The organism is Nonomuraea montanisoli, from assembly GCF_013363975.1.
Classification (GTDB): domain Bacteria; phylum Actinomycetota; class Actinomycetes; order Streptosporangiales; family Streptosporangiaceae; genus Nonomuraea; species Nonomuraea montanisoli.
On sequence record NZ_JABWGN010000005.1, the window covers coordinates 506,355 to 610,337 of the forward strand.

Here is a 103,983-nt window from a genome sequence, read left to right on the forward strand (position 1 = left end):
CGCGGGTCGGCGGTGAAGATCCCGTCGACGTCGGTGTAGATCTCGCACACGTCGGCCTGCAGAGCCGCCGCGAGCGCCACCGCCGTGGTGTCGGAGCCGCCCCGGCCCAGCGTGGTGATGTCCTTGGTGTCCTGCGAGACGCCCTGGAACCCGGCCACGATCGCGATGTGGCCGCGGTCGAGCGCCTCGCGGATGCGGCTCGGCGTCACGTCGATGATGCGCGCCTTGCCGTGCGTGGAGTCGGTGATCACGCCCGCCTGCGAGCCCGTGAACGAGCGCGCCTCGTGGCCCAGGTTGGCGATCGCCATCGCCAGCAGGGCCATAGAGATGCGCTCGCCGGAGGTCAGCAGCATGTCGAGCTCGCGGCCCGGAGGCAGCGGCGACACCTGCTCGGCCAGGTCGAGCAGCTCGTCCGTCGTGTCGCCCATGGCTGAGACGATCACGACGACGTCGTTGCCGGCTTTTTTCGTCGCGACGATCCGCTGCGCGACCCGCTTGATGCAGGACGCGTCGGCGACGGACGAACCACCGTACTTTTGCACAACGAGCGCCACGAGAGTCTCCCGGATTGGACTGTGAGCTGCCAGTCTACTGGGGGGCTCTCATGCCACCGCTGGCCCGTACCACTATGTGGGACGGGCAGGGTCGATCCGTGGACAGGGTGGTCAGACCGCCGTGGTCTCCTCCGCGACGTCGAGACGCGAGTGGGCGGCCAGCGCCTGCAGGGCCCGCATCGCCGCGCCCGCGTGGTTGCCCCACGTGTTGAAGTAGGAGTACTGCCACCACCACAGCGCCTCGTGCGGCCGGCCCGCCTGGTAGTGCCGCAGCCCGTGGATGAGGTCGGCGGCCACCGCGGTCAGGTCGTCGGACAGCCGGTACGGCGTGACGTTCGTGTCCTTGTACGGGTCGAACACCTCGGCGTAGTCGTCGACCGCCCCGAGCCGCTCGGCCAGCGCGGTGCGCACGCCGTCGATGTCGGGGTCCTCACTCAGCGGAGGCTCGTTGTTGCCCGAGAGGATCACGTCCTCGTTCGCCCCGAGCTTGGCTCCCGCGAGACTCATCTGCGCGACCTCGACCAGCAGCAGCGACCAGATGGCGTCGCCGCCCTCGCCGCCCGCGACCCTGGTCAGGCCGTCCAGGTAGTTCTGTGCGTGCGCCGCGATCTCCTCGGCCAGCGCGCTCCACTGGTCAGACATCCAACAGCCTCCGTCCTTCGAACGCCCGGCCCAGCGTCACCTCGTCGGCGTACTCCAGGTCACCGCCCACGGGCAGGCCGCTGGCCAATCGTGTCACCTTCATGCCCATCGGCTTGACCAGCCGGGCGAGATAGGTCGCCGTCGCCTCGCCCTCGAGGTTGGGGTCGGTGGCGAGGATCAGCTCCGTGACCCGGCCGTCGGCCAGGCGTGTCATGAGCTCGCGGATGCGCAGGTCGTCGGGCCCGATGCCGTCGATCGGGCTGATCGCGCCGCCGAGCACGTGGTAGGTGCCGCGGAACTCGCGCGTCTTCTCGATCGCGACGACGTCCTTGGACTCCTCCACCACGCAGATCACATGGGTGTCGCGGCGCGGGTCGCGGCAGATCCGGCACTCCTCCTCGGAGGCCACGTTGCCGCACACCCGGCAGAACCGGGCCTTCTCCTTGACCTCCAGCAGGGCGTGCGCCAGCCGTTTGACGTCGGCCGGGTCGGCCGCCAGCAGGTGGAACGCGATGCGCTGCGCGCTCTTCGGCCCGACCCCCGGCAGCAGCCCGAGCTCGTCGATCAGGTTCTGGACGACACCTTCGTACATGGTCTAGAACCCTGGCAGCTGACCGAGACCGCCGCCGCCGAGGCCCTGCGCGAGCGGTCCGAGCTTCTCCTGCTGCAGGTCGGCCGCCGCCCGGACGGCGTCGCGGACGGCCGCGATCACCAGGTCGGCGATGGTGTCGGCGGTGTCCTGCGGGTCGCCGGCGTCGACGACACTCGGGTTGATCTTCAGTTCGAGCAGCTCTCCCGAGCCGTTGACGACCGCCGTGACGAGGCCCCCGCCGGCCGAGCCTTCGATCTGCGAGTCGTTGAGCTCCTGCTGGGCGCTCACGAGCTGCTGCTGCATGAGCTGGGCCTGCTCCAGCAGCTGCTGCAGGTTGACATCCCCTGGGTTCACCGTCTGCGCTCCTCGTGGCTCCGCGTTCTTGACTGCCACGAGCCTACGGCGTTTGGGGCCCGTCATGTACTGGGGGCTTACCAGTGTTTCACCTCAGGTCGTTCTGTTCGGCCGGGTCCCGGCCCCCCTCCAGTGTCCGAGACCCGGCCGGCACGCCGGCCGGAGCGGCCGCGCCGGGCCGGCGTTCGGTGCCCGACCGTAGACTCCTTCACGTTGCACACACGTTGCGATCGCCCCATCACTGTGCGCGATACGCCGAAGCACTTGCGCCGACCACCCCCGAGCACGGATGCTCGCCATACGGGTCGACTACTTGGAGTGGCCGATGAGTTACGCCGATCTCGATGCGTACTCCCGCCGCCTGCGCGCAGCCCACGACGACGCGCTGAGCGGAGCGGGCGGACCCGGCGGGCCCGACCCGGCGACACGTGGCACGGCGCCCGGCCACGCCGAGCCCGCCCCGGCGGCGCGCGGCACGGCACCGCGCCCCGGTGAGGCCGACCCGGCGGCGCGCGGCAGGTCGCCGCGCCCCGGTGAGGGCACGCGGTGGCTCATCACCACCTCGTGGCACCGCTCCGTCCAGGCCGGCGTGGACCCCGAGAACGGCCCCGCCCCCCTCAGCCTCGACCTGTCCCACCTCGGCGACGTGCGCGACGCCCACCCGCTGCGCCCCCTGCTGCCGCTGCTCACCGAGACGCTCGCGCGGATGGCCGACGAGTCCCGGCACATCGTGGTCGTCACCGACAGGGACGGCCGGGTGCTGTGGCGCGACGGCAACCTCGGCGTCATGCGCATCGCCGACCGCATCGGCCTGAGCGAGGGCCACGGCTGGTCCGAGGAGCGCATGGGCACCAACGGCATCGGCACCGCCCTCGCGGTCCTGCGCCCGGTGAACGTCTACTCCGCCGAGCACCTGCTGCGCCTGCTGCACGTCTGGTCGTGCAGCGCCGCCCCCATCGTCGATCCCGACTCGGGCGAGGTGCTGGGCTGCGTCGACGTCAGCGGCACCGCGCCCAGCCTGCACCCGGCCACCGCCGCCCTGGTCGGCGCCGTCGCCCGGCTCGCCGAGTCGCAGCTCGCCCTGCGCATGTACGAACGCGACGAGCGCCTCCTGCGCCGCTACGAGGAGCTGCGCGGCAGACCCGGGATCCTGCTGTCGGCCACCGGCCGCGTCATCGCCGGCGACCCGGGCGGCGCCCTCGGCCCCCGCGTGCGGCTCCCGGCCGACGGCGACCGCCTGCTGCTGCGCGACGGGAGAACGGTGGCGCTGGAGCCGTTCTGCGACGGCTACCTGGTGCGCGCCACGACCACGACCGCGACGGCGCCCACGACGACGACCGCCACGATCGTGCCGCCCGCTCTCCGTCTCTGCTTCCTCGGCGAGGGCGTCCCCACGGCCGCCGTCGGCGAGCGCCGCCTGCCGCTCTCCCTGCGCCACGCCGAGATCCTCGCCCTGCTCGCGCTCCATCCCCGCGGTCTCAGCGCCGAGCAGCTCTCCTTCCACCTGTACGGCGACGCCGGCAACCCGGTCACCATCAGGGCCGAGATCCACCGGCTGCGCGCCCAGCTCCGGGGCACCATCGGCGCCAAGCCGTACCGGCTGACCTCCCCCGTGGAGGCCGACTTCCTGGAACTGAGACGCCTGCTGGCGGCCAACGCGCCCGCCGCGCTGGCCCGTACGTACAAGGGCCCGCTGCTGCCGCGTTCGGAGTCACCGGAGATCCGGCGCGAACGCGACGAGCTGGAGGTCCAGGTACGCGCCTGCCTTCTGCTGCACGGCTCGCCCGACGACCTGTGGACGTACGCGCAGACCGCCAACGGGCGCGACGACCTGCAGATCCTCGAACGGCTCGCAGAGTCCTTACCCTTCGCCGACCACCGCGCCGCCGCCGCCCGAGCCCGCCTCTACACCTGCTGACCCACCATGCTCCGCCCGCCCCACCTGTACCCCTGGCAGATCTACGCGCCCACCTCTATGTCTGCGGCGTCTTCTCACCTGTGCACGGCCGCCCTCTCCGCGTCCCGCGGCTCCTTCTGGGCCTGCCGCCCCTCCAGCAGCCACACCGCCGACAAGGCCGCGCGTTCACCGTGAGGCGACCTCTCCTTTGCCCGCGCAGCTCCCACCGGCGCATCCGCACGGTTCGCGGCGGCACCATGTGAGCACACCCCCACGCCCGCTCCTGGCACCTGGAGGCGACCGTCGCGACGTGGGCACACCCCAGGGCCCGCCACTGCCTGCCCACGGACCATCGCGAGCGCACGGTCGCGAGTGCATGGTCGAGAGCGCACGGTCGAGAGCGCACGGTCGAGAGCGCACGGTCGCCAATGCACGGTCGCGAGAACGCGCGAACAGCCGTCACCCGGCACCGCTCACCGCAACCGCGCTCGCCGTCAGTCCGTCACCGCCGTCACGGCGAGGCCGTTTCGCCGACCGCCGCGACCGGCCGGGGCGACGGTCAGGTGTGGTCGATCTCGCCGATGACCGTGGCGCCGAGCTCCCGCTGGAGCAGGGCCATGCCCGACAGTTCGTCCACGTCGGCGTTGGCGTCGTTCAGCGGGTCGACGTCGTCGGACTCGGACACCTTGCCGCGGCCCGGCACCTTCTCCGGCCACGCTGAAGCCGGGCGCGCCCCCGGGGCCCGGGGACCCGCCTGCGCCGCCGCTCTGGCCGCGGAACGCGCGGCGGCCAGGCCGGACCCGACCGCGCCGCCACCCGCCGTGCCGTTGGCAGCCGCCCCAGGGCCGGCCGTGCCACCGCTCGCCAGGCCGGCCCCCGCCAGTGCGCCGCCCTGCTGCCCCGCCTCGGCGCCCCACGCCCCGCCGCTCCTGACGGGACTGGTGTCGGTGGGATCGGGAGTGGGCGCCGAGCCCATGCCGGGGTCGTCCGGAGCCTCGGGCCACGACTCGTCGGTCGTCTGCCTGCCGGGCCCGCCGGACGCCTGACCACGGCCGCCCTGCTGCGCCTGGCCGTTCGCGAGTCCGGAATCGCCGGCCGGGCCACCCTGGTGACCGGGGCCACCTGGCGAGGCCGGAGGAGCTCCCGGTGCGCCGGGGTCGCCGGACTCCTGGGCGCCGGCGCCGTCGTGGGACGAGGCGTGCGAGCCCGTACGGCCGGACTGCGCGTGCGAGGCCGGACCGCCGGGCGCGTGGGACGCCGGAGCGGCGGGCTGCTGCGGAACCGGCTGCGACTGGGGCCGGGCCGGGCCGGGCGGCGGACCGCCGGCCGGGCCACGCGACCCGCCCGCGACCGGGGAACCGCCGACGACCGCCTCCACCCGCCACGTGCTGCCGAGGACGTCACCCAGCGCGGCGGCCACGACGGAGTCCTTGCCGCCGCCGGTGAAGTTCTTCATGGCGCCGACCTGGCTGAAGCCGAGCGTGACGAGGTTGCCCTCGACGCCGACGACCTGGGCGTTGGTGCTGACGTTGGCCCAGACGACGATGCTGCGCTGCTTGAGCGCCGCGAGCACGGCGGGCCACTGCTGCTGGAGCATGGCGAGCCCCGAGCCGCCACCGGCGCCCGGCTGCCCCGCCGGGGCGTGGCCGCCCGTCTGACCGGCCGGATCGGCTCCCGCCGTCGCGCCCTGGACCTGGCCGGGGGCGCCGGGTTGTCCCTGTGCCGGGGGCTGCTGCGCGGGAGCGCTGGGGCGCACGGTCTCGGGCCAGCCGTCGTCCTCCTGCGCGGCACCGGACCCACCGGCGGCGACACCGCCCGCCACCGCGCCGCCCTGACCGCTCCCGGAAGCCGGGTGGCCGCCCGCGACAGCGCCGCCCTGACCGCTCCCTGCACCCGCGTGGCCGGGAGCGGCGGCCGCGTGGCCGTCTCCCGTGGGACGGCCCGCGACGGCCGCGCCCTCCGAGGCGGGTCCTCCCGCGCCCGGCGCGTCACCGGCCGGGCCGGCGTGGGCGGCGGGCACCGCGGGAGCCGTGCCGGCGCCGGGAACGGCCGGGGCCCCAGGACTGAACGGACCGCCCTGTGCGGCCGCACCCGGGACTCCACCGTGTCCAGCCGCGCCGGGTCCGGCCGTGCCCGGGATTCCCCCCTGGCCGGGCGTACCCATGGCTGCGCCCGGGACCGGCGCGCCCGAGCGGGCCGCCATCGCGGCGAGCGTGCCACCGCGCTCCAGGCGTTCGAGACGCGCGAGCAGCGCCTCCTCGCCCTGCGCGGCGCCGGGGAGCAGGACCCGCGCGCACATCAGCTCCAGCAGCAGCCGGGGCGAGGTCGCGCCGCGCATCTCCGTCAGCCCGGCGTTGAACACCTCGGCGGCCCGCGTCAGCTCGGCGGGCCCCATCGAGCCGGCCTGCTGGACCAGGCGCTCCAGCTCGTCGGCCGGGCGGTCGAGCAGGCCGCTGGACGCCGCCTCGGGGACGTTGGCCAGGATGACCAGGTCGCGGAAACGCTCCAGCAGGTCGGCGGCGAAGCGGCGCGGGTCGTGGCCGCCCTCGATGACCCGGTTGACCGTGTGGAAGACCCGGGCGCCGTCACGGGCGGCGAAGGCGTTGACGATCTCGTCGAGCAGGTCGCCGTCGGTGTAGCCGAGCAGGGAGACGGCCTTGGCGTACGTGATGCCGTCGTCGTCGGCGCCCGCGAGGAGCTGGTCGAGGATCGACAGCGAGTCGCGCGCCGACCCGGCGCCGGCCCGCACGACCAGCGGCAGGGCGTTCGGCTCGAAGGGGACGCTCTCGGAGGAGAGGATCTCCTCCAGCAGCGCGCGCAGCGTCGCCGGGGGCATCAGGCGGAACGGGTAGTGATGGGTGCGCGACTTGATGGTCCCGATGACCTTCTCGGGCTCCGTCGTCGCGAAGATGAACTTCAGGTGCGGCGGGGGCTCCTCGACGAGTTTGAGCAGCGCGTTGAAACCCTCGCGGGTCACCATGTGCGCCTCGTCGATGATGTAGATCTTGAAGCGGGCGGAGACCGGGGCGAAGAAGGCGCGCTCGCGCAGGTCGCGCGCGTCGTCGACGCCGCCGTGGGACGCCGCGTCGATCTCGATGACGTCGAGGTGACCGGGGCCGGTGGGGGCCAGGGCGACGCAGGAGTCGCAGACGCCGCAGGGGTCGGGCGTGGGGCCCTTCTCGCAGTTGAGGGAACGGGCCAGGATGCGCGCGCTGGACGTCTTGCCGCATCCGCGCGGACCGCTGAACAGGTAAGCGTGGTTGATGCGCCCCGTGCGCAGCGCCTGGCGCAGCGGATCGGTGACGTGCTCCTGTCCCTTGACCTCGGCGAAGGTCCCGGGTCGGTACTTGCGATAAAGCGCAAGGCTCATGCGACCATCCCGCCTGCGAGGGGCCCAAACGAAGAGAACCCCTCGCACACCCGCCAGAGCCCGCTTATCCTTGCTGCCTTCCGGCCCTGGGGAGGTTCACAGGATGACGCCGCGCGAGGGGTCCTTGGACAGTCTAGCGGGATACGGCAGTGCTCGCTGCAGCGAAATCCGCCTCGAAATTCGTGGTCTCCGCACCGCCGGAAGTCCGGTAAGCTCATCGGCGGAGGATTCGCCTAGTGGCCGAGGGCGCACGCTTGGAAAGCGTGTATAGGGCAACCTATCGGGGGTTCAAATCCCCCATCCTCCGCCAGCTCAGAGGGGTCATGCCGTGATCAACGGCATGACCCCTCTTGCTTTTCGGGTCCCAACCTGGCTCTTCGCCCCCTCACCTGCCCGCCTCCTGAGGATCGGGTCTCCCGCGCGCTGCATCCCGGATCACGCGCCCCCCTTCCTGATCCCCCGCGAGGACTACAAGAATCCGGGCGGCGCCTGCCGCATGTGGCGCTGGGACAGCATGTGGCGCCGGGTCAGGAGGACCACCGACGGCGATCCGGAGGACGGCGACCCTCTGACGCGCAGGATCGTGCACGCCCGCGACGCCGAGCCCCACGAGGCCGCCCGGGTGCTCTGTCCGAAGAGGCCCGGCCGGGCTGATCAGCGCGGCCGGGGCGGCGGGACCGGTTCCGTGAGTGCCGCGGACATCCAGTCGGCGGCGGCTGCCAGCCAGTCGGGGCGGGCGTTGCCGAGCAGGTGGTCGCCGTGCGGGATGCGCACGTACTGCCCCTGTCCTGCCAGGCGGGCCAGCGGCTCGCCGTCGGTCACACCGGGGATGACGTCCTGGCCGCCGTCCACCACCAGCAGCGGGCAGGTGATCCGCGGGGCGAGGGCGCACAGGTCCACCTGGCCGGCGAAGCGGCGGGCGGCCTCCTCTCCGCCGGCGCGCCGGCTGAGGAGGTCCCGTACGGGGTGGGGCAGGGCGTCCCAGTGCAGGCGGAAGGGGCCGCTGACGGTGACGGCGGCGGCGACGCGGGGTTCGCGGGCGGCGCTTTCCGCGACGTAGTAGCCGCCGAGGCTGAGCCCGACGAGTCCCACCTCCTCCGTGCCCAGCGCGTCGACGACCTGGCCGATGACCTGGTGGTAGTCGGCGCGGACGGTGGTGGTGGCCGCGCGCACGCCCTGTCCCGGCCCGTCCATGGCGAACACGGCCATGCCCCGGCGCAGCAAGGCGTCGATCACGTCGTGGAACTCCTCCTTGCCGGAGTCCAGGCCCGGGACCACCACGGTGGCCGGGGCGTCGGCCGGGCCGCGCAGCCAGCCGGCGAAGTCCGTTCCCTCGATCCGGCGCGCCTCCGGCTCCAGCAGGTCCAGCGCGCGGCCCATGGCGGTGTCCGCCTCGGCTGCGGCGAGTGCGCCCTGGGGATTCGGTCCCAGGGTGGCGACGTGGAACCAGCGTGCCGCCGCCCGGAAGTGCTCGCCTGCCGAGATCGCGCCGGCCGCCCGCTCGGCGCGCGCCAGATGTCCGCGGGCGGCGCGCATGAAGGCCGCGCCCCACGAGGCCAGATCGCTCCGGTCGGCCAGTTCGCCGGTGACGCGCAGGTACTCGTGCGGGTCCAGTCCGGCTCCGGTCGCGCGCGACAGGTTCGCGGCGGCGAAGTCCGCGACGCTCATCAACGTCTCTTCCGCGACGCTCATCGGCGTCTCTTCCGGGGCGCCCATCGGCGTTCCTTCCGGGGTGCTCATCGACGTTCCTTCCCGGGTGCTCATCGGGCGGCTCCGATCGTCAGGACGGCCTTGCCTCGGATGCGGCGTTCCCGCAGATCGAGCAGGATCTCGGCCGTGCGGCTCCAGTCAGCGGTACGGCCGATCTCCGGGTGCAGCCGGCCGGCGGCCACCAGGCGGACCAGGGTGGCCAGGTCGGGGCCGTACGGTGCGCCCGCGTAGTGGAAGTGCCGGATCACGCAGTTCTCCGGCCCGGCCAGCAGGTCGAAGAAGTTCACCGTCATCGGCGTACGACTGGCCTGGCCGAACCAGACCAGCGTGCCCCCGGGGACGAGCCTGGCCAGCGCGGTCGCCGGCGCGCCGCCGCCGGTGGACTCCAGCACCACGTCGAACGGGCCGTCCGCCTCCCCCACGTCGTGCACGATCGCGGCGGCGCCCAGCTCGCGCAGGCGCGTGCCGCGCTCCGCCGTGGCGGTCACGGCGGTCACCTCGGCCCCGGCCGCCGCGGCGATCTCCGTCACGTAGTGCCCCACTCCGCCGGAGGCGCCGGTCAGCAGCACCCGTCTGCCCGTCACGGCGCCCGCCGCGCGGAGCAGCCGGAGCGCGGTGATCCCGGCCAGCGGCAGGGCGGCGGCCTGGACGGTGGTGATCTCGTCGGGCAGGACGGCGAGCGAGTGGGCGGGCACGGCCGCGTACTCGGCCCAGCCGCCCGCCGGCGGATGGCCCACCACCCGGGCGCCGGCCGGCGGCCCCGAGCCGTCCGCGGCGGCCTGCACGACCAGGCCCGCGACGTCCTTCCCCGGCTTCAGGCCGGGTGCCGGCGCTTCCAGCAGGAACGTCTCCCCGCGGTTGGGTGAGAACGCCTCGACCTTGACCACCGCCTCGTCCCGGCCGGGCTCGGGCTGGGTGTCCTCGGCGAAGTCCACCGGTCGCGTCGCGTCTCCGGTAGGGATCAATCTGCGCATGCGGCAATGGAAACGGCATCCGGGTCACGCGATCCAACAACGGATGCGACAGGCCGACAACCATCGGTTGTCGGCGGTGGTGGGAGGCGGCCGCGGGCGGGTCGCCTAAGGTGACGGGCGTGGACCTGGACCTGGCGCAGGTGCGCGCGTTCGTGCTGGCGGCCGAAGAGCTGCACTTCGGCCGTGCGGCCGAGGAACTGTCGATCTCCCAGCAGGCGCTGTCCAAGCGGATCGCCCGCCTGGAGTCCACGCTGGGCAGGCGCCTGCTCGACCGCGGCGGCCAGGGGGTGCGGCTCACCGAGGCAGGGCGGCGTTTCCTGGAGCCCGCGCGGCAGGCGCTGGCCGCCGCGGACATGGCGGTGGCGGCGGTCACGGACGCGCGCCGTCCGCTGCGGATCGACGTGTGGGGCCACCTGTACGCGCCCATGCGCACGCTGGCGCAGGTGACGGCCCCCGGACCGCGGCTGGAGCTCGGGCACGGCCGTGACCTGCCCTCGGTGATCGCCGCGCTCGTCCACGGCGACATCGACGCCGCCTTCGGCCGCGTCCACGAGCCGCTGCACCCCGGGCTGACGCATCGCCTGGTACGGCTGGAGCCGGTGGACGTGGTCCTCAGCGCGGACCACCCGCTGGCGCACATGCCGGCGATCCGGCCGTCACGGTTGCGCGACAGCGTGCTGTGGGCTCCGGGGCCGCTGCACCGGCTGGACTTCCTGCACCGGTTCGCGGAGTCCTTCGGCATCCGTGACCGCGCCGAGGGCACGAATCTGGGCCTGGACCACTTCCTGGCCGACCTGGCCGCCGATCCGCGCCGCTTCGGCCTGCTGCCCGCGGACGTGCCGCTCCCGGCGCGCCCGGCGATCCGTTCGATCCCCCTGGTCGACCCCACGCCCCTGTACGCCTGGTCACTGCTGTGGCGCGGCGACGGAGGTCATCCGATGCTGGACGCCCTGGTCAGCGCGTTCGCGGCCGAGGCCGAGCGCAATCGGTGGCTGGAGTACGACCCCGTCCGCGACTGGCTGCCCGAACGCGACCAGGGTTTTGCATCAAGTGATGCATAACCGCTAGCGTGGCCTCCATGGCACGACCGCGGACCTTCGACGAGGACCGGGTGCTCGACCAGGCGATGCGGGCCTTCTGGCTGCACGGCTACGAGGGCACCTCCACGCGTGACCTGTGCGAGGCCACCGGCCTCGACCGCAGCAGCGTCTACAACGCGTTCACCAGCAAGCACGAGCTGTTCCGGCGGGCGCTGATCCGCTACACCGAGTCCACGACGGCCGCCCAGACGGCGATCCTGGAGGACGGCGACCGGCCCGCCGTCGAGCGGATCCGGGCGCTGTTCGCCCGCATCATCGACGACGAGTTCACGTCCCGGGGCGACGCGCCCAGCATCGGATGCCTGGGCGTGAACACGACCGTGGAGTTCGGCGGGCGCGACCCCGAGATAGCCCTGCTGCTCGAACAGGACGCGGCGCGCCGCCTGGAGACGCTGCGCGCGGCCGTCGAGGAGGGGCGCCGCGACGGCGACGTCCGCTCGTCGCGCGACGCGGCCTCGCTGGCCCGCTATCTCAACGCCGTGACGGCCGGCATCCGCGTCGCCGCCCAGGGCGGGGCCGACCGCGCCACGCTGACGTCCATCGCCGAGACGGCGCTGGACGCCCTCACCGCCTCCTGAACCCCGGCCCTCCCGCCGGGGCCACGACCGTGCCCGCATTCTGCATCGATCGGTGCAAAACTTGAGGAGCATCGCTTGCCCAGATCCGTGTACGTCCTGGCCTTCGGCATCTTCGCCATGGTCACCAGCGAGTTCGCCGTCGCCGGGCTGATGCCCCAGATGGCCCGCGGGCTCGGCGCCACCGTTCCGCAGATCGGATACCTCATCACCGCCTTCGCGGCGGCCATGGCCCTCGGCGGTCCGTTCATGACCGTGGCCCTGTCGCGGCTGCGCCCACGGGACGCCCTGATGACGCTGTTCGCCGTCTTCCTGGCCGGCAACGTGCTCGCGGCCGCGGCCCCGTCCTACCCGGTCATGATGACGGCGCGGATCATCACCGGCGTCGCCTCCCAGGCGTTCTTCGGCGTGACGGTCTCGCTGGCGGTGCGGCTCGCCCGGCCCGAGGTGCGCGGCCGGGCCATCGCCGTGGTGATGAACGGGCTGATGGTCGGCACCCTGCTCGGCCTGCCGTTGTCCACGATGATCGGCGAGCGGTTCGGCTGGCGGGCGGCCTTCTGGGCGGTCGGCGTGCTCACCCTGGTCGCCGCGCCGGCCACCCTCTGGGGCGTCCCGCCCGTCGGACGCGCCGACGGCGACGGCGCCGAGGGAGGGGGCCTGCGCGGACAGCTCGCCGTGTTCCGCGGTGGACGCCTGCTGCCGGCGTTCCTCACCAGCACGCTGATCATCGGTGCGACGTTCTCCGCGTTCAGCTACCTCAATCCGATCCTCACCGGCCTGGCCGGGTTCGCGACCGGGACCGTCCCGTACCTGCTGGTCGCCTACGGCGCCGCGACGGTCGCCGGCAACCACGTCGTGGGCCGCCTCGCCGACCGGCACACGATCGCGGTGCTGGTGGGCGGCCTGGCCCTGAACGCGGCGTTCCTGGCGGGCTTCGCGCTACTGGCCCACGTGAACGTGGCGGCGGTGGCGTTCATGCTGGGCGTCGGCCTGGTCGGCGTCACCATGAACCCGGCCATGGTCACCCGCGTCCAGCGCGCCGGCAACGCGGGCCCGCTCGTGAACACGGTCCACTCGTCGTTCATCACGCTGGGCGTGATGGTGGGCTCGTCGGGCGGCGGGCTGGCCATCGACGCGTACGGACTGCGGGCGCCGCTGTGGCTCGGCGCGGCGCTGGCCGTACTGGGGCTGCTCACGCTGCTTCCGGAACGCGGCCGGAGCCGGGCCGCCGCGACCGAGCCCGGCACGGCGAAGGCATCCGTCCCCCCGGCCTGACACCGCTCACCCCGTCGGTCCGCACCGCTCGTCCCGCCGAGCCTGGCGCCGGGGCCGCCCGGGCGTCAGGCCGCCAGCAGGGCCTTGGAACGGTCGGTGGCCAGGCGGATGGCGATGCCGCCGAGGACGGCGCCCATGAAGTACCGCTGCACGCGCAGCCACACAGGACGGCGGGCCAGGAAGGCGGCCAGGCTGCCGGCGCTGATCGCGATGATCCCGTTGACCAGCGTGCCGATGGCGATCTGGACCGAGCCGAGCGCCAGACTCTGGACCAGCACGTGCCCCATCTGCTGGTCGATGAACTGCGGCAGCAGCGACAGGTACAGGATGGCGATCTTGGGGTTGAGCAGGCAGGTGAACAGGCCCATGGCGAACAGCTTGCGCGGCGGTTCCACGGACAGCTCGCGCGGCTCGAAGGCGGAGGTGCCGCCGGGCTTGACGGCGTTCCAGGCCAGCCACAGCAGGTACGCGGCCCCGGCCAGCTTGAGCGCGGTGTACGCGGCGGGCACGTACGCGAAGATCGCGGTCAGGCCCAGGCAGGTGGCGGCCAGGTAGATGGTGAAGCCCAGCGCGACGCCGGTGAGCGAGATCAGCCCCGCCCGCCGGCCCTGGGTGATGGAGCGGGACACGAGGTAGATCATGTTCGGCCCGGGCGTGAGAACCATGCCGAGGGAAACGAGCGCGATCCCGATCAAGCCAGCGGTCATTGCCGAAGAATATCGGACATAACCGAAAATCTTCAGGGACCCCACCCTGACCGGCTCATCCTCGCCGCCATGGAATCTCCGGCGCTCTTTCGGGAAGCTGGGATGCGGGCACACGAGAAGGGACGTTGGCGATGGACTTCCGAGACGACGTCAACCTCGACTCCTCCCAGGTGGAGGACGTCGGCGGCAGCGGCGGCGGGGGCGGCGGGGGCGGCTTCCCCGGCGGCATGGTCCTGGGAGGCGGCGGCATCGTCACCCTGATCGTCATGGTCGTGGTGTTCCTGCTGAACAACGCCGGCGGGGGCGGCGGCGACCAGCCCGCCGCCCGGCGGCAGCCGGCCTCCGACCTGTCGCAGGAGTGCAAGACCGGCAAGGACGCCGACCAGTCGGAGAAGTGCCGGGTGATCGGCGTGGTCAACAGCATCCAGGACTACTGGAAGGGCGAGGTCTCGGGATACCGGCCCGCCAAGACCATCCTGTACTCGGGCGGCGTCCGCACGGCCTGCGGCGCGGCCGACTCCTCGGTCGGCCCGTTCTACTGCCCCGGCGACCAGCGCGTCTACCTCGACCTGAGCTTCTTCGACGACCTGCACAGCCGGTTCGGCGCCAAGGGCGGCCCGTTCGCCCAGGCGTACGTGATCGCCCACGAGTACGGGCACCACGTCGAGAACCTCACCGGCGCGCTGGAGGGCGGCGGCTCGGTGGCCACGGAGCTCCAGGCCGACTGCTACGCGGGCGTGTGGGCCAAGAACGCCATCGACACCGGCTTCTACGACAAGCCCTTCACCGACACCGACATCGCCGAGGCGCTGGACGCGGCGGCGGCCGTGGGCGACGATCGCATCCAGCAGCGCACCCAGGGGCGGGTCGATCCCGACTCGTTCACGCACGGCTCGTCCGAGCAGCGGGTGAACGCCTTCAAGCAGGGGTACGGATCCGGCAAGCCGTCGGCGTGCGCGACCAGGTGACGGGGCCGAACAGGCCCATCACCGGCCCCGGGAATTCTCGCGAACAGCACATCGAGGCTGAATCTCTCCTAAACTCTATGGGGTGATCTTCAAGCTGGTCGGCGATGGACGGCCCTATCCCGAACACGGTCTGACCACCCGAGAGTGGGCTCAGATCCCGCCGCGCCAGGTCCGGCTCGACTCGCTGATCACCACGAAGGCGATGCTGGACCTGCACTCGCTGCTCGCCGCGGACTCCACCTTCTACGGCGACCTCTTCCCGCACGTGGTGCAGTGGCGGGGCGAGCTCTACCTGGAGGACGGTCTGCACCGGGCGCTGCGGGCCGCCCTGCACCAGCGCTCCATCCTGCACGCCAGAGTGCTGGACCTGCCCGCCTGACATGCGAAGGGCCTCCGCCCTGTCAGTCCAGGTCGGAGGCCCTTCAGCGGCGGTGGTGGTGGGATTTGAACCCACGGATGAGTTGCCCCATCACACGCTTTCGAGGCGTGCGCCCTCGGCCACTAGGCGACACCACCGCCGACGAGCTTACCGGATCCGGCGAGTGGCGAAGAACGTCGTGAGGACGGCGGCGCATTCTTCGGCCATCACGCCCATGACGACCTCCGGCCGATGGTTGAGCCGGCGGTCCCTGACGACGTCCCACAGCGAGCCCACGGCGCCGCCCTTCTCGTCGACCGCGCCGTACACGATCCGGTCCACCCGGGCCAGCACCGCGGCGCCCGCGCACATCGTGCAGGGCTCCAGGGTCACCACGAGCGTGCAGCCGTCCAGCCGCCACGAGCCCCGGGCGCGCGCGGCCGCTCGCAACGCGAGCACCTCCGCGTGCCCGGTCGGGTCGGCCGCGGACTCGCGGTCGTTGCCCGCCGCCGCCAGCACCTCACCGGCCTCGTCGAGCACGACCGCCCCGACGGGCACCTCGCCGCGCTCTCCCGCGGCCACGGCCTCGGCCAGCGCCGGCCGCATCGCCTCGTCGTAGGGGGAGGCGTGCGCCGACGTCACCGCAACCGGTCGAGCTCGTCGGCGAACGACAGCCGCTCGGCGATCACGGACAGGACGTCGGCCGGCAGCACGCCCTCCTCCATGCTCAGCTCCAGCAGTTCCTCCGAGCTGAGACCGAGGTCGTTCAGCAGGTCGAGGTCGCCCGCCGGGCGGACGCCGAGCGCGTTGCCCTCCTTGTCGGCGCTCACGCCCGCGAACTCGGCGAACAGCTCGCCGATGCTGCCCGGCGCGATCGCGTGGGCGTCGGAGAGGAAGACGCGGGGCTCCTCGTCGTCGACGTAACGCACGATGGCGAACCACTCGTCCTCGGCCTCGACGCACAGCAGCGCCAGCTCGTCACCGGACAGGCCGAGCGCCTCGGTCACCGCGTCGCCGAGGTCGTCGACGATCTCGGCCCCGCTCAGGTCGACCTCGGCCCCGCTCCAGCCGTCCGGGGTCCTGACGAAAGCCGCGGCGAACGTGTTGGGCATGTCTCCAAGCTCCAGGTGTCCAGGCTCCGGGCGTGCAAGGTCTCGGGCTCAGCCGAAGACCGACTCGATGGCGCGCTCGAACGGCTCGGAGAAGCCGAGCCGCGCGGCGATGCTGGACAGCACGTCCTCGGGCAGAAGGTCTATGTCACCCGACAGGATGCCCAGCTCCATCTCGTCCAGACCCAGATCGGCGAAGATCGACAGGTCTCCCGCGGGGAGCGCGACCTCCTCGTCCTGGAGGATCTCCTCCAGCTCGTCCTCGTCGGGGACGGGCACGTCGAGGTATTCGAGCACCTGCTGGGCCAGCGGGAAGTCCCAGGAGGCGGCGATGTCGGAGAGGAACACGTCGACGCGCTCCCCGACGACGCGCAGCGCCACGAAGAACTCGTCACCCACCGCGACCAGGCCGATGGTCCCGCTCTCGCTCGGCTGCTGGCGCAGGGCCTTGATCAGCCCGTGCAGGTCCGACGTGAGCGCCACCGGCAGCATCTCGGCGTCCCAGCATTCGTCCTCGCGATAGACCACGATGGCGAAGTCGAACGCGTCCTCGTCTGTCATCGTCCACCCCACCCGATGTGGCCCCTACGGGCTCCCAATGGTTCCAGAGAGCACCGGTCCCCGTGTGCCGGTCGGACCAAATTGTGATCAAAACCGGGGCACGACGTGCCGGTACGTCCCACACAAGATAGCGTTATCCCTTATGGAAACCCTCGTCGTCGACCATCCGCTCGTGGCCCACAAGCTCACCACGCTGCGCGATGTCCGCACCGATTCGCCCACGTTCCGGAGGCTCGCGGACGAGTTGGTGACGCTGCTGGCGTACGAGGCGACCCGCGACGTCCGCGTCGCCGACGTGACCGTGCAGACCCCTGTGGCCGAGGCCCACGGCGTGCGGATGGCGCGGCCGTACCCGCTGGTGGTGCCGATCCTGCGGGCCGGGCTCGGCATGCTCGACGGCATGACCCGGCTGCTGCCGACGGCCGAGGTGGGCTTCCTCGGCATGATCCGCAACGAGTCGACCCTGCAGGCCGAGACGTACGCCACGCGGCTGCCCGACGACCTGTCCGGCCGGCAGTGCTACGTGGTGGACCCGATGCTGGCCACCGGCGGCACGCTGGCGGCGGCCGTGCAGTTCCTCTTCGACCGGGGCGCCGACGACGTCACGGCGATCTGCCTCCTCGCGGCGCCGGAGGGCCTGGCGCACATGGACGAGTTCTTCGCCGGCTCGGGCAAGCCGATCCGGGTGGTCACCGCGGCGCTGGACGAGCGGCTCAACGAGAACGGCTACATCGTCCCCGGCCTGGGCGACGCGGGCGACCGGCTGTACGGCGTCGTCTGACCCCTCCGCCCCCCTGCTCGGCGAGATGGGTCGCCTGAGAAATCACCTTTCCGTCACGCCGAGTGGTTCACTCGTTACATACTGTGGTTGCATGGGTACGTAGCGAGGGGAAGGCAACTTCCGCATGGGCGCGAGGGGGCGCGAGATGAACGAGCTGGCGGCAGCCGGGGTGTTCTCGTGAGCGAGCACACCGAGGCGGATCCGAGTCCGTACGCGGACGTCCCGACTCCGTACGCGGACGTCGAGACCACGCTGCGTGACGAATTCGCCGGCGTTCACTCGGCGACCACCGTAACGCGCTGCGTCGAGGCGGCGCACTACGGCGCGCTGGAAGTCACCGGCTACGCGCATCCGAGCCTCGTCGAGCGGATCGCGCGCAAGCACCTTCACGTCCTCGCGCTCGTGGCGAGCGAGCGAGGCTAGGCAAGATCTCAACTAAGCCGTGAACAGACCTTTACCCGGGCTGCCGGGTGGGTAATGTAGACGGCGGGTGCAGGTAAGGGTACGGAGGCCACGGTGCAGGTCAAAAAAGTCCTCTCATGGGGCGGGCTCGGTTTTGCGGCGTACTACCTGTTGGCACGGCCGAACGACGCGGCGACCGCAGTCAAAGGCACGTTCGACTCGGTGTTCAACGCGGCCGACTCTCTGGCGCAATTCGTGAACAACCTGACATGAGACTTGTGACCCACGGGGACTCCGCCCCGTCGTCGGTCAACCGTTACCTGCTCCCCGACGAACAACAGGTCATCATGGTGCGGCGCCACCCGGCCGTGCTGCTCCGTCCGGTCGCCGAGGTCTTCGGCGGCCTGATCATCGCCGGACTGCTCAGCAAGTTCTTCGGCGACTCCGGAGGCGGCACGGCCCTCGTGGTCGTCTGGTGGCTGTGGCTGTTGCTGTTGATCCGTTTCGTATGGAAAGTCGCGGAGTGGTCGGTCGATTACTTTGTGGTGACTTCTAAGCGGATGTTGTCCACCACGGGACTGATCACCCGCAAGGTCGCGATGATGCCGCTGTCCAAGGTCACCGACATGAGTTTCAAGCGATCTCTCCTTGGGCGCATGCTCGGCTACGGTGAGTTCATCCTGGAATCGGCCGGTCAGGACCAGGCACTCTCGACCGTGCAGTACATTCCCTACCCCGAGACCCTGTACCTCGAGGTCTGTCAGATGCTTTTCCCCAGCAAGGACAGCGGCGACGATTAATCCCCCGTAGGGGAATTCTTCACCTGGGGATACCAGATTCGGCCACTTCATGCAATCATTGCGTGTTGTTGACCCTTCCCCGCCTTGAGAGATGAGATGCCGAGTCAGGGAACCATCGGTGACCGCGTCCGCGGACTGCGGCTGAACAGGCGGATGTCCCAGGCCCAGCTGGCCGGGCCCGACCTGTCTGACAGTTATGTCTCGCTCATCGAGTCGGGTAAGCGAACTCCGACTCCGGTGGTCGCCCGGCTCCTGGCGGAGCGGCTGGGCTGCACCACCGAGTTCCTCCTGCACGGCATCGAGCCGCGCCAGCGGATCGACACCGAGCTGGGGCTGCGCCACGCCGAGCTGGAGCTGCGCCACGGCGACCCGGTCCTCGCGGCCGAGCGCTTCACGGAGATCGTGAAGGCCGCCGACGAGGAGAACGCCATGCTCACGGCGCACGCCCGCTTCGGCCGGGCGCGCGCGCTGGAGGCGCAGGGTCGCCTGGGTCAGGCCGTCGAGGCGTTCGAGCGGCTGCGCAGGGAGGCGTCGGCACACCCGGAGCGGCTGGCCGACCTGCCGCTCGCCGTGGCGCTGAGCCGCTGCTACCAGCACGCCGGCGACCGGCTGCGCGCCCGCGACCTCGCCGCCCACGCGCTGGAGCAGGCCCAGCGGCTGTCGCTCACGCAGGGTGAGATCGCCGTCGACCTGGCCGCGGCGATCGTCGAGGCGCGCGAGGAGATGGAGAGCGACTCCACCGAGCTCGCGTACGTGCGGCAGGTGCTCGACGTCAACGACGTTCCTGGCGTTGTGGACCGTTCCGGAGAGATTCACGCCCTGTGGCAGGCGAGCGTCGCCGCCGCGGCGGGCGACGACTCGGCGCTGGCCGTCCGGCTGGCCGACGACGCCATCACGGCGGGCCGCCCGGCGCGGATCGCGCTGCAGCTCGCGCGGGTCGCCGTGCACTGGGCACGGCTCGCGACGACGCCTGTCGCCGAGGCCGAGCGGCTGGTGGAGGCGGCGGCCAGGACGTTCACCTCGGCTCCCGGCACCGGCGGGGAGCGCGGTGAGGCGCTGATCACGCACGCGCGGGTCCGGCTGCGTGCCGGCGACCCGGCGCGGGCGGGCGAGCTGGCGACCGCGGTCCTGGAGACGGCGGCCGGCGCGTCGCGCACCACCGCGGCCGAGGCCCGGCTGGTGCTCGCGACCGTGACGCTCGACCTGGGCGCCGACGCGTCGGCGCACCTGGCCGGGGCGGGGGAGCTGCTGCGGGCGCTGGGCCGGCCGATGTTCGGCACCGACCGCCAGGCGGCCCGCTGCTGGCGCGAGCTCGGCGACCTGTACGGCCGGGCCGGGGGCAGGGCGCAGCAGACGGCCGCGTATCGTAAGGCGCTGGAAGCCGCTGGGGTCCATTCCGCGCTGGCGGGCCTGCCGGTTAACGCCGCGGTCTCCGGTTGATCGGAAAACTCCTCCTGGGAGTTCCAGATTTGTGTTCTTCGGTCTGGAATAATTAGGGTCTACCAGTCATTGACTCATAGGATGATTGGTTTCCCCGGAGGAGGCGGACCGTGAGTCTGCGTACGGCGCAGCGAGCTTCGCTCGTGGACCAGGTGATCGATCAGCTCAAGGAGCAGATCACATCAGGGTCGTGGCAGATGAACGGCAAGATCCCGACGGAGACGGTGCTCGCCGAGCAGCTCGGGGTGGGGCGCAACACCGTTCGCGAGGCCGTACGCGCGCTGACTCACGCGGGGCTGCTGGAGTGCCGTCAGGGCGACGGCACCTACGTCCGCGCGACGAGCGAGCTCTCCGGTGCCATGCTCCGCCGCCTGCGGCAGGCGGAGCAGCTGGAGATCCTGGAGGTACGGCGCGCCCTGGAGGTGGAGTCGGCCCGGCTGGCCGCCACCCGGCGCACCGACGAGGACATCCTGCGCATCGAGGCGGCGCTCGCCGAGCGCGAGCGCGCCTGGGAGCTCGACGACCCCGACTTCTTCGTGGAGGCCGACCTGGCCTTCCACATGGCCGTGGCGCACGCCACGCACAATCTCGTGCTGATCGACCTGTTCGAGGACTTCTCGGCCGCGCTGCGGGCCAGCATCACGGCCGCGGGCACGTCGCTCAACAAGAGCTACATCCCGCACGACGCGATCGCCCGCGCCATCGCGGCGGGCGACGCCACCGCCGCCGAGCGCGCCAGCCATGCCTGCATGGAGCACATCTTGATCGCTCTGACCGATGCGTAGTTCTTTCTGTTACGGCTCCGCCCGGGTCGCCGTACGGGGCTGAGGGCCTCCAGGGACACGGCCGCTGAGCCCCGATCTTCTTCTGTCGCAATCTTTTGCTCTGTTACGGCTCCGCCCGGCAGGCGCCAGTCGCCGTACGGGGCTGAGGGCCTCCAGGGACACGGCCGCTGAGCCCGCACGGGGCCGGGCGCCGTTACGTGCGTCTTGTTGACCGTGGCTTCCCTCATGCCTGGCCGAGGAGCTGGTTCGCGTGGGCTCGGGCGAAGTCCGCGAACGGTGTGGGCTGCTTGCCCGTCACCGACGCGTAGTCCTTCGTCGTGTAGTCGCCCCAGCCCTTCGCGTAGGCGCGCAGGTACTCCGCGGTGACCGCGGCGATCCACTCGGGCACGCCCGCCTCCTTCATGCCGGCGTAGGCCTGTTCCGGCTCCAGGGAGTGGTAGGCGATCGACCGGCCGTACACCTCGGCGAGCTGCTCGGCCGCCTCGCCCAGCGAGATGCTGGCCGGGCCGGTCAGGGTGTAGACCTTGCCTGTGTGCGGTCGGGGGTCGGTGAGGACGGTGGCGGCGAACTCGCCGATGTCCCGTACGTCGATGAGGCCCAGCCGGCCCTGCCCGGTGCCGCCGTACAACGTGTCGCCGGAGACCGAGCCGAACAGGTTCTGCATGAAGAAGGCCGGGCGGATGACGGTCCAGCCGAGGCCGGACGCCTGGAGCTCGGTGTCGGACAGGGCGTGCAGGCGGCCGTTGCGGGTGGGCGCGTCGTGCGCGGCGCCGATCGCCGACATGCGCACCACGTGCCGCACGCCCGCCTGGCGGGCCGCCCAGACCGCGTTCATGCTGGCGTGGGGGGCCTGCGGCCCCATCGCGGTGAGCAGCCACAGCGTCTCCACGCCGTCGAAGGCGTCGGTGAGCGTCGCGGGGTCGTCGAGGTCGCCGACGGCCACCTCGTACCCGGTGGGGGCCTTGGCGGGGTCGCGCACCAGCACCCGCACGCCGTCCTTGCCGGGCAGCGCGTCGAGCACGGCGCTGGAGACGGTGCCGGTGGCTCCGGTGATGAGGATGGTCATGGTCAGCCCTCGTTCTCTTCCGTGGTGCCGTCTTCCGCGGACACCAGCTCGTCGATCAGCTCGAAGAAGCCCCGGATGCCGGGCAGGTTGCCGCCCTTGGCGGCCGAGGCGGCGCGGTCCTCGGGCGCACGCCACTCGACGATGTCGAGCCACTCGTCGCCGGGCAGGCGCACCAGGCGCGCTCCGAGGAAGCCCGCGCGGTCCGCGCGGAAGTCCGCGAGCATTCCGGGGCGGGCGGCGAGCAGCCGCTCGGCGTTCTCCGGAGAGACGCGGAACCGGGTGAGTTCCACCGTTCTGGTCATGAGAAGACTATATAGTAAGAATCAGTGACTATCAAGATTGATGACTAACAGGAGGCGTGGACGTGCGCAGGAGCCAGCGCAAGCGGGAGAACCCGGACCTCGGGATCCTGGCCGGGCGGACACTGTTCGCGGTGCAGCGGGTGCTGTTCGGAGCCGTCACCGGGCAGGGGCACCCCGAGCTGCGGCCGCGGCACGGCGCGGTGCTCGCGTACCTCGACGAGGAGGGCAGCCGGGCCACCGACCTGGCCGCCCAGTCGGGCCAGCACAAGCAGGTCATCGGCACGCTGGTGGACGAGCTGGTGGCGCTCGGCTACGTCGAGCGGCAGCCCGACCCGGCCGACCGCCGGGCCAAGCTGATCGTGCCCACGGCCAAGGGCCTGGACGAGATGGCCAAGTCGGACGCCGCCATGGCCGGGATCGAGGCCGAGCTGGCCGCGACCGTGGGCGAGGAGGCGTACGGGGAGTTCAAGCGCGTCTTCAAGCGGGTGGCCGACGGCCTGTCGGCCCGTCGGCCCGAGTGACGCGCCCTCACCAGCACGGCCACCGGTGACGCGCGGGCTCAGGAGCCGAGGCGCAGGGACATCACGAGGTAGCGGAAGGCCGCGTCGGCGTCGCCGGGGACGTCCTGGATCAGCGCGGGGCGCGTCGGCGACTCCATGTTGATGCGGGCCAGCTCCGTCTCGATGCCGGTCAGGCCGTCGAGCAGGAACTGCGACTGGAACGCGATCTCGATGTCGTCGCCCCTGAGGTCGCACTCCAGCACCTCGGTGCCGCGGCCGATGTCGCCGCCGCCCGCCCGGAGCGTCACCTGCCCCTGAGTGAACGACAGCCGGATCGCGGTGTTGCGCTCGGCCACCAGCGCGACCCGTTTGATGGCGTCGACGAACGGCCCCACCCGCACGTCGGCCCGGATCGACCAGTCGGAGGTCAGCCGCGTGCGGTAGTCGATGAACTGCTCGTCGAGCAGCCGCACCGTGGTGCTGCGCCCGACACTCTCGAAGCCGGCCACCCCGTCGCCCATCGCGATCTGCACCTCGCCGCCGCGCAGCGACTTGGCCACCTCGACCAGCACGCGCGCGGGCACCATGGCCGAGACGGCGACGTCGGGCCGCGCCGGCCGCCAGGCGAACGTGCGGGCCGCGATCCGGTAGCGGTCGGTCGCGGCCATCGTGACCGTCTCGCCCTCGATGTCGACCCGGATGCCGGTGAGCATGGGCAGCGTGTCGTCGCGGCTGGAGGCGGGCGCGACCTGGCCGACCGCCGAGGCGAACACGCCGCCGCCGACGGCGCCGACGGCCGGCGGCATCGTGGGCATGGTCGGGAAGTCCTCGACGGGCATCGTGATCAGGCCGAACTCGGCGCTGCCGCAGGTCAGGACCGCCTCCTGGCCTTCGGTGACGATCTGCACCTCGTCGCCGGGCAGGCTGCGGCTGATCTCGGCCAGCAGCCGGCCCGGGATCAGGACGCCGCCGGTCTCGGCCACGTCGGCGTCGATCCGCGCCTGGGCGGAGACGTCGTAGTCGAACGCGGACAGGCTCAGCTCCTCGCCGGCCACGAGCAACAGGCCGGAGAGCACGGGCATGACGGGACGGCTGGGGAGGACCCGGGCAGCCCATGCCACGGCATCTGCCAGAACATCGCGGTTGACCCGGATTTTCACGTGAACGACCCTTTCGCTCGCCTGCCTCCTATGAAAGGTAGCCGGTCGGACCGACAATCCGACCCGGCGGCCGCCTTCGAGGTCAGCGGCTGTTGAGGTAGGCGAGCACCGCCAGCACCCTGCGGTTGTCGTCCTCCGACGGCGCCAGGTCGAGCTTGGCGAAGATGCTCGCGGTGTGCTTGGCCACCGCGCTCTCGCTCAGGTAGAGCCGCTGCGCGATGGCGGCGTTGGAACGGCCCTCGGCCATGGCCTCCAGCACCTGCCGCTCGCGCGGCGTCAGCGCGGCCAGCGGTTCGCGCCGGGCGTTGCTGGCCAGCAGCTTGGCGATGACCTCGGGGTCCATGGCCGTGCCGCCCTCCGCCACCCGGCGCACCGCGTCCACGAACTGCCCGGCGTTGAGCACGCGGTCCTTCAGCAGGTAGCCGATCGCGCCGGAGCCGTCGGCCAGCAGTTCGCGGGCGTAGAGCTGCTCGACGTGCTGCGACAGCACGAGGATCGGCAGGCCGGGCACCCGCCGGCGGGCCTCCAGCGCCGCCTGGAGCCCCTCGTCGGTGAACGTGGGCGGCAGCCGCACGTCCACGACCGACACGTCGGGCCGCAGCTCGACCAGCCCCTTCAGCAGGTCCGGACCGCTCTCCACGGCGGCCACGACCGAGAACCCGTGGGCCTGGAGCAAATGGACCAGACCGTCCCTGAGCAGGTAGAGGTCCTCGGCGATCAGCACGCGGTTCCCCATCAGCCCAGCCCCAGCCGGCGCGGCGCCTCGGCCATCCAGCGGTCGCGGTTGTGCTTGGCGGGGATCGCGATGGCGGTCGCGTACATGCCGAGCCCCAGGGCGAGCATGAGGAGGATGACCGGCCACTGGAAGGGCTCGGGGACGTACAGGGCGAGGAACCACGACTTCTCGGGGATCTCGAAGGTCTTGAACACGGCGGCGACCAGCCCCTGCGGGAACGTCGGGCACCAGGCCAGCGACCAGCAGAGGGCGACCACGACGGCCTTCCACCGCGGCAGCCTGGGCAGGCTGCCCGACCAGAGCTCCGGAAGCACCTTGGGCAGCACCATCATGACGGTCGTCGGGCCGCCCGGCGGGCTGTTGATCGCCATCACGCCGTCGAAGGCGGCCAGCCGCCGCTCGATGCCGCACAGGCCGCTGCCGCCCTCCGGGTCCGCGCCGCCCAGGCCGTCGTCCGTGACCGTGATGCGCAGACTCGGGCCGTCGGAGCTGATGTCCACGCTCGCCGAGCGGGCGTCCCCGTGGCGGGCGGCGTTGGCGAGCAGCTCGCTGACCGCGAAGTAGACCGCGGCCTCCACCGGGGGTTCGGGCCGGTGCGGCAGGTCCACCTGCACCTCCACCCGCAGCGCGGTGTCCATCGCGAGGGCGCGTACGGCGTCGGCGAGCCCCCGCTCCGCCAGCACCGGAGGGTGGATGCCGCGGATGAGCCTGCGCAGCTCGGTCAGCGTCTCGGCGGAGGCGTCGCGGGCCTTGCTCATCAGCGTCCTCGCCGCGGCCGGGTCCGCGTCCATCAGCTCCTCGGCCGCGCCCAGGGTCATGCCGATCGCGATGAGCCTGGCCTGGGTGCCGTCGTGCAGGTCGCGCTCGATGCGCCGCATCTCGGCCGCCTGGGAGTCCGCGGCGATGCTGCGCGACTGGTGCAGGTGGGTGAGCTGGCCGCGCAGCACGCTCGTACGGGTGGCCGACAGCAGCAGGACGCACCACTGGCCGTACACCCGCAGCCCCTTGGCGGGCGTGAGGAGGAGCACCGGCAGCAGGGCGAGCTTGACCAGCGGGTCGAGGACCAGCCACAGCAGGTCGCGCCAGGTCGCCGGGTCGGTGCTCAGCCACTTCCACCGCGCGTTCCAGGCGGGGATGCGGGGCGACCTGTACAGCGTCCGCTCGTAGCGGTACAGCCCGTCCGCCATCGGCTGGGGCGGCGCCGGTTCCGGCAGGTACGGCGAGGCGATCCGGATCCCGGACCACGCTCCGACCCGGCTCCGGGCCTCCTCGGCGGCCCCCCGCACCAGGCGCACGGCCGGCGGATAGAGGAAGACCAGCCCCAGGGTGAACGTCAGGATCATCGCCGGCAGCGCGAACAGCAGGATGCCGACCTGGACGAGGGTCATCCCGAGCAGCGCGGCCACCCGGGCCGTCCCGGTCAGTCGTCGGAGCATGCCACCAGTGTGCGCGAACGGCGACGTCACCGGCACTGTACCTAGGTACACCTTTGCCGGGTATCCAACCCGATTCCCGGAGCAGCGCCCGATTCCTACCGTCGAGACCATGAAGGTGATCGAGGTGAGGAACCTCCGCAAGAGCTACCCCCATCACGTGGCGGTGGAGGACGTGTCGTTCGAGGTGGCCGAGGGAGAGATCTTCGGCATCCTCGGACCCAACGGCGCCGGCAAGACGACCACCGTCGAGTGCGTCGCCGGCCTGCGCGTGCCCGACTCCGGCACCGTGCGGGTGGCCGGGCTCGACCCGCACGACGACCGCGACGAGCTGCGCCGCGTGCTCGGGGTGCAGCTCCAGAGCGCCGCGCTGCCGGAGAAGATCAAGGTCTGGGAGGCCCTGGACCTGTACGCCTCCTTCTACCCGCACCCCGCCGACTGGGAGGAGCTGATGCGCCGGGTCGGGCTGCACGAGAAGCGCGACACCGCGTTCGCCAGGCTGTCCGGCGGCCAGCGCCAGCGGCTGTCGGTCGCCCTGGCCCTGGTGGGCCGGCCGCGCGTGGCGGTGCTCGACGAGCTGACCACCGGTCTCGACCCGCAGGCCCGCCGCGACACGTGGGAGCTGGTGGAGCAGGTGCGCGACTCGGGCGTCACGATCGTGCTGGTCACCCACTTCATGGAGGAGGCCGAACGGCTCTGCGACCGGCTCACCCTCATCGACCGGGGCCGTGTCGTCGCCACCGGCACCCCGGCCGCGCTCGTCGCGCAGGCGGGCGGCGAGCAGCGGCTCAGGTTCAGGCCGTCGGCGCCCGTGGACCACGCGCTGCTGCTGGCGCTGCCCGAGGTGCGTTCGGTCACCGGCAGCGGCGAGCACCTGGAGGTCACCGGCGTCGGCGACCTGGCGCCCGCCGTCACGCTCGCGCTCGCCGAGCACCGCGTCGTGCCCACCGACCTGCGCGTCGAGCAGGCCACGCTCGACGACGCGTTCCTCGCGCTCACCGGAAGGACCCTGTCATGAGGAAGATCCTCGCCATCGAGACCAAGCTCTACCTGCGCGAGTGGCCCGTCATGCTGTTCACGATCGCGTTGCCGGTCGGGCTGCTGCTGGTGCTGGGCAGCATCCCCGGCATGGGCAAGCCCGACCCGGCGCTGAGCGGGCAGCGCGTCACCGACACCCAGTTGCCGGCCATGATGACGCTGCTGGCGATGCTCACGCTGGCGTTCACGGTGCTGCCGACCGTGCTGACCACGTACCGCGAACGGGGCGTGCTGCGGCGGATGTCGACCACGCCCGTCCATCCCTCCCGGATGCTCGTGGGGCAGCTCGTCATCAACGTGGCCGTCGGCGCCGTGTCCACCGTGCTGGTCGTCGTGCTCGGCCGGCTCGTGCTGGGGACGGCCATGCCGCGGCAGCCGGTCGGGTTCGTGCTGGTGTTCCTGCTGGGCACGGCCGCGCTGATGGCCATGGGGCTGGTGATCGCCTCGCTGGCGCCGACCGGGAAGGCCGCCTCCGGGATCGGGTCGGTGGTGATGTTCCCGCTGATGTTCGTGGCGGGCATGTGGATCCCGCGCGAGTTCATGCCGGGGGCGCTGCGCGTCTTCAGCGACTACTCGGTGGCCGGCCCGTTCGCCCAGGCCATGCGCGCCACCTGGGCGGGCGACTGGCCGCAGCCGCTGCACCTGGTGGTCATGGCGGCCGGGCTGGTCGTCTTCGGCGGGCTGGCCGTGCGCCTCTTCCGCTGGGAGTGAGCGCCATGGGCGGGCGTCAGGCCCAGACGGGGCGGGCGCCCGTGACGTTCAGCATGATCGAGTAGAGCGAGGTGGAGGCGGCGACGAACAGCCGGTTGCGCTTGAGCCCGCCGAACACCAGGTTGGCGACATAGTCGGGCAGGTGGAGCTTGCCGATCAGCGTGCCGTCGGGGTCGTAGCAGTGCACCGACTTGCCCGCCGCCGCCCACACGCGGCCCGTGTCGTCGAGCCGCATCCCGTCGTACGCCTCGCCGGCCGCCCCCTCCGCGAAGACCCGGCCCTTCTCCAGGGTCCCGTCCCCGGTCACCTCGAAGACGCGGATGTGGCGGCGCCGGGTGTCGGCCACGTACAGCAGCCGCTCGTCCAGGGAGAACGCCAGCCCGTTCGGCCGCTCGAAGTCGTCGGCCACGATGCGCGCCTCGCCGGTCACCGGGTCGATCCGGTAGACGTGGCAGCCGTCGATCTCCTGCTCGGCCCGCACCCCTTCGTAGTCGCTGGTGATCCCGTACGACGGGTCGGTGAACCAGACCGAGCCGTCGGAGCGGACGACCGCGTCGTTGGGGCTGTTGAGGCGCCTGCCCTCCCAGCGGTCGGCGAGGACGGTGATCGACCCGTCGTGCTCGGTGCGGGTGACGCGGCGGTTGCCCTGCTCGCAGGAGATCAGCCGGCCCTCGCGGTCGAGGGTGTTGCCGTTGGTGTAGCCGGAGGGCGTGCGGAACGGGCCGACGGCGCCGGTGAACTCGTCCCAGCGCAGCATGCGGTCGTTCGGGATGTCGCTCCAGACCAGGAAGCGGCCGGCGGGGAAGTAGACGGGGCCCTCGGCCCAGCGGGTGCCGGTGTACAGCCGCTCGACCACGTCGTCGCCGGCGACGCGGGCGAACCGCTCGTCCAGGACCTCGAACCGCGTGGGAATCACATCCATCATGCTGAGAGCCAATCGCACCTGACACCATTTGGTCAAATGGCGATATTTCCAGATATCATCTGGTCGTGGATGAGATTGACAGGAAGCTGGTCGGGCTGCTCCAGGACGACGCCGGCCGCTCGTACGCCTCCCTGGGCCAGGCCGTGGGGCTGTCCGGCGCGGCGGCGCACGAGCGGGTGCGCAAGCTGCGCGAGCGCGGCGTCATCAGGCGCACGACCGTCGAGGTCGACCCGGCCGAGCTCGGCCGGCCGGTGACGGCGTACGTGCTCGTGGACGGCAGCACGTGGATGGGCGACACCGCCGAGCGGCTGCGGGGCATCCCGGCGGTCGAGGAGGCGCACGTCATCGCCGGTCCCGCCTCGCTCCTGCTCAAGGTGCGCACGGCGACGACCCGCGACCTGCAGCGGGTGCTGCGGCAGGTGTTCGAGGTGGAGGGGGTGACCGGCACGCAGACCGTCGTGGTGCTGGAGACCTTCTTCGAGCGGCCGAGCGATCCTGAACTATAGTCCAGGTATGACCAGGGCCCCGTGGAACACCAAGGAGCTGACCGTCGGGCAGCTCTCCGAGCGCAGCGGCGTCGCCGTGTCGGCGCTGCACTTCTACGAGGCCAAAGGGCTCATCAGCAGCCGCCGGACGGCGGGCAACCAGCGCCGCTACACCCGTGACACGCTGCGCCGGGTCGCCTTCGTCCGGCTGGCCCAGCGCATCGGCATCCCGCTGAAGACCATCAGGGAGGCGCTGGAGACGCTCCCCGAGGAGCGCACCCCCACGCGCACCGACTGGGCCCGGCTCTCGGCCGCCTGGCGTGGGGAGCTCGACGACCGCATCGAGCAGCTCCAGCGGCTGCGCGACGACCTGACCGACTGCATCGGCTGCGGCTGCCTGTCGCTCGACCGGTGCGCGCTGGCCAACCAGTACGACCGGCTGGGCGACGAGGGGCCGGGGGCCAGGCGCATCGACACCCACATCGTCCGGCCCTGCGCCCCCGAAGGCTGCCGCACCGCCTGAGCCTGGTCGGCCGGGGGGTTACCAGGTCTGCGGCTGCGGGATCTTCGGCTACGGGGTCTTCGGCTGCGGGGGGACGATCAGCGTCGGGCGGCGCGCGTGGTGCAGCACGTGGTTGGAGACGCTGCCCAGCAGCACCGACCGTGCCTCCGACAGGCCGCGCGAGCCGGTGACGACCAGCGAGGCGTCCAGCTCGTCGGCCACGTCCACGATCGTCTTCCAGATCGACTCCCGGTCGGCCACGGCCCGATGGGACACCTCGGCGATCCCGGAGGCCCGCGCCAGGTCGGCCCCCTCCTTGGCGTGCGCCTCGGCCAGCTCGCGCCACTCGTCCGCGCCGTCCTTGATCACCGCGGCGTCGGCCAGTGGATACCTCCTGAGCTGCACCAAGAGCGGCTCCCAGACGGTCACGACGACCACGGGTTCGGCGGCCAGGTGCTTGGCCGCGAACTCGATCGCGGCGCGCGAGTCGGCCGAGCCGTCATAGGCGATGAGGATGGACATGGCCTGCTCCCTTCACTGCTCTCGTCAGGTGCAGCACCGGGATGATCGGCCGGGATTCCGGAGCGGCCTGTCTGGTGCGTCACACCGACCATCCAGGTGGCGACGTGCGCGCGGCCTGCTTCCGGCCTGCCGCTCCCTGGCTCAGGACAGGTCGAGGCCGGCGAGCTGGGCCCGGCTGACCACGTTGAGCTTGGGGAAGGCCCGGTAGAGGTGGTAGCTGACCGTCTTCGGGCTGAGGAAGAGCTGCGCCCCGATCTCCCGGTTCGTCAGCCCGGCCGCCGCCAGCCGTACGATCTGCAGCTCCTGGGGCGACAGCGCCGAGACCGTCTCGTCGCCCCCGGTCGGAGCGCTGGTGTCGCCCGCCGCCCGCAGCTCCGTGCGCGCGCGCTCGGCCCACGGCCGGGCCCCCAGCCGCTCGAACGTCTCCAGCGCCGCGCGCAGGTGCGGCCGGGCGCTGCCCTTGTGCCGCTCCCTGCGCAGCCGCTCGCCGAAGGCGAGCCGGGTCCGCGCGGCCTCCCAGGGCCGTCCGCTGTCGGCGTGCAGCCGTACGGCGGCGCGGAAGTGCTCGTGGGCGGCGTCCCAGTCGGGTTCGAGCAGGGCCCGGCACCGGTGGAGAACCGCCCCGGCCCAGTCGAGGCCGGCGGCGAGGGACCACTCCTCGAAGCGCCGCAGCGGCTCGCCGGCCGGAGCTCCCAGCCGTACGGCCGCCTCGATCTGGTCGGGCGCGAAGTACACCGCCTGGATCTGGTGGCGCACCGGCCCGTCCACGGCGGCGTCGAGGCGGTCCAGCGCCTCGGCGAACCGGCCGTGCCCGAGGTCCAGCAGGGCCAGCGCCCATTCGGCCCAGGCAGGGCCGTTGACGATCCGGTTGGCGTCGAACCGGTCGAGGCAGCGGGCCGCCAGCCGGGAGCACTCGGCCGCGTCGCCGCGCGCGGCGGCGATCCAGGCGAGCATGCCTTCGAGGTAACCGGCCCGGTTCGGCTGGCCGGTGTCGGCGGCCAGCCGCAGCCCCTCGGCGGCGCCGGCCACGGCGTCATTGAACCGGCCCAGGTAGAGGTCCGAGGCCGTGAGCGTCAGCAGAGCCAGCGGGATCCTGCCGATCTCGCCGCGCGCCCGGCACTCCGCCGCGACGGCGGCCGAGATGTCGCGCCCGGCCTGGAAGTCGCCGACCAGCCCGGCGACGAAGGCGGCGTTGATCCGTAGCGCGTGCGCGCCCTCCCGGATCCGGCCGCCGTCGGCGACCAGGCCGCGCATGGTGGCCAGGGCTCCGGCCGGGCCCTCGGCCAGGAGCTCGGCCGCGCCCGTGACCGCGTCCACGGCGGGGCCGAGCCCGTCGCCGGGCCGCAGCCCGAGCGTGTGGAGCCGGTCGGACGCCTCCGCGACCCGGCCGGGGTCGCTGAGCTGCCAGGCGTTGCGGGCGGCGTCGATGAGCATCGCCCCGGCCATGACCCGGTCCACCTCGGCCACCGCCTCCGCGCCCGACACGAGCAGGTCGTGGGCGAGGTGGGGCGCACCCTCGTCGAAGGCGAGACGGGCGCGCAGCTCCGAGAGCCGCGCGAGCGAGCGGGGGTCCGTCTCCAGCCGGCCGGCGCGTTCGGCCAGGTCCTTGGCCCGTACCGGCTGGCCGGCGTCGGCCGCCGCCACCGCGGCGGAGGTCAGGCGGCGCGCCCGCACGGCCGTCTCCTCCGTCAGCTCGGCGGCGCGCTCCAGGGCGGCGGACGCCCCCGCGTCGCCGCCGCGCTCCCTGGCCCGCTCCGCGGCCTGCTCCAGCGCCGCCGCGGCCGTCTCGTCCGGGCCCGTCGCCGCCGCGGCCAGGTGCCACGCCCGCCGGTCCGGCCGCCCGTCCAGCAGCCGCGCCAGCACGCGGTGCATCGCCAGCCGCTCGGCGAACGTGCCGTGCCGGAACGCCGCGGCCCGCATCAGCGGGTGCGCGAACGTCACCCGTGCCCCCTCGACCCGGATCAGCCCGGACCGCTCCGCCGCGCCCAGAGCCATGGGGGCGACGCCGAGCTCCTCGGTCGCACGCATGATCACGGGCAGTTCGCCGCCGTCCTCGACCGCGGTGAGCATCAGCACGGTACGCACCGCCTCCGGCAGTGCGGCGATGCGCGCGGCGTACGCCTCCTGGATGCGGCGCGGCAGTGGCAGCGGACCCTGGACCGGCGTGCTCTCGGGCAGTTCGAGCAGCGCGAGCGGGTTGCCGCCGCTCTCCTCGATGACCCGCTCGCGCAATGCTCCGTCGAGGCCGGGCGCGCGTTCCGCGAGCAGCCGCGCGGCGCTCTCCCGATCGAGCCCGGCCAGCGCGTGCTCCGGCAGGCCCGCGGCGTCGAAGCCGTCCCGGGCGCCGAACAGCAGCACGACCCCCTCGGCGTGCAGGCGGTGGGCCGCGAACCGCAGCGCCCCCGCCGACGCCCGGTCCAGCCAGTGCGCGTCGTCCACCAGGCACAGCAGGGGCCGTTCCTCGGCCAGGTCCGACAGCAGCGACAGGACCGCCAGGCCCACGAGGAGCTCGTCGTCCCGGCTCGCCGGCCCGATGCCGAGCGCGCCCCTGCGCACCATCGGCGCGACCACCCAGCAGGTCAGGCGCATGGTGTACGGCGAGGCCCTGCTGGTCGCCGTCACCGCCTCCGCCACCGGCGCGCTGCTCGGCCCCCTCGGCGCCCGCCCGATCCAGGACTGGCTGGTCAGCCTGGGGATGGCGCCCGGCTGGCTGGTGCCCAGCACCTCCTCGGCGCCGTCGTGGATCGCCTTCGGGACCGGGGTGGTCGTCGCGGTGCTCGGCGTGGTCATGTCGGCCCGGCGGGCCGGCCGGGTGCCGCCCGCCGAGGCGCTGCGCGAGTCCGGTGCGGAGCGGGGCGTCATGACGCCCGGCCGCTGGGTCGCCGGTCTCGCCGTCCTGGCCACCGCCCTGGTCAGCATGACGATGACGGCCGTGGGCAACCCGTCGTCCGCCACCGGCAACAAGTCGTACATGCCGGTCCTGATGCTGCTCATCGCCGCGGTCGGCCTGCTCGCGCCCGTCGTGGTACGGCCGGTCACCAGGCTGCTCACCTGGCCCGTCGAGCGGCTGCGGGGCGCCGGCGGCACCGTCGTCGCGGCCGGAGCGGTGGCCTCCGCCCGGCAGACCGCCGCGACCGCCGCGCCCGTCCTCGTCACGGTCGGCCTGGCCGCCTCGCTGCTCGGCGCCGCCGCCATGAGCGACGCCGCCAGGACCGCGATGGAGGCCGGGCCGATCCGCGCCGACTACGTGGTGCTGCCCACCGGCCCGGCCGGGCTCGACCGGCAGCTCGTACGACGGCTGCGTGACGTCCCCGGCGCGGACGTCACCACCGTGACACCGACCAGCGTCTACACCCTCGAAGGCAGGACCGCGCTGATCCGGCGGCCGGCCGAGGCCGTCGACCCGGGCGCCCTGCGCCGGACCGTGGACGTGCCGGTCGTCGCCGGGTCGCTGGCCGGGCTCCGCGACGACACGATCGCGGTGTCCGAGACGTGGGACCTGGGCGTCGGCCGGAGCGTCACCATGTGGCGCGCCGACGGCAGCGAGGCGACCTTCACGGTCACCGCCGTGCTCGGCTCCCGCTCCGCCGCCGACTCCTACGTCACCCCGGCCCACGCCTTCTCCGCCCTGCCGTACCGGGCGTACGTGAAGCTGCGACCGGGCGCGGCGGCGGACCAGGTCGGGGCGGCGCTCCAGCGGGCCACGCGGGGCCACGACGCCCGCGCCCTCACCAAGGCCGCGTGGGAGCGGCAGCTCGGCACGGGCCGCGCCTCGGCCAGCCGGCTGGGCCTGCTGGTGGTGCTCGGCATCATGCTGGCCTACACGGCGATCGCCCTGGTCAACACGCTGTTGATGGCCGCCTCGGACCGCGCGGCGGAGCGTGGGGCGCTGCGCCTGCTGGGGGCGACCCGGGGGCAGGTCCTGAGGTACGTGATGGGCGAGGCGCTGCTGGTGGTGGCGGTCGGCACGGTCCTCGCCGCGCTGGCCACGGCGCTCAGCCTGCTCGGGCTGTGGACGGCGCTGGTCCAGCTCACGGGACTGATCCCGGCGACGCTGCCGTGGGCGACGATGCCGTGGGGGACGATCGCCGCGGTGACGGGCGGGTGCGCGGTGCTGGCGGTGCCGGCGGCGGTGATCCCGGCGCTGGCGTCGAAGGACGTCAGACCCTCGGCGGCCTGACGCAGCAGGTCCGGGAACCCGGACCAGTCCTAATGTTGAGCCATGTCGACGAACCGGGAGTAATGCCCCTGGAAGGCGACCGTCACGGTGGCGGTCGGTCCGTTACGGTGCTTGGCGACTATGAGGTCCGCCTCACCCGCCCGGGGCGACTCCCGCTCGTAGGCGTCCTCCCGGTGCAGCAGGATGACCATGTCGGCGTCCTGCTCGATCGATCCGGACTCGCGAAGGTCGCTCACCGCCGGGCGCTTGTCGGTGCGCTGCTCGGGGCCTCGGTTGAGCTGGGAGATCGCGATGACCGGGACCTCCAGCTCCTTGGCCAGCAGCTTGATGGCACGGGAGATCTCCGAGACCTCGTTCTGGCGGCTCTCGGTCTTCTTGGGCGAGCTCATCAGCTGGAGGTAGTCGATGACCACGAACCGCAGGTCGTTGCGCTGCTTGAGGCGGCGGCACTTGGCCCGGATCTCCATCATGGACATGTTGGGCGAGTCGTCGATGAACAGCGGCGCCTCGGCCACCTCGCTCATGCGGCGGGCCAGGCGGGTCCAGTCGTCGTCGCTCATCATGCCGGAGCGCATCGCGTGCAGCGCCACCCGCGCCTCCGCCGAGAGCAGACGCATGGTGATCTCGTTGCGCGACATCTCCAGGGAGAAGATGACGGTGGTCATGCCGTGCTTGATCGCGGCAGACCGGGCGAAGTCCAGGCCGAGGGTGCTCTTGCCGATGGCCGGACGGGCGGCGACGACGATCATCTGGCCCGGGTGGAGGCCGTTGGTGAGCTGGTCGAGGTCCTGGAAGCCCGTGGGGACGCCGACCATCTGGCCGCCCCGGCTGCCGATGGCCTCCAGCTCGTCCAGGGCGCCCGGCATGATGTCGGCCAGCGGGGCGTAGTCCTCGGAGGTGCGGCGCTCCGTCACCTTGTAGATCTCGGCCTGGGCGCGGTCGACGAGGTCGTCGACCTCCTCGTTGTTGCCGCCGTAGCCGAAGGAGACGATGCGGGTGCCGGCCTCGATGAGACGGCGCAGGATGGCCTGCTCGCGGACGATCTTGGCGTAGTAGCCGGCGTTGGCCGCGGTGGGGACGACCGCCGTCAGCGTGTGGAGGTAGGCGGCGCCGCCGACCCTGGCCATCTCGCCGCGCTTCTGCAGCTCGTCGAAGACGGTGACCGCGTCGGCGGGCTCGCCCCGGCCGTACAGGTCGGTGATGACGTCGTAGATCATCTGGTGGGCGGGCCGGTAGAAGTCGTCGGAGCGGATGATCTCGACGACGTCGGCGATCGCGTCCTTGGACAGCAGCATGCCGCCGAGGACGGACTGCTCGGCCTCGATGTTGTTGGGCGGGGTGCGCTCGAAGCCCGGACCTGCGCCGGTTTCCTCGTCGATGCTCACGGCGCCCCCTCAACAGCCTCACCTAGGTCGCACCACCCCCACTTGTAGCCGACCGGTCTGACAGTTTGGCCGCTTCCCGGGCGGGGAGCAACGCGGGCTGTGGACAGCCTGTGGATAACCCTGGGGGAAAGCTGTGTATGACTACGCCGAACATGTGAAAGCTCTGTGGACGAGCCTGGGGATAACTTGTTCACATCTCCACGACCATGCCACTGACCAGCGGAAACGTTGTCCACCGGCTGTGGAGAAAAGAAAGTTGGCCCGACATGCCGGGTAAGGCCCATAATAGGCAAATGCCCATTACACGCCAGGACAGGGAGATCCTCCGCCTTGCCGTACCGGCGTTCGGCGCGCTGGTGGCCGAGCCCCTGTTCCTGCTGGCCGACTACGCGATCGTGGGCCACGGCCTCGGAACCGTCGCCGTGGGCGCGCTCGGCGTCGCCGGCACCGTCCTGACGACGATGGTGAACCTGTGCGTCTTCCTCGCGTACGGCACCACGGCGTCGGTGGCGCGGCGCACCGGGGCGGGCGACCACGCGCGGGCCATGCGCGACGGCGTGGACGGCATCTGGCTGGCGCTGGCCATCGGCCTCGCCCTCATCGCGCTCGGCTGGCCACTGGCGCCGGGCGTGGTGGACCTGTTCGGCGCGAGCCCGGAGCAGGCCGGCGAGGCCGTCACGTACCTGCGGGTCAGCCTGATCGGGGCCCCCGGCATGCTGGTCGTGCTGGCCGGCACCGGCGTGCTGCGCGGGCTCCAGGACACGGTGACCCCGCTCGTCGTCGCCGTGGGCTCGTTCGCGCTCAACGCGGCGCTGAACGCGTGGTTCGTGCTCGTGCTGGGCTGGGGCATCGCCGGCTCCGCCTGGGGCACGGTGCTGGCACAGACGCTCGGCGCCGTCGTGTACGTGGCCGTGGTCGTCCGGGGCGCCCGGCGGCTCGGCACGCCGCTGGCCCCCGACGTGGCGGGCGTGCGGCGGGCGGGCACGGCCGGGTTCGCGCTGCTCGTCCGTACGGTCTGCCTGCGGATCGTGCTCCTCGTGGCCATGGTGATCGCCACGAGGATGGGCGAGGCGCAGCTCGCCGCGTACGCCATCGCCACCCAGGTGTGGACGCTGCTGGCCTTCGCGCTCGACGCGATCGCCATCGCCGGTCAGGCGATCACCGGCCGCACCCTCGGGGCCGGCGACACGGTCGCGACCAAGGAGGCGACCGGGCGCATGGTGCGCTGGGGCGTGTGGTCGGGGGTGCTGCTCGGCGTGCTGGTGGTCGTGGGGCGGCCGCTGCTGCCCGGCCTGTTCGACGCCGATCCGCAGGTCACCGAGCAGCTCCTGGCCGTGCTGTGGCCCGTGGCGCTCTTCCAGCCCATCTGCGGCGTGGTGTTCGTGCTCGACGGGGTGCTGATCGGGGCGGGCGACCAGCGCTACCTCGCCTGGGCGGGGGTCTGGACGACGCTCGCGTATCTGCCGGCGGCCCTCATCGCGGCAGATTTCGGCATCGTTGCTCTTTGGTGCGCGCTCGGGGTGTGGATGGTGGCACGTTTGATCACGCTCGGCCGCCGGGCCGTGGGCGCTGCCTGGCTGGTGACCGGGGCGTAATCGTCCTGTGCTTGCTGTGGCACAGGTGATCGGGGCACTGTGGGCGAGTCCCACGAGCGGGGTGTGCCTTGTCCACGATTCTCCGACGCCTGCCGCCGTCCGAGGCGACCGGTCTGCGCACGAGCGCCCGGCACAGCCTTGCCGAGCTCTACCGTCCGGCCGATCTGGTCGTGCTCGGGCTCGGGGTGATGATCGGCGCGGGCATCTTCAGCATCGCCGGGCGGCAGGCCGCGACCATGGCGGGACCGGGGGTGATCCTGTCCTTCATGATCGCGGGCATCGCCTGCCTGCTCGCCTGCCTGTGCTACGCCGAGCTGGCGTCCACGATCCCGGCCTCGGGCAGCGCGTACACCTTCACCTACGTGATCTTCGGCGAGGTTTGGGCGTGGATCATCGGCTGGGCGCTGATCCTGGAGCTGCAGCTCGCGGCCGCCGTGGTGGCCAAGGCGTGGGCGGAGCTGACGGTGCGCGCCTTCGCCGACTTCGGGATCGCCCTGCCCCGGCACGACCTGGTCGGCGGCGCGCTCACGGCGTTCATCCTGGTCGTGCTGACGGGCGTCGTCGCGGTCAACACGAGGATCGGCCTGCGGGCGCTGTGGATCATGGTGGCGGCCAAGCTGCTGGCGATCGGCGCCGTCATCGTGGTGGGCGCCCTGCACGTCGACGCGAGCAACTTCGGCGACCTGTACGCCCCGCCCAAGCCGCTGGACGTGCCGCCCTCGACCGTGCTGGACGTCGTCATCGGCCAGAGCCACGCCTTCGGCTGGGCCGGCATCTTCGCGGCGGCGCCCGCGATCGCGTTCGCCTACATCGGCTTCGACATCGTCGCGACCGCCGCCGAGGAGACCGCCAACGCGCCCCGCGCCGTGCCGAAGGGCATGATCCGCAGCCTCGTCGTGGCCACCGTCATCTACCTCGCCGTGGCCGTGGTCATGGTCGGCATGATCCCGTACCGGCGCATCTCGACCGACGCGCCGCTGTCCAGCGCGTTCCGCGGCGTCGGCGTGGACTGGATGGTGCACGTCATCGACATCGGCGCGGTGCTCGGCCTGACCACCGTGATCCTGGTGCTGATCGTGGGGCAGACGCGGGTGCTGTTCTCGATGGCCCGCGACGGCCTCATCCCGCGCGGCCTGTCGGCGATCAGCCGGAGGTACCACACGCCGTCGCGGATGACGCTGGTCATCGGCGTCGTGGCCGTCCTGCTGGCCACGTTCGCGCCCGTGTTCACGTTGCAGCAGCTCGTCGTGATGGGCGCGCTGTTCGCGTTCCTGTTCGTGTCGGCGGGCGTGATCGTGATGCGCCGCCGGATGCCGGACCTGGAGCGGGGGTTCCGGGTGCCGCTGTCGCCGCTGGTGCCGGTCCTGTCGCTGGTGGCGACGCTCTGGCTGATGGTCAACCTGCAGGTGCCGACGTGGGCCTGGTTCGGGCTGTGGATGGTGTTCGGGATGCTGGTCTACCTCGTGTACGGCCGGCGGCACAGCCTGCTCGCGCCGCCCCGGGACGAGCCGCCGGCCGCCGCCCGGGGCCGCCACCGCCGCTGAGCCGCCTTCGGGCCGCCGCCCTCCCCACCTCCGTGCCGTTGACCCCCGCCTCGGCGTCCTACAGGCGCCGGGCCTCCAGGACGCTGCGCAGGAAGTCGCGGGTGCGGGCCTCGTCCGGGTCGCTGAAGATCTTCTCCGGCGGCCCCTTCTCCAGCAGCACGCCCCCGTCGAGGAAGCACACCGTGTCAGAGATGTCGCGGCAGAACCCCATCTCGTGCGTGGTGAGGATCATCGTCATCCCCGACTGCTTGAGCTCGCGAATGATCTCCAGCACCTCCACGACCAGCACCGGGTCGAGAGCGGAGGTCACCTCGTCGAGCAGCATCAACCGCGGCTGGGTGGCCAGCGCCCGGATGATGGCCACCCGCTGCTGCTGGCCGCCGGAGAGCTGGTCGGGGTACGACGTGGCCTTGTGCGCCAGCCCGAACCGGGTGAGCAGCGCGTGCGCCTCCTCCTCGGCCCGTTCCCTCGGCACCTTGTGCACCTGGCGCGGCGCCAGCGTGATGTTGTCGAGCACGGTCATGTGCGGGAACAGGTTGAACGCCTGGAAGACGATGCCGAGCCGCTTGCGCACCTCGTCCACGTCCACCCGCGGGTCGGTGACGTCCCGGCCCTCCAGCAGGATCGTGCCGTCGTCCACGGTCTCCAGCAGGTTGACGCAGCGCAGCAGCGTGGACTTGCCCGAGCCGGACGCGCCGATGAGGCTCACCACCTCGTGCGGGCGCACCTCCAGGTCGATGCCGCGCAGCACGCTGTGGCCGTGGAAGTTCTTCCACACGCCCTCGATGGTCAGCAGGCTCATGCCCCGCGCCTCCTCCGCGTACGCTCGGCCAGGTAGTCGGTGAACCGGGCCATCGGGATCGTCAGCAGGATGAACAGCAGGGCGGCCACCAGGTAGGCCGTGTAGTTGAACTTGCCGGAGGCGTAGATCTGCGCCTGCCGCAGCGCCTCCAGCACACCCAGCGTGGACACCAGCGCGGTGTCCTTCTGCAACGAGATGAAGTCGTTCAGCAGCGGCGGCACGACCCGGCGGGTGGCCTGCGGCAGCACCACGAACCGCATGGTCTTGCCGTGGCTGAGCCCGAGCGAGCGGGCGGCGGCCACCTGGCTCGGGTGCACCGACTCGATGCCCGAGCGGAACACCTCGGCCACGTACGCGCCGTACGAGAGCGTCAGCGCGATGACGCCGAGCGCGGTCAGGTCGGTCGGTATGCCCTGCAGGCGCAGCGCGGGCAGGCCGAAACCGACCATGTAGATGACCAGCAGCGTCGGCACGCCGCGGAAGGTGTCGACGTACAGCGTGGCGAGGGCCCGCACCGGGAACAGCGCGGCCGTCCTCGTCGACCTGACCAGGGCCACCAACAGGCCCACGACCAGGATGAGCGGCTCGGCGAACAGGAAGATCTTGACGTTCAGCCAGAAGCCGCTGATGACGTCGGGCAGCGCCCGGGCGAAGTGCTCGGGATTGAAGAAGGTGTCCTGGACGCGCGGCCAGCCCGGCGAGTTCGTGACCACCCACCCGACGAGGACGGCGAAGACCACCGTGGAGGCCGTGGCGATGGACGCCGAGCGGCGGGCCCGCGCCCTGCGGACCCGCTCCCGCTCCACCTGCCGCTCGCTCTTGACCCAGACCGGGCCTGCTGGCATGTCAGTCATGGACGTACGCGGTGGTCGTCAGCTCAGCTCGGGCGCGCCCGCGGCCGAGCCCAGCCACTGCTGCTCGATCTTGGCCAGGTCGCCCTTGGACTTCAGCGCGTCCACGGCCTTGTCCACGCAGGTCTTGAGCTGGGTGCCCTTCTCCATGACCAGGCCGAACTCCTCGGGGCCTCCGCCCGTGGCGGCGAACTGGCCGACGATCTTGGAGCCTTCGACCTGCGCGGCCGTGACGTAGAACGCCGTCGGCAGGTCCACGACGATGGCGTCGACCTGCTTGTTCTTCAGCGCGTTGATGGCGTCGACCTGGTCGTTGTAGACGTTGGGGTCGTCGGCGGGCTTCACGACGTTCTTGACCGCGTCGAGCGAGGTGGTGCCGACCTGCACGCCGATCTTGGCGTTCTTGAGGTCGGCCAGCGTCTTGGCCCCCGCGTACTTGCCGTCGCCCAGCGCCACCACGGCCTGCTTGACCGTGTAGTAGCCGTGGCTGAAGTCGACCGCCTTGGCCCGGTCGGGGGTGATCGACACCTGGTTGACGTCGAAGTCGAACTGCTTGGCGCCCGGGGCGAAGGCCGAGTCGAACTTGACCGTGTTCCACTGCACCTCGTCGCGGTCGAAGCCGAGCTCCCCGGCGACCGCGAACGCCACCGCGCTCTCGAACCCCTGGCCGTTGGCGGGGTCGTCGTCCTTGAACCACGGCTCGTAGGCGGGCTTGTCGGTGCCGATGGTCAGCTTGCCCGCGTTGACGAGCTTGAGCTGGTCCTTGGTGCACGCCGTGGCCGCGGGGGCGGCGCTGGGGCCGCTGCTGGTCGCCGTGTTGTCGACGGGTGCGCACGCGACGGCCGCGGCGAGGGCGCCCAGCGCGAGCAGCGTCGAGGGACGGACCATGGGTGGTGCCTCCAGGGGAACGCGGGGAAGAACGAGCCGATTGTACGCTGCCCCGCTAGGAAATACGCCGCCACCTGGGCTCATACCACCCCATACCGCCCTTTCCCGTCCCCGCCTTCTCTCCCCGTCCCAGGTACAGGGCCGCTCGGGGTGCAGCACCACTTGGACGCGGGGTCACTCGGGGGCAGGGCCGCTCGGGCGGGCGAGGAGATGGGCCGGCGAGGAGACAGTGGGGAGGGTGGGGCGTGGTGGAGGTCGCGGCACAGGGGACGCGGGAAGAGGGGGGCGCCCGCGCAGCTCACGGGTGAGGGAGGCGGGCCCGCCGTGTGGGGGCAAGCGAAAAGAGCCGGCCCCGGAGACGCGTACGGCCCCCGCTCCCGCGAGGGGAGAGGGGGCCGTACGGCAGGCGTGCCTGGCGTCAGCCGGCGACGACCTCGACGTCGAGCGAGGCCGACACCTCAGGGTGCAGCTTGACGCTGACCTTGTGGCTGCCGACGCTCTTGATCGGGTTGACGATCTCGATGCGGCGGCGGTCGAGGAGCGGGCCGCCGGCGGCCTTGACCGCGTCGGCGACGTCGCCCGTGGTGATCGAGCCGAACAGGCGGCCGGAGTCGCCCGCGCGGGTCGTCAGGCGCACGCGCAGGGCGCCGAGCTGGCCGGCGACCTCCTTGGCGGTGCCCAGGTCGCGGATCTCGCGAGCGTCACGAGCTTTCTTGATGGACTCGATCTGCTTCTCCGCGCCACGCGTCCAGCGCATGGCGTAGCCCCGCGGGATGAGGTAGTTACGGCCGTAGCCGTCCTTGACCTCGACGACGTCGCCGGGGGCGCCGAGGCCGGAGACCTCGTTGGTGAGGATGAGCTTCATGTCGTCAGACCTCCTTAGCGCGCGGTGCTCGTGTAAGGCAGCAGAGCCACCTCACGGGCGTTCTTGATCGCGGTCGCCACGTCGCGCTGGTGCTGGGTGCAGTTGCCCGTCACCCGGCGCGCACGGATCTTGCCGCGGTCGGAGATGAACTTCCGCAGCAGCGCCGTGTCCTTGTAGTCGACGTAGGAGATCTTGTCGTGGCAGAACAGGCAAACCTTCTTCTTGGGCTTGCGCAGTGCCGGCTTGGCCATCGTGGTGCTCCTTTCAGAGCCCCGCCGGTGAAGCGGGAATGGTCTCGGGCTTGTGGACTGGGATTAGAAAGGCGGTTCGTCGCTGAAGTCGCCGCCGCCGCCGAAGCCGCCGCTCTGCTGGCCGCCGCCCTGGTAGCCGCCGCCACCGCCGCCGCCGAAGCCGCCGCCACCGCCCTGGGGCGGAGCGGGCGACGCGGAGGCCCACGGGTCGTCGGCCGGGCCGCCACCGAAGCCGCCGCCACCGCCGCCGCCCTGACGGGAGGTGCGGTTGACCTTGGCGGTGGCGTTGCGCAGAGACGGGCCGACCTCGTCGACCTCGACCTCGTAGACGGTGCGCTTCTCGCCTTCCTTGGTCTCGTAGGACCGCTGCTTGAGCCGCCCCTGCACGATGACCCGCATGCCGCGCTGGAGGCTCTCGGCGGCGTTCTCCGCCGCCTGCCGCCACACGTTGCAGGTCAGGAAGAGGCTTTCGCCGTCCTTCCACTCGTTGGTCTGACGATCCATGAACCGCGGAGTGGACGCGATGCGGAACCGGGCCACCGCTTGCCCCGTCGGGGTGAAGCGCAGCTCGGGGTCGTCGACAAGATTGCCGACGATGGTGATTACGGTGTCGCCTGCTGCCATGGCCAGCGCTCGCCTTCCTGCACGCCTTCGCTTTGGGTTACGGCTCAGAGTACGGCCGACGCCCGACAAAAAGCCGGGCGACGAGCTGCTTAGTGCACGTCGGGGCGGAGAACCTTGGTGCGCAGGATGCCCTCGTTGAGGTTCATCTGGCGGTCGAGCTCCTTGACCGTCGCGGGCTCCGCGGACAGGTCGATGACGGCGTAGATGCCTTCCGACTTCTTGTCGATGTCGTAGGCGAGACGGCGACGGCCCCAGACGTCGACCTTCTCCACGGTGCCGCCGTCGTTGCGGACCACGGTGAGGAACTGGTCGAGGGACGGCGCGACAGTGCGCTCATCGAGCGAAGGGTCCAGAATGACCATTACTTCGTAACGACGCATGCGGGACTCCAACCTCCTCTGGACTCTTGCGGTCACGACACTCTGCCGTGACAGGAGGACGCTGACGCGGGGCCCCGGTGCCCCTTTCGGCACCCGGGCGTGACGGGTCACCCATCACAACGCAGCCTGACCAGGTTACCAGCCGAGTCCCTGTGGGAAGGCCTGTAGGAAACCAGGGGGTGATAGTTGTGCCACACATCCTCCAACCTTCCGAAAACCAGCGGTTCAGGCTCTCGCTCAACAGCGACGGACGGGCTCATCCGGTGGAGAACATCCTGGCGATCGTCACCGTCGTGTGCGGTCTGACGGCCTTCGTCGCGGCGTTCGTCCCCGGCGGTCACGTCGTCGCCTCGTGGGCGGGCACCCTCGGCTTCGGGACGGGCCTCTACTCCCAGTACGTCTCCGCGACGACTCCCCAGCGAGCCCTCAACATCGTCGGGATCGTCGCGTCGTTCGTGGGCGTGGCCCTCGGCATCGCCCGCGGCGGTTTCCTTCCCTGAGCCCCCGACCGGATCCGAACACGTGAGGACGGCCCCGGTGACTTCCGGGACCGTCCTTTCGATATGGGGTCATCCTCCGATGTGCAGGTCCACGCCGAGCAGGACGAGGAACCACAGGAAGACCGCGAGCAACGCCTCGGCGATGTCCTTGAGGATCGCCGGGGTGATGTAGTGGTACACCCAGGCCACGTAGAGGCCTATCACGACGTAGATCAGGATGATTAACGAGCGCCATCGCCACCGGGCCATATGCGTTCTCCTCGGGTAGGGGGTGCCTGGCGACTTCCCTGGCCGGGGTACGGCAAACGGATAGGCTCGGTGACATGGTGCGCATCGGAGCTCACGTCGGCCAGGACGATCCCGCCGCTCACGCCGCCGCGGTCGGTGCCGAGGTGGTGCAGTTCTTCCTCGGCGATCCCCAGGGCTACGCCAAGCCCGTGCTGCCCGACAAGCCGGTGGAGGGCGTCGACGTCTTCATCCACGCCCCGTACCTCGTCAACGTGGCGACGACCAACAACCGGATCCGCATCCCCAGCCGCAAGCTGCTCGCCCAGCACCTGGAGGCGGCGGCCGGCCTGGGCGCCAAGGGCCTGATCGTCCACGGCGGCCACGTCAACAAGAGCGACGATCCACAGGCCGGCTTCGACAACTGGCGCAAGGTGTTCGAACGGCTGGAGTGCCCGATCCCGGTGCTCATCGAGAACACCGCGGGCGGCGACAACGCGATGGCGCGCAGGCTGGAGCGCATCGCGCGGCTGTGGGACGCGCTCGACGGGTTCGACGTCGGCTTCTGCCTCGACACCTGCCACGCGCACGCGGGCGGCGAGGAGCTGGTGGACCTGGTGGACCGGATCAAGGCCATCACCGGCCGGATCGACCTGGTCCACTGCAACGACTCGCGCGACGCGTTCGACTCGGGCGCCGACCGGCACGCCAACCTGGGCAAGGGGCAGATCGACCCGGAGCTGATCCTCGCGGTGTGCCGGGCGGCCGGCGCGCCGATCGTGGTGGAGACCCCGGCCGAGGGGCAGGCGGCCGACATCGCGTTCCTGCGCGAGAACCTCTGAAACCCTCACGCGGGGCTCTGGAGATCGGAAACACACAGCCTGTGGATAACTTCCCTGGATTACCGGGCCGCGAAAGTGGGTAAGGGCCGTCGCCGGCCGGTCAGCCGGCCCACGCGCCCGTGAGGAAGCGCACCGCGTTCAGCACCATGAGCGGCCCCGCGACCAGGCCGTAGACCACGAGCGTCCACGGCCGCCGCGCCCCCAGCGCCGCGACGGCCGTCCACAGGGGGAACCACAGCAGCAGCGAGCGCGGGATCGACAGGTAGTACGCCGACGTCATGAGAGCCGCCGCCTGGAGCCCGGTGTAGACGAGCTCGCTCCACCGGCGCCGCGCCGCCAGCCAGACCAGCGCGGCCACCGCCAGCACGGCTCCGGCGAGCTCCATGCGGAACGCCACCGCGAAGTCGTCGCGGCCGAGCGCCGCGTGCCAGGTCGTGATCCACGACTCCCACGGCCAGACCGTCTGCCTGCCCCAGCCGGCCTCCTGCGCGTGCTTCCAGGCCAGCCAGTCGCCGGAGCGGCTGTAGTGGAAATACGAGTAGAACGCCAGCGGCAGGAACGGCACGGCGAGCAGCGGCCACGGGGCCGGCCGTGCCGGCAGCTCCCGGGCGCGCCGGTGCGGGACGTACTCGACGACCAGGGCGACCGCCAGGAACAGGCCGGTGATGCGCACACATGACGCGGCGGCGGCGAGCACGACGGCCCCGGTCCACTGCCCGCGCCGGGCGGCCAGCCACGCCGGGATCGCGAACGCGAGGAACAGCGTCTCGCTGTAGCCCGCGGCCAGGAACACGGCCGTGGGGAACAGCAGCAGCGCGAGCACCGCCATCCAGCCCGGCGCGCCCTCCAGCTCGGCCAGCCGCGCCAGCGCCACCATCGCCACCGCCCCGGCGACCAGCGACACGATCAGCCCGCACGCCGTCCAGTCGGGCACCACCAGGTGGACCAGGCGTAACACCGCGGGCAGGCCGGGGAAGAACGCGGGCAGCCCCGCGTCGGGCGGCGCGGCGGGGTCGCCGTCGTAGCCGTGGCGGGCGATGACGACGAACAACCCCGCGTCCCACTGCTTCCAGCGGGCGACGTAGGCGTTCAACGCCGACCCGAGCAGCGTGGCGACCAGCAGGCCGGCCCGGGAGCCGAACCAGATCAGCAGCGCGTCGCGCGCCGCCGAACGGGTGATCACCGGTACGAGGGAACGAGCGTGAACCGGTCGGGGGCGCCGTCGAACACGCCGCCGGTCTGGTCGTCGACGCCCGCCTGCCGGACGACGTCCTTGTGCGGGCGCAGGATGTCGCGCACCACGAACGCCATCATGATCACAATGGTGATGACCCGGCCCCAGACGGCGGTGAAGTACGTGTCGTCGCCGATGCCCAGGTCGTCGCGGCTGAGCGGCGGCTGGGAGAGCAGGTAGAGCCAGATGGCGAAGAAGTACCACATCTCCGCGAGCTGCCAGAGGACGAGCGGCTTCCAGTTGGGCCGGGCCAGCACCGCGAACGGCACCAGCCAGAGCACGAACTGCGGCGACCACACCTTGTTCGTCATCATGAACGCGGCCAGGGCCAGGAAGCAGATCTGCGCCAGCCGGGGCCGCCGCGGCGCGGCCAGGGTCAGGACCGCGATGCCCAGGCACAGCACGGCCAGCGACGCCATGCCGAGCGTGCTGACGTCGGCCTCGCCGAGGACCGGCCAGCCCTTGTTCTGGAAGAACAGCCACGGCGAGCCCCAGTCCACCCCGCGTTCCTGCGAGAAGACGTAGAAGCGCCGCCAGCCGTCCCAGGCGAACACCATGAACGGCACGTTGACGACCAGCCACGCGCCCGCGGCGGAGGCCGCCGTGACCAGGAACGGCCGCCAGCGCCCGGTGCGCAGCGTGAGCAGGAACAGCGCCCCGGCGAACATCAGCGGGTAGAACTTCGTCGCGATCGCCAGCCCGAGCAGCACCCCGGCCGCCACCTGCCGGTGCTTCGCCCAGGCCAGCAGCATGCCCATCGACAGCGCGCCGGCGACGAGATCCCAGTTGATGTACGCGGCCAGGATCACCGACGGCGCGAGCGCGTACCACAGGGCGTCCCAGCGGCGCGTGGGCCCGGCGACCGCGGCCATCAGCAGCACCCCGGCGACCAGGCAGAGGCCGAGGAAGACGACCGTGCCGTCGTAGAAGCGGATGGCCTGCTGGACGGCGTCGGGCTCCAGCCAGCGGGCGATCCGGCTGAAGACCTGCATGACCTCGCCGAGCACGACGGGGTACTCGACCTGCTTGTCGAACGGCACGTCGGCGAAGTAAGGGCTCTGCACGTCGAGCTGCCGGTCGAAGTACAGCGGGTAGATGTCGCTGTAGCAGAAGTGGGTGTAGGTGGAGACCTGGTCGTTCCACCCGCCGGTACGGCACGGCAGCCTGAAGACGTACGCCAGGCTGGCCCCCAGCGCCGCGAACAGCGCCAGGGGCAGGTACGGCACGGCGCGCGCGAAGAGCGGCGGCCGGTGGACCGGCTCGTCCACCGTGTCGTCACCCACCGTGTCGTCATCCACCGGGCCGTCACCCACCGGTTCCGTCTTCACCACTGCTCGCGCCCCGTGGGCATCGTCTCGGGCTCGTAGTACGGCGGCATACCGGGATCCTGCCCACCGCCGAGCAGGCCGTTGTCCTCATCGAGGCCGTTGTTCTGGTTCGGGTCGATGGTGATGATGCGGCCGTTGTCCTCGTCGTTGCACGGGTCCATGACGCAGGTCACGTCGTCCGGCTGCTCCTCGTCCGGCTCCTTGGTGGCCGTGGGCGTGGGAGCGGGCTTGGGCGCGAGGTTCTCGGGGACGCCGGTGTTGACGCGGGCCGGGAACTGCTCGACCTTCTGGCCCTTCATGGCCTCGGTCATGAAGGCCTTCCAGATGGCCGCGGGGTACGTGGCGCCCTGGAAGGCGCTGCCCAGGGGCACCTCGTACGCGGTGGTGTACGGCTTCTGCGGCGTGTACTTCTTCTCCTTGGCCGGGTTCTTGCCCCGCCACCAGGGACAGTTGTCGTTGACCGGCTGGACGACCTTGCCACCCTTGGAGCGGCACTCCTGGCGGAACATGCCGACCGCGGTGGACAACTGCGGGGTGAAGCCGACGAACCAGGCTTCCTTGTTCTCGTTGTTGGTGCCGGTCTTGCCGGCGACGGGCCGGTCGTAGAGGGCGGCGTTGCGGCCGGTGCCCTGCTTGACCACGGCCTGGAGCGCGACCGTGGCGTCTGCGGCGGCGTCCGGGGAGATGACCTGGGCGGGGGTCCGCTTCTCCTGCCACTTCACGCGGCCGGCGCGGTCCTTGACCTTGATGACGACGTGGTTCTTGAAGTGCTTGCCGCCGTTGGCGAAGATCGAGTAGCCGCCGGCCTGCTCGACCGCGGTCACCTGACCGGAGCCGATCGTGATCAGGTAGTGGTGGCGGTTCTTCGCGTCCTCCAGCCGCTCCTTGCTGAGGCCGGCGCGGCTGGCGATGTCGATGACCTTGTCGAGGCTGACCTTCTCCCCCATCTTGGCGAAGGCGGTGTTGACCGAGTGGGCCGTGGCGTTGACGACGTCGATCGACGAGGCGCCCGAGGCGTGGTCGTTGTTGATGGGCGTGGTGCCCTCCAGCTTCAGCGGCCCCTTGGCCGGCAGGTAGCTGTTGAGGCTGTAGCCCGAGTCGAGCCACGCCGCGAGCACGTACGGCTTGAACGCCGAGGCCGCCTGCTTCTGCGACAGGAAGGCGTCGTCCCAGGAGTCCTTCTCGTAGTCGTCGCCGCCGTAGAAGGCGATGATCCGGCCGTTACGCGGGTCGACCGCGGCCATGGTGGCGGTGATCTCGCCGGTCAGGCCGGCGGTGTGCTTGTTGACGGCATCCCTGGCGGCCAGCATCAGGTTCTTGTCGAACGTCGAGGTGATCTTGTAGCCGCCGGTCTCGACGTCCTCCTTGGTGAGCCCGTACTCGTTCTTCAGCTCATCCATGACGGCCTGGACCATGTAGCCGGTCAGGCCCTTGTAGTAGTCCTTGTTGCTGATCTTGATGCGCTTGGGCGAGGCCGGCGACTTGGACGGCAGGCTCCCGTACGCCTTGGGGTCGAGCTTGGCCATCTGCCCGATCACGTAGACGTAGCGCGCCTCGCTGGGCTTCATGTTGCCCGCGATCTCGGCCCGGTCGAACGCGTCGGGGTTCTGGATGCGGCCGGCCAGGTAGGCGCCCTGCTCGGGCGTCAGCGCCGTGACCGGCTTGTTGAAGAACTCCTTGGCCGCCGCGCCGATGCCGTACGCGCCGCGCCCGAAGTAGATGGTGTTGAGGTACTGCTTGAGGATGTCGTCCTTGCTGAGCTTCTTGTTGAGCTTGACCGCGACGAAGATCTCATTGATCTTGCGCCGGATGCTGCGCTCCTGGGAGAGGCCGTCGTAGTAGTTGCGGGCCATCTGCTGGGTGATGGTGGAGGCGCCCTGCACCTGCGCGCCGGAGAGCGTGCTGTACACGGAGCGGACCATGCCGGAGAAGGAGATGCCGGAGTCCTCACGGAAGCCGCTGTTCTCGGCGGCGATGACCGCGTCCTGGACATGCCGCGGGATCTGGTTGATGTCGTCGACCGGGACGCGCTTGGTGCCCAGCTTGGCGAGGACCTTGCCGTTGGCGTAGTAGATGACGCTGCCCATGTCGTCGACCGTGTCCTGGACCTGGTTTTGGGTCGGCATGGGAATGTTGGCGTACGCCACGGCGATCATGCCGAAGAGGCCGGCGGTGACGACCGCGAAGCCGGCCAGCACGATCTTCCAGCTCGGCAGGAACCTGCGCCACGCCGGCTTGTCTCCGCCCTTCTTGCGCGGGAGCTCGCCGGGACCTCCGGGCCCTCCTGGCCCTCCCGGCCCGCCGTCGCCACCGGAGCCGCCCGCGCCACGGCCGCGGGCGCGGCGCGGGGCCTCGCTGATCATCGTCTCCTGCTCGCTGCGCCGCCGTCCCTCACGGCGCCCGGACGAGCGCGGGCCGGGCTCGGCGGGCATCCCGGAGGCAGCGGTCGCGGGCGGGGGCCCGGCTGGGCCGCGCCGCTCGGGCGCGCGCCTGACGGGCTCGTACGGCTGCTCGTACGAGTGCGCCGCCATGGCGCCGGTGTCCTCGTAGGCGGCCTCCGGACGACGTGGAGGCTGCGCGTTCTCCCACCCGGAGCCGCCGGTTTGCGGCGTCTGGGGCTGGGGAACGGAACGGGATGAGCCGGAGCGACGGCGCCTCCCCTGGCGGGCCGTCCCCTCGTCGTGGCTGTAACTCAACACGTCCTCGCATCGTCGTCGGATAGCACGGCGGGTGGGCGTGGGCGCCTTGACCGCCTTCGGTCTCTACTCTCGGCCGACGAGATCCGGCGGTCCGTTGCCGAGGACCAACGAGACCGTCATGTGGTTCCAAGAGCAACCTTGACAGACCTCGACGACGTGCACACGGATCTCGTCGTCATCATGGTCCATTTCGACGAGACCTGACGTCGCCTTTGCCTCACCCGTATGCCGTCCCAGGGGATCCCGGTCGACATAGGTCACGTTGGTGACGTTCCGCCTTCCGCACACCGGGCATAGGCGTTCGGTCGGTTCACCGAGGTGCCGGGCCGCGTGAAGGAGGTACGGCTGTGCGTCACACATCTCGCCAGGCGAGCGCGGGCCGGGGACCACTCCTCTCGTCGCGAGGCCGTCGTCCACCACCCTTCTCTGTGACCACATGAGCGCCAGACTACGGCTTTTTGGTGATTGCTCCCAACGACTTGGCAAAGTCGCTCGTTGCCGCGATATAGCGAATCGACGTATCCTCATGATGTATCGGCTAGATACATCGACGCGAGAGGGGGCGGTTCCGCTGGCCGGCGGACAAGGCAGAGTCCTGGAGCTGGCCGTGCTCGGGTCGTTGCACGAGACCCCGCTCCACGGCTACGAGCTGCGCAAACGGCTCAACGCTCTGCTGGGGATGTTCCGTGCGTTCTCCTACGGGTCGCTCTACCCCTGCCTGCGATCGCTGCTCACCCAGGGCCTCATCGCCGAGGAGCAGCCGGCTCCGGCCACGATCGTGGGCGGCCGATCGAAGATCGTCTACAAGCTGACGGCGGAGGGGAAGGAGCGGCTGCACGAGTTGCTCACCCAGGCCGGTCCGTCGGCCTGGGAGGACGAGAGCTTCGGCGTCCACTTCGCCTTCTTCAGGCACACGGAGGCCGAGGTGCGCCTGCGCATCCTCGAAGGCCGCCGCAGCCGCCTGGAGGAGCGTCTGGACAGCGTGCGCACCGCCCTGGCCCGCACCAGGGAGCGCCTCGACAGCTACACGTTGGAGCTGCAGCGTCATGGTCTCGAATCGGTCGAACGCGAGGTGCGTTGGCTGAACGAGCTGATCGCGACGGAGAGACGGGCATCGCAAGAGCCCGAGAGAGATACCACGTCAACTGATGAGTAAGGGAGCGAGTGCGATGGGTTCGGTTCGCGTGGCCATTGTCGGTGTCGGCAACTGCGCGTCGTCGCTGGTCCAGGGCGTTCACTACTACAAGGACGCCGACCCGGACGTACGGGTCCCGGGCCTGATGCACGTGAAGTTCGGCGACTACCACGTCGGCGACGTCGAGGTCGTCGCCGCGTTCGACGTGGACGCCAAGAAGGTCGGCCGCGACCTGTCCGAGGCGATCGTCGCCAGCGAGAACAACACGATCAAGATCTGCGACGTGCCGCCCACGGGGGTGACTGTCCAGCGCGGCCATACCTTCGACGGCCTGGGTGAGTACTACCGGGAGATCGTCGAGGAGTCCGACGAGGCGCCCGTCGACGTGGTCCAGGTGCTCCGTGACAACCAGGTCGACGTCCTGGTCTCCTACCTGCCCGTGGGCTCCGAGGAGGCCGACCGGTTCTACGCGCGGTGCGCGATCGACGCCAAGGTCGCCTTCGTCAACGCGCTGCCGGTCTTCATCGCCTCCGACCCCGAGTGGGCCGAGAAGTTCACGCAGGCCGGTGTGCCGATCGTCGGCGACGACATCAAGTCGCAGGTCGGCGCCACCATCACGCACCGCGTCCTGGCCAAGCTGTTCGAGGACCGCGGGGTCGAGCTGCTGCGCACGTACCAGCTCAACTTCGGCGGCAACATGGACTTCATGAACATGCTGGAGCGCAAGCGGCTCCAGTCGAAGAAGATCTCCAAGACCCAGTCGGTCACCTCGCAGATCCCGCACGAGATGCGCAAGGCCGACGTGCACATCGGCCCGTCGGACCACGTGCCGTGGCTCGACGACCGCAAGTGGGCCTACATCCGCCTGGAGGGCCGCTCGTTCGGCGACACCCCGCTCAACCTGGAGTACAAGCTCGAGGTGTGGGACTCGCCCAACTCGGCGGGCATCATCATCGACGCGGTGCGCGCGGCCAAGATCGCCCTCGACCGGGGCATCGCCGGCCCGATCCTCAGCGCGTCGTCGTACTTCATGAAGTCGCCGCCCGAGCAGTACTCCGACGACGAGGCGCGCGAGTACGTCGAGAAGTTCATCCGCGGCGAGATCGACAGGTAAGCCTCGCTCACGACGGCGGCCGACTCCTTGCGGGGGCGGCCGCCGTCACTCTTGCGCGCCGTCACTCTTGCGCGGCGTCGCCGGGTCAGGGCGTCAGCCGGCGGCGACCCGGGCGGCCGGCGGCAGCTCGGCCTCGGCGGCCGTGGGCCAGGCCATCGGGTCGGGGCCGAGCTCGACCAGGAGCGGCACCTGCTCGGCGCACCACGGCGAGATGGCCAGCTCGCCCTTCAGCACCCGAGTGGCGAACTCCTGCCACGGCATCCACCGTGTCTCGCCCACCTCCTCCGGGTTGAGCACCGCCGGGGCCTCGGCCGTGACGCGGTAGACGGGGCACAGCTCGTGCTCGACGATGCCGTTGCCCATGACGGCCCGGTAGGCGAACGTGGGCAGCACCAGGTCGGCGCGCTCGACGGCCAGGCCCAGCTCGTAGGAGAGCCGGCGGGTGACGGCGCGGTCGAGCGGCTCGCCCGGCAGCGGGTGGCCGCAGCAGCTGTTGGTCCACACGCCGGGCCAGGTCAGCTTGTGGTCGGCGCGCCTGGTCAGCAGCACACGGCCGTCGCCGTCGAAGACGTAGCTGGAGAAGGCCAGGTGGAGCGGGGTCTCCCGGCCGTGCACCGACAGCTTGGGCGCGGTGCCGACCGCGCGGCCCTCGTCGTCGACCAGCACCACCAGTTCATCAGTCGTCACGCTACGAAGCGTACGTGATCATGTGCGTGTTCCGGACGGGTTCCTCCACCTGCGGCGCCAACTCCCCGAGCCCGGAAAGGTCCGGATCGGGACTAGGCTGACTGCGTGTCGTTCGTCGCCGATCTGCGGATAGTCCTGAAGGGCCGGGACTTCCGCCGGCTGTTCGGCACCCGGCTGGTCTCCCAGTTCTCCGACGGGATCTTCCAGTTCGCGGTGACGGGATTCGCCTTCTTCAGCCCCGAGAAGCAGACCACCGCGCTGGCCGTGGCCGCCGGCATGGCCGTGCTGTTCCTCCCGTACAGCGTGCTGGGGCCCTTCGTGGGCGTCTTCATCGACCGCTGGTCGCGGCGGCAGATCCTGGTGATCGCGCCGATGGTGCGCGGCACGCTGCTCCTCGCCGCCGCGGCGCTCCTGGTCGCCGGCGTGCCCGAGCCGCTGTTCTACGCCGCGGCCCTCGCCGTGCTCGGGGTCAACCGGTTCTTCATGGCCGCGCTCGGCGCCTCTCTGCCGCACGTGGTTCCGCCCGAGCGGCTGATGGCGGCCAACGCCGTCACCCCCACCTCCGGCACCGCCATGACGTTCGTGGGCGCCGGCTTGGGCTTCCTGCTGCGCGAGACGTTCGGCGGCGGCGCGTACGGCACGGCGCTGCTGCTGGTCATCTCGGGCGTGGTGTTCGGGATGAGCGCGCTGATCGCGCGCACGATGGAGCGCTCGCTGCTCGGCCCCTCCTACGACCCCGACCGGCCGCAGGCGCGCGAGGCGGTCCGCAACGTGGTGGTGGGCCTCGTGGACGGCGCGCGGCATCTGCTGGGCCACCGCAGGGCCGCCGCCACGATGGGCGCGATGGCCGCCCACCGGTTCCTGTACGGCATGGCGACCGCGCTCGGCATCATCCTGTACCGCTACTACTTCACCGACGGCGACGCCGAGGCGGCCCTGCGCGGCATCGGCGTGGTCGTCGCCACCTCCGGCGTCGGCTACACCCTCGCCATCGTCCTCACGCCGTGGGCCACCGAGCGGTTCACGCTGGAGCGGTGGGTGCCGATGGCCCTGGCCGCGGCGGGCCTGGTCTCGGGGGCGCTGATCCTGCCGTTCCAGGAGTGGGGGCTGCCGGTGGCCGGCTTCGTGCTGGGCATCGCCGGGCAGAGCGTCAAGATCTGCGCCGACACGGCCGTGCAGCGCGACGTCGAGGACGCCTACCTGGGCCGGTCCTTCTCGATCTACGACATGCTCTTCAACGGCATGTACGTGCTCGCCGCGGCGCTGTCGGCGGTCATCCTGCCGCCCGACGGCAGGTCCTACCTCGCCGTGGCGATCATCGCGCTGGGCTACCCGGTGGCCGCGCTGATCTACCGCCTGGTCGTGCGGCCCCCGGTGCCCACGCCGTCGCCCTGACCCGTCAGGAGGAGGTCAGGCCGTTGTCGCGGGCCCACTCCAGCAGCGCCTCGGTGGCCGCCTCGGCGCCGATGACGCCCTTGTCCAGACGCAGCTCCAGCAGGAACTTGTAGGCCCTGCCCACGACCGGGCCGGGCCCGACGCCGAGGACGCGCTGGATGTCGTTGCCGTCGAGCTCCGGCCGGATCTTGGCCAGCTCCTCCTCGTCGGCCAGCCGGGCGATGCGCTCCTCCAACTGGTCGTAGGTGCGCGACAGGGCCGCCGCCTTGCGCTTGTTGCGGGTCGTGCAGTCGGCCCGGGTGAGCTTGTGCAGGCGGGTGAGCAGGTGGCCCGCGTCGCGCACGTAGCGGCGCACGGCGCTGTCGGTCCACTCGCCCGTGCCGTAGCCGTGGAAGCGCAGGTGCAGCTCCACCAGCCGCGACACGTCGGCCACGACGTCCTTGGGGAACCTCAGCTCGGTCATGCGCTTCTTGGTCATCTGGGCGCCGACCACCTCGTGGTGGTGGAAGGAGACCCGGCCGCCCGCCTCGTGACGGCGCGTCTTGGGCTTCCCGATGTCGTGCATGAGAGCGGCCCAGCGCAGGATGTGGTCGGGCCGGCCGTCCTCCTCCTGGGCGATCGCCTGGTCGAGCACGGTCAGGGTGTGCTCGTAGACGTCCTTGTGCCGGTGGTGCTCGTCGATCTCCAGGCGCAGTTTGGGCAGCTCGGGCAGCACGTGCTGGGCCAGGCCGGTGTCGACCAGCAGCCGCAGGCCCTCGCGGGGGTAGGCGCCGGAGACCAGCTTGTCCAGCTCGTCGCGGATGCGCTCGGCGGAGACGATCTCGATGCGCTCGGCCATCGACGTCATCGCCTCGACGGCGGCGTCGTCGACGGTGAAGCCGAGCTGGGAGGCGAAGCGGGCGGCGCGCAGCATGCGCAGCGGGTCGTCGTCGAAGGACCGCTCGGCCGGGCCCGGCGTGCGCAGCCGCCGGGCCGCCAGGTCCTCCAGGCCGCCGTACGGGTCCACGAACTCGTGACCGGGCAGGCGCACGGCCATCGCGTTGACCGCGAAGTCGCGCCGCTCCAGGTCGGCCTCCAGCGTGTCGCCGTACATGACCTCGGGCTTGCGCGACTTGGGGTCGTAGGACTCGCTCCGGTACGTGGTGATCTCGATCAGCCAGCCGCCCTTGCGCACGCCGACCGTGCCGAAGTCGATGCCGATGGTCCACACCGAGTCGGCCCAGTCGCGCACGAGGGACAGCACGCGCTCGGGACGGGCGTCGGTGGTGAGGTCGAGGTCGTTGCCGGTGCGGCCGAGCAGCATGTCGCGCACGGGACCGCCCACGAGGGCCAGTTCGTGGCCCTGGTCGGCGAACAGGCGGCCCAGGTCGTCGGCCACCGGGGAGATCTTACGGAACAGGTCGCTCATGGCCCGCTGCTGGTTGTCGGTCAGATTTGAGTCGGACAAGCTGGGTAGGTCCTTCGATTCCGGAACATATCCCCCGGGCCACATGAGGTCCGGGTTACCGTCGGTCAAGAGGACCGTCGGGGGCCAAGGCCGAAGGAGCGTGTTCATGAAGGACGCCCTCGCGATCCACCGCTGGCTCCTCGCGCACCAGGTCCATCATGAGATCGTACGCCTTCCGCGTCCCATCACTCGCGTGGAGGAGCTGCCCGCGACGATCTCCGCCGCGCCCGAGAGGTGCGTCATGGTCACGGTGTTCGAGGTCACCGCGAGGCTCGGCCGCGAGGTCGTCGGCGTCGTCTCCTCGGTCGCCGCGCCGCCGCGCCCGGGGGCCGTCGGCGCCCTGCTGGGCGCCCATGACGTGCGGCCCGCCCCCGCGTTCCTGGTCAACTCCGCCACCGACTACGCCGCCGGGCTCGTGTGCCCGCTGTTGCTGCCGCGCCGGCTCCCACTGCTGGTGGACGACCGGCTCGCGGGCGACGCCGAGCCGATCTTCATGGCCAGCGGCGAGCGACACACCGCCGTCGGCATGCGTGCCCTTGACCTGCTGTCCCTCCTGTCCGGCAAGACCGTGGACCTGAGGATTCCCCGGCCCAGGGGATCACGTGAGGCGATCGCGCTGCGGCACTGAGCCCGTACCATTGCGGGCGTGCGCCGTACTCCAGCCCGGGCGGACGCGTGATCCGTAAGGCCACGCTGCTCGCCGTCGTCTCCGCAGCGTTGCTCGCCCCCGTGGGCGTGGCGACGCCGGGCACGGCTGCCGCGAAGACGTTCACCGCCCAGGCCAGCCGGCAGGGGCTGGTCCTCACCGTGTCCTCCATCACACCCGAGTACGCCAAGGGCGCGGCCGACGTGATCAAGGTCTCCGGCACGCTGCGCAACGACACCGGCAGCGACCTGAGCGGCCTGCTCGTCCGGCTGCGCTACCAGACGCAGCCGCTCGCCGACCGGGCCGCCCTGGAGACGTTCCAGACCGACCAGACCGACCAGACGCTCCCCAGCGGCGCCTCCCCCACCTCCCGGATGGACATACCGGCGCTGGCGGCGGGCGCCTCGGCGCCGTGGGAGTTCACGCTGACCCCGGCGCAGCTCGCCCACCCGGCCCTGCCCCGCTTCGGCGTCTACCCGATCGCGATCGAGGTCCAGCAGGCCGGCTGGCGGCGCCTGGCCGTGCAGCGCACGTTCGTCACGTACGCGCCCCAGCAGCCCAAGCCGGTGCGCAACAAGCTGGCCATCGCCCTGCCGCTGATCGACCAGCCGCATCGCGTCATCGACCAGCCCCGCCACCCCGACGACGCCACGTTCGTCGACGACAAGCTGAGCGCCTCGCTGACCGGCAAGGGCCGCCTGGCCGATCTGCTGCGCATCGCCAAGACCGCGCCCCCGAGCGTCACCTGGTTCATGGACGCGGCGCTGCTCGACGATCTCACCGCCATGTCCAAGCCGTACACCGTCGCCGGCAAGGACGACCCGGTCAAGAAGCCGGCCGACCCCGCGGCGGCCCAGTGGCTCAACGACCTGCGCGCCGCCCTGGCCGACTCCCCCGTCGTCGCCACCCCGTACGCCGACCCCGACGTGGCCGCCCTGGCCCACCACGGGTTCGACACGCAGGTCGGCCGGGCGATCGAGCTGGGCGGGCAGAAGGCCACCCAGCTCCTGCGTCCCGAGGTCTCGACCTCGATCAACTGGCCGGCGTCCGGGCTGCTCGACGCCGACGCGCTCGACCTGCTGGCCGTCGGCAAGCCGGGCGTCGCCCAGGTCGGCAAGGTCCTGCTCACCTCCGCCAACCTGCCGCAGCAGGGTCAGCAGGCCACCCCGACCACCCAGACCGGTCAGACGACGCAGCAGACCGCCTTCGCGCCCGGCGCGACCACGCCCGACGCCACCGCCACGCTCTACAGCGTCGCCGGCCCGGTCACGGCGCTCGTCGCCGACCCCACGCTCAGCCGGCTCTTCGAGCCCGGCGGCGGCGCCGGCTCGACGCTGCTGAGCCGCCAGCGCTTCATCGCCGAGACCGCGATGATCGCGGCCGAGCCCGGGCAGACCACTCCGCGCTCGATCGTCGTCGCCCCGTCCCGCCGCTGGGACCCCAACCCCACGCTCGTCTCCGCCCTCCTCAAGACCGCGGACGACCTGCCGTGGCTGTCGCTCACCCGGCTCGACTCCGTCAAGCCCCCGAAGAGAGCGGCCGCCCGCACGGCGCAGACCCAGCGTGCCGGCCTCACCTACACCGACGACAACCGCAAGGAGGAGCTCGGCCGCAAGTACCTGACCCCGGTCAAGGACATCGCGCGCAACGCCGAGCTCACCTCGCTCATCACCACCGACAAGCCGCCGTCCGCCTTCGACGCGGCCGTGCTGCGGCTGACGTCCTCCGCCTGGCGCAACCAGACCCGGGCCGGGCGCGCCGCGACCCAGCTCGTCAGGGACGCCGTGGACGCCCGGATGGACATGATCACGATCACCGGCGCCGATCCCGACCAGCCGCGCACGCTGGCCGGCTCCGACGGCGTCGTGCCCGTCAGCGTCAAGAACTCGCTGCCGGTCAAGATCACGGTCGACGTCGAGGTGACCTCCAACAACCCCAAGGTGCTGCGGATCGTCCCCCAGCCGACCCGCAGGCTGGTGATCGGCGGCAACGGCCAGAGCGGCACCCTGAAGGTCGCGATGACGGCGGCGGCCGGCGTCAGCGGCGACTCGGCCGTGACCGTCCAGCTCCGCACCTCCGACGGGCAGCCGTACGGCAAGCCGGTGAAGCTGATCATCCGGACCACCGGTTACACCGGCATCGCCCTGGTGATCGTCGGCGCGGCGCTGACGGTCATGCTCGCCGCGGTCGTGACCCGGGTCCTCAGGCGCAGATCGCAGCGACGGCTCGAACGGGCCGCCAGGAGTCGGGAGAGTGAGGCCGTATGAGCCGCATGCTGCGGGCCAGCGCCGTCATGGCCGCGGGCACCATGGTGTCGAGGGTCACGGGCTTCATACGCACCATGGCGCTGGCCACGGCGATCGGCACCGCCGCCATGGGCGACGCCTACAACGCGGCCTACGCCATCCCGTACAGCATCCTCGACCTGCTGCTGCTCGGCGTGCTGAGCAGCGTGGTCGTGCCGATGATCGTCCGGGCGCAGAAGGAGGACCCCGACGGCGGACGGGCCTACGAGCAGCGTCTGCTGACCCTCGCCACGGTCGCGCTGGCCGTCGTCGCCTTACTGGCCGTGCTGGCCGCGCCGGTGCTCATCGACCTCTACACGACGGGCTGGACCGGCCGGAAGTTCGACGTCGCCGTCACGCTGGCGCGGTTCATCCTGCCGCAGCTCGCCTTCTTCGGCATCGGCGCGGTGGCGGGCGCCGTCCTGAACACCCGCGACCGGTTCGCCGCGCCCATGTGGGCCCCGGTGCTCAACAACGTCGTCGTCATCGGCGTGCTGATCATCTACCTCGCGGTGTTCGGCGACGCCGGCCGCGACCTGGCCCGCGTCACCGACGGGCAGCTCGCCCTGCTCGGCCTCGGCACCACCGCGGGCATCGTGGCCCAGGCCGCCGTGCTGCTCCTGGCGCTGCGCCGGGCCGGGTTCACGTTCACGCCGCGCCTCGACGTGCGCAACGCCCGGCTCGGCGAGATGGGCCGGGCGGGGATCTGGACCATCGGCTACGTGGTGGTCACCCAGCTCGGCTTCATGCTGACCACCAACCTGTCCAGCCAGGCCGGCGACGCCGTGTCCGGCCACGGCATCACCCCCTACACCTACGCCTTCCAGCTCTTCCAGCTCCCGTACGGCGTCATCGGCGTCTCGGTGATCACCGCGGCCCTGCCCCGGATGAGCCGCGCGGTGAGCGAGGGCCGCTTCGGCGACGTGCGCGCCGAGTTCGGCTCCAGCGTGCGGCTCATCGGGTCGATCATGGTGCCGGTGTCGCTGCTGCTCATGGTGCTCGGCCCGGCGATCACCGTGCCGATCTACGCCCACGGCGCCACCTCGGTCCAGGACGCCGTCTACATCGGCAACGTCCTCCAGGTGTACGGCCTGGGCCTGGTGCCGTTCGCGGTCTTCCAGCTCCTGCTGCGCGTCTTCTACAGCTTCGGCGACACCCGCACCCCGGTCTACGTCGGCGCGGCCACGACCGTGCTCAACGCGCTGTTCATGTGGATCCTCTACCAGATGCTGCCCTATGCCTACACGGTGATGGGGCTGGCCTTCGCCTACGCCGTCGCGTACTCTCTCGGGGCGGTCGTCGCCTGGTGGCTGGCCTCCCGGCGGGTCCAGGGACTCGGCGGCTGGCAGATCGGCATGTCGATGACCCGGATGTATCTCGCCGCCCTGCCCACGGCCGTGCTGGCGCTGGTCGTGGTGTGGCTGGTCCAGATCGCCTTCGGCGGGTTGACCTTCCTGACCTCGGTGATCATCCTGATGGTCGGCGGCGGTGTGGGCATGCTGCTGTACCTCGCCGTGGCCCACCGGATGCGCATCCCGGAGGTCAACTCGATCGTCGGTATGGTTGCCGGACGGCTGGGACGGTAAGGAACACGGGCGGAACCGGCGCGGCACTACCATGGTGCCCACACGCGCGAATGGAAGCAGGAGGGGCGTGGGCGGATCCACCCGGCATAGCGTGCCTACGTGGGACACGGCCACGCGGGCCAGTCGAGTCATGAACGCGCACGATCAGCCGAGCGGAGTGGGTCAGTGAGCACGTCGGCGGTCGAACCCGGCACCCGTCTCGCCGAACGCTTCCGGCTTGAGGACCGGGTGAGCGAAGCCGACGGCGCCACCCTGTGGAAGGCGATCGACGAGATCCTCGCCCGCCCCGTCGCCGTCCACACCTTCTCCCCCGACTTCCCGCGCGTCCACGAGGTCGTCACCGCCGCCCGGGCCGCCAGCCGGCTCACCGACCCCCGGCTGACGCAGGTGTTCGACGCCGCCGAGGAGGAGGACTACTCCTACGTAGTCAGCGAGTGGGTGACCGGCGAGACCCTGGCCGACCTGGTCGCGGGCGGCCCGCTCGACCCGGAGCGGGCGGCGGGGCTGGTGGCCGAGGCGGCCGAGGCCCTCGCGCACGCCCACGAGGCCGGCCTGTACCACCTGTGCCTGCGCCCGTCCCACCTGGTGTGGACGACCGGCAACACCGTCAAGGTGCTCGGCGTCGCGGTCGACGCGGCCCTGTCCGGGCTCACCACCGACCAGCCCGCCCTGGACGACGCCGAGGGTCTCGGCCGGCTGCTCTACGCCGGGCTGACCGGCCACTGGCCGGGTGACGAGGAGGAGGGCGGCCTGCCGCCCGCCCCCATGACCGACGGCCACTTCTGCACGCCCCGCCAGGTGACCGCGGGCGTCCCGAGCTACCTCGACACGGTCACGGTCAAGGCGTGCCTGCCCGAGTCGCGCAAGGGCCACGGCGCGCTGAACAGCCCGGCGGAGGTGGCCGAGGCGCTGGCCGGCGTCGCCCGGCCGATGCCGATCCCGATCGACTACCCGTCCTCCCCGCCCTCGGTGACGGCCACCTCGCCGTCCGAGGGTCTCGGCACCGAGGTCCGTCCCCCGCGGCCCCAGCCGCCGATCCAGCACCTGACCGTCCCGCAGCGCGGCGCCCGGCAGGGCGGCGTGGTCAACCGGGCGCTCATGACCGTCGTGGTGCTGCTCGTCATCGCCGCGGTCGGCGTCGGCGCGTGGACGATCGGCCGCAGCCTGGGCACCGGCAACGGCGACCCGGGGGCGCAGGGCACCCCGACGGCGGCCTCGCCGTCCGCCACGGCGGCGCCCCAGGCGGTCAAGCCGAAGAAGGCGATCGCGTTCGACCCCTTGGGCGACAAGGAGGAGAACGAGGGCGCCGAGCTGACGCTCGACGGCAAGCCCAGCACGTTCTGGAAGACCGACAACTACACCACCGCCGAGCTGGGCAACCTCAAGGAAGGCGTCGGCCTGCTGCTCGACATGGGCAAGCCGGTCCAGATCAGCGACGTGGTGGCCACGCTGTCCGGCGCGAGCGGCGCGAGCGTGGAGCTCAAGGTGGGCGACGCGCCGGAGCTCTCGGCGCTCAAGACGGTCACCAAGCAGAAGGGCGCCTCCGGGAAGGTCACCCTGAAGCCCGATCAAGCCGCCACCGGTCAGTACGTTTTGATCTGGTTTACTCGTCTTCCGGCAGACGCGGGCGGCTTTCATGGCACCATCTATGAGGTAGTGGTCCATTCCCCCGGATCGGCATAACCAGGAATCCCTCTTGTGAACTCCCCACCCGAGACACCTTCATCAGCGGAGCGGCCGGCGATCAGCGACGCCGAGCTGCTGACCGCCCACATCGACGGGGATCCACACGCGTTCAGCGAGATCGTCAAGAGGCACCGTGACCGCATGTGGGCCGTCGCCCTGCGCACGCTGGGCGACCCCGACGAGGCGGCCGACGCCGTGCAGGACGCGTTCGTGTCCGCCTATCGCAAGGCGGGCTCGTTCCGCGGCGAGGCGGCCGTCACCACCTGGCTCCACCGCATCGTCGTCAACGCCTGCCTCGACCGGATGCGCCGCAAGTCCATCCGCCCCGTGGCCGACGACGAGCTCATCGAGGCCGCCGAGCGTGAGACGCCCATGCCCGACCAGACGGTCGAGCGGGAGGTGTCCATGGAGGTTTCGGCCGCGCTGAAACTGCTGCCGCCCGACCAGCGGGCGGCCCTCGTACTCGTCGACATGATGGGTTATTCGGTCGAAGACGCAGCTCAGGTGCTTGGTGTGCCCAGCGGCACGGTCAAGAGCCGGTGCGCGCGAGGCCGGGCGAAACTTGCCCCGATTCTTTCGCATCTGCGGAACCGATCGAACCTCAGTCGCGTCTCATCCGCGAAGGGAGCAGAACTTCGTGACGGGTGATACGCACTACGATCTGGAGGTCCTCGCCGAGCTGGCCGAGGGTCTCCTGGACGCCGGCACGGCCTGCCAGGTCCGCGACCATCTCGCGGTATGCGACCCCTGTGGGGAGCTCCTGGCCGACCTGGCGGCGGTTCGCGAGGTGCTCGCGGCGACACCGACACCGGCCATGCCGATGGGTGTCGCACTGCGCATCGACAAGGCGCTCGCCGCCGAGGCCGAGCAGCGACGCGGAGGGGTGGACCTCGCCGAGGCCCCCGACTGGGACGAGCTCATGCGGGACGCCCCGTGGCAGCGACCGGCCGAGGTGAGCGAGCCCGTTCCCCTCATGCCCGCCGCCCGGCTGGCTCCGGCGAGCGTCCCGGCCGAGTTCGTGCCGGCCGAGGAGCCCGTGCGGCTCGGCGTGGTCGCCGACGACGGGAGCATCGTCCCGGCCCGGCGTCGCGTCGCCCGGCGGCGCCGATGGGCCCTGCCCGCGGTCGCCGCGGCGGCTGCCGCCGTCGTGGGCGGTGCCGTGGTCTCCGGCAACCTCCTCCTCGCCGGTGGCGACGGCGGCGGCGGAACGGGCGTCAGCGGCCAGGTAGTGGCCCAGCCACAGCCCTCTCCGGCCAGGGCGACGGCGAAGCCCAGGCCGTACGCGCTGACCGACAGCGGCCACAACTACAGCGACGACGAGCTGCGGCAGCCCCTGGAGCGCTTCCTCGGGCCGGCGCCGATCGTGGCCGGGGTCACGGCCGACACCAACAACGTCGCCTCGTGCGTCGACCGGGTCGCCGACCGGACCAAGCTGAAGATCTTCGCCGTCGACCAGGGGCAGTACAACGGCCAGGAGGCCGTGATCGTGGCGTCCTGGAGGGACGAGGCCGCCAAGCGGATCCGCCTCGACGTCGTGGACCCGTACCACTGCAAGAACCTGCGCAAGCCGAGACTCGGCCGCTGGTGACCTTTCGATCGTGAGAACGCGTCAGAGCCCGCTTCGGCGGGCTCTTTCGTTTGGACCGGGCGTCGTGGGTAGGGGCGGGAATCTCCGCGGCCTAGGATCTGTTGACGCCACTGGCAAAAACAGACGAGGAAGGCGTGGGAGCGTTGAGCGACGTTCGTAACGTGATCATCATCGGGTCCGGGCCCGCTGGCTACACCGCGGCCGTCTACTCCGCGCGCGCCGAGCTCAAGCCGCTGGTCTTCGAGGGCTCCGTCACCGCCGGCGGCGCCTTGATGAACACCACCGACGTGGAGAACTTCCCGGGGTTCCCCGACGGCATCATGGGCCCCGACCTGATGGACAACCTGCGCAAGCAGGCCGAGCGGTTCGGCGCCGAGCTGGTGGCCGACGACGTGGTCGAGGTCGACCTGGAAGCCAACCCCAAGGTGGTCAAGACCTACACCGACACCTACTACGCGAAGTCGGTCATCCTGGCGATGGGCTCGGGCTACCGCGAGCTGGGCCTGGAGAGCGAGAAGCGGCTGTCCGGCCGCGGCGTCTCCTGGTGCGCCACCTGTGACGGCTTCTTCTTCCGCAACAAGGACATCGTGGTCGTCGGCGGTGGTGACACCGCGATGGAGGAGGCCACGTTCCTGACCCGGTTCGGCCGCATGGTCACGGTCGTCCACCGCCGCGACCAGCTCCGCGCCAGCAAGATCATGCAGGAGCGGGCGTTCGCCAACGACAAGATCCGCTTCGTCTGGGACAGCGAGGTCGTCGACGTCCTCGGCGAGTCCCGGGTCGAGGCCGTGAAGCTGCGCAACGTCAAGACCGGCGAGGAGTGCGAGCTCGCGACCGACGCGCTGTTCCTCGCGATCGGCCACGACCCGCGCACCGAGCTGGTCAAGGGCCAGATCGACCTCGACGACGAGGGCTACGTCAAGGTCGCCTCCCCCAGCACCGCGACGAACATCGACGGCGTGTTCGCCGCCGGTGACGTCGTCGACCACACCTACCGTCAGGCCATCACCGCGGCCGGCACCGGCTGCTCGGCGTCTCTCGACTCCGAGCGCTGGCTGGCCGCACACGAGAGTTAAGGAGCGCCATCGTGAAGGCAGTAACCGACGCCACGTTCGCGGCCGAGGTCCTCAAGAGCGACAAGCCCGTTCTGGTCGACTTCTGGGCCGAGTGGTGCGGCCCGTGCCGTCAGGTCGCGCCCATCCTTGAGGAGATCGCCAAGGAGCACGGCGACAAGCTGGAGATCGTCAAGCTCAACATCGACGAGAACCCCAACGTGCCGCGTGAGTACGGCGTGCTGCAGATCCCGACCATGAACGTCTTCAAAGGCGGCGAGGTGGTCAAGCAGATCATCGGCGCCAAGCCGAAGGCGATGCTGCTGCGGGAGCTCGACGGCATCATCTGAGCCCCGTCGCGGGTAGTCACGCGAAAGGCCCTCCGCAGCGCGCGGGGGCCTTTCGTCGTTTCACAGGGGCCGCGTTCGTGGGGCGATGCGGGCCCGTTCCCGGGCACCGCTTCCCGGGGACCGCTTCTCGGGCACCGTACGGCCGGATACGAGGACGCGGCGGGACCGGGAAGGTCCAGATGGGCTCAGACGAGCTCAGACGGGGCCAGAAGGGGCTCAGACGGGGCGCAGGGCTCGTTCCGGACTCATGGAGCCCAGGAGGCGTTCGAGGGCCACCTCGACGTCCTCGCGCCACGACACGGCCGTCTTGAGTTCCAGCCGCAGCCGCGGAAACCGCAGATGCGGACGTACCGTCTTGAACCCCACCGAAAGCAGGTAGTCGGCCGGCACCACGCAGCTCGGTTCCTCCCACTTCAGGTCGCCGAACGCCTCGATGGCCTTGACGCCCCGCCGGGTGAGATCCTTCGCCATGCCCTGGATGAGCATCCGCCCCAGGCCGCCGCCCGAGAACTCGGGGATGATGTGCGCCGTCATGAGCAGCACCGCGTCGGCACTGACCGGTGAGGTCGGGAACGCCACGGAGCGCGGGGTGTAGAGCGGCGGGCTGTACAGGACGAATCCGGCGGGCACCCCGTCGACATAGACGATCTTTCCGCAACTGCCCCATTCGAGCAGGGTGGCGGAGATCCACGCTTCCTTCTCCAGCCCCGGATCACCCGAGTCGACCGCGCGCTCTCCGCTGAGGGGGTCCAGCTCCCAGAAGACGCACCGCCTGCAACGGCGCGGCAGATCGTCCAGATTGTCCAGGGTGATATTGACCAGCCGGCGCGACAACTACGGCCCCAATCGTTGACCCGGAAAAGCCCGCGAAAACCGCGTCCCCAGCTGGCATCGTAGCCCAGTGGGACGCCGTCGGCGGGTACCACGGCGTGGAGGCCAGTCACGGGTGACATGCCCGGTTGGCGTAACCTGTTGTTCCAGGTCTATCTGACACCGAGGAGGTGGACCGTGACAGAAGAGCTCAATCACGGTCAGACACCCGCGATCCATGGATCGCGCATCGACGCCTACGTCGATCGGTACGCCGCGCGAGCTACCGGGATGGTCGCCTCCGAGATCCGAGCTCTTTTCGCCGTCGCGTCGAGACCCGAGGTGGTCTCGCTCGCCGGCGGCATGCCGTACGTCACGGCTCTTCCCCTCGACATGGTCGGCGAGCTCGTCTCCGACCTGGTCACCAGGCGTGGCCCGGTGGCCCTGCAGTACGGCTCCGGCCAGGGCGACCCGCACCTGCGCGAGCAGATCTGCGAGGTCATGCGGCTGGAGGGGATCAACGCCGGGGCGGACGACGTCGTCGTCACCGTGGGGTCGCAGCAGGCGCTCGACCTGATCACCCGCATCTTCATCGACCCGGGCGACGTGGTGCTCGCCGAGGGCCCGTCCTACGTGGGCGCCCTGGGCACGTTCGCCGCGTACGAGGCCAAGGTCGTGCACATCGCCATGGACGACCAGGGCATTGTGCCCGAGTCGCTGGCGCAGACCATCTACGCCCTGGAGACCGCCGGGGCGCCGATCAAGTTCCTCTACACGATCCCGACGTTCCACAACCCCGGCGGCGTCACGCTCAACGTGGCGCGTCGCCAGCAGGTGCTCGACATCTGCCAGCGGGCCGGCGTGCTCATCGTCGAGGACAACCCGTACGGACTGCTCGGCTTCGACGGCGAGCCGATGCGGGCCCTGCGCGCGGACAACCCCGACGGGGTGGTCTATCTCGGGTCGTTCTCCAAGACGCTCGCCCCCGGGTTCCGCGTGGGCTGGGCGCTCGCGCCGCACGCGATCCGCGACAAGCTCGTCCTGGCCATGGAGTCGGCCGTGCTGTCGCACTCGTCGTTCACCCAGCTCGCCGTCGGCCAGTACCTCGCCACGCAGCCGTGGCACGAGCAGATCAAGTCGTTCCGTGAGCTCTACCGCGAGCGCCGCGACGCACTGCTCGACGCGCTGGAGGCCCTCATGCCGCCGGAGGTCACCTGGACCCGGCCCGCCGGCGGCTTCTTCGTGTGGGCGTCGCTGCCCGAGGGCCTCGACTCCAAGGCGATCCTGCCGCGCGCGGTGGCGGAACGGGTGGCGTTCGTGCCCGGCACCGGGTTCTTCACGGACGGGAGCGGCGCGCGCAACATGCGGCTGTCGTACTGCTACCCGGAGCCCGACCGCATCCGGGAGGGTGTGCGCCGGCTGGCCGGGGTGATCGAGCAGGAGATCCAGCTGCGCGACACGTTCGGCACGGGCTCGACGCGCGGCCACGCGGGCGTCGACACGCCCGGGCCTGACCTGGCCTGAGGTTCTCGCGCTCCTTCGCGACTCGTACGGCCGGCGTTCTCTGGCTGTGGACGCCGGCCGTACCTGTCTTGTGACGGCTGCCGGCCGTGTGCGTGTCACGTACGGGTACGTGTGCTGACGGCGCTCCAGCACCCGCTCTTCTCGCGCACGGACAGGTGAGCCGATGACCACCCCACCCCAGGCGCCATCTTCACACCCACGCGGTCACCGGCGTTCAGCCCCGGAATGCCGGTCTCCTCACCACCGATGAGCCCCCACACCGGACGTCCACCCGGCGACAGGACGAAGGACGCTCCCGACACCAAAAGCTCGCCCGGTGCCCGCCGTACACCAGGGACGTCGAGCGCCGGTACGGTGGGACAGCGTGCCGTCAGCGGAGGAGATGTGATGAGCGATCTGGGCCACGTGCTCGTGCTGGCCGGGGGCCTCTCGTACGAGCGTGAGGTGTCCCTGCGCTCGGGCCGCCGCGTGAGCGAGGTGCTGCGCGCGGCCGGTATCGACGTGGAGACCCGCGACACCGACGCGTCGCTCGTGCCGTCCATCCTCGCCGACCCGCCGGACGCCGTCTTCGTCACCCTGCACGGTGGTGCCGGCGAGGACGGCGCGATCCGCTCGGTGCTGGAACTGCTCGGCGTGCCGTACGTCGGCGCCGACCCCGACGCCTGCCGGGTGGCCTTCGACAAGCCCACCGCCAAGGCGGTCGTCCGGTCGGTCGGGCTGCACACGCCGCAGTCCGTCACGCTGCCGAAGGAGACGTTCCACGACCTGGGCGCCACGGTCGTGCTCGGACGCATCGTGGAGCGGCTCGGCCTGCCGCTGTTCGTCAAGCCGGCGCAGGGCGGCTCGGCTCTCGGCGCGTCGATCGTGCGCACCGCCGAGGAACTGCCCGCCGCGATGGTGGGCTGCTTCGCGTACGGCGACACGGCGCTGATCGAGCGGTACGTGGAGGGAGTGGAGGTGGCGGTCTCGGTCGTCGACCTCGGGCACGGTCCGGTGGCGCTGCCGCCGGTCGAGATCGTCCCGGACGAGGGAGTCTACGACTACGCCGCCCGATACACGGCCGGGCACACCGAGTTCTTCGCCCCGGCCCGGCTCGCACCGGAGATCGCCGCGGCGTGCGCCGAGACCGCCGTGACCGCCCACACCGCCCTCGGGCTGCGCGACGTCTCCCGTACGGACCTCATCGTGGACGCCTCGGGACAGCCGTACTTCCTGGAGGTCAACGTCGCGCCCGGCATGACGGAGACGAGCCTGCTGCCGATGGCGGCCGAGGCGGCGGGCCAGGATCTGGGCGACCTCTGCCGCATCCTCCTCACCCAGGCGGCTTCGCGCGCCCGGAGCTGACCCGTCCCGGCGGGCTCACGCTCCGGCGCTCCGGCATCGGCGCCCGCCACTCAAGTCACGCTTCAGGAACCCCGGCATAGGCGCCGGTCCCCCAAGTCACGCATCAGGTATCGGCACGGGGCCTCCAAGTCACGCATCAGGACCCCTGCATCGGCGCGGGCCCCAAGTCACGCATCAGGACCCGGGTATCGGCGCGGGGCCTCCAAGTCACGCTTCAGAACCCCTGCATCGGCGCGGGCCCCAAGTCACGCATCAGGACCCGGGTATCGGCGCGGGGCCTCCAAGTCACGCTTCAGAACCCCTGCATCGGCGCGGTCGCTCAGACCCGCGCGGCCACGGCTGCGCGGCCGCGCTCGGCGGTGCCTCGCTCCAAGACTTCGGGCCGGCCGCCGATCCTGCGGGGCACTGGCCACGCTTTCGGGCCGCCCCATCGCCTTGGCATACCTCCCTGGAATCACGCCTCGACACCACCCCCTTGATACCGACCCCGGCCTTGACGCGATCCCCCGGCCGCACTCTGGGGCGCGCCCTTGGCGTCGTCCCCCCTGAAGCCGCGCCGTGGCATCCTTGGCACGCTGTCGTAGGACGCGTCCTCGCCAACTCCCCCGCAGACAGCCTCCTCGCTCTCCCCAGCATGACGCCCCACGGATCCCTGTCGGTCGGCGGCGCCAGCGGCAGGCAATGGCGGCCGCGGCGCGACGGCGACGCCGCGAAAGTCGTGAACGTCGTGACGGGCTTCGCTCCCCGGCAAGCGGGGGCGCTCTGCCCGCGTCAGTAGCCTGGGTCGTGTGCTGATCGATTCCATCTATCCCAAGAGCTTCGCCAGCGACAACCACGCGGGCGTGCACCCGGACGTCCTCGACGCCATGACGGCCGCCAACCACGGCGACGCCCCCGCGTACGGCGGCGACCAGTGGACCGCCGGTTTCGAGCGTCAGATCAAGGAGACGTTCGGCGCCGAGGCCGAGGGCTTCGCCGTGCTGAACGGCACCGGCGCCAACATCGTCGGGTTGTCGCTCATGCTGGGCCGGTACGACGCGGTCATCTGCCCGGAGAGCGCGCACATCGCCACCCACGAGACAGGCGCTTCCGAACGGCTCCTCGGCGTCAAGCTCATCACCGTTCCCACGGAGGACGGCAAGCTGCGTCCGCACCACATCACGAGTCGCCTCGGCGCGCTGGGAGCCACCTACGAGCCGCAGCCCCGCGTCGTCTCCGTGTCCCAGGTGACCGAACTCGGCACGTGCTACTCCCCCGACGAACTGGCCGCCCTCGCTCAGGCCGCGCACGACTCGGGGATGCGTCTGCACCTGGACGGCGCCCGCCTGGCGAACGCCGCGGCGTACCTGGACTGCGACCTCCGCACGCTCACGACGGACGTCGGTGTGGACGTGTTCAGTTTCGGCGGCACCAAGAACGGCGCGCTGGCGGCCGAGGCGGTGGTCGTCCTGGATCCGTCCCTCGCGCACGCCGTGCCGTTCCTGCGCCAGCAGTCGCTCCAGCTCGCCTCCAAGATGCGGTTCGTCTCGGCGCAGCTCTCAGCGCTCCTGACGGGCGAGCTGTGGCGGCGCAACGCCGCCCACGCGAACGCGATGACCGCCCGCCTCGTCGCCGGCCTTGAAGGGCTCCCCGGGGTGTCGCTGGCCTATCCGGCTCAGGGGAACGCCGCCTTCGTCGCGCTGCCGAAGAACGCGACCGCCGCGTTGCACAGCCGCTACCTCTTCCACTACTGGGACGAGGATGCCGGCGTGGTCCGCTGGATGACCGCCTTCGACACCACACCGGAGCAGGTGGACGATTTCCTGGACGACATCCGCAAGGCGGTCGGCGCCTGAGGGCGGTTCAGCGTTCCACGTGAAACATCGACCGCACGCGTCGCCGTCCCGTGGAGGCGACTCTGTTCCACGTGAAACATGACTGCCGCTATCGCCTTGGTTTCACGTGGAACACAGGGCGCGAGGCGAGGCGACTGCTGCCACGGAGGGGGCCCATCGGCTGGCGACGCTTATGTTTCACGTGGAACACGGCTGCCACGCCTTGGTTCCACGTGGAACATCAAGCGCGACAGCGCGCCGTGTTCCACGTGGAACACGGGTCAGGATCCGGCTTCCCGCATGGCTCGGGCCGCCTCCGGAGCCATCGTGCCGATGATGCGCTCCAGATCGTCGATCGTCGCGAACTCCACCACGATCCGCCCCTTGCGCCGTCCGAGGTCCACCTTCACCTTCGTCTCGAAGTGGTCGGAGAGGCGGTCGGCGAGGTGGGTGAGGCCGGGGGCGGTGGGCCGGTTGACGGGACGGCGCTCGCGGGTCGTCTTGGCGGCGGGGGCCGCCGTGGCGCCGCCGAACGCCACGATCTCCTCGACCGCCCGTACCGACAGCAGCTCGGCCACGATCCGGTCGGCCAGCCGGACCTGCTCCTCCGCGTTTTCGAGGCTCAGCAGGGCCTTCGCGTGTCCGGCGCTCACCGTGCCCGCCGCCACCCGGAGCTGCACCTCCGGCGGGAGGTTGAGCAGACGCAGGGTGTTGGTGATGTGAGAGCGGGAGCGGCCGACCTTCTGGGCGATCTGTTCGTGGGTGGCCTGGAAGTCGTCCAGGAGCTGGCGGTAGGCGGCCGCCTCTTCGAGGGGGTTGAGCTGCTCGCGCTGGAGGTTCTCGATGAGGGCGTCACGGAGGAGTTCGTCGTCCTGGGTGTTGCGCACGATCGCCGGCACCGGGTCCAGCCCGACGAGCTTGCTGGCGCGCCAGCGCCGCTCCCCCATGATCAGCTCGTACTGGCCCCCACCGACGGAGCGGACGACGATCGGCTGGAGCAGGCCCACCTCTTTGATGGAGGCCGCCAGCTCGTCCAGTCGCTCCTCGTCGAAGACGTCACGCGGCTGACGCGGGTTCGGCACGATGGCCTCAAGGGGGATCTCCTTGAAGTACGCCCCCGCGATCGGCAGAGGGCCGCTCTCGGGGGGCGCACCGTTGGCGGGGGCCGGCGCCGTCCCCGTGCCGTCAACGATGGGACCGGTCGGGATGAGCGCCCCGAGCCCCTTGCCCAATCCCCGCCGCTGCTGACTCACTGCGTCTCCTCCACCCGGCCGAATCCGGTCACTCCAGGAGAGGTTACCGGTGCCGACGCGACCCGGTGTGTCCTCGCCACACGCCGTTGCGCCTGATTTACACCCGCCAGCCCCGCTCAGGGCACGCCGCCCCCTGAGATGACGGCCCGGAGGGTCACCGCTTGGATGGTCGCGCTCTGGTTGGTCGCGGTCGGGGATGGCCCGAGTTGGGACGACTCAGACCTGAGGTGGCTGCCGTTTGGGAAAGCCGCGGTTTGGGATGACCCTCGCCGTCGAAGACGGGAAGTCTCGGGCATGACGGATCTCGGGCGTGGCGCCTCCCAAGCGCGAGACCTCCCAGGCACGCGCGATCTCAAGCCGGCGCGATCTCGAGCACGGCGTACGTTTCGGGCAGGCACACGTCACCACGAGGCCGCAACACGCGCGCTCTCCCGAGACGCTCACTCCGGAGCGACCCACCTGAGACGCTCACTCCAGAGCGACCCACCCCGATCCGCGGCCACAGTGGAGCGAAGCCTCAGCCGCAGCGCTGAAGCAAGCCCGAGCCCGCGAGGAAGCCACAACGCGAGAGCGTGCGACAGCACGAAAGCGGCAGAGCACGGTTCCGCCGAGGCCGGCTGCTGGCTGGAGCCGTCGGCCGCCGGCAAGGGCCTGGTCACCCGGCGCGCCAAAGCGAGCAACAGCGCGCCCTGGCCTCAGCCCGGAGGCGGGCAAGCTTCGAGTGCGGCCACAGCGTCGTGCGGCGGCCGGACGCCCTGGTCGCCTGCGAGGCGCAGTTCGGCGACCAGCTACACGGTGGCAACAGCTACACGGTGGCGGCGCGGTGGGCGATCTCCCTGGCGGCGTCCATGTACGCCATCGCGCCACTCGACCCCGGGTCGTACGTCATGACCGACTGACCGTAGCTCGGCGCCTCGGAGAGACGAACGCTGCGCGGGATCACGGTGTTGAGCACCGTGTCGCCGAAGTGCGCCCGGACTTCCTCCGCCACCTGCGACGCCAGCCGCGTACGCCCGTCGTACATGGTGAGGACGATCGTGGACAACCGCAGCGTGGGGTTGAGGTGTGCCTTGATCAGGTCGACGTTGCGCAGGAGCTGGCCGAGCCCTTCCAGGGCGTAGTACTCGCACTGAATGGGGATCATGACCTCCTCCGCCGCCACCAGGGCGTTGACCGTGAGCAGGCCGAGCGACGGCGGGCAGTCGATGATGATGTAGTCCAGCTCCGCCTCGTACGCCGTGAGCGCGCGGCGCAGCCGTGCCTCACGGGCCACCAGCGAGACCAGCTCGATCTCCGCGCCGGCCAGGTCGATGGTGGCGGGCGCGCAGTAGAGGCCCGGCATGTCGGGCACCTGCTTCACGATGTCGGCCATCGGCAGGTCGTCCACCAGCACCTGATAGACGTCGGGGACGTCGCCGCGATGCTCGGTGGCCAGCGCCGTGGAGGCGTTGCCCTGAGGGTCAAGGTCAACGACCAGGACGCGCTGGCCGTTCATGGAGAGCGCCGCCGCGATGTTGACGGACGTGGTCGTCTTGCCCACGCCGCCCTTCTGGTTGGCAACCGCGATCACTCTGCACTTGGGCGGCCGGGGCCAGGTGCTCTCAGCGCCGCCGGGAGCGTCACCGGCCTGGGTGACCGCCTGGGTCGCAGATGTTTCACGTGAAACCACAGAGCTGAGCGCCTCTCGTACCAATGGGGAATCGCCGGGGTTCAGTGGGGTCTGGGTCACGTTGGCCATCCTTTCAACCCGTGGTAGGCCGGTGTCGGGAATTCGCTGCGGCGACACGCCCAATTCGGGCCATCCCACCCCTGTGGGACTTTCGGCCAGAGGACCGTCGGGCCAGCCAAGACCGCTTGGCGCGACTGGCACCACCGTCACCTCCTCCGTCGCCGCCTGGCACTTTCCGGCGCGCGACCCGCTACCACCCGGACCAGTGTCGCAGGCGGCTCGACCTTACCGCGCCCGACCGTGACAAGCTCAGCCGTCCTCGCTCCGACGGCTCGGAGTTGCGGCTCGGCCTCGGCGAGTTCCTCGGCGGCGCGCTCCCCCTTCATGGCGATGAGCTCGCCACCTTCGCGCAGGAGCGGCATGGCCCACTTGAGCAACCGCTCCAGCGGCGCGACGGCGCGGGCGCTGGCCACGTCGAACACCCGCTTGCCCGCCAGCTCCTCGGCCCTGCCGCGCAGGACCTCGACGTTGCGCAGCTTCAGCGCCTCGACGCACTCCTCCAGGAAGACCGTGCGACGCAGCAACGGCTCCAGCAGCGTGACCTGGATGTCCTGGCGGACGATCGCGAGCACCATGCCGGGCAGTCCGGCGCCGGAGCCGATGTCCACCAGGCTGACGTCCTCGGGCACGGCCTCGGCCACGACGGCGCAGTTGAGCAGGTGGCGGTCCCAGATGCGCGACACCTCGCGCGGCCCGAGCAGGCCGCGCACGACCCCCGGCCCGGCCAGGAGCTCGGCGAACGTGTTCGCCCGATCCCATGCCTCGCCGGTGAAGACGTCCCGTGCCATGCCGGGCGGAGCGGGCAGCTCATCGCTCACTGGTGGGTGGACCTTTCTCGGGATGGGTGACCGACTGGAGGGCGGCGCCACATGCGTCGCGATCCGTGTCGAGTCAAGGCTAGCCACCTTCACGGGCGCGGACCGCGACAAGGGCGGACAACTGAACAGCCGAGGGCCGCACCAAGGTGCGGACGACCGAACAGGCGGGACGGGTGCGACGGCGGACAACCGAACAGCCGGGGCGTTGCAAGGGCAGACATCCGAACAGCCGGGACCGCTGCGAGGGGGACAGGTGAACGGCCGAGCACCGTGACGGGGGCGGACATGCGAACGGCCGAGCACCGTGACAGGGGCGGACATGCGAACGGCCGCCAGCCCGCGCGTGTCGGGGCTGGCGGCCGGACAGGTGCACGCGGGCCGCGTCAGGCGGGGAAGACCACCACGTACCGCTGAGGCTCCTCGCCCTCGGACTCGCTGCGGAGCCCCGCGGCGGCCACAGCGTCGTGGACGATCTTGCGCTCGAACGGGGTCATGGCGCGCAGCGACTTGGGCTCGCCCTTCTCCTTGACCTGGTTGGCGACCTCGTTGCCCAGCTTGGTCAGCTCGGCGCGGCGGCGCTCGCGGTAGCCGGCGATGTCCAGCATGAGCCGCGACCGCTCCCCCGTCTGCCGGTGGACGGCCAGGCGGGTGAGCTCCTGGAGCGCCTCCAGCACCTCGCCCTCGGGCCCGACGAGCTCGTTGCCCTTGACCCCGACGACGGACACGAGGGCGCGGTCGCCCTCGACGTCCATGTCGATGTCGCCGTCGATGTCGGCGATGTCGAGAAGGCCCTCGACGTAGTCGGCCGCGATCTCGCCCTCCTGCTCGAGCGCGCTGACGTCAGGAGCCTTCTCCTGCTCGGCCTCGGTCATGGCCGCCCCTTCCTTCATGTTCACGACTTCTTGCTGCCCGTGCGCTTGCTGCGGGGCTGGCGGGTGGGCTGCTGCCTGACGATCTTAGGCTCGGGCGGGGCGGGGGGCGCCTGCTCCTCGGGAGTGGTGCCACGGATCTTCGAGATCAGCCCCTGCTTGGGCTCGACGGGGATGACGTTGCCCTTGGCGTCGTACTGCGGCATGGGGTGCCGGCTGTAGAACCAGTGCTGCTGGCCGAGCGTCCACAGGTTGGTGGTGACCCAGTAGAGGATCAGGCCGAGCGGGAAGTTCAGGCTGAAGAAGGCGAACAGCGGCGAGATGTACATCAGGATCTTCTGCTGCTGCGCCATGGGGTTGTCCGGCATCTGGGCCATGGAGCGGCCGACGCTCTGCCGGACGGTGAGGAACGTGGTCAGCGAGCTGATCGCCACGAAGACGCCCAGGACGATCTTGGTCTGGATGACCGTCGCGTCGAAGCTGTGGATCTGCGCCTCGGACATGAAGAAGCTGGCCGGCAGCGGCGCGCCGAAGATGTGCGCGGACCGGGCGCTGTTGACGAGCTCCTGCGTCATGCCGTAGACCGGGCGGCCGTCGGCCATCGCCCGCAGCACCGTGAACATGGAGATGAAGATCGGGAACTGCGCGACGACGGGGAGGCAGCCACCGAGGGGGTTGGCGCCCGCACCCTGGTACAGCGCCATGACCTCCTGGTTCATGCGCTGCTTGTCGTTCTTGTAGCGCTTACGGATGTCCGCGACCTTGGGGGCCAGTTCCTGCATCTTCCGCGACGAGCGCATCTGCTTGAGGAACAGCGGGAAGATCAGGATCCTCATGCACACGGTGAGCGTGATGATGGTCAACGCCCACGTCAGCCCCCCGTCCGGGTTGAGGAACGTGCTGTATCCCGTATGGATCCAGGTGATGACGTGGGCTACGGCTTCATAGAGCCAGCTCAGCCAGGACAGCTCCACCGAGCTATCTCCCTTGCAATTCGTGGGACCGGACCGGGCGTGGGGGCACCGGGTCTATACCTCCGGGGTGAAACGGGTGGCACCGTCCGATGCGCCGGACGGTCAGCCATGTACCCCGCAATGCTCCGTGTACGGTGATCGCCTCAAGTCCGTAGGCGCTGCACGACGGGTGGAACCGGCAATGCGGACCGAGCATCGGGCCGATGAACGCCCGATAGAACCGAATGGGGAGGATCAGTGCCCGAGCGGCGAGGCTCGGCATCCCCTGCGGCTGCTCCGTCATCTCTGTCCATCCATCGAGGACTCGCGCCGCCTCAGGATTCGATCCAACGCGAGGTCGAGCTCGGCGGCTAGCTGCTCGGATCGCGCTGACGCGGCCGGTGGATTGGCGCGTACCACAAGCAGGCTACCTCTCGGCAGCCGTTCGAGACGTTCCCGCATCAGGTGTCGAAGCCGACGCTTGACCTTGTTGCGGATGACGGCGCCACCGACCGCCTTGCTCACCACGAAACCCACCCGCGGTGTCTCATCCCCCGAAATGACGAGATGCACCACCAGCGTGGGGCGACCGGCGCGTTTGCCGCGCTTGATCGCCGCCTGAAATTCCTCCCCGCGCCGCATGCGGGATTCTCGGGACAGCACGTGAAAGGACCGTATACGCCTATCGCCCGCCGGCGAGGTTCACCGGCGGGCGGACTATCGGGCGCGGGGCGATCAGGCCGACAGCTTCTCGCGGCCCTTGCGGCGGCGAGCGGCGAGGATGGCGCGACCGGCCCGGGTGCGCATCCGCAGCCGGAAGCCGTGGGTCTTCGCGCGACGACGGTTGTTCGGCTGGAAAGTACGCTTGCTCACGGGTGGGCTCCAGGCTTGATGGTGCGCCCAGGGGCGCTTTACACACATGGATGGCCTGCCGAGGAAGCGAGGGCACGCGAAATAGCCGTCGCGTGGCAAGCCGACCGTCGTACGTTACGGGCCAAGTGCGCCTGAGGTCAAACTGACAGGCGCCCGGACGACCGGCGCCCGCGCCTCTCGCGGCGTCGCCGCGAGGTTATCCACGTATCCACATGCGGGTTTTCCACCGCCCCGGCCGCGTCCACAGTTTGTGCACCCAGGTGCCACTAGGCTGTGGACAACGTCTTGAACACGGCTGTGCACAAAGATACTGTCGGCCACTCCGAGGCCCTGTGAGGCTGTGGACAGCCTGTGGATCACCTGTGGAGATCCTGGGTACGGCGCCCGGATCAAGGGCTGTGGACGGACGGGGTCGATCGTCGCACAGACGGTACCCAGGTGTGGAAAACAATCGCGGGGGGCCGCGGGAAGGAAGGAGGGGAGCCGCGCCATGAACGCTGCCGAGCTCGCCGCAGTCTGGTCCAGGGCTCTGGGCAACTTCCTCAACGAGAACGTCCCCATCCAGCAGCGCACGTGGCTGTCCATGGTCCGTCCGATCGCCCTGGCCGGCGACACGATCGTGCTCGGCGTCCCCAACGACTTCCTCAAGGACCTCATCGAGGGCAAGCTGCGCCAGCCGGTGACGACGGCACTGTCGCAGGAGCTGGGCAAGGCCATGCGGCTGGCCGTGATGATCGACACGACGGCCCCGGAACCGCCCGCGGCGGAGTCTCATCAACAGCCTGTGGGCGGCGGTTATCCCCAGGGTGTGGATCCCCAGCTACGTTTTGCACAACCCGCGTCTTCGCAGCTCTACCCGGTTTCCGAGCCTCCGCAGTTCTATTCTCCACAGGCCGAGCCGGCCCAGTCGTCCACCGAATATCCACAGCAGGGCTTCACTTTTGAACAGGCCCAGCCGTACACATCCCCTGTGGAAAAGGCGCCGGAGCCGGCGCCGAACCGGTGGGAAGCAAAGAGCACGAAGCCCAGCGAACCTGCTCGACTCAACCAAAAGTACACATTCGAGACATTCGTCATCGGCGCCAGCAACCGGTTCGCGCACGCCGCGGCCGTGGCCGTGGCCGAATCCCCCGCGAAGGCGTACAACCCCCTCTTCATTTACGGCGACTCCGGCCTCGGCAAGACGCATCTCCTGCACGCGATCGGCCATTACGCGCAGAGCCTGTACGACGGCGCGCGGGTGAGGTACGTGAGCTCGGAAGAGTTCACCAACGACTTCATCAACAGCATCCGCGACCACAAGGCCGACGGCTTCCGCGGCCGCTACCGGGCGATCGACATCCTGCTCGTGGACGACATCCAGTTCCTGGAGGGCAAGGAGCAGACGCAGGAGGAGTTCTTCCACACCTTCAACACCCTCCACAACGCCAACAAGCAGATCGTCATCTCCAGCGACCGGGCGCCCAAGCAGCTCATCACGCTGGAGGACCGGCTGCGCAACCGGTTCGAGTGGGGTCTGATCACCGACGTCCAGCCGCCCGAGCTGGAGACGCGCATCGCGATCCTGCGCAAGAAGGCGATCCAGGAGGGCCTGGCCGCGCCGCCCGAGGTGCTGGAGTACATCGCGAGCCGCATCTCCACCAACATCCGCGAGCTGGAGGGCGCCCTCATCCGGGTGACCGCGTTCGCCAGCCTCAACCGGCAGGGCGTCGACCTGCAGCTCGCCGAGGTGGTCCTGAAGGACCTCATCACCTCCGAGTCCGGGCCGGAGATCACGATCGCGACGATCATGGCCAAGACCGCGGAGTACTTCGGCATCAGCATCGACGACCTGTGCGGCAGCTCGCGCAGCCGGGCTCTGGTGAACGCCCGGCAGATCGCGATGTACCTCGCCCGCGAGCTGACGGAGCTGTCGCTGCCGAAGATCGGCCAGCAGTTCGGCGGCCGCGACCACACGACCGTGATGCACGCGGAGCGCAAGATCCGCTCGCTCATCGCGGAGCGCAGGTCGATGTACAACCAGGTCAATGAGCTGACAATGCGCATCAAACAGACCACCAGCGGGTCCTGAGCAGTTATGCACACCCTGTGGATAACACTGTGGACCAGGGAAAACACGCGCGGACGGCCGTCAGCCGCCCCACAATGCCCGGAAATTTCGCCCACAAGGGCTGGGGATAAAGGTGGGGACATCCTGCGGATAACCTGGGGACAAGCTGGGGATGACTTGTGGACGCCCTGTGCACAGTCGATCTGGGGTCCCCAAAACAGGTCGCTTACCCCGTGGATAACCGGTGGAAACCTTGTGGATGACCGGTGGATGAAGACCCCATGATCTGGGGACAGCGTGTGGGCAACGATCCGTCATCCCCAGGCGGCGAAGTTACCCCCAGGCGTCACCCACATGGGCAGTGGATGAAAACAGCCGGGCTGAGCAGCGGAAACGCCAGTTGTCCACAGTATCCACACCCCCTAGTGTGATGACCACTTATCTCTCCTACAAAGAACTCAAGACCCATAGAAGGGTTCTCCCGGACCGGAGGTGCGGGAGGCGGGACACTTGAAATCAACGACGGACCCAGGAGGCTGATCACGGTGATGTTCCGAATCGAGCGAGACGTTCTCGCTGAGGCGGTGGCGTGGACGGCGCGCAGCCTCCCCGCCCGCCCGTCGGTGCCCGTGCTCGCCGGCATGCGCATGGAGGTGACCGAGGAGCAGCGCCTCAAACTCTCCGGCTTCGACTACGAGGTGTCCGCCCAGGTGACCCTCGAGCTCCAGACCGGTGAGCCGGGCGTCGTCCTCGTCTCCGGCAAGCTGCTGGCCGAGATCACCCGCGCGCTTCCCGCACAGCCTGTGGACTTCGTCGTGGACGGGGCCAAGGCGGTCGTCACGTGCGGCAGCGCGCGATTCACACTCCTCACCATGCCTGTGGAGGACTACCCGTCGCTCCCGGCCATGCCGCCGGCCGCCGGCCGGGCCGGCAGCGACGTGTTCGCCTCCGCCGTCGCGCAGGTCGCCGTCGCCGCCGGTCGCGACGACACGCTGCCCATGCTCACCGGCGTCCGCATGGAGATCGAGGGCGACATGGTCACCCTCGCCGCGACCGACCGCTACCGCCTCGCCGTGCGTGAGCTCAAGTGGCAGCCCGGCCAGCCCGACTTCTCGGCCGTCGCGATGATCCCCGGCAAGACGCTCGCCGACACGGCCAAGGCGCTCGGCTCGTCCGGCGCCGAGGTCGAGATCGCGCTCAGCTCCGCCGGCGGCACCGGCGAGGGCATGATCGGCTTCTCCAGCGGCGGCCGGCGCACCACCACGCGCCTGCTCGACCCGGAGTTCCCCAAGTACCGCTCGCTGCTGCCCACCGAGTTCTCCGCGCGCGCCGACCTGTCCACAGGCCCGTTCGTCGAGGCGGTCAAGCGCGTGGCCCTGGTCGCCGAGCGCAACACCCCCGTGCGCCTCGCGTTCCGGAGCGGCGAGGTCGTGCTGGAGGCGGGCAGCGGCGACGAGGCGCAGGCCGTCGAGGTCCTGCCCGTGGACTACGAGGGCGAGGAGATGAACATCGCCTTCAACCACCAGTTCCTGCTGGAAGGGCTGGGCGCGATCGACTCCGACGTGGCCCGGCTGCAGATGACCACGTCCACCAAGCCCGCCATCCTGACCGGGGGCAAGCCTGTGGACGGCGACGGCGCCCCCGACTACCGTTACCTGATCATGCCGATCCGCCTGTCAGGCTGAAGCTGACATCAGGGATGATGGAAGCCTGACAAGGGGGTAGAGAAGATGCAGATCGGCATGATCGGGCTCGGCAAGATGGGCGGCAACATGGCCGAGCGCCTCCGGCGCGGCGGCCATGACGTGGTCGGTTACGACCATCACCGCGAGGTCAGCGACGTGGGCAGCTTGAAGGAGCTGGTCGAACGCCTGGAGGCGCCGCGCGCCGTCTGGGTGATGGTCCCGGCGGGCAAACCCACCCAGCAGACCATCGACGAGCTCGGACGCCTGCTCAGCGAGGGCGACATCGTCGTCGACGGCGGCAACTCCCACTACGTCGACGACCAGAAGCATGCGGCGGAGCTGGCCGAGAAGGGCATCTCGTTCGTCGACTGCGGCGTCAGCGGCGGCGTCTGGGGCCTGCAGAACGGCTACGCGCTCATGTGCGGCGGCGACAAGGCCACCGTCGAGCACCTGATGCCCATCTTCGAGACGCTGAAGCCGGAGGGCGAGAACGGCTTCGTCCACGCGGGCGACGTCGGCGCGGGCCACTTCGCGAAGATGGTCCACAACGGCATCGAGTACGGCATGATGCAGGCCTTCGCCGAGGGCTGGGAGCTGCTGGAGGCGTCCGACGTCGTCAAGGACGTGCGCGGCTCGTTCGCGAGCTGGCGCGACGGCACGGTCATCCGCTCGTGGCTGCTCGACCTGCTCGTCCGCGCCCTGGACGACGACGAGAACCTGGCGAACCTGCGCGGCTACGCCCAGGACTCCGGCGAGGGCCGGTGGACCGTCCAGGCGGCCGTGGACCACGCCGTGCCGCTGCCGGTGATCACCGCGGCGCTGTTCGCGCGGTTCGCCTCGCGGCAGGACGACTCCCCCGCGATGAAGGTCGTCGCGGCGCTGCGCAACCAGTTCGGCGGCCACGCGGTCACCTCGTCCGAGGGCTCCACGGGCATGGGCGCCGACGCGCCGGGTGCGGACGTCACCCCGCCGCGCGAGGCCCAGTGACGTCCTGAGGCTTCGCGGCGCGTCGAGGCTTGCGGCGCGCCCCGCGGAGTTTTCCACAGGTGGGCAAGCCGGTTGCCCCAGTGACCGGCGTGGCCCACTACCCTTCGTGGGGTGCATGTCGCCCACCTGTCGCTGACCGACTTCCGGTCCTACGCGTCCGTGGAGCTCGGCCTGGAGCCGGGCGTCACGGCGTTCGTGGGGCCCAACGGCCAGGGCAAGACCAACCTGGTCGAGGCCCTCGGCTACGTCGCGACGCACTCCAGCCACCGGGTGGCCACCGACGCGCCCCTCGTGCGGCAGGGGGCGAGCCGGGCGATCGTGCGCTGCGCCGTCCACAGGGACGACCGGCGGGCGTTGATCGAGCTGGAGATCAACCCGGGCAAGGCCAACCGCGCCCGGCTCAACCGCTCGCCCGTCCGCCCGCGCGACGTCATCGGGCTGCTGCGCACCGTGCTGTTCGCCCCCGAGGACCTCTCGCTGGCCAAGGGCGACCCCTCGGAGCGCCGCCGCTTCCTCGACGACCTGCTGGTGGCGCGGGCCCCCCGGTTCGCAGGAGTGCGCGCCGACTACGAGCGGGTGCTGAAGCAGCGGGGCGCGCTGCTGCGCACGGCCGCGCAGGCCCGTAGAGGCTCCAGGAGCCCCCGCAGGGCCGAGAGCGACTCCGGGTTCGCGGCGGCGGGCGCCGGCGACGTGACGGCCACTCTGGAGGTCTGGGACGCGCATCTCGCTCGGCACGGGGCGGAGCTCCTCCGGGCCCGGCTCGAACTGGTGGAGGCGCTGCGCCCGCTGGTCGCCGGCGCCTACGCCGCGCTGGCCCCCACGAGCGCCCCCGCGACCCTCGCCTACCGCAGCACGTTGTCCACAGGTGGGGACGACGCGGAGGACGAAGTCGCCGGTGAACGGGGATCTTCCGATGCACAGACGTTATCCACAGACTTGGGGAAAACCCTTGAAGAGCGGATGCGCGAGCGGCTATTGGAGGTGCGCGCGGCCGAGCTCGAACGCGGCGTGACGCTCGTCGGGCCCCACCGCGACGACCTCGTCCTGGGCCTCGGCGACCTGCCCGCCCGCGGCTACGCCAGCCATGGTGAGTCGTGGTCGTTCGCGCTGGCACTGCGTCTGGCCGCGTACGATCTGCTGCGCGCCGACGGCGGTGACCCGGTGCTGATCCTCGACGACGTGTTCGCCGAGCTCGACGGCCAGCGCCGGCGCCGCCTGGCCGAGATCGTCGCGCCCGCCGAGCAGGTTCTGATCACCGCCGCCGTGCCCGACGACGTGCCGTCCGAGCTGGCCGGCGCCCGTTTCGACGTCGTAGAGGGGAGTGTGACCCGTGTCCGGTGACGGCAAGCCGGCCCGCGGCATCTCCGCGGACGGCAAGGCAGCCCGTGGCATCCCGGCGGACGCCAAGCCGGTTCGTGGCGTCCCCGCGGACGGCAAGGCAGGTCGCGGCGTCCCCACTGATGGCCAACCGGTGCGTGGCGTCCCCGCGGACGGCAAGCCGGTTCGCGGCGTCCCCGCAGACGGCAAGCCGGCTCGCGATGTCACGTCCGGCTTGGGCCGCGCGGTCACCGGCGGCGCCACGACCGGCCCGGTCTCCGGCCCGGTCTCCGGCTCGGGGGCCGGGAGCGGCGACAATCCCACGGCGCGCGGCGCCGCCATGGCGCGGGAGAAGCTGGCCCAGGCCAAGGCCGACGCCGCCAAGCGCGGCCAGCTCCCCCGCCGCGAGCCGCGCCGCCGGGCGGCCGGTCCGCGCCGTGAGGGCGGCGATCCCCAGCTCTTCGGCCGCGCCATCCGCGACCTGCTGTCCGACCGGGGCTGGGAGCGTCCGGCGGCCGTCGGAGGTGTGTTCGGCCGCTGGGCCGACATCGTGGGTCCCGAGCTGGCGGCCCACACCAAGCCGGAGGGGTTCGAGGACGGCGAGGTGCTGATCGCGGCCGACTCCACGGCCTGGGCGACCCAGGTGCGGCTGCTCGCGCGCACGCTGGTGCGCCGGCTCAACGAGGAGCTGGGCGAAGGCACGGTGACGCGGGTCAAGGTCAAGGGGCCGCAGCACGGCCCGCGTCCCAAGGGGCTGCGGGTCACGGGGAGCCGGGGACCGGGCGACACGTACGGCTGAGCGTGGGCGGCCGGCGGGGGCGTACGGGTTTCCACAGGGTGGGGACTCGCAGGACCGCGACACGCGGAGTGCGCCCCCCAGACGTCGTCCACAGGGCGGGGATTCACAAGAGGGGGACGCCAGAAGCACGGTCCCCCAGACCTCGCCCACCTGGTGGGACTCGTCGAACGGAGACATGCGGAGCGCGGTCCCGCAGGGCGTCGTCCACAGGATGAGGTCAGACAAAGCCGAGGTTGATGGGCGTTTCCGCAAGTCGCATCCACAGAGGGCTCACAAGGCGGCGCCTCACAGAGCGAGAGCACACAAGCCGCAGAGCGCTGTCCACAGGCCGAGTCTCAGCAGGCATCGCATCGTAGGCGCCGCAGGCCCCGTCGCCAGGGCGAGTTCTCCCCGGGACGCGGGCGCTCGCAGGGTGCGGGTGTCACAGTCACAGGGGCGGTCTCGCAAGGCGCATTCCCACACCGCGTCCTCACACCGCGTCCTCACACCGCGTCCTCACACCCCATCCCCACATCGCGTTGCCACCCCGCATCCCCGCACCGCATCCCCGCACAACGAGTCTTCGTACGACGGGACGTCGACGGGCGACCCCAACGACCAGGCGCTGCACATGCCCCGGAACCCCTCAGGGCCCCAGGGCGGCCGAGGCCCTGCCACCGCGGGGGTCGCGGGCCGTACGCGATCATGAACGGAGAGCCCGACAGCGGCCGAAAACCGATCAGAAGCCCGCAGGCGCGATGACCCCACGCCCGTGGGGGGGAAGGCTTGGCCGGGGGGTCATCGAGCGACAGAGCATTACAGGGGCGTTCAATGCCACCTTGGGCGCTCGGACCCGGTAGAATGAATACGGATTCCGGACACGTCCGCTTGCGTGTCACCCCCGGCGCGCGACGGCGACGTCGACTCCCCTGGGTGACCAGCGCAACGGGGCACTCACGACGGTGACGGGCACGGCAGGGGCAGCTGGGCAAGAGAGCGCCTCCCTGCCGCGTGTCCGCGGCAGGAGGATTTGGCACTTGTCCTACGACGCTAGCTCAATCACCGTACTCGAAGGGCTTGAGGCGGTTCGCAAGCGCCCGGGTATGTATATCGGTTCGACCGGAGAGCGCGGTCTGCACCACCTCGTCTACGAGATCGTGGACAACGCGGTGGACGAGGCGCTGGCCGGTCACGCGGACCGCATCGACGTCACGCTGCTGGCCGACAACGGCGTGCGCGTGATCGACAACGGTCGTGGCATCCCCACCGGCATCCACCCGGTGGAGAAGCGCTCCGCCGTCGAGGTCGTGCTCACCACGCTGCACGCGGGCGGCAAGTTCGACAGCCAGTCCTACGCGGTCTCGGGCGGTCTGCACGGCGTCGGCTCGGCCGTCGTCAACGCGCTGTCCACAGCCATGGACGTCGAGGTCAAGCAGAACGGCCACTACTGGCGCCAGCGCTACGAGCACTCCAAGCCCGTCGCGCCGCTGGCCAAGGGCGAGGAGACCGCCGAGAGCGGCACCACGATCACCTTCTGGCCGGACCCTGAGGTCTTCGAGACCACCACCTGGAACTACGAGACGCTCTCGCGCCGCTTCCAGGAGATGGCCTTCCTCAACAAGGGCCTGACGATCACGCTCACCGACGAGCGCCCCGACCACGTCAACGGCGAGCCGCACACCGTCACCTACTTCTACGAGGGCGGCCTGGCCGACTTCGTCCAGCACCTCAACACCAAGAAGGAGCCGGCGCACGCGTCGATCATCTCCTTCGAGGAGGAGGGCGACGGCATCGCGGTCGAGATCGCGATGCAGTGGAACAACTCCTACTCCGAGTCGGTCTACACCTTCGCCAACACGATCAACACGGCGGAGGGCGGCACCCACGAGGAGGGCTTCCGCGCGGCGCTGACCACGATCGTCAACCGCTACGCGCGCGAGCAGAAGTTCCTCAAGGAGGGCAAGGACGACAACCTCTCCGGTGAGGACGTCCGTGAGGGCCTGACCGCGATCATCTCGGTCAAGCTGTCCGACCCGCAGTTCGAGGGCCAGACGAAGACCAAGCTGGGCAACACCGAGGCCAAGTCGTTCGTGCAGAAGGCGTGCAACGACCACCTGCGCGACTGGTTCGAGCGCAACCCCGGCGAGGCCAAGGACATCATCAACAAGTCGCTGCAGGCCTCGCGCGCCCGCATCGCCGCCCGTCAGGCCCGCGACCTGACCAGGCGCAAGTCGCTGCTCGAGTCGGGCAGCGGCCTGCCGGGCAAGCTGGCCGACTGCCAGTGGAACGACCCCGAGAAGTGCGAGCTGTTCATCGTCGAGGGCGACTCGGCCGGCGGCTCGGCCAAGGGCGGCCGTGACTCGCGCTTCCAGGCGATCCTGCCCATCCGCGGCAAGATCCTCAACGTCGAGAAGGCGCGGATCGACAAGGTCCTGAAGAACAACGAGGTCCAGGCGCTGATCACCGCCCTGGGCACCGGTGTGCACGACGAGTTCGACATCGCCAAGCTGCGCTACCACAAGGTCATCCTCATGGCCGACGCCGACGTCGACGGCCAGCACATCAACACGCTGCTGCTGACGCTGCTGTTCCGGTTCATGAGGCCGCTGATCGAGGCCGGCCACGTCTACCTGTCGTGCCCTCCGCTCTACAAGATCAAGTGGGACCGCAAGGGCGACGACGCCTCCTACGCGTACTCCGACAGCGAGCGCGACGCGGTCATCGCCGAGGGGATCGCCAACGGCAAGGCCGACCCGCGGCCGCGGGACAACGTCCAGCGCTTCAAGGGGCTCGGCGAGATGAACGCGGGCCAGCTCTGGGAGACCACGATGAACCCGGAGACCCGGCTGCTCCGCCTGGTCACGCTCGATGACGCGGCGCAGGCCGACGACCTGTTCAGCGTGCTCATGGGCGAGGACGTGGAAGCTCGGCGCGACTTCATCATCCGCAACGCGCGCGACGTCCGTTTCCTCGACGTTTAGCCAGAAGAAGGATCATCACCTGTGACGGACGTGAACATCACTCCCCCGGCTGACCGCATCGAGCCTGTGGACATCCAGTCCGAGATGCAGCGCAGCTACATGGACTACGCGATGTCGGTCATCGTGTCCAGGGCGCTGCCGGACGTCCGCGACGGTCTCAAGCCGGTGCACCGGCGAGTGCTCTACGCGATGTACGACGGTGGCTACCGTCCCGACCGCGGCTACTTCAAGTGCGCCCGCGTCGTCGGTGACGTGATGGGCACCTACCACCCGCACGGCGACACCTCGATCTACGACGCGCTGGTGCGACTGGCGCAGCCGTGGTCGCTCCGCTATCCGCTGGTCGACGGGCAGGGCAACTTCGGCTCGCCGGGCAACGACCCGGCGGCGGCGATGCGGTACACCGAGTGCAAGCTCGCGCCCATCGCCATGGAGATGCTGCGCGACATCGACAAGGACACCGTCGACTTCCGCCCCAACTACGACGGCAAGTCGCAGGAGCCCGACGTCCTGCCGGCGCGCTTCCCGCAACTGCTGGTCAACGGCTCGGGCGGCATCGCGGTCGGCATGGCCACCAACATCCCGCCGCACAACCTGCGCGAGGTCGCCGCGGCGGTCAAGTGGGCCCTGGAGAATCCCGAGGCCGGCGACGAGGAGCTGCTCGAAGCGGCGATGCGGCTGGTCAAGGGACCGGACTTCCCCACCAAGGCGCTGATCGTCGGGCGGCGGGGCATCGAGGACGCCTACCGCACCGGGCGCGGCTCGATCACCATGCGGGCCGTGGTCGAGGTCGAGGAGGAGAAGGGGCGGCAGGCGCTCGTCGTCACGGAGCTGCCGTACCAGGTCAACCCCGACAACCTCGCACTCAAGATCGCTGAGCTGGTGCGCGAGGGCAAGCTGACCGGCATCGCCGACGTGCGCGACGAGAGCTCCTCGAGGGTCGGGCAGCGCCTGGTGATCGTGCTCAAGCGCGACGCGGTCGCCAAGGTCGTGCTCAACAACCTGTACAAGCACACCCAGCTCCAGGACACCTTCGGCGCCAACATGCTGGCCCTGGTCGACGGGGTGCCGCGCACCCTGCGGCTCGACCAGTTCATCCGGCACTACGTCACGCACCAGATCGAGGTCATCGTCCGCCGGACGCGCTACCTCCTGCGCAAGGCCGAGGAGCGCGCCCACATCCTGCGCGGCCTGCTCAAGGCCCTCGAGCGGCTCGACGAGGTCATCGCCCTCATCCGGGCCTCCGAGTCCGCCTCGCACGCCCAGCAGGGCCTCATGGGGCTGCTGGAGATCGACGAGGTGCAGGCCCAGGCCATCCTCGACATGCAGCTGCGCAAGCTGGCCGCCCTGGAGCGGCAGGCCATCCAGGACGAGTACGACGCCCTGATGACGCAGATCGCCGAGTACAACGCGATCCTGGCCAGCGAGGCCCGCCAGCGGGAGATCATCAACGACGAGCTCGCCGAGATCGTCGGCCGCTACGGCGACGACCGGAAGACCGAGATCACCGCCTACGACGGCGACATGTCGATCGAGGACCTCATCGCCGAAGAGGACATCGTCGTCACCATCACCCGCGGCGGCTACACCAAGCGCACCCGCACCGACCTCTACCGCGCCCAGAAGCGCGGCGGCAAGGGCGTGCGCGGCGCGCAGCTGCGGCAGGACGACATCGTCGACCACTTCTTCGTCACCACGACCCACCACTGGCTGCTGTTCTTCACCAACAAGGGCCGCGTCTACCGGGTCAAGGCGTACGAACTGCCCGACTCCGGGCGCGACGCGCGGGGCATGCACCTGGCCAACCTGCTGGCCATGCAGCCCGACGAGACCGTCATGGAGGTCCTCGACCTGCGTGACTACGAGGTCGCCCCGTACCTCGTGCTGGCCACCCGCAGCGGCCTGGTCAAGAAGACCCGCCTGTCCGAGTACGACTCGCCCAGGACCGGCGGTCTCATCGCGATCAACCTGCGCGACGACGACGAGGTCATCGGCGCCCGCCTGGTGTCGGAGGAGGACGACCTGCTGCTCGTGTCCAAGGGCGCGCAGTCGGTTCGGTTCACCGCCTCGGACGAGGCGCTGCGCCCGATGGGCCGCGCGACCAGCGGCGTCATCGGCATGCGTTTCCTCGAAGGCGACGAGCTTCTCGCCATGAATCGCATCGCCGACGGACAGCACGTGCTTATCGCCACCAAGGCTGGGTACGCCAAGCGGACGCCAGTTGAGCAGTATCCGGTTCAAGGTCGTGGCGGTAAGGGTGTGCTGACTGCGAAAATCGTGAGCTCCCGTGGCAAGCTGGTCGGAGCCGTCATGGTCAACCCAGAGGACGAGGTCTTCGCGATCACGTCCGCCGGTGGGGTGATCCGGACGAGTGCCGGCGAGATCAAGCAGTCCGGCCGCCAGACCATGGGAGTGCGTTTGATGAACCTCGCCGAAGGCGACAGTGTGGTGGCCCTCGCCCGCAACGCCGAGTCCATCGAGGCTGCCGCCTCCGTGGATGCTGTGGTGGACAACGAGGAAGACGGGGGAGGAGAGTAAGTCATGAGCGCCCAGGGTGGTAGCCCCAGCGCGAGGACGAAGGCGGCTCGGGATAACGGGCAGAAGCCTAAGAAGTCCGTGGAATCCGAGACCTTTGACAAGCCCGACGAGGACAACGCCACGGCCGTGCACCCGATGCCGACTGCGCCGCCGTCCCCTTCGGCCCCGCAAGCCGGGCCCAAGCCGGGCCCCGCGGGCGCCAAGCCGGGGCAGGCGGAGCAGGACGGCAAGGGATCAGGCATCCGGCCGTCCCTGGCGTCCGAGGCGCCGCCGAAGCTTGAGCTGGGGTCGTCGTCTTCGAAGAAGAAGTCCTCGTCGGGGGCCCGACTCCCCCGCAAGGCCCACCTGGTGCTGCGCCGCATCGAGCCGTGGTCTGCCATGAAGTTCAGCTTCGTGGTCTCGCTCGTCTGCTTCGTGGTGCTCTTCGTCGCGGTGGCCGTCCTGTACGGCGTGCTGTCCGCGCTGGGCGTCTTCGACTCGATCGTCGACCTGGTCAACCAGCTCGGCCAGGGCGAGCAGGGCCAGACGGCGCTGCCCATCGACATCGCCTCCTGGTTCGAGCCGGTCCGCATCCTGGGCTACACCGCCCTGATCGGCGCGGTGAACGTCGTCCTCATCACCGCCCTCTCCACGCTGGGGGCCGTCATCTACAACGTCGCCTCCGACCTGGTGGGCGGCGTCGAGGTGACCTTCAGCGAGGCCGAGTAGCCGGACGAGCTCGCGCCGCCCGACCGAGGGCGGCGCGAGCACCGGCGCGGACACGGTAAGCTTTTCCTCGTCCGCGCAACCGGTTCGCGTTGGTGAATCCGATGCGATACGGTGCGGTGTGCGCGGGGCTATAGCTCAGTCGGTTAGAGCGCTTCCCTGATAAGGAAGAGGTCCCAGGTTCAAGTCCTGGTAGCCCCACCAACGAAAGCCCCGAAGCGATCAAGCTCCGGGGCCTTTTTTATTGCAGCCAGTACTGCACCTCTTGATCGCTTTCTCCCGGCTCTCACCGTTCCGAGATGCGGCGGTGTGTCGGACGTCGTGAACACGGATCGGTCCGCGGTGAGGACGTAGATCTGCCCAGACCACCTACCGTCTGCGCGCTGGCTGCGCGTGCGGCCTGGGGTTCGGTGGTGTCGTCGGCCTCTTCGGCCAAAGTGCTCATGAGGCAGGGACCCCAATTGCGCTGGTCGGAACAGGCTTCATGCTTGGCGCCATTGCCATGGCGCTGGCCGAATTACGGAAACAGCAGCCTCCGGCGGGGACTCAGCTCCGGGATGATCGCCAACAGGGGACCTTCCGTCCATGAGCCGACAGGGTCGCTGTCTGGGTTGGTCAGGGCAGCCCAAGCCTCCAACCCTGACGTCGGGCGTTGAGTGGCGCGCGATGGCGCCCCAAGCCGACGGTTCAGCCTGCGACCTGGGAGAATACTTCACGAGAGCTGTCACAGGCCCGGAGGCTGCCCTGTCCTGGCCGGCGGACCGGGGACCGGTTGGTGCGGGGGTGCCCCGGGCGGACAGAAGGGGTCTTGCCATGAAGATCGTCGTGATCGGCGGGACAGGCCTGATCGGGTCGAAGCTGGTGGCGAAGCTGAGGGAGCACGGTCACGAGGCGGTGGCGGCGGCCCCGAGCACCGGCGTCAACACCCTCACCGGGAAAGGGCTGGCCGAGGTGCTGGCCGGGGCGCAGGTGGTGGTCGACGTGTCGAACTCGCCGTCCTTCGAGCCGGCCGCGGTGATGGAGTTCTTCCAGACCTCCACGCGCAACCTTCTGGCCGCGGAAGCGGCGGCCAAGGTCGGTCACCACGTCGCGCTGTCGGTGGTGGGCACCGCGCGGATGCCGGAGAACGGCTACTTCCGCGCGAAGATCGCCCAGGAGGACCTGATCGAGAAGTCGGGCATCCCGTTCTCGCTCGTGCACTCCACGCAGTTCTTCGAGTTCGTCAGGGGCATCGCCGACGCGACCACGGACGGCGACACGGTGCGGATCGGGCCCGTGCTCTTCCAGCCCATCGCCGGTGAGGAGGTCGCCCAGGCGGTCGGCCGGGTCGCGGTCGGCGCACCGCTGAACGGCCGGACCGAGATAGCCGGACCCGAGCGGTTCCGGATGGACGAGTTCTTCCGCGACGCCCTGGCTGCCTGGGGCGACCCGCGCACAGTGGTCACCGACTCTCAGGCGCGCTACTACGGCAGCGTGCCGGGCGAGCGGACCCTGGTGCCCGATGACGGCGCCGCTCTGGGCCGCATCCGATACCGGGACTGGCTCGGGCAGAGCGCCGCCACGTAGCGCGCTCCCCTCTTGTGGTACGCGGGCCCCTGGGAGCGAACGGTCCGGTCGTACTCACGTCGCAAGGTGTTCCTTGGCAGGGGATGCCGCACAGGCGCATTCCGCTGGAGGTGGCCCCGCACAGGCCAGAGGGGGGTGGCTGAAGCGAGATCGTGCGTTCGGACAGGACGACGGAGGTGTATCGATCGTGTCGAAGAAGGACTCAGTGAACGGGCCCGCCACGCAGGAGAGCCTTGCGCTGTCGGGTGTCACCATGCTGGCGGACATCCAGCCGCCCTTCATCCCCGAAGGCGCTTCGGGGATGACCGTCCTCGTCGAGTGGCCTCCCGGCCACCCCGGCGCCGCTCCGCACCGCCATTCGGGGCCGGCCTTCGGCTACGTGATCGAGGGCGCGGTCCGGTTCGAGCTCGAGGGTGAGCCCGAGCGCGTGGTCAAGGCCGGTGAGACGTTCTGGGAACCGGGCGGCGACGTCATCCATTACCAGGACGGCAACGCCCTGCCGGACGCTCCGACCACGTTCGTCGTCTTCATGCTGTGCGAGCCGGGCCGGCCCATGCTCACGTACGTTGCCGAGGAGGAACTGGCACAGCGCGCTCACCTGCGCGCCCCGCGCCCCGCCGCCCGCTGATCCGCGTCCGCGTCCGGGTCCGGGTCCGGGTCCGGGTCCGGGTCAGCGTCCGGGCGCAGCGATCGTGAAATGACAGGTTGATGGCCTGAACTGAGCGGAGGTCGCTCATGCCGCAGTTCATGCGCGCGCTCGTAGCCGGAAAGGTCGGCGAGCCGACCGATGTCCTGCGGCTGGAATCCCGGCCTGTTCCCGTGCCAGGAGCCGGTCAGGCGCTGATCCGGGTGAAGGCGACTCCGATTCACGCCAGTGATCTGCATGTACTGCGTGGCCGCTACGGTTTCTCCCCCGAATTTCCCGCTGTCGGCGGTCACATGGAGTGTGTGGGTCGCATCGAGGCCCTGGGCCCGGATACCGAGGGACTGGAGATCGGCGAGCGCGTGGTGGCCGTCGCGGTCCCGGCGGTGCCCGGGCCCCGGGTGGCCGGCACCTGGCAGGAATACCTTGTCGCCGACACGCGAAGGCTCCTGCCGGTTCCCGACCGTCTGAGCGACTCCAGCGCCTGTCAACTCGCCGTCAACCCGCTGACCGCGCTGCTCCTCGTGACTCGCGAACTCGACGTACAGCCGGGTGAATGGTTGTTGCAGACGGCCGCGGGCTCCACCGTCGGCCGGCTCGTCATTCAGCTGTCCAGGCATCTGGGCATTCCGACGATCAATGTCGTGCGGCGGCGCGACGCCGTCGAGGAGATCAGGGCGCTCGGTGGTGACGAGGTCATCTGCACAGAGGACGAGGACCTGGCGCAGCGTGTGGCTGAGACAGCAGGACCGGCCGGCGTGCGTAAGGCCATCGACTGTGTCGCGGGCCAGGTGGGCGCCCAGGTGTCCCAGGCGTTGGCTCCGGGAGGAGAGGTCGTGGTCTACGGCGCGCTCTCCACTCATCGGCAGAGCGACCCGGCAGCGCTGACGATCCCGCTGCAGGCACGCTCGGTCATCTACGAGACCAAAGCAGTCCGTGGCTTCTGGCTGAATCGCTGGTTCGGCGCCGCCTCACCTGAGGATGCGCTGCGCGCGCTGTCCGAGGTTCGCGGTCTCGTCGCTGATGGAGTGCTGCACATCCCCCAGGGCCGGCCGTTTCCGCTCGAACGCTTCACTGAGGCCATCGCGCTCGCCGAAGCGCCCGCACGCGGCGCCAAGCCACTCTTCGTCTTCGAGGACGACAGGTAGGACGCGGCCCTGCCGGTGCGGCGAGGTACGGGCGGGGTGCCCGAGTTCCGTTCAGCCTGTGACGCCGAGCTGGGCGCGCACCCTGGCGAGGAGGTCGGGTGGGAGGGGCGCGTAGCCGTACAGGGAGAGGTAGGACTGGCCGGCGCCGCTCGCGGTGTAGCGCAGGAAGGTCCGCACCAGCGAGTCGGGTTCGTTCGAGCAAGTGATCTCGTAGGTGACCAGAATGATGGGATAGGCGCCCTTGGCCTTGGTCAGATAGTCGATCTTGACCACCGGACCGCCGTTCTCGTCGACGACCCGGGCGCCCTCCAGGGCGCGGGTGGCGCTTTGCGGCGAGAGCGCGACGAACTGGCCGGAAGCGTTGCGCACTGCGGCGGTACGCAACCAGACGTCGCTGGCGAACCCGTACTCCACGTACCCGATGGAATCCCTGGCCTGCCGGATGGCCTCGGTGATCCCCGCGGAGCCCGCAACACCCCGCCCCGCGCCGGTCCACTTCCGGGCCGGCTCGTTCGGCCAGCCGCCGGCCGCCTTGAGATAGGTGGTGAAGTTGTGGGTCGTACCAGAGTCGTCGGAGCGATGAAAGAGCCGGATCCGGCTGTACGGCAGGCGTCGGCCGCGGTTGTCGGCGGCGATCTCCGGAGCGTCCCATCTGGTGATCCGCCCGCTGAAGATGCCGGTCACAGTGGTGGGCGAGAGCTTCAGATCCGGCACGGACGGCAGGTTGTAGGCCAACGCGATCGGGCCGACCACCATGGGCAGATGCACCGCGCGGCCACCACAGCGCCTGTCGGCCGACGCCTGCTCGCCGGGTCGCATCGCAACGTCCGAGCCGGCGAACGCGGTGGCGCCCGCGATGAAGTCGCGGATGCCGGCCCCCGACCCGTTGGCCCGGTAGTCCACCCGCAGTTCGGGGTTGAGCCGGCGGAACTCGGCACGCCAGGCGTCCATCGCGCCCTTCTGCGCGGTCGAGCCGGAGCCGGAGATCGACGCGGCGACCGGCAGGCTCCGGGGCACGTCGTCGTGGGGCAACATCGCCGTCACGCTCAGGCCGCTTCCGCAAACGGCCAGGGTGACGGCAGTCAGCACACGCGGCCAAGCGGTCCATGTCCGTTTCGCCATTTCAGGAGGCTATGAAGGGATGGTTTCGGTCCAGTGAACCCTTTGCCGAACTCCCGGCTCCGAACGGTCATCGAACCGGCAAGCCGTCTGTCGACTTCTGGCACCGCCTTCTCAACGTGCTTTCCACCGCCGGGCGATCAGCCGGATCCGCACAGTCTGTTGAGCTCCGCGACGTCGGATTTGATGGCCGCGATCACCTGGTTGGGATCGCCGCCGGTCATGCCGGTCAGGCGGAAGCTCAGTTCCTGGAATCCGGCGGCCAGCCGGCTGATCTTCGCCGCCACCACTCCTTGCGCCTCGAGGCTCGCGCCCATCAGGTCCTGGCGCGCCTGCTGAGCCGCGGCGGCCTGACTGTTGCGGACGGTTCCGGCGTTCCGGCGGTACGCGGTCAGCGCCGCCGCCGCCTCGTCGCAGCCGCCGGGACGGACCTGGGCCAGCGGCTCGGAGGAGGCCGGAGCCGGTGGCGTGGACCTCGGCATGGGGGGCTCAGGCGTGCGGGACTCGGGCGTGCGGGGTTCGGGCGTGCTGGAGTCGGGGGTGCTGGGCTCAGGAGATGGGCTCGGGCTCGGCGGTGCGGGCCGGGTGGTGGCCGTATCCGGTGACGAGGACTCCGGCACCGGGGTGGGGACGACCACGTCCCGCTGGGACTGCGGCGGCGGGGCCGGCGGCGCCAGGTAGGCGATCAGCGCCACCACGGCGGCCACCGCACCCGCCACGGCGCTCACAGCCGGCCAGTTCAGCCGTAAGCCCGCCCCTCCGCCTCCCGCCGGCGGCTGCGCCGATCCGTTCTTCGTCATGCCCTCATCGTGGCCGACCCGCCACGCTCGGTCCAATGCCTTCCGCCGATCCTCCTGAGGGACCGGAAGCGCGCGGCCTGGACGCACATGCCCTCTAGGCGGTGAAGTCCCGGACGAGCTTGACGAGGTCGTCGGGGCGTTCGGCGCGGGAGACGTGGCCGGTGTCCAGCTCGGCGTAGGAGCTGCCGGGGATGGCGGCGTGGATCTCGAGGGCGTTCTCCACCGGGACCAGCGTGTCGCGGGTGGCGCCGACGACCAGCGTGGGCGTCTGGATCCGGGGCAGCAGGTGGCGGATGTCCACCCGGAGGACGAGGTCGATCTGCCGCATCCGGTTGGGGTGGGCGTGGAAGCCCTTGGCGAGCTCCTCGACGGCGTCGCGGCCGATCTCGTTGAGGTGGCGGCGGCTGAACGCGGCGAGCATCGCGAACCGGGAGAAGATCTCCGGATCGTCGCCCAGCTCCAGCCAGAGCTGCAACGTGTTGCGCACGTACTCGTCCTCCGTGTGCGCCAACCCCGACACCGGGAGGAGCCTGCGCACCAGCTCCGGCCGGGTGGCCGCCAGCGACAGGACGACCACGGCGCCCAGGGAGTGGCCGACCAGGTTCACCGGCGCCTGCCCGCAGTCCTCGATCACCGCGGCGAGCTGCCGCGTCAGCGCCTCCAGGGTCAGCGGTCCGCCGTCGTCCTCGGCCACGTCGCTGCCGGCGAGGTCGGGCAGGATCACGGTGTTGCGGTCGGCGAAGCGTTCGGCGATCTTGTCCCAGGTCACGGAGCCGGGCCCGGTGCCGTGCACCAGCACCAGGGCGGGTCCGCTGCCGAGGGTGCGGTAGGCGATGCGGGCTCCGTCAACGGTCAGGTTCTTCGTCGTCATGCCGTCCACCGTGCCAAGCGGGGCGGCCGTTGTGGAGCGGACCGGACTCCCTAGGACAAGCAATCCTAGGCAGCGATATTTCGAGATATTGCAGGATGGGGGCATGGATCGTGAGGAACTCGCCGACTTCCTGCGCCGCTCGCGGGAGCGGCTGCTGCCCGGGGAGGTGGGACTGCCCACCGGGCCGCGCCGCCGTACGCCTGGACTGCGGCGGGAGGAGGTGGCCCAGCTCGCGGGCATGTCGGCCGACTACCTGATGCGGCTGGAGCAGGCGCGCAGCCCGCAGCCGTCGACGCAGCTCCTGGCCGCGCTGGCGCGGGCGCTGCGGCTGACCCGCGACGAACGCGACCACCTCTACCTGCTGGCCGGGCACAGACCGCCGGCCGGGCCGCGCGCGGGCGAGCACGTCAGGCCCGGCCTGCTGTTCCTGCTGGACCGGCTGGTGGAGACACCCGCGCAACTGGTGACCGACCTGGGCGACGTGCTGGCGCAGAACACGATGTCCGAGGCGCTGTTCGGCTGTCACTGCACGATCGAGGAGCCCGACCGCAACATCGCCTGGCGCTGGTTCACCGACCCGTTCGTCCGCGAGTCCTACCCGGAGGAGGAGCATCCCGCCTACTCCCGGATGCACGTGGCGGACCTGCGCGCGGCCGTGGCCAGGCGCGGCACCGACGCCGTCGCGACCGGGCTGGTCGAGCGGCTGCGCGCGGCGAGCGAGGAGTTCGTACGGCTGTGGGAGCTGCACGAGGTGGCGGTGCGGCGGAGCAGCCGGAAGCGCGTGCGGCACCCGGCGATCGGCGACATGGAGTTCGACTGCGAGCTGCTGCTCTCCCCCGCCGAGGACCAGCGCCTGCTCGTCTACACGCCGCCGCCGGGGTCGAAGACGTTCGAGGCGCTGGAGCTGCTGCGGGTGGTCGGCCCGGAGACCGCGCACCGCAGCCACCGATAGGCGCTCGGTACTCCCGCGGGTTGCTTCCATGTCGTCAGCCGATGCGGGTGGCGAATGGTGATGTGAGCGTTAACAAGGCTGGCCCAGGCTGACCCCTTTCCGCCGGTGCATCGGTGGTGTGCCGCGCAGCAAATACGACCCGAGGGAGCCCCGTCAAGCACCGGCTCCCACCAGGCCGGGTCCCGGCCACCTGCCAGGTGCGGAGGATGAAAGTTTCACGCTGTCGTGCGACAAGGCGCTCCACGCCAGGCACCGCCTTGACAGGTTTCACCGGGGTTTTCACACTGAGCCCGGAGCGGCCTCCTGCCGGAGTCGGTGGTGAGCGGCAGGGGTTGCCTGGTCGCGACGGCGGTCACGCGGCATCCCGCGACGGATCGGGCCGCGAATCCGCCAGGTCCGGCTACCGCTCATCCCCGGACGCCCACTCTCGGCAGAGAGGGTCGCACGATGTCCGGACGCCACATCTCCAGGAAGGGAAGGCACCTGTGCGACACATCAGCTCTTTCCGTCGGCGGTTGAGGCTCTCGGCCGCCGCCCTGGCCGCGTTGTCGACCGCCGGCGTCGGTGTCGCCGCGACGCACGGCGCATCGGCGGCCACGGTCGGATGCCAGGTCACGTACACGGTGAACAACCAGTGGCCCGGCGGCTTCGGCGCCGATGTTAGCGTTCACAACCTGGGTGACCCGATCAACGGCTGGAAGCTCACCTGGTCGTTCCCCGCCGGTCAGGCCGTCACCCAGCTCTGGAACGGCTCCTACACCCAGTCCGGCGCCCAGGTCACCGTGACCAACGCGGACTACAACGGCGGCATCCCCAGCGGCGGCAGCGCCGCCTTCGGCTTCAACGGGAGCTGGACCGGCTCCAACCCGGCGCCGTCCGGCTTCGCCCTGAACGGCGTGGCCTGCACCGGCGGAACCTCTTCCCCCACCCCCACCGTCTCGCCGACCACGACCCCCACGCCGTCGCCGTCCAGGCAGCCGTGCGACATCTACGCCGCGGGCGGCACTCCGTGCGTGGCGGCGCACAGCACGACCCGTGCCCTGTACGCCGCCTACAACGGCCCGCTGTACCAGGTGCGCCGCGCCTCGGACAACGCCACCCGGGACGTCGGGGTGCTGAGCGCGGGCGGGGGCGCCGACGCCGCGGCGCAGGACTCGTTCTGCGCGGGCACCACCTGCCTGATCACGATCATCTACGACCAGTCGGGGCGCAACAACCGCCTCACCCAGGCGCCACCCGGCGGGTTCCCCGGCCCCGCCCCGGGCGGCTACGACAACCTCGCCACCGCGACCAAGGCGCCGACCACGGTCTACGGCCACAAGGCCTACGGCGTCTACGTGGATCCCGGGGTCGGATACCGCAACAACACCACCAACGGCGTCGCGAAGGGCGACCAGCCGGAGGGGATGTACGCCATCTTCGACGGCACGCACTACAACGGCGGCTGCTGCTTCGACTACGGCAACGCCGAGACCAACAGCCGCGACAACGGCAACGGCACCATGGAGGCCATCTACTTCGGCAACATCAAGGTCTGGGGCTACGGCGCCGGCAACGGCCCCTGGATCATGGCCGACCTGGAGAACGGCCTGTTCTCCGGCGTGAACCAGAAGTACAACGCCAACGACCCGACCATCAGCCACCGGTACCTGACCGCCGTCATCAAGGGCGAGCCCAACCACTGGGCCATCCGGGGCGGCAACGCGCAGTCCGGCAGCCTGTCCACCTTCTACAACGGGGTGCGTCCCAACGTGCCGGGCTACAACCCGATGAAGAAGGAAGGGGCCATCATCCTCGGCATCGGCGGCGACAACAGCCACGGCGCCGCCGGCACCTTCTACGAGGGAGTGATGACGTCCGGCTATCCGTCGGACGCGACCGAGAACGCGGTCCAGGCCAACATCGTCGCCGCCGGCTACAGATGAGCCTCGGCGGCGCATCCTTGAGCGGTAGATTCATCTTGAGCCGGAGGTCAACGGTTCGTTAACCCGTATATTCACGATCGGGATGAGGCAATGGAGCTCCGGGACATCGAGATCTTCCTGACGCTCGCCGAGGAGCTGCACTTCGGCCGCACCGCCGAGCGGCTGCACATCACCACGTCCCGCGTGAGTCAGGCGATCAAGAAGCAGGAACGCCGGATCGGCGCCCCGCTCTTCGACCGCACCTCACGCTCGGTCCGCCTCACCCCCGTGGGCGAGCAGCTCCACCGCAGGCTGAGCGCCGGCTACCTGCAGATCATGGACGGGATCGAGGAGGTGAAGGGCACGGTCAACGGCGTGACGGGCACCCTCACCGTGGGCACCATCGGTCCGCACTCGTTGATGATGAAGGACACCTTCGACCTCTTCCATACCCGCCACCCCGGCGCCCGGCTGCAGCTTCGCGAGGTGCAGCCGCCCTCCCCGCTGGACCTGCTCCGCTCCGGCGAGGTGGACGTGGCGCACCTGTGGCTGCCGGTGCGTGAACCGGATCTGACGATCGGCCCGCTGACCCACACCTCCCAGGTGCTGCTCATGGTGTCCGCCACCCATCCCTACGCCCAGCGCGACTCGGTGAGCGTCGAGGACTTCGGTGACTGCGCCGTGGTCCAGGGGCAGTCCATCCCGGTCTACATGGAGGAGGTCTTCAACCCCTACCGCACACCGTCCGGCCGGCTCGTCCCGCGCGGTCCTTCGGTCTCCACCTGGCAGGAGGCGCTCAACGTCGTCGCCTCCGGCCAGGCGGTCGCCGGGGTCACCGCCGAGATCACCGAGTTCTATCCCTGGCCCAGCCTGGTCTACCTGCCCGTCCGCGACGCCGACCCGGTGCAGTGGGCGTACGTGTGGCGCAGCGGCCACGAGAGCCCGCTCGTCCGCGCCTTCGCGCAAGCCGTCACCGACATGCGGCAGGCCGGTACGCACATGTCTGGTTCGTGACGACGTCATGCCGGGTCGGTGATCGGGTCTCTGGTCGGTGTGGGCCGCTGACCAGCAGGGTTGTACCCAGTCGATGAGAAGGAGTCGTCATGGGTGCCCTGCTTCAGCGCCGGGAACTTCGGAAGGTCACGTCCTCGTGGCACGGACCGCTCACGTACTGCGCCGCGGCGATGGCGGTGCTGGCCCTGGTCTGCGGGCTGGGCCTGGTGGTGGACGGGCGGACGCTCATGGGGCAGGGCGTGTGGCTGAAGCCGTTCAAGTTCGCGGTGTCGTTCGGCATGTACGCGATCACGTTGGCCTGGATGATCGCTCAGGCGGGGCGGTGGCGGCGCACGTTGTGGTGGCTGGGCACCGTGGCCGTGGCCGGGTTCGTCACGCCGGAGATCGCGGCCATCACCTTCCAGGCGGCGCGCGGCGTGCCCAGCCACTTCAACTTCTCCACCGGCCTCGACACCACCGTGTTCATGGTCATGGGTGGGGCGGCGTACCTGGGCTGGCTGATGACCTTCGCGATGGGGATCTTCCTGGTGGCCCAGCGGCGGGTGGACAGGGCGATGGCCTGGGCCATCCCGCTCGGACTGGTGATCTCGCTGGCCGGCATGTCCGTCGGCTACCTGATGACCTCCCCCACGCCGGACCAGGCGGAGGGGCTGGCCAGGGGGCTGAGCCTGACCACGATCGGCGCGCACAGCGTCGGCGCGCCCGACGGCGGGGCCGGCATGGCGGTGACCGGGTGGGAGACCGACTCGGGTGACCTGCGGGTGGCGCACTTCGTCGGTCTCCACGCGCTGCAGGTGATCCCGCTGGTCGCGATCGGGCTGCGGCTGCTGGCCCGCCGCTTCCCCGTCCTGTCGGGCGCCGCCACCCGTACGGCCCTGGTGATCGTCGCGGCGTTCGGGTATGCCGGGCTCACCGGGCTGGTGCTGTGGCAGGCCCAGCGCGGGCAGGCGCTGACGCACCCCGACGCCCTGACGCTGCAGGCCGCGCTCGGACTGTGCGGGCTGGTGTCCGCGTGCGTGGTGCTGATCCTGGCCGTGTCCGCGCGACGGACGCCGACCCGGCGGGTGTCCGAGCTCCGGACCGCCCGGGCGTTCGCCGAGCGGTGACCCATGCCGTGGGCGCCGAAGGGTCTCTTCTAGGCTGCACGGGTGCACAAGCAGGCGAAACTGATCGTCGCCGTCGTTTTCGCCGGCTTCGCGAGCATCTACGTGGTGGCCGGGGCGCCCTCGGCGGTGGCCGTGTTCGCGGTGCAGGTGCTCTTCACCCTGCGGCGTTCGTGGTGGCTGGTGCCGGTGCAGGCCGTCCTGGCGTACGGGTCCGTGCTGGCGTTCGGCTCCTCGGTGGGGATCCTGGGCTTCGTGGGCGGCTCGCTGCTGCTGACCAGGCTCTGGCCGCTGGCCCTGGCCGTGGCGGCGAGCGCCGCGCTGCTCGGGCCGCCCGACCCGGTGATCAGCATGGTGCTGGTCTCGCTGGTCGTGTACGGCCTGACCAGGATGATCGACCGGATCGACGAGGTGAACGCGGCCCGGCTGTCGCTGGCGGTGACGGCGGCGGCCGAGGAGCGGCTGCGCATCGCCGCCGAGCTGAGCGCGGGCCTGGGACGGGCGCTGTCCGCGATCGCCGAGAGCGCGCGTACCGGAACGCCTGACGTGGAGACGGCGCGCCGCTCGCTGGCGGAGACCCGGGCGGCGGCGGCGAGCTACCGGGCCATGTCCCTGGCCCCCGAGATCACCACCGCCAAGGCCATGCTGACCGCCGCGGGCGTCACCGTGGACGTGCGCGTGAGCCACGCCGAGCCGCTCGGCCCGGCGGGCGCGCTGCTGGCGGCCGTGCTCAGGGAGGCCGTGACGGACATCGTCCGGAGGTCCGCGGCCACCGTCTGCCGCATCGAGACGTTCACGGAGGGCGCCACGGTGTGGCTGCGGGTGTCCGACGACGGCGCCCGGACAGCCGCCGACGCGGACCTCGGCGACCTGCCGGAGCAGGTCGAGAAGGCGGGCGGCACGCTCACCGTCGGGCTCACGGGGGACGCCCGGGTGAGCGTGGAGGCGCGGCTGCCCGTCACGCGCCCGCCCGACCGGCCGGCCCGCGACAGCGCGCTGGCGATCGCGCTGCTGACGGCCGTGCTGGTGGGGTTCTCCGTGAAGGCGCTGCTGGCGGCCGGCTCGCTGTGGCCGGCGCCGCTGCTGGCCGTCATCGTCGTCATGCAGGTGCGGTCGGTCGAGGGGCGCCATCACCTGGCGCTGTCGATCATGGCGGTGCTGACGTTCGCCCCGCTCCCGCTGTTCGGCCAGCCGTGGCTGGGGGTGGCGGGGTTCCTGGCGGGACCGATCCTGCTGGCCTTGCCGTGGGCGGTGGCGCTCCCGCTGGTGGCGGCGGTCGTGGCGGTCGTCGCGGTCTCGGGGGTGCTGCTGGCCCTGCCGGTCGCGCTCACCGTGAACTACGCGATCAGCACGGTGGTGACCGGCCTGGTCGTGTACGGGCTGCTCAGGCTGGCCGGGATGGCCAGGGAGCTGCGCGAGTCGAGGGACGGCCTGGCCCGCGCGGCCGTCGTCGAGGAGCGGCTGCGGGCCGCCCGCGACCTGCACGACCTGCTCGGGCACACCCTGGCCGCGATCCTGCTCAAGTGCGAGCTCGCCCGCAGGCTCGACGCCGACCGCGCGCGCAAGGAGCTCCAGGACGTCCGGACGATGACCGAGCGGGCCATGGAGGACCTGCGGACGGTCTCGGGCAGGGACGGCGAGCTGTCGCTGAGCGCGGAGGCGGAGTCGGCCCGCGCGTTGCTGTCCACCGCGGGCGTCGAGGTGGAGCTCGACCTGGGCCACGACACCCTGGGCCGTGAGGTGGAGACCACGCTCGGCATCGTGCTCAGGGAGGCGGTCACCAACGTGCTGCGGCACAGCTCGGCCCGCCGCTGCGTGATCACGACCACCGTACGGGACGGCACCGTACGGCTGAGCGTGCGCAACGACGGGGCGCGCCCGGCGAAGGGCCGCCACGGCTCGGCCGGGATCGGCAACCTCACCACCCGGCTGGCCGCGCTCGACGGACGGCTCGACGTCGTGAACGAGGACGGCTGGTTCGAGCTGACCGCCGAGGCCCCGACGCTCGCCTGGGCCCCCACCGGCTAGATGTATTGATCACGGACGTTGTTAACAGTGGGGGTTGATCATAGGAGAGGCCTCCGGTGTGGTGTAGGTGTCGAATCTGCAGCACACGCGGAGGCCTCGTGTCCCACCGTAACGCCCGGCTGACCGTTCATGGTCGCCGTCTGCTCGTTCACCGCGTCCTGTCCGGCCGCCCGGTCGCGCATGTGGCCGCCGAGATGGGCATCTCCCGGCCCACGGCCTACAAGTGGGTACGTCGATGGCGCGACCATGGCGAAGCGGGCTTGCACGACCGCTCCAGCCGGCCCCATACGACCCCGCACCGCACCGCGG

At 70.8% G+C, this 103,983-nt stretch carries 98 protein-coding genes, 3 tRNA genes, 1 other RNA gene and 1 pseudogene (1 of these 103 cut by a window edge); 55 read left to right on the top strand and 48 right to left on the bottom strand.

Translation table 11 applies throughout. The features are described 5' to 3' along the window. The 4 genes from HTZ77_RS15010 to HTZ77_RS15025 form a co-directional block, all read right to left on the bottom strand. Positions 1 to 554, bottom strand: partial view of an aspartate kinase gene (locus HTZ77_RS15010; protein WP_175590159.1) — the 5' portion only. Its footprint begins 721 nt before the window's first position; only the first 554 of its 1,275 coding nucleotides appear in the window; it begins with the start codon at positions 552 to 554; its stop codon lies beyond the left edge, outside the window. Positions 555 to 665: 111 nt separating this feature from the next. Further along, on the bottom strand, positions 666 to 1,196 hold the full coding sequence (locus HTZ77_RS15015) for a DUF5063 domain-containing protein (RefSeq protein WP_175590160.1): 531 nt from the start codon (positions 1,194 to 1,196) through the stop codon (positions 666 to 668). Further along, positions 1,189 to 1,788, bottom strand: a complete 600-nt coding sequence (recR, locus tag HTZ77_RS15020) for a recombination mediator RecR (RefSeq protein WP_175590161.1) — start codon at positions 1,786 to 1,788, stop codon at positions 1,189 to 1,191. The genes HTZ77_RS15015 and recR overlap by 8 nt, the downstream gene beginning before the upstream one ends. A 3-nt stretch (positions 1,789 to 1,791) precedes the next feature. Then, a complete protein-coding gene (locus HTZ77_RS15025; RefSeq protein ID WP_175590162.1) occupies positions 1,792 to 2,142 on the bottom strand; it encodes a YbaB/EbfC family nucleoid-associated protein in 351 nt (116 codons plus the stop codon). Positions 2,143 to 2,467: 325 nt separating this feature from the next. Between HTZ77_RS15025 and HTZ77_RS15030 the strand changes: the two genes are divergently transcribed. Beyond that, positions 2,468 to 4,060 carry a helix-turn-helix domain-containing protein gene (locus HTZ77_RS15030; protein WP_175590163.1) on the top strand — a complete coding sequence of 531 codons (1,593 nt, stop codon included), beginning with the start codon at positions 2,468 to 2,470 and terminating at the stop codon, positions 4,058 to 4,060. A 538-nt stretch (positions 4,061 to 4,598) separates the two neighbouring features. Here the strand turns inward: HTZ77_RS15030 and HTZ77_RS15035 are convergent. Then, the gene (locus HTZ77_RS15035) at positions 4,599 to 7,409 is read right to left on the bottom strand and encodes a DNA polymerase III subunit gamma and tau (protein WP_175590164.1); all 2,811 of its coding nucleotides are present in this window, start codon (positions 7,407 to 7,409) and stop codon (positions 4,599 to 4,601) included. A gap of 30 nt (positions 7,410 to 7,439) precedes the next feature. Then, positions 7,440 to 7,535: signal recognition particle sRNA small type (gene ffs / locus HTZ77_RS15040), an RNA gene on the bottom strand. A gap of 96 nt (positions 7,536 to 7,631) precedes the next feature. Here ffs and HTZ77_RS15045 point away from each other — a divergent pair. Next, a tRNA-Ser gene (locus HTZ77_RS15045) sits at positions 7,632 to 7,719 on the top strand. Positions 7,720 to 8,063: 344 nt separating this feature from the next. Here the strand turns inward: HTZ77_RS15045 and HTZ77_RS15050 are convergent. Further along, complete coding sequence (locus HTZ77_RS15050; protein WP_235994671.1) at positions 8,064 to 9,149, bottom strand: alpha/beta hydrolase family protein; 1,086 nt, start codon at positions 9,147 to 9,149, stop codon at positions 8,064 to 8,066. 20 nt (positions 9,150 to 9,169) lie between these two features. Next, positions 9,170 to 10,093 carry a zinc-binding dehydrogenase gene (locus HTZ77_RS15055; RefSeq protein ID WP_175590165.1) on the bottom strand — a complete coding sequence of 308 codons (924 nt, stop codon included), beginning with the start codon at positions 10,091 to 10,093 and terminating at the stop codon, positions 9,170 to 9,172. 119 nt (positions 10,094 to 10,212) lie between these two features. Here HTZ77_RS15055 and HTZ77_RS15060 point away from each other — a divergent pair, with 119 nt between their 5' ends. From HTZ77_RS15060 to HTZ77_RS15070, 3 genes are all read left to right on the top strand, one after another. Then, the gene (locus tag HTZ77_RS15060; protein WP_175590166.1) at positions 10,213 to 11,154 is read left to right on the top strand and encodes a LysR family transcriptional regulator; all 942 of its coding nucleotides are present in this window, start codon (positions 10,213 to 10,215) and stop codon (positions 11,152 to 11,154) included. 17 nt (positions 11,155 to 11,171) lie between these two features. After that, positions 11,172 to 11,771 carry a TetR/AcrR family transcriptional regulator gene (locus HTZ77_RS15065; protein WP_175590167.1) on the top strand — a complete coding sequence of 200 codons (600 nt, stop codon included), beginning with the start codon at positions 11,172 to 11,174 and terminating at the stop codon, positions 11,769 to 11,771. A 75-nt stretch (positions 11,772 to 11,846) separates the two neighbouring features. After that, positions 11,847 to 13,043, top strand: coding sequence for an MFS transporter (locus HTZ77_RS15070; protein ID WP_175590168.1), 1,197 nt, complete (start codon positions 11,847 to 11,849; stop codon positions 13,041 to 13,043). Between the two features lie 65 nt (positions 13,044 to 13,108). Here HTZ77_RS15070 and HTZ77_RS15075 read toward each other — a convergent pair whose 3' ends face one another. Further along, positions 13,109 to 13,750: a LysE family translocator gene (locus tag HTZ77_RS15075; RefSeq protein ID WP_175590169.1), complete on the bottom strand. Its 642-nt coding sequence runs from the start codon at positions 13,748 to 13,750 to the stop codon at positions 13,109 to 13,111. A 131-nt stretch (positions 13,751 to 13,881) separates the two neighbouring features. Here HTZ77_RS15075 and ypfJ point away from each other — a divergent pair, with 131 nt between their 5' ends. Beyond that, entirely contained in the window at positions 13,882 to 14,718 is an 837-nt protein-coding gene (gene ypfJ, locus HTZ77_RS15080) for a KPN_02809 family neutral zinc metallopeptidase (protein WP_175590170.1), read from the top strand. 82 nt (positions 14,719 to 14,800) lie between these two features. Beyond that, the gene (locus HTZ77_RS15085; protein ID WP_175590171.1) at positions 14,801 to 15,097 is read left to right on the top strand and encodes a type II toxin-antitoxin system VapB family antitoxin; all 297 of its coding nucleotides are present in this window, start codon (positions 14,801 to 14,803) and stop codon (positions 15,095 to 15,097) included. A 50-nt stretch (positions 15,098 to 15,147) separates the two neighbouring features. Here the strand turns inward: HTZ77_RS15085 and HTZ77_RS15090 are convergent. From HTZ77_RS15090 to HTZ77_RS15105, 4 genes are all read right to left on the bottom strand, one after another. Further along, positions 15,148 to 15,234: transfer RNA gene (locus HTZ77_RS15090), tRNA-Ser, on the bottom strand. Between the two features lie 10 nt (positions 15,235 to 15,244). Then, positions 15,245 to 15,682, bottom strand: coding sequence for a nucleoside deaminase (locus HTZ77_RS15095; protein ID WP_175590291.1), 438 nt, complete (start codon positions 15,680 to 15,682; stop codon positions 15,245 to 15,247). A 32-nt stretch (positions 15,683 to 15,714) separates the two neighbouring features. After that, complete coding sequence (locus tag HTZ77_RS15100) at positions 15,715 to 16,188, bottom strand: tRNA adenosine deaminase-associated protein (RefSeq protein WP_175590172.1); 474 nt, start codon at positions 16,186 to 16,188, stop codon at positions 15,715 to 15,717. A gap of 48 nt (positions 16,189 to 16,236) precedes the next feature. Beyond that, a complete protein-coding gene (locus tag HTZ77_RS15105) occupies positions 16,237 to 16,746 on the bottom strand; it encodes a tRNA adenosine deaminase-associated protein (RefSeq protein ID WP_175590173.1) in 510 nt (169 codons plus the stop codon). 142 nt (positions 16,747 to 16,888) lie between these two features. Here HTZ77_RS15105 and upp point away from each other — a divergent pair, with 142 nt between their 5' ends. The 6 genes from upp to HTZ77_RS15135 all read left to right on the top strand — a co-directional run bounded on the left by upp (position 16,889) and on the right by HTZ77_RS15135 (position 20,954). Further along, positions 16,889 to 17,527 (top strand): uracil phosphoribosyltransferase, encoded by a 639-nt coding sequence (gene upp, locus HTZ77_RS15110; RefSeq protein WP_175590174.1) that lies wholly within the window; start codon positions 16,889 to 16,891, stop codon positions 17,525 to 17,527. A gap of 177 nt (positions 17,528 to 17,704) precedes the next feature. Further along, a complete protein-coding gene (locus HTZ77_RS15115) occupies positions 17,705 to 17,950 on the top strand; it encodes a hypothetical protein (RefSeq protein ID WP_175590175.1) in 246 nt (81 codons plus the stop codon). Positions 17,951 to 18,043: 93 nt separating this feature from the next. Then, positions 18,044 to 18,202, top strand: coding sequence for a hypothetical protein (locus HTZ77_RS15120; RefSeq protein WP_175590176.1), 159 nt, complete (start codon positions 18,044 to 18,046; stop codon positions 18,200 to 18,202). After that, positions 18,199 to 18,729: a PH domain-containing protein gene (locus tag HTZ77_RS15125; RefSeq protein WP_175590177.1), complete on the top strand. Its 531-nt coding sequence runs from the start codon at positions 18,199 to 18,201 to the stop codon at positions 18,727 to 18,729. Before HTZ77_RS15120 ends, HTZ77_RS15125 begins: the two co-directional genes overlap by 4 nt. A 96-nt stretch (positions 18,730 to 18,825) precedes the next feature. Continuing rightward, entirely contained in the window at positions 18,826 to 20,169 is a 1,344-nt protein-coding gene (locus tag HTZ77_RS15130) for a helix-turn-helix domain-containing protein (RefSeq protein ID WP_175590178.1), read from the top strand. Between the two features lie 110 nt (positions 20,170 to 20,279). Beyond that, complete coding sequence (locus HTZ77_RS15135; protein ID WP_175590179.1) at positions 20,280 to 20,954, top strand: FadR/GntR family transcriptional regulator; 675 nt, start codon at positions 20,280 to 20,282, stop codon at positions 20,952 to 20,954. 223 nt (positions 20,955 to 21,177) lie between these two features. On the opposite strand, the gene HTZ77_RS15140 is transcribed toward HTZ77_RS15135, so the two are convergent. After that, positions 21,178 to 22,020 (bottom strand): SDR family oxidoreductase, encoded by an 843-nt coding sequence (locus HTZ77_RS15140; protein ID WP_235994673.1) that lies wholly within the window; start codon positions 22,018 to 22,020, stop codon positions 21,178 to 21,180. A gap of 2 nt (positions 22,021 to 22,022) precedes the next feature. Further along, positions 22,023 to 22,322 (bottom strand): hypothetical protein, encoded by a 300-nt coding sequence (locus HTZ77_RS15145; protein ID WP_175590180.1) that lies wholly within the window; start codon positions 22,320 to 22,322, stop codon positions 22,023 to 22,025. A gap of 56 nt (positions 22,323 to 22,378) precedes the next feature. Here HTZ77_RS15145 and HTZ77_RS15150 point away from each other — a divergent pair, with 56 nt between their 5' ends. Further along, positions 22,379 to 22,843, top strand: a complete 465-nt coding sequence (locus HTZ77_RS15150) for a MarR family winged helix-turn-helix transcriptional regulator (protein WP_328808600.1) — start codon at positions 22,379 to 22,381, stop codon at positions 22,841 to 22,843. Between the two features lie 38 nt (positions 22,844 to 22,881). Here the strand turns inward: HTZ77_RS15150 and dnaN (HTZ77_RS15155) are convergent, their stop codons facing one another. From dnaN (HTZ77_RS15155) to HTZ77_RS15165, 3 genes are all read right to left on the bottom strand, one after another. Beyond that, positions 22,882 to 23,982, bottom strand: a complete 1,101-nt coding sequence (gene dnaN / locus HTZ77_RS15155; protein WP_175590181.1) for a DNA polymerase III subunit beta — start codon at positions 23,980 to 23,982, stop codon at positions 22,882 to 22,884. A gap of 82 nt (positions 23,983 to 24,064) precedes the next feature. Further along, positions 24,065 to 24,718 (bottom strand): response regulator, encoded by a 654-nt coding sequence (locus HTZ77_RS15160; protein WP_175590182.1) that lies wholly within the window; start codon positions 24,716 to 24,718, stop codon positions 24,065 to 24,067. Further along, positions 24,718 to 26,154: a sensor histidine kinase gene (locus HTZ77_RS15165; RefSeq protein WP_175590183.1), complete on the bottom strand. Its 1,437-nt coding sequence runs from the start codon at positions 26,152 to 26,154 to the stop codon at positions 24,718 to 24,720. The genes HTZ77_RS15160 and HTZ77_RS15165 overlap by 1 nt, the downstream gene beginning before the upstream one ends. A gap of 109 nt (positions 26,155 to 26,263) precedes the next feature. On the opposite strand from HTZ77_RS15165, the gene HTZ77_RS15170 reads away from it, so the two are divergent. Both HTZ77_RS15170 and HTZ77_RS15175 read left to right on the top strand, forming a co-directional pair. Next, entirely contained in the window at positions 26,264 to 27,169 is a 906-nt protein-coding gene (locus HTZ77_RS15170) for an ABC transporter ATP-binding protein (RefSeq protein WP_175590184.1), read from the top strand. Continuing rightward, positions 27,166 to 27,900 carry an ABC transporter permease gene (locus tag HTZ77_RS15175; protein WP_175590185.1) on the top strand — a complete coding sequence of 245 codons (735 nt, stop codon included), beginning with the start codon at positions 27,166 to 27,168 and terminating at the stop codon, positions 27,898 to 27,900. Before HTZ77_RS15170 ends, HTZ77_RS15175 begins: the two co-directional genes overlap by 4 nt. 16 nt (positions 27,901 to 27,916) lie before the next feature. Here the strand turns inward: HTZ77_RS15175 and HTZ77_RS15180 are convergent, their stop codons facing one another. Next, positions 27,917 to 28,825: an SMP-30/gluconolactonase/LRE family protein gene (locus tag HTZ77_RS15180; protein ID WP_175590186.1), complete on the bottom strand. Its 909-nt coding sequence runs from the start codon at positions 28,823 to 28,825 to the stop codon at positions 27,917 to 27,919. A gap of 65 nt (positions 28,826 to 28,890) precedes the next feature. Between HTZ77_RS15180 and HTZ77_RS15185 the strand changes: the two genes are divergently transcribed. After that, positions 28,891 to 29,331: an Lrp/AsnC family transcriptional regulator gene (locus HTZ77_RS15185; RefSeq protein ID WP_175590187.1), complete on the top strand. Its 441-nt coding sequence runs from the start codon at positions 28,891 to 28,893 to the stop codon at positions 29,329 to 29,331. Positions 29,332 to 29,338: 7 nt separating this feature from the next. Beyond that, positions 29,339 to 29,833 (top strand): redox-sensitive transcriptional activator SoxR, encoded by a 495-nt coding sequence (gene soxR / locus HTZ77_RS15190; protein ID WP_175590188.1) that lies wholly within the window; start codon positions 29,339 to 29,341, stop codon positions 29,831 to 29,833. Positions 29,834 to 29,881: 48 nt separating this feature from the next. Here the strand turns inward: soxR and HTZ77_RS15195 are convergent, their stop codons facing one another. After that, the gene (locus HTZ77_RS15195; protein ID WP_175590189.1) at positions 29,882 to 30,334 is read right to left on the bottom strand and encodes a universal stress protein; all 453 of its coding nucleotides are present in this window, start codon (positions 30,332 to 30,334) and stop codon (positions 29,882 to 29,884) included. A 141-nt stretch (positions 30,335 to 30,475) separates the two neighbouring features. After that, entirely contained in the window at positions 30,476 to 32,968 is a 2,493-nt protein-coding gene (locus HTZ77_RS48200; RefSeq protein WP_175590190.1) for a helix-turn-helix transcriptional regulator, read from the bottom strand. Between HTZ77_RS48200 and HTZ77_RS15205 the strand changes: the two genes are divergently transcribed. Then, positions 32,922 to 34,514 (top strand): ABC transporter permease, encoded by a 1,593-nt coding sequence (locus HTZ77_RS15205; protein ID WP_175590191.1) that lies wholly within the window; start codon positions 32,922 to 32,924, stop codon positions 34,512 to 34,514. The two genes, HTZ77_RS48200 and HTZ77_RS15205, sit on opposite strands and share 47 nt — an antisense overlap. A gap of 29 nt (positions 34,515 to 34,543) precedes the next feature. On the opposite strand, the gene dnaB is transcribed toward HTZ77_RS15205, so the two are convergent. After that, the gene (gene dnaB / locus HTZ77_RS15210) at positions 34,544 to 35,899 is read right to left on the bottom strand and encodes a replicative DNA helicase (protein WP_175590192.1); all 1,356 of its coding nucleotides are present in this window, start codon (positions 35,897 to 35,899) and stop codon (positions 34,544 to 34,546) included. Positions 35,900 to 36,192: 293 nt separating this feature from the next. Between dnaB and HTZ77_RS15215 the strand changes: the two genes are divergently transcribed. Together HTZ77_RS15215 and HTZ77_RS15220 are read left to right on the top strand one after the other, a co-directional pair. After that, positions 36,193 to 37,494 (top strand): MATE family efflux transporter, encoded by a 1,302-nt coding sequence (locus HTZ77_RS15215; RefSeq protein ID WP_175590193.1) that lies wholly within the window; start codon positions 36,193 to 36,195, stop codon positions 37,492 to 37,494. A 68-nt stretch (positions 37,495 to 37,562) separates the two neighbouring features. After that, positions 37,563 to 39,038 carry an APC family permease gene (locus tag HTZ77_RS15220; protein ID WP_205302632.1) on the top strand — a complete coding sequence of 492 codons (1,476 nt, stop codon included), beginning with the start codon at positions 37,563 to 37,565 and terminating at the stop codon, positions 39,036 to 39,038. Positions 39,039 to 39,096: 58 nt separating this feature from the next. Here HTZ77_RS15220 and HTZ77_RS15225 read toward each other — a convergent pair whose 3' ends face one another. The 7 genes from HTZ77_RS15225 to rpsF form a co-directional block, all read right to left on the bottom strand. Further along, positions 39,097 to 39,840, bottom strand: a complete 744-nt coding sequence (locus HTZ77_RS15225; protein WP_175590194.1) for an amino acid ABC transporter ATP-binding protein — start codon at positions 39,838 to 39,840, stop codon at positions 39,097 to 39,099. Continuing rightward, the gene (locus HTZ77_RS15230) at positions 39,837 to 40,685 is read right to left on the bottom strand and encodes an amino acid ABC transporter permease (RefSeq protein WP_175590195.1); all 849 of its coding nucleotides are present in this window, start codon (positions 40,683 to 40,685) and stop codon (positions 39,837 to 39,839) included. Before HTZ77_RS15230 ends, HTZ77_RS15225 begins: the two co-directional genes overlap by 4 nt. Positions 40,686 to 40,712: 27 nt before the next feature. Further along, positions 40,713 to 41,579 (bottom strand): ABC transporter substrate-binding protein, encoded by an 867-nt coding sequence (locus tag HTZ77_RS15235; RefSeq protein ID WP_175590196.1) that lies wholly within the window; start codon positions 41,577 to 41,579, stop codon positions 40,713 to 40,715. Between the two features lie 418 nt (positions 41,580 to 41,997). Next, positions 41,998 to 42,444 (bottom strand): 50S ribosomal protein L9, encoded by a 447-nt coding sequence (gene rplI / locus HTZ77_RS15240; RefSeq protein ID WP_175590197.1) that lies wholly within the window; start codon positions 42,442 to 42,444, stop codon positions 41,998 to 42,000. A 14-nt stretch (positions 42,445 to 42,458) separates the two neighbouring features. Then, positions 42,459 to 42,695: a 30S ribosomal protein S18 gene (rpsR, locus tag HTZ77_RS15245; RefSeq protein ID WP_020543048.1), complete on the bottom strand. Its 237-nt coding sequence runs from the start codon at positions 42,693 to 42,695 to the stop codon at positions 42,459 to 42,461. 63 nt (positions 42,696 to 42,758) lie between these two features. Then, positions 42,759 to 43,319 carry a single-stranded DNA-binding protein gene (locus HTZ77_RS15250; RefSeq protein ID WP_175590198.1) on the bottom strand — a complete coding sequence of 187 codons (561 nt, stop codon included), beginning with the start codon at positions 43,317 to 43,319 and terminating at the stop codon, positions 42,759 to 42,761. Positions 43,320 to 43,408: 89 nt separating this feature from the next. After that, positions 43,409 to 43,699 carry a 30S ribosomal protein S6 gene (gene rpsF, locus HTZ77_RS15255; RefSeq protein WP_026214314.1) on the bottom strand — a complete coding sequence of 97 codons (291 nt, stop codon included), beginning with the start codon at positions 43,697 to 43,699 and terminating at the stop codon, positions 43,409 to 43,411. Between the two features lie 263 nt (positions 43,700 to 43,962). Here rpsF and HTZ77_RS15260 point away from each other — a divergent pair, with 263 nt between their 5' ends. After that, entirely contained in the window at positions 43,963 to 44,199 is a 237-nt protein-coding gene (locus HTZ77_RS15260) for a hypothetical protein (RefSeq protein WP_253770335.1), read from the top strand. A gap of 69 nt (positions 44,200 to 44,268) precedes the next feature. Here the strand turns inward: HTZ77_RS15260 and HTZ77_RS15265 are convergent, their stop codons facing one another. Next, the gene (locus HTZ77_RS15265; protein WP_175590199.1) at positions 44,269 to 44,448 is read right to left on the bottom strand and encodes a hypothetical protein; all 180 of its coding nucleotides are present in this window, start codon (positions 44,446 to 44,448) and stop codon (positions 44,269 to 44,271) included. Positions 44,449 to 44,522: 74 nt separating this feature from the next. On the opposite strand from HTZ77_RS15265, the gene HTZ77_RS15270 reads away from it, so the two are divergent. Then, positions 44,523 to 45,266 (top strand): deoxyribonuclease IV, encoded by a 744-nt coding sequence (locus HTZ77_RS15270; protein ID WP_175590200.1) that lies wholly within the window; start codon positions 44,523 to 44,525, stop codon positions 45,264 to 45,266. 100 nt (positions 45,267 to 45,366) lie between these two features. Here the strand turns inward: HTZ77_RS15270 and HTZ77_RS15275 are convergent, their stop codons facing one another. The 4 genes from HTZ77_RS15275 to HTZ77_RS15290 form a co-directional block, all read right to left on the bottom strand. Further along, positions 45,367 to 46,449 carry a mannosyltransferase family protein gene (locus HTZ77_RS15275; protein ID WP_175590201.1) on the bottom strand — a complete coding sequence of 361 codons (1,083 nt, stop codon included), beginning with the start codon at positions 46,447 to 46,449 and terminating at the stop codon, positions 45,367 to 45,369. Further along, entirely contained in the window at positions 46,446 to 47,798 is a 1,353-nt protein-coding gene (locus tag HTZ77_RS15280) for a glycosyltransferase family 87 protein (RefSeq protein WP_328808601.1), read from the bottom strand. The genes HTZ77_RS15275 and HTZ77_RS15280 overlap by 4 nt, the downstream gene beginning before the upstream one ends. 26 nt (positions 47,799 to 47,824) lie before the next feature. Then, positions 47,825 to 50,359 carry a transglycosylase domain-containing protein gene (locus tag HTZ77_RS15285; protein WP_175590202.1) on the bottom strand — a complete coding sequence of 845 codons (2,535 nt, stop codon included), beginning with the start codon at positions 50,357 to 50,359 and terminating at the stop codon, positions 47,825 to 47,827. Between the two features lie 231 nt (positions 50,360 to 50,590). After that, a complete protein-coding gene (locus tag HTZ77_RS15290) occupies positions 50,591 to 51,055 on the bottom strand; it encodes a DUF5318 family protein (protein ID WP_328808602.1) in 465 nt (154 codons plus the stop codon). A gap of 43 nt (positions 51,056 to 51,098) precedes the next feature. Between HTZ77_RS15290 and HTZ77_RS15295 the strand changes: the two genes are divergently transcribed. Beyond that, positions 51,099 to 51,683 (top strand): PadR family transcriptional regulator, encoded by a 585-nt coding sequence (locus tag HTZ77_RS15295; protein ID WP_175590297.1) that lies wholly within the window; start codon positions 51,099 to 51,101, stop codon positions 51,681 to 51,683. Between the two features lie 13 nt (positions 51,684 to 51,696). Then, on the top strand, positions 51,697 to 52,776 hold the full coding sequence (locus HTZ77_RS15300) for an inositol-3-phosphate synthase (protein ID WP_175590204.1): 1,080 nt from the start codon (positions 51,697 to 51,699) through the stop codon (positions 52,774 to 52,776). Positions 52,777 to 52,869: 93 nt separating this feature from the next. Here HTZ77_RS15300 and idi read toward each other — a convergent pair whose 3' ends face one another. Continuing rightward, a complete protein-coding gene (gene idi / locus HTZ77_RS15305) occupies positions 52,870 to 53,463 on the bottom strand; it encodes an isopentenyl-diphosphate Delta-isomerase (RefSeq protein WP_175590205.1) in 594 nt (197 codons plus the stop codon). A gap of 105 nt (positions 53,464 to 53,568) precedes the next feature. Between idi and HTZ77_RS15310 the strand changes: the two genes are divergently transcribed. Then, positions 53,569 to 54,858, top strand: coding sequence for an MFS transporter (locus HTZ77_RS15310; RefSeq protein ID WP_175590206.1), 1,290 nt, complete (start codon positions 53,569 to 53,571; stop codon positions 54,856 to 54,858). Between the two features lie 4 nt (positions 54,859 to 54,862). Here HTZ77_RS15310 and HTZ77_RS15315 read toward each other — a convergent pair whose 3' ends face one another. Continuing rightward, positions 54,863 to 56,266 carry a CCA tRNA nucleotidyltransferase gene (locus tag HTZ77_RS15315; RefSeq protein ID WP_175590298.1) on the bottom strand — a complete coding sequence of 468 codons (1,404 nt, stop codon included), beginning with the start codon at positions 56,264 to 56,266 and terminating at the stop codon, positions 54,863 to 54,865. Between the two features lie 145 nt (positions 56,267 to 56,411). Between HTZ77_RS15315 and HTZ77_RS15320 the strand changes: the two genes are divergently transcribed. From HTZ77_RS15320 to trxA, 8 genes are all read left to right on the top strand, one after another. Beyond that, entirely contained in the window at positions 56,412 to 56,933 is a 522-nt protein-coding gene (locus HTZ77_RS15320) for a YbaK/EbsC family protein (RefSeq protein ID WP_175590207.1), read from the top strand. A gap of 47 nt (positions 56,934 to 56,980) precedes the next feature. Continuing rightward, positions 56,981 to 59,218, top strand: coding sequence for a DUF6049 family protein (locus HTZ77_RS15325; protein WP_175590208.1), 2,238 nt, complete (start codon positions 56,981 to 56,983; stop codon positions 59,216 to 59,218). Beyond that, complete coding sequence (murJ, locus tag HTZ77_RS15330) at positions 59,215 to 60,822, top strand: murein biosynthesis integral membrane protein MurJ (RefSeq protein WP_235994674.1); 1,608 nt, start codon at positions 59,215 to 59,217, stop codon at positions 60,820 to 60,822. The genes HTZ77_RS15325 and murJ overlap by 4 nt, the downstream gene beginning before the upstream one ends. Before the next feature lie 165 nt (positions 60,823 to 60,987). Beyond that, positions 60,988 to 62,505, top strand: a complete 1,518-nt coding sequence (locus HTZ77_RS15335; RefSeq protein ID WP_175590209.1) for a protein kinase family protein — start codon at positions 60,988 to 60,990, stop codon at positions 62,503 to 62,505. A gap of 15 nt (positions 62,506 to 62,520) precedes the next feature. After that, positions 62,521 to 63,156 carry an RNA polymerase sigma factor SigM gene (gene sigM / locus HTZ77_RS15340; protein ID WP_175590210.1) on the top strand — a complete coding sequence of 212 codons (636 nt, stop codon included), beginning with the start codon at positions 62,521 to 62,523 and terminating at the stop codon, positions 63,154 to 63,156. Beyond that, positions 63,146 to 64,096 (top strand): hypothetical protein, encoded by a 951-nt coding sequence (locus HTZ77_RS15345; protein WP_175590211.1) that lies wholly within the window; start codon positions 63,146 to 63,148, stop codon positions 64,094 to 64,096. The genes sigM and HTZ77_RS15345 overlap by 11 nt, the downstream gene beginning before the upstream one ends. Positions 64,097 to 64,239: 143 nt before the next feature. Next, positions 64,240 to 65,172: a thioredoxin-disulfide reductase gene (gene trxB / locus HTZ77_RS15350; protein WP_175590212.1), complete on the top strand. Its 933-nt coding sequence runs from the start codon at positions 64,240 to 64,242 to the stop codon at positions 65,170 to 65,172. 11 nt (positions 65,173 to 65,183) lie between these two features. Then, entirely contained in the window at positions 65,184 to 65,498 is a 315-nt protein-coding gene (gene trxA, locus HTZ77_RS15355) for a thioredoxin (RefSeq protein WP_175590213.1), read from the top strand. A gap of 216 nt (positions 65,499 to 65,714) precedes the next feature. On the opposite strand, the gene HTZ77_RS15360 is transcribed toward trxA, so the two are convergent. After that, positions 65,715 to 66,332 carry a GNAT family N-acetyltransferase gene (locus tag HTZ77_RS15360; RefSeq protein ID WP_175590214.1) on the bottom strand — a complete coding sequence of 206 codons (618 nt, stop codon included), beginning with the start codon at positions 66,330 to 66,332 and terminating at the stop codon, positions 65,715 to 65,717. A 267-nt stretch (positions 66,333 to 66,599) separates the two neighbouring features. Here HTZ77_RS15360 and HTZ77_RS15365 point away from each other — a divergent pair, with 267 nt between their 5' ends. The 3 genes from HTZ77_RS15365 (at position 66,600) to HTZ77_RS15375 (ending at position 71,011) form a co-directional block, all read left to right on the top strand. Further along, positions 66,600 to 67,832 (top strand): aminotransferase-like domain-containing protein, encoded by a 1,233-nt coding sequence (locus HTZ77_RS15365; protein WP_205302715.1) that lies wholly within the window; start codon positions 66,600 to 66,602, stop codon positions 67,830 to 67,832. Between the two features lie 387 nt (positions 67,833 to 68,219). Further along, entirely contained in the window at positions 68,220 to 69,176 is a 957-nt protein-coding gene (locus tag HTZ77_RS15370) for a D-alanine--D-alanine ligase family protein (protein WP_175590216.1), read from the top strand. A gap of 788 nt (positions 69,177 to 69,964) precedes the next feature. Beyond that, positions 69,965 to 71,011 (top strand): threonine aldolase family protein, encoded by a 1,047-nt coding sequence (locus HTZ77_RS15375; protein WP_175590217.1) that lies wholly within the window; start codon positions 69,965 to 69,967, stop codon positions 71,009 to 71,011. Positions 71,012 to 71,271: 260 nt separating this feature from the next. Here HTZ77_RS15375 and HTZ77_RS15380 read toward each other — a convergent pair whose 3' ends face one another. The 8 genes from HTZ77_RS15380 to rpmH all read right to left on the bottom strand — a co-directional run bounded on the left by HTZ77_RS15380 (position 71,272) and on the right by rpmH (position 77,485). Next, positions 71,272 to 72,243, bottom strand: coding sequence for a ParB/RepB/Spo0J family partition protein (locus HTZ77_RS15380; RefSeq protein WP_175590218.1), 972 nt, complete (start codon positions 72,241 to 72,243; stop codon positions 71,272 to 71,274). 805 nt (positions 72,244 to 73,048) lie between these two features. Continuing rightward, positions 73,049 to 73,981, bottom strand: coding sequence for a ParA family protein (locus tag HTZ77_RS15385; protein WP_205302633.1), 933 nt, complete (start codon positions 73,979 to 73,981; stop codon positions 73,049 to 73,051). A 137-nt stretch (positions 73,982 to 74,118) separates the two neighbouring features. Further along, positions 74,119 to 74,760: a 16S rRNA (guanine(527)-N(7))-methyltransferase RsmG gene (gene rsmG, locus HTZ77_RS15390; RefSeq protein WP_175590300.1), complete on the bottom strand. Its 642-nt coding sequence runs from the start codon at positions 74,758 to 74,760 to the stop codon at positions 74,119 to 74,121. Positions 74,761 to 75,173: 413 nt separating this feature from the next. Further along, a complete protein-coding gene (locus tag HTZ77_RS15395; RefSeq protein ID WP_175590301.1) occupies positions 75,174 to 75,662 on the bottom strand; it encodes a Jag family protein in 489 nt (162 codons plus the stop codon). A gap of 20 nt (positions 75,663 to 75,682) precedes the next feature. Next, positions 75,683 to 76,633 (bottom strand): membrane protein insertase YidC, encoded by a 951-nt coding sequence (yidC, locus tag HTZ77_RS15400; protein WP_175590220.1) that lies wholly within the window; start codon positions 76,631 to 76,633, stop codon positions 75,683 to 75,685. Positions 76,634 to 76,637: 4 nt separating this feature from the next. Then, on the bottom strand, positions 76,638 to 76,895 hold the full coding sequence (gene yidD / locus HTZ77_RS15405; RefSeq protein ID WP_175590302.1) for a membrane protein insertion efficiency factor YidD: 258 nt from the start codon (positions 76,893 to 76,895) through the stop codon (positions 76,638 to 76,640). A gap of 17 nt (positions 76,896 to 76,912) precedes the next feature. Next, positions 76,913 to 77,254 carry a ribonuclease P protein component gene (gene rnpA / locus HTZ77_RS15410; protein WP_205302635.1) on the bottom strand — a complete coding sequence of 114 codons (342 nt, stop codon included), beginning with the start codon at positions 77,252 to 77,254 and terminating at the stop codon, positions 76,913 to 76,915. 93 nt (positions 77,255 to 77,347) lie between these two features. Beyond that, complete coding sequence (rpmH, locus tag HTZ77_RS15415; RefSeq protein ID WP_043614899.1) at positions 77,348 to 77,485, bottom strand: 50S ribosomal protein L34; 138 nt, start codon at positions 77,483 to 77,485, stop codon at positions 77,348 to 77,350. 490 nt (positions 77,486 to 77,975) lie between these two features. On the opposite strand from rpmH, the gene dnaA reads away from it, so the two are divergent. From dnaA to HTZ77_RS15475, 12 genes and pseudogenes are all read left to right on the top strand, one after another. Beyond that, complete coding sequence (dnaA, locus tag HTZ77_RS15420) at positions 77,976 to 79,556, top strand: chromosomal replication initiator protein DnaA (protein WP_175590222.1); 1,581 nt, start codon at positions 77,976 to 77,978, stop codon at positions 79,554 to 79,556. Between the two features lie 524 nt (positions 79,557 to 80,080). Further along, positions 80,081 to 81,220, top strand: coding sequence for a DNA polymerase III subunit beta (gene dnaN, locus HTZ77_RS15425; protein ID WP_175590223.1), 1,140 nt, complete (start codon positions 80,081 to 80,083; stop codon positions 81,218 to 81,220). A gap of 42 nt (positions 81,221 to 81,262) precedes the next feature. Continuing rightward, positions 81,263 to 82,207 (top strand): annotated as a pseudogene (gnd, locus tag HTZ77_RS15430) (phosphogluconate dehydrogenase (NAD(+)-dependent, decarboxylating)); the annotation flags it as partial. Positions 82,208 to 82,318: 111 nt separating this feature from the next. Further along, positions 82,319 to 83,548, top strand: coding sequence for a DNA replication/repair protein RecF (recF, locus tag HTZ77_RS15435; RefSeq protein ID WP_175590225.1), 1,230 nt, complete (start codon positions 82,319 to 82,321; stop codon positions 83,546 to 83,548). Next, complete coding sequence (locus HTZ77_RS15440; protein WP_328808603.1) at positions 83,538 to 84,323, top strand: DUF721 domain-containing protein; 786 nt, start codon at positions 83,538 to 83,540, stop codon at positions 84,321 to 84,323. Before recF ends, HTZ77_RS15440 begins: the two co-directional genes overlap by 11 nt. Before the next feature lie 1,016 nt (positions 84,324 to 85,339). Next, positions 85,340 to 87,283 carry a DNA topoisomerase (ATP-hydrolyzing) subunit B gene (gene gyrB, locus HTZ77_RS15445; RefSeq protein ID WP_175590226.1) on the top strand — a complete coding sequence of 648 codons (1,944 nt, stop codon included), beginning with the start codon at positions 85,340 to 85,342 and terminating at the stop codon, positions 87,281 to 87,283. A 21-nt stretch (positions 87,284 to 87,304) separates the two neighbouring features. After that, positions 87,305 to 89,821 carry a DNA gyrase subunit A gene (gene gyrA, locus HTZ77_RS15450; RefSeq protein ID WP_175590227.1) on the top strand — a complete coding sequence of 839 codons (2,517 nt, stop codon included), beginning with the start codon at positions 87,305 to 87,307 and terminating at the stop codon, positions 89,819 to 89,821. A gap of 78 nt (positions 89,822 to 89,899) precedes the next feature. Next, complete coding sequence (locus HTZ77_RS15455; protein ID WP_328808604.1) at positions 89,900 to 90,529, top strand: DUF3566 domain-containing protein; 630 nt, start codon at positions 89,900 to 89,902, stop codon at positions 90,527 to 90,529. A 124-nt stretch (positions 90,530 to 90,653) separates the two neighbouring features. After that, positions 90,654 to 90,730, top strand: a tRNA-Ile gene (locus HTZ77_RS15460). Positions 90,731 to 91,339: 609 nt separating this feature from the next. Further along, complete coding sequence (locus tag HTZ77_RS15465; RefSeq protein ID WP_175590229.1) at positions 91,340 to 92,092, top strand: SDR family oxidoreductase; 753 nt, start codon at positions 91,340 to 91,342, stop codon at positions 92,090 to 92,092. A 187-nt stretch (positions 92,093 to 92,279) separates the two neighbouring features. Next, positions 92,280 to 92,720, top strand: coding sequence for a cupin domain-containing protein (locus tag HTZ77_RS15470; protein ID WP_328808605.1), 441 nt, complete (start codon positions 92,280 to 92,282; stop codon positions 92,718 to 92,720). A gap of 107 nt (positions 92,721 to 92,827) precedes the next feature. Then, entirely contained in the window at positions 92,828 to 93,883 is a 1,056-nt protein-coding gene (locus HTZ77_RS15475; RefSeq protein WP_205302637.1) for a zinc-dependent alcohol dehydrogenase family protein, read from the top strand. Between the two features lie 51 nt (positions 93,884 to 93,934). Here the strand turns inward: HTZ77_RS15475 and pstS are convergent, their stop codons facing one another. The 3 genes from pstS to HTZ77_RS15490 all read right to left on the bottom strand — a co-directional run bounded on the left by pstS (position 93,935) and on the right by HTZ77_RS15490 (position 96,673). Next, positions 93,935 to 95,005 carry a phosphate ABC transporter substrate-binding protein PstS gene (pstS, locus tag HTZ77_RS15480; protein ID WP_175590230.1) on the bottom strand — a complete coding sequence of 357 codons (1,071 nt, stop codon included), beginning with the start codon at positions 95,003 to 95,005 and terminating at the stop codon, positions 93,935 to 93,937. A 137-nt stretch (positions 95,006 to 95,142) separates the two neighbouring features. Beyond that, positions 95,143 to 95,802 (bottom strand): hypothetical protein, encoded by a 660-nt coding sequence (locus HTZ77_RS15485; RefSeq protein ID WP_175590231.1) that lies wholly within the window; start codon positions 95,800 to 95,802, stop codon positions 95,143 to 95,145. A 94-nt stretch (positions 95,803 to 95,896) separates the two neighbouring features. Beyond that, entirely contained in the window at positions 95,897 to 96,673 is a 777-nt protein-coding gene (locus tag HTZ77_RS15490; protein ID WP_175590232.1) for an alpha/beta fold hydrolase, read from the bottom strand. A gap of 103 nt (positions 96,674 to 96,776) precedes the next feature. On the opposite strand from HTZ77_RS15490, the gene HTZ77_RS15495 reads away from it, so the two are divergent. The 6 genes from HTZ77_RS15495 to HTZ77_RS15520 all read left to right on the top strand — a co-directional run. Then, positions 96,777 to 97,625 (top strand): helix-turn-helix transcriptional regulator, encoded by an 849-nt coding sequence (locus HTZ77_RS15495; protein ID WP_175590233.1) that lies wholly within the window; start codon positions 96,777 to 96,779, stop codon positions 97,623 to 97,625. A 515-nt stretch (positions 97,626 to 98,140) separates the two neighbouring features. Further along, on the top strand, positions 98,141 to 99,550 hold the full coding sequence (locus HTZ77_RS15500; RefSeq protein WP_205302638.1) for an arabinofuranosidase catalytic domain-containing protein: 1,410 nt from the start codon (positions 98,141 to 98,143) through the stop codon (positions 99,548 to 99,550). 90 nt (positions 99,551 to 99,640) lie between these two features. Then, positions 99,641 to 100,543, top strand: a complete 903-nt coding sequence (locus HTZ77_RS15505; RefSeq protein ID WP_175590235.1) for a LysR family transcriptional regulator — start codon at positions 99,641 to 99,643, stop codon at positions 100,541 to 100,543. A gap of 89 nt (positions 100,544 to 100,632) precedes the next feature. Next, positions 100,633 to 101,649, top strand: a complete 1,017-nt coding sequence (locus tag HTZ77_RS15510; RefSeq protein WP_175590236.1) for a hypothetical protein — start codon at positions 100,633 to 100,635, stop codon at positions 101,647 to 101,649. A gap of 42 nt (positions 101,650 to 101,691) precedes the next feature. Further along, positions 101,692 to 103,674 carry a sensor histidine kinase gene (locus HTZ77_RS48205; protein WP_175590237.1) on the top strand — a complete coding sequence of 661 codons (1,983 nt, stop codon included), beginning with the start codon at positions 101,692 to 101,694 and terminating at the stop codon, positions 103,672 to 103,674. Between the two features lie 98 nt (positions 103,675 to 103,772). Next, positions 103,773 to 103,983 (top strand): helix-turn-helix domain-containing protein (locus tag HTZ77_RS15520; protein WP_175588630.1); only part of this gene is annotated, 211 nt, incomplete at its 3' end.

What these genes read in the sequence shown, in the direction of transcription:
- HTZ77_RS15015 (WP_175590160.1), bottom strand. Translation starts at nt 1,196, where the DNA reads ATGTCTGACCAGTGGAGCGCGCTGGCCGAGGAGATCGCGGCGCACGCA.
- recR (WP_175590161.1), bottom strand. Translation starts at nt 1,788, where the DNA reads ATGTACGAAGGTGTCGTCCAGAACCTGATCGACGAGCTCGGGCTGCTG.
- HTZ77_RS15030 (WP_175590163.1), top strand. Translation starts at nt 2,468, where the DNA reads ATGAGTTACGCCGATCTCGATGCGTACTCCCGCCGCCTGCGCGCAGCC.
- HTZ77_RS15035 (WP_175590164.1), bottom strand. Translation starts at nt 7,409, where the DNA reads ATGAGCCTTGCGCTTTATCGCAAGTACCGACCCGGGACCTTCGCCGAG.
- HTZ77_RS15050 (WP_235994671.1), bottom strand. Translation starts at nt 9,149, where the DNA reads ATGAGCACCCCGGAAGGAACGCCGATGGGCGCCCCGGAAGAGACGCCG.
- HTZ77_RS15055 (WP_175590165.1), bottom strand. Translation starts at nt 10,093, where the DNA reads ATGCGCAGATTGATCCCTACCGGAGACGCGACGCGACCGGTGGACTTC.
- HTZ77_RS15065 (WP_175590167.1), top strand. Translation starts at nt 11,172, where the DNA reads ATGGCACGACCGCGGACCTTCGACGAGGACCGGGTGCTCGACCAGGCG.
- HTZ77_RS15075 (WP_175590169.1), bottom strand. Translation starts at nt 13,750, where the DNA reads ATGACCGCTGGCTTGATCGGGATCGCGCTCGTTTCCCTCGGCATGGTT.
- ypfJ (WP_175590170.1), top strand. Translation starts at nt 13,882, where the DNA reads ATGGACTTCCGAGACGACGTCAACCTCGACTCCTCCCAGGTGGAGGAC.
- HTZ77_RS15095 (WP_175590291.1), bottom strand. Translation starts at nt 15,682, where the DNA reads ATGCGGCCGGCGCTGGCCGAGGCCGTGGCCGCGGGAGAGCGCGGCGAG.
- HTZ77_RS15100 (WP_175590172.1), bottom strand. Translation starts at nt 16,188, where the DNA reads ATGCCCAACACGTTCGCCGCGGCTTTCGTCAGGACCCCGGACGGCTGG.
- HTZ77_RS15105 (WP_175590173.1), bottom strand. Translation starts at nt 16,746, where the DNA reads ATGACAGACGAGGACGCGTTCGACTTCGCCATCGTGGTCTATCGCGAG.
- upp (WP_175590174.1), top strand. Translation starts at nt 16,889, where the DNA reads ATGGAAACCCTCGTCGTCGACCATCCGCTCGTGGCCCACAAGCTCACC.
- HTZ77_RS15125 (WP_175590177.1), top strand. Translation starts at nt 18,199, where the DNA reads ATGAGACTTGTGACCCACGGGGACTCCGCCCCGTCGTCGGTCAACCGT.
- HTZ77_RS15130 (WP_175590178.1), top strand. Translation starts at nt 18,826, where the DNA reads ATGCCGAGTCAGGGAACCATCGGTGACCGCGTCCGCGGACTGCGGCTG.
- HTZ77_RS15140 (WP_235994673.1), bottom strand. Translation starts at nt 22,020, where the DNA reads ATGACCATCCTCATCACCGGAGCCACCGGCACCGTCTCCAGCGCCGTG.
- HTZ77_RS15145 (WP_175590180.1), bottom strand. Translation starts at nt 22,322, where the DNA reads ATGACCAGAACGGTGGAACTCACCCGGTTCCGCGTCTCTCCGGAGAAC.
- HTZ77_RS15160 (WP_175590182.1), bottom strand. Translation starts at nt 24,718, where the DNA reads ATGGGGAACCGCGTGCTGATCGCCGAGGACCTCTACCTGCTCAGGGAC.
- HTZ77_RS15165 (WP_175590183.1), bottom strand. Translation starts at nt 26,154, where the DNA reads ATGCTCCGACGACTGACCGGGACGGCCCGGGTGGCCGCGCTGCTCGGG.
- HTZ77_RS15170 (WP_175590184.1), top strand. Translation starts at nt 26,264, where the DNA reads ATGAAGGTGATCGAGGTGAGGAACCTCCGCAAGAGCTACCCCCATCAC.
- HTZ77_RS15175 (WP_175590185.1), top strand. Translation starts at nt 27,166, where the DNA reads ATGAGGAAGATCCTCGCCATCGAGACCAAGCTCTACCTGCGCGAGTGG.
- HTZ77_RS15180 (WP_175590186.1), bottom strand. Translation starts at nt 28,825, where the DNA reads ATGATGGATGTGATTCCCACGCGGTTCGAGGTCCTGGACGAGCGGTTC.
- soxR (WP_175590188.1), top strand. Translation starts at nt 29,339, where the DNA reads ATGACCAGGGCCCCGTGGAACACCAAGGAGCTGACCGTCGGGCAGCTC.
- HTZ77_RS15195 (WP_175590189.1), bottom strand. Translation starts at nt 30,334, where the DNA reads ATGTCCATCCTCATCGCCTATGACGGCTCGGCCGACTCGCGCGCCGCG.
- HTZ77_RS15205 (WP_175590191.1), top strand. Translation starts at nt 32,922, where the DNA reads ATGGTGTACGGCGAGGCCCTGCTGGTCGCCGTCACCGCCTCCGCCACC.
- HTZ77_RS15215 (WP_175590193.1), top strand. Translation starts at nt 36,193, where the DNA reads ATGCCCATTACACGCCAGGACAGGGAGATCCTCCGCCTTGCCGTACCG.
- HTZ77_RS15225 (WP_175590194.1), bottom strand. Translation starts at nt 39,840, where the DNA reads ATGAGCCTGCTGACCATCGAGGGCGTGTGGAAGAACTTCCACGGCCAC.
- HTZ77_RS15230 (WP_175590195.1), bottom strand. Translation starts at nt 40,685, where the DNA reads ATGCCAGCAGGCCCGGTCTGGGTCAAGAGCGAGCGGCAGGTGGAGCGG.
- HTZ77_RS15235 (WP_175590196.1), bottom strand. Translation starts at nt 41,579, where the DNA reads ATGGTCCGTCCCTCGACGCTGCTCGCGCTGGGCGCCCTCGCCGCGGCC.
- rplI (WP_175590197.1), bottom strand. Translation starts at nt 42,444, where the DNA reads ATGAAGCTCATCCTCACCAACGAGGTCTCCGGCCTCGGCGCCCCCGGC.
- rpsR (WP_020543048.1), bottom strand. Translation starts at nt 42,695, where the DNA reads ATGGCCAAGCCGGCACTGCGCAAGCCCAAGAAGAAGGTTTGCCTGTTC.
- HTZ77_RS15250 (WP_175590198.1), bottom strand. Translation starts at nt 43,319, where the DNA reads ATGGCAGCAGGCGACACCGTAATCACCATCGTCGGCAATCTTGTCGAC.
- rpsF (WP_026214314.1), bottom strand. Translation starts at nt 43,699, where the DNA reads ATGCGTCGTTACGAAGTAATGGTCATTCTGGACCCTTCGCTCGATGAG.
- HTZ77_RS15265 (WP_175590199.1), bottom strand. Translation starts at nt 44,448, where the DNA reads ATGGCCCGGTGGCGATGGCGCTCGTTAATCATCCTGATCTACGTCGTG.
- HTZ77_RS15270 (WP_175590200.1), top strand. Translation starts at nt 44,523, where the DNA reads ATGGTGCGCATCGGAGCTCACGTCGGCCAGGACGATCCCGCCGCTCAC.
- HTZ77_RS15285 (WP_175590202.1), bottom strand. Translation starts at nt 50,359, where the DNA reads ATGGCGGCGCACTCGTACGAGCAGCCGTACGAGCCCGTCAGGCGCGCG.
- HTZ77_RS15290 (WP_328808602.1), bottom strand. Translation starts at nt 51,055, where the DNA reads ATGAGGATACGTCGATTCGCTATATCGCGGCAACGAGCGACTTTGCCA.
- HTZ77_RS15300 (WP_175590204.1), top strand. Translation starts at nt 51,697, where the DNA reads ATGGGTTCGGTTCGCGTGGCCATTGTCGGTGTCGGCAACTGCGCGTCG.
- HTZ77_RS15315 (WP_175590298.1), bottom strand. Translation starts at nt 56,266, where the DNA reads ATGAGCGACCTGTTCCGTAAGATCTCCCCGGTGGCCGACGACCTGGGC.
- HTZ77_RS15320 (WP_175590207.1), top strand. Translation starts at nt 56,412, where the DNA reads ATGAAGGACGCCCTCGCGATCCACCGCTGGCTCCTCGCGCACCAGGTC.
- murJ (WP_235994674.1), top strand. Translation starts at nt 59,215, where the DNA reads ATGAGCCGCATGCTGCGGGCCAGCGCCGTCATGGCCGCGGGCACCATG.
- HTZ77_RS15365 (WP_205302715.1), top strand. Translation starts at nt 66,600, where the DNA reads ATGGTCGCCTCCGAGATCCGAGCTCTTTTCGCCGTCGCGTCGAGACCC.
- HTZ77_RS15370 (WP_175590216.1), top strand. Translation starts at nt 68,220, where the DNA reads ATGAGCGATCTGGGCCACGTGCTCGTGCTGGCCGGGGGCCTCTCGTAC.
- HTZ77_RS15385 (WP_205302633.1), bottom strand. Translation starts at nt 73,981, where the DNA reads ATGGCCAACGTGACCCAGACCCCACTGAACCCCGGCGATTCCCCATTG.
- rsmG (WP_175590300.1), bottom strand. Translation starts at nt 74,760, where the DNA reads ATGGCACGGGACGTCTTCACCGGCGAGGCATGGGATCGGGCGAACACG.
- HTZ77_RS15395 (WP_175590301.1), bottom strand. Translation starts at nt 75,662, where the DNA reads ATGACCGAGGCCGAGCAGGAGAAGGCTCCTGACGTCAGCGCGCTCGAG.
- yidD (WP_175590302.1), bottom strand. Translation starts at nt 76,895, where the DNA reads ATGCCGAGCCTCGCCGCTCGGGCACTGATCCTCCCCATTCGGTTCTAT.
- rnpA (WP_205302635.1), bottom strand. Translation starts at nt 77,254, where the DNA reads ATGCGGCGCGGGGAGGAATTTCAGGCGGCGATCAAGCGCGGCAAACGC.
- dnaA (WP_175590222.1), top strand. Translation starts at nt 77,976, where the DNA reads ATGAACGCTGCCGAGCTCGCCGCAGTCTGGTCCAGGGCTCTGGGCAAC.
- HTZ77_RS15465 (WP_175590229.1), top strand. Translation starts at nt 91,340, where the DNA reads ATGAAGATCGTCGTGATCGGCGGGACAGGCCTGATCGGGTCGAAGCTG.
- HTZ77_RS15475 (WP_205302637.1), top strand. Translation starts at nt 92,828, where the DNA reads ATGCCGCAGTTCATGCGCGCGCTCGTAGCCGGAAAGGTCGGCGAGCCG.
- pstS (WP_175590230.1), bottom strand. Translation starts at nt 95,005, where the DNA reads ATGGCGAAACGGACATGGACCGCTTGGCCGCGTGTGCTGACTGCCGTC.
- HTZ77_RS15485 (WP_175590231.1), bottom strand. Translation starts at nt 95,802, where the DNA reads ATGACGAAGAACGGATCGGCGCAGCCGCCGGCGGGAGGCGGAGGGGCG.
- HTZ77_RS15490 (WP_175590232.1), bottom strand. Translation starts at nt 96,673, where the DNA reads ATGACGACGAAGAACCTGACCGTTGACGGAGCCCGCATCGCCTACCGC.
- HTZ77_RS15495 (WP_175590233.1), top strand. Translation starts at nt 96,777, where the DNA reads ATGGATCGTGAGGAACTCGCCGACTTCCTGCGCCGCTCGCGGGAGCGG.
- HTZ77_RS15505 (WP_175590235.1), top strand. Translation starts at nt 99,641, where the DNA reads ATGGAGCTCCGGGACATCGAGATCTTCCTGACGCTCGCCGAGGAGCTG.
- HTZ77_RS15510 (WP_175590236.1), top strand. Translation starts at nt 100,633, where the DNA reads ATGGGTGCCCTGCTTCAGCGCCGGGAACTTCGGAAGGTCACGTCCTCG.